Raw genomic sequence first — 111205 nt, 5'->3', positions numbered from 1 at the left:
GGCAGGTCGAAGCTGTGCGTGTAGACGGGCTTTTCACAGGTGTCATGCGGCACGGCGGTGGTCCTTACCGGTCATCGGGATGACCTCGCACGCCTCGGTGAGGAAGCTCTGCATGGAGGCGTTGTAGGTCTTGTCCCAGTCGCCGGGCTTGTTGTTGCTGGTCAAGATGGTTGGAAGGGCGTTGCGATGCCGGCCGCGGATCAGCGCGTCGAAGACGTCGGCTGCGAAGCCTGAGCTGGTGTGGTGCTCCTTGCCAAGGTCGTCGAGTACGACGAGGGGGCAGGTGAGCACCTTGTCGAGCAGCTTCTGGAGAATCAGAAAGCGTTCGCGGGCCAGTTCGTCTCCGGTGGCCTGGTAGAGGTCCCGCCAGTTGCGGTGGTCGATGAGCGCCTGGACGTAGTCAGCGAACGGGACGAAGAAGACGACGCCACGTCGACCGCCGTACTGGCGTCTGATGCTGGTGAGGACGGCCGCGGCGGTGGTGGTCTTGCCAGTGCCGGGGTTGCCGAACAGCAGTAGTCCACGACCGATAAGGCTGCGGTCCTCGGGAAGTTCGGCCATCGCCGCGTCCTGGGGTATGTGGCGCTGGGTCCAGGTGGCCACAAAATCTTCGACGGCTTGGCGTACGTCTGGGTGAGTTCGGTCCAGGTTCTCAGTCCCCTGGCCCCAGTGCTTCACCGGGATCCTGGCGGTGCGCCAGACCAGGCTCTCGTCCCTGGTCGGTGCCTCGACGGTCTGCACGGTCCTCCTCCTGAGCGTTGCGGGGAGGCCCATTGAATCACAACTTGTGGAACAACTTAAGACACAAGTTGTTCTTCACCATTTCCAGTCGCCTGCGGGCTCCTGCTCAGCCGGCTCACTCCAACCGCTGTAGACCTCGCCCGGACGCTCGTGCATGGCCTGAGCCTCGCGCCCCTTGCGGACCGCGTCGATCAGCAGTGCTCGCTTGCCGATGAAGTCCTGCCACGCCAGCGCTCGGGAGTTCCGCAGACCCTCAGTCGTCGCGTACAGCTCCGCCATGGCGCGCAGTTCGTCGGGGGTGAACCCAGCGTCCTTGAGCTTCTTGAAATGGCTCGCCAACGCCCGCAAGTTGGACTCCATGCCGAAGGACCAGGGCTGGGCGCTTACGACCTTCCGCCAGTACTTCGCCAGACCAGGGCCGGTATCCGGTCCAGGTTCGCCCCGCTGAGAGCCGCCCTGGCGGTGCACCACCCCCCAAGGTGCCGCTGCACCCTGGCCGTCCTCGCGGGGGCCGTCCAGGGCCGCCTCAACAGCCGCCTGCGGGCTGCTGGGTTCCTCGTCCGCAGGCTGATCGTCATCCCACAGACCGGTGACTGTAGCCGGGTCGTACTGCGCCGCCTCCACCGCGCGCCGCTTCGCCTCGGATCGCCGGCTCGGCCTCCGGGGCGCCGGGCGCGAAGCGTGCGGCCCTTCCGAAGGAAGGAGATTCTTTGAATCTCCTTCTTGTTGCGCAGAATCCTGCGTAACCCCTACGCCAGATCCTGCGTAACCCCCATGCTCCAGAGGGCTGACCAGGTAGTAGTTGCACTGGCCGCCAGCCGTCCTGCGCTTGGTGGTCAGCCACCCTGCATCGCGCAGCTCCTTGACGGCACCAGAGACCTTGCGGATGCTCCACCCGAGGTCGCCCGCGAGCGTGCGCTGCTTCGGGAAGGCTGCGCCGTTCTTGCCGGCGTACTTGGCCAGCAGGCATCCGAGCCGGAAGGCCGCGTCGGAGATGCTGCGGTCGAGAATGAACAGGTGGGGAGTCTGGACCCACAGTTCATGAGCCTTGAGCTTGTCCTCGGTCACTGGCTACCCGCAGTGATCAGTCCGGCCGACTTCAGCTCGACGTACCAGGTATTGATTTGCGGCAGCGGCGTAGCGAGCTCCTCGGCGATGGCCGCGGTGGTGAGCGGCGCATCCGCGTCGCGGGTCAGCAGGTAGGCGTAGAGGCCCACCGCCGCCCGGCTGAGCGTCGTGTTGCTGGCGATGTCGCGCGGGATGCTGATTGGAGCATCAGGCCAGCCGTTCAGCCTGCCCTGGGGGTAGTCGTCGTGGTTCATGAGGTCACCTCTGCATGTCCGGAAAAATGGCAGGCGGGGCGGCCGAAGCCGCCCCGCCGGGAGGCGCGGCTTAGGCGGCTACCTCGCGGATCTCCACGTCCTTGCGGGGGCGCCCGCGCAGGGGCTCCCAGGCTCCGCTTTCCGGGTTCAGCCACTCCTTGCGGACCTTGCTGCCGAGTCGCTTCACAGGCGTCTCGGACGGCGCGGGGTCCGGCGTGTCCACCTCGTCGGCGGCAGCGGTCTGCGCGGAGGCCTGCTTCGCACGCTCCAGGACCTGGATTGCGCGTTCGGTGACGGGCCGGTACCGGACGGGCGAGAGACGTGCGGCAGCGTCCGCTTCATCGAGCAACCGCAGGTGCCGGGTGACGTTCTCCAGAATGGCGATTACCTCGCGGTCGAGCTCGGTTCCGGCGGTGGAGTCAGAAGTTCGCGGCGTTGCCGCCTGGCGGTGGGCGTTCGCCACCTCCTGCTCCAGGCTCGTGCAGAGCTCGGGGGTTTCGCAGGGCTGGACCTCGGTCTCCGCGGGCGCGCCCTTGGGCTGCTCCGGCAGGGGCACGAGGGTCTGTATGCCGCCTTCACAGGGCTCTTCACAGCATTCGGGCGCCGCTGCGGTCGCGGAGCTCTCAGACGTCGCGTTGTCGTCCTCTGCGGCTCGCGTGGGAGCCGGTGCGATCTGCTTCAGTGCGTCGCGGAGGTCCAGGACGGCGACATCCTCGCCGTGGAGGTAGTCCACCAGCTCGGCCAGCTCTTCCCCGTCCTCGTCGCCGCGAGCGACCAGGAGGAAGCGGTCGCCGTCGCTCGACGCGATGGCCTCACCCAGCGAGGCGTACACGTTGTCGCCGTCGGCCGCCGTGATGACGCCGTCGGCGCCGTCGCGAATGACCTTGGCTGCCTTGTCCAGGGTGTGGCCGGTGATCGCCGTGTACGGCGGCTCGGGCTCGACCTGGCCCGTCCAGTTGTAGATGGCCTTGACGGCTGGGGTGACGTAGCCCTGCGCGGCCGGGAAGAGGAAGGCGACTTCGTCGTGGGTCGTGGGTTCGCCGTTCGCATCGATTCCGAGCCAGTCGTCAAGCAGCTCGGTGACGGTGTTCGCGTCGACTGGGCCGGCACCGGCGACTGCGATGGAGATGGAGGTGGTGGGCAAGTGTGCTCCTTGTGCGGGCACGCCGCGCCTGTGCGCGAACGCGCCAGAGAGGTCGAGACTTGTGCAACATCTTAACCTACAACTTGTTCCACAAGTTGACCTACAAGCAGAAAACCCGCCCCGTTCCCAGGGCGGGCCTTCTATGCGGGAGGAGTGCTTAGCCCTCCGCCTCCACCGCCTGGACGGCGGCCGGCACCTTGTACAGGGCCTTGGCTAGCAGGTCCTGAAGGGTGGAGTCCTTGTAGATGCCGAAGTGGGCGGCCACGCCGAACACGAAGGCAGCACCGGCACTCCAGCCGGCCACCGTCGGGTCGAAGGATGCCGAGTTGGTGACGAAGTCAGTGCCGAGGCCGCTGAGGGCGGCCAGGGCCGCCAGGAGCAGGCCCTTGACCCAGCCCGCCCAGGTCTCCTTGGATACGAAAGCCACTACGAGGGGAAGGAATCCACCGACGAGAAGGTTGACTAGGCTTACCTTGTCCATTAACGCTCCGATATTCAGGAGAAAAGGAGATCGAAAGTCGTTCCCCACGGAACATTATCCTTCAGAATTTCCGTGAGTCGACTGACGTTCCTTGCCCTTCCCGGAAAATAGAGGCTCCTGGACATGTTCGCTGCACCCTGCCAGAGATAATCGGCGGAGAAGTCATCACCGTCGAATGCATCGCGCAGCTCGGACGTCTCTTCCAGAAGGACATCGTCGACCCAGAAGAGCATTCCGGAAGCACTGTTCTGCAACGCCGCGCTAGGGGCGAGAACACCCCCGAAGAACTCCCGGGTGGTGGTGTCCGGCGGGGTCCAGGTGTAGTACACGCGGACCCAGCTGCCCTGCACGAGGTCGGGGCGGTTGGCCTTGATCCAGTCGCTATCAGGGCCCAGGCGGAAGACGGTCGCTGCCGGGTCCCATGCCCCAGCGGCCACGGGCGGGTAGCCCGCGGGAACGTTGACCCATGCCGAGATCGTGTGCGGTACACCGGTGCGCAGCATGTCAGCACCCTTGGCGTCAGGCCGCCTGCTACTGGCCGCCCCTACCCCGACCACAGACAGGTTTGACGTATAGGTGTTCGGGAGCTGGAATTTTGCGGAACCGCCGGCACGCCGCCCCACTGCTCCGTCGCGGGTCATAGGATATGGAGCGCCAGCAGCGCTGTACACGCCCCAGCCGGTGAGATCGGCGGTAAATCCCGGGTTGTTGAGGAGGTTGACCCGCTTCGGCTTGATTCGGATCTTCAAATTGCGCGGAGGTTCCCAAGCGGGTACGCGGTATCCCGCGCTACCACTGTCATAAGCGAGGTAGTGGGAGTCGGAGTAGTAGTACCACCCTGCGACCGGTGTTCCGTCCCAGAAGACGTAGGGCGTCACGGACGCGTATCTGGCGGTGCTTGGCACGGTGACACTGGCCTGTGCGGTGGACCAGACGCCACCAGCCAACGAGGTATTGTCGCCCACGGCGCTCAGGCCGTCGTAGACCTCCGCGTAATTGGAGTCGTACGCGCGGACCCGCACCCGCCATCGCCGCGGGACGTCGGTTGACACCGAAACTCGCGCGGTCACGCGACCGCCTCCCGCTTGCAGGGCGGCAAGAGCGTCCGTGTGTGGGTCCAGTCCCCAGCCGGTGGCGCCGGCCGGTGGAGAAGTCAGCTGCACCACCTTCGCCGACCACCCGCCGACAAGTGACCGTTCCCTAGTACGGGTGGCCATGGTGGCGGGTCCGCCCTCGTAGCACATGTGGTCGTCGTGGAAAGCGGCCGATCGGTTGAGCAGGTTTCCGCTGGGAGCCTTGCCGAACTGCACACGGTCGAACGCCACTGTGCTGTCGGCGGGGAGGTCTTCGAAGCGCAGTCCGACACTGGCGTAGGCGGCGCCCGACCAAAGCTTCCCGGCCGGGCCGCGGTTGTAGTCGATGGGCGCAGTCGCAGTCAGGCTCATGCGCTGCCATGCCGTCGTCACGGTCGGGCGATCCGATCCGGCGATGTAGGACATGGCTGGGTCCGGGGAAACAGAGTTGCCGACGGCGATGTCCGCAAAACCTCCCGCGGGGCGCAGGACGCTGGCCGCGGCGTTGCCACTGGAAACCGAGGTGGCCGATGCGACGATCTGCGTGGAAAACGAGGTGACGGGATCGCTGCCGCTCGCTGTGGACGTGGCCTGCGCCATCTGGGAGGAGACAAGGTAGACCGCCATGTCACAGGCTCCTTTCCATCAGGCCGAAGCAAGCGCCGTCCGGCGCGGCCTGGGCTAGTGATGCCAGCCTCTTCGGCGCGATGCCGGGCCCGATGTACTGGTAGACCTCAATGAGGGCGCTGGTGTGGGAAACGTAGATGCGTCCGCCGTCGGGGATCTCCGGCCACGTGGCCATGGTGGTGATCGTGCTGCCCGCGGTCTTGGTCAGGCGAGTACGCGAAGCCAGCCAGAAGTTCGTGGTGCTGCTGTCGGATCGAAAGAAGATCCCCTGCTCCGCGGCCGAGCCCAGGCGCGGACGCGACATGAAGGTGATGTAGAACTTCAGGTCCCCGATCGGTGTTCCCCAAGGGATGCTCTGGAGAGCCCAGACCTTGTAAGGAGTGGTGCTGGGCACGATTGCGGAGAGCATGCCGTTGGAGACGATCCAGGTGCCGCTCGTCGTCCAGGCGCCGGATCCATCCCATGTCCAGGCGCTGGAGTATCCCTTGGTGCCGTGAAGACTGGTCGTGGGCTCGTCGAAGCGCTGGAAGAAGCCGCTACTCCAGGGCGGGCCGTCTGTGACGGTGCAGATGGCCGTGCCCTGGGCGTCGTACCAGTCGATGAAGGCTCGCGCGGAGATGCCCGTCGCACCGGACAGGGAGGTGGTATATGCGGAGGTAGTGAAGTTCTGTTGGGCCGGGCCGGCGTATTGCCAGAAGGTGGTGTCGGTCGCGTCGCCGTCTGGCTGCGCGTTACGGGAGTCGGCCAGTGCCGTGTACGCGAAGTTGTTGAACGCGACCTGGTCACCGGTGACATATCGAACCTGGGGGCTCCACTGCGGAAGGATGTGCAGCGGGATGCCCCACTGACGGACCATCGACGCCATGCTCAACGGCGCGCTGCCCTGGATGTCGGCGATCTCCCACACCTGGCGGTTGCTGCCCGGCGCCACACCTTCGCTCGATTGCAGGGCTCGCCAGACGGTTCCGGCATCGTCGCGTACCAGGTTGTCCAGCGTGTAGGTGGAGGTACTCGACCACGTATTGGCAGTAGGGGTGCCTACTGAGCGGACGCCAAGGGTGCTGGCTGCGGATCCTACGTTTCGTACCGTGCCGGCGTTGTTGTCGACGTCTGTCGAGGTGACGGACATTAGGCCGGTCGCCACGCTGAGGCCGCCGGGGTACGAACCATTGCTGAGGTTTCGCAGGGTCCATGTGGACGGCCCCAGGGTGATCGGGTTCATCATGGCGGCGCCGACGTCGACTCCCGTGGGGTCGGTGATCTTGGACCACCAGATGCTGCTGAGAGTCGGCTCCTGGCCTGCCGCTAGGTCCACGAGCTCCGTAACGCCCAGGGAGTCGAAACCGGCGAGGTAGTCCTTTGCCGCCGCGTTCTTGCCGACAATCTGGATTTTCAGGGTGTGTGTGCCGGCGCCGAGATCGTAGCGGCCGAGGTAGAGGGCCTTGGAGGCTGTTCTGTAGACCGTCCCCCCAAACGGTGGTGCGACCACGCCCGCCAGGTAATGATCCACAGTGCCCAGGGCACTTGGGATGTTGTCCACGCTGTAGGTAGTCCGGCCGTAGGCAGTACCGTCCACGGCCTTGATGGAGAGGTCATAGGTTCCGCCGGCCGCGACGGCGAAGTTCACGGTCACGTAGCCGTTCGTGGTGCCGCTAAGGGACAAGCGCGGCTTGTACGTGCCCCAGACGCCATATGACGACGACCCGGGCGGCGTGTACTTCGTCACGGTGCCGGAACTCGCTGCGACGGTCATGGTGTCGGCGTTGATCGTGTTGACCGGCTTGACCGCCGTCCAGAGCGCGCCGCCGTGCCTTACGACATCGCCGCGCTGGTACGTGAGGTCCGTATCCCAGTCGGCAAAGTGGGGGTTTGCCCAGTTGGCCTGGTCCTGGTTGAGCATGAGGTTGGTGCTGTCGTCGATGTCGACATCCCACTCCGTAAGGGTGGTGATGAGGTCGGCGATGCCTCGGTTGGTTCCCCTGCTGCGTGCGATGGTCGTGGCTTTACTGGCGTGCAGGCGCCGGCTCAGCGGGTCATCGCTGATTTCCGTGGTGATGCCGAGCTGGTGCGCGAGGCCGCTGATCGCGCTGCTGGGCGCAGAGACAACGTTGTGCAGGTCACGAAGCAGGTCGGTCTCTGTCGCAAGCGTGTCGAGTTGGTGTCCGAAGATCGACAGAAACTTGGCGAGGTCCGGATTGGTGATGCCGTCTTCGTAGCCAGTGACCTCGCTCGTGTCCAGCCGGTAGGGCCGCGGTATCCCCTGGTACATGCGAAGGGAGTAACCGTGATCGGCGACGGAAAGGCCGGCGGCTGCGCCGGCTCGTACCCATGCGTCGCCCACGTTGGCCTGCCAGTAACCGGGGTCTCCGCCTGGAAACTTGTTGGTACTGCCCTTGAGCGCGACGAAGTTGACGCCGTTGTACGCCGCGACGTCTCCGGCTTGGTACGTGTCGGTGGATGACCAGGTACTGACGCCGAGGAACAGGGCGTAATAGTACAAACGCCCTTGGGGCAGATCTAGGTCGTGGTAGGTGTGGTTCGGGTTGTCCCGGGCCATTTCAGCGATGACGGTGCCGTTGTCGGCGTGCGCAGGGACACCGAATGGACTGCGCACGATGCGCAGTGCAGTCCAGGTGTTTTGGGTTGCTGCGCCCCATGTGAGGCGGATGTGTCCAGGCGCGATGGAGGTGGCGATGACTGGCTCGACGCTGTACTGCACGGCGCTCTCGGCGCCGTAGAGGGTCTTGCCGTAGTAGTCGTAGCCATAGACGGCCATGAATGGTTCTCCTGGTGGTGGGCCGCAGGGCTAGGACGGGTAGGCAGGGTCGAGGTCGGCCACCGGGCGCGTGTGGCTGGCGTTGGGCAGGGCGCGGATGTAGGTGAAGCCCGCCCATCCCCAGACGGTGGTGGGCGGCACCGGGTTGGGGTAGTTCCCTCGTATCCCGACGTGCAGGGAGTCCATGTGGCGGATTTGGAGCTGGAGTCGCTCGCCCTGGTACCACTCGCCCGAATAGGTCAGGTCGGTTCTGTGGTAGGCGCTGGTCCCGCCCCGCGGCTGGGTGGAGCTGCCCGTGGCCACATCCGTACCGTGGTCCTCCAGCCACAGCCGGGCGTAGAGAAGGTGGTCGAGGTTGGACGGACCAGAGGCGATCAAACCGATGACCCGCATCGTGATGATCCACCACCCGGTCCGCGGGCAGGTGATGGTGGGCCCGTTCTGGCACAGCCCAAGTGGGTCGGTGATCGGCAGGTTGAAGCCGACGCCGTGCCAGTCATCCCTGGGATAGATCTGGCGGACCGACGCAGGGATGCTCGTGCCGGTTCCGCGCATGGATGCCACAGGCAGGTTCCAGCCGGACTCGGAGGCGTCAATCAACTTGTTGACCGTGGTGGCCACCTGGTCGTCGTATCGCTGCATGGAGTCCAGGCGCGCGGCTACGTCTTTGTACTCGACCTTTTTGCCGGAGGCGGTCGTGTAGATGTGGGGCTTCATGCCCACCGCAGCCTCGACCCCGGTTAGTTCATCCTGGATTTCGTTGACGTCGGCGGCCAGGACGAAATCACGGCCGTCCTTGTGGGCTGGAAACGTGCGGATGGCGTTGGGGTAGACCTTGGTCATCTGGTGTCCTTACTGGCCGCCGTCAGCGGTGAGATAGATCTGGCCGGCGACAGGTATCTCCCAGTCACGGCAGATGATGTCCTGCGTGCCGGTCTGGGGGCCGTCCGCGCGGGCCAGCAGTGGGAGGGCTACGTACTCCACGCCGGGGATTGCGTCCAGAAGGGCGTAGATGCGCGAGGCCGGAATGCGCTGGCCGAAACTTGAGCGCTGTGAGGACAGGAGGTCCTGGACGGCTTTGCGCGCGGCGAGAACCACGTCAGCCGCCCGGAAGTTGTCGTAGACGCCGAGGACTGCTGGCTTCGTTGCAGATCCGATGTTGATCGGCACCAGCGTTCCTGGTGTCACGCTGACGTAGACGCCTGTGAGGGTGCGGTCCTGTACGTACCGGACGGTGGCAGTGACCTGGTCCTCGGACGGCAGGTCGTTGTCGGCGCCGATGATGGTGATGGTGACTGAGGAATAGTGGCTGCCGGTCGCCTTGGCTTTGGCGTTGCCGGGAACCGCGAGCGCCAGATCCTCGAAGTCCCGGAGCGTTACAGCGCGGTCCTGCGCGCGGTGGACCTTGGGCGCGTTGACGCGGATGGACTCGGTGTCCTCGATCTCGCGGCCCCCGGTCATTGCGGAGGAGCTGGCGACGTATACACCTGCCGTACCGTCAGCTATGTCGATGATCTGGTTGGCCGCGAGGTTGCCGCGCTCACCACCGCCGACTCGGTAGCTGGCGTAGATGGGGACGTCCAGGGCTGGGATAGCACCGAGTATGCCGTCGCCGAATGTGATGGTGAGGGCGCCCGTGTCGTCGCTTGAGAGCAGGCAAACGTCGTCTGTCGCCGTGGCCGTGAGCAGCGTGTTTGTGGCGTGCCACTCGGTAGGGGTTTCGCCTCCCGCGAAGACGCGGACGCTGCTGATAATGACTGGTGACGCCGGGAGAACGAAGGCTTGGCTGGGGGTCCCATCCGAAGTCCCCAGCGCGTCGACCAAGACGACCGTTTCCATGGTCGTGCCCGCGTTGAGCGTCAGCAGCTCCGAGCCGGCGCGCGCTCCCTCGGTGACGCTTGCCGTGACCGCCCCGCCGGCAGCGGGGACTGTGATCTCCTCGTCGAGCTCGAAAACAAGCGGCGCATCGAGGCTGGCGATGAAGGCTGTGGTCACCTGGGTACCGGCCGGGAGCACGACGCTTGTCGTCTGAGTCGGGTCCGTAGCGAACGTGACACTTCCAGTGGCTGCGGCTGCGGGGGCCGGGGTGTACCCAAGGGTCCGGGCATGGGAGAGCACAGAGGAGCGGCGGGTGGCGGTCTCCAGAAAGGCCTCACGGGCCGCGGCGTCCTGGTAGTAGCTGAGGATGTCACCCATGTGCGCGAAGAGGTTGACCAGCAGAACACCGAAATCCGCCGTCGTCCGCCCTGTCCACTCTGGATACACGCGGCTGGCGTGGGCGAGCATCGCATCGCGGAACCCCTCGAAGTCTTTCGAGGTGTAGTCGATGGCTGGCGTGCTCGACGTCAAATTCGCCACGGCGATAACTCCTGAACTGGGCAACGGGGTTCCCAATTCGTGCACCGTATGGAACTCAGTTTATGAGCGGATGACTGCCAAGCGTTAGAGGGAACCGCCGATAACGCGCCCTCCCGGCAGAATGCTCACGGTTTCCGATTGCCTGACTTCGACACCCGGGGTGGCAGACTCTGCAACTTGAACCTCGACATCCACGATGCCCTCCTGGTCGTCGTGGACGACGGGGGTGATCGAGGTAATGATCGCGGCAGGTTCCCATCGGGCCATCGCCGACTTGACTGCCTCCGTGATGATCAGCGGAGCGATGGGGTCGTTGGGCCGGAAGAGGGCCTGGGAGATGTCGCTACCGAACGCGGGTGCTCCGATGTACTCGCCGGGCGTCGTCCCTATGACACCGCGAGCCCGTTGGCTGAGCATCTGATCGGGCGCAGTGGTCACAGCGACACGGCCCATGGCGTCGAGCTGAAAAGGCATGCGTAGCTGGAGTGACCCGACGCCGGGGTAGCCGGCCGTGCTGGACATCAGCTGCGCGCCCGAGGGCGACGGATGGTCGCCCGTTGCCGTTGAGGCGGTCTTGGTGGTGGCAATCGCTGAGAGGACTGCCTGGGCGTAGACAAAGAAGGCGTCGGTGCGGTTGGCGGGGTTGGCTAGCGCGGCGCCCGTAAGGTCTCCACCTACGTAAAAACTCTCCCGCAGGCCTCTGCTGAGTTCGAGCTGCACGCCAGCTCGCCGCCTAGTGCGGTTGACGACGTTCAGGACGTCGTTGCCGTCGATCTCAGTGGGGGCTTCCGAAACGCTGAATCCCGCTGCTGTCAGTCGCGCTGAGATCGCGGCCATGAGCTCCAGGTCACTGCCGCCGAGGTAGGTCGTCTGGTCCGAGCCGGCAGTGCCGTGCCAGGAGACTGCCCAGTCCGCGTTTGCCAGAATCTCGAAGAGTGCGGAGTGCGCAAACCGTGTCGAGGTGACATGGAGGGTTGAGTTGTTGTCGTTTTTGATGCCCTGGAACGAGAAGTAGGATGCCTGTCCTTCGGCGGCGCAATGGTCGGCGAGTTGTGTAGTCGCCGGCTCGATTCGGCCACCGTGGATGGCGATGTGCGCGCCTGCCGAGTCTCGGACGGTCCGAGCGGAGATGAGATAGTCGACGCCCAACTTCTCGTGCGCCGCGAGTTCGGCGAAGCTGGCGTAGGTGTCAGCCATGGAGGGCTCCAAGAGGTAGTGCGCGTGTCACGGTCCGACCCATTCGAACAGGGCCACGCATCGGTTAGAGGGCAGCGAAGCGGCGCCGTCTGCGTAAAGGAGTACAGACAGTGATTCACCAGCGCTCATGAGTACCGGCAGCGTGTTCCCTGCGCCGTTGCTCCCGGTCGTGGATGCGACGTATCCGATCTGCCAACTGGGGGCCAGCTCACCGTTGCGGCCGACTCCGATGCGGCATTCACTGTTGCCGCTGGTCCACTCGACGTTGACGCTGAAGCGGTACAAGCCTGCGACTGGCGCGTAGAAGCGGGCGGGGTCCGCGGGAGTCCACATGCCTGCCGTCGACTGCGTCACGGTCGCCCAAGGTAGGGCGGTGTAGCTTGCGGGAGGCAACGTGCCCAATGCGTGCACGCTGGCGTGGGCGTAGTGCTTCTCGTCGACCTTGGTGACCGACTGCGACAGCCAGTACACCAAGCGGATGCCACCCCCCTCGAAGGCCGCGAACACCCGCTCGCCAACTGCTGGCAGGCGCAGTAGCGTGCCGGACGGCGATGCCCAGCCGGTGATGGCGGTGCCGGAAACCTGCGGTATGCGCAGCCGCACCCGGCCGGCTCCTTGAGGATCCTGGCTGTGTGTGACGACCGCGGCGTAGACGTCACTGCGCGGCGTGATGCTGCTGGGTATCACGGTCGTCCGATCTGCCCGGCCTGCCACCGTCCATGGCGCAGGAACGTGATGTCAGGGAGCACCTCAAGGACCTTTTCCTTACTCACGAGGTCTAGGCCGTCTGGCCGGTTGCGGCCAAGCACTGTGTCGGTCCAGTACCGGCCAGCGGCGGGCTGGCCCGGCACTACTGAGATGCGATGGGTGGCAGACCGAACCATCCACAGCCCACGGTCCGACGGCCCCACGGCGGAGCCATCCAAGGACATCTCGACACCAGGGCGTAGCGACGCCTCGCCCACAACGGTGGCTTTCGCATGCACCCAGAGCGCTTCGCGATGGACCTCAGCGCTCAGTGCCATCTGTGCCTCGCGTTGGGAGGCGAATGGCCGGCCGACGCTGAACTGGGTCAGGGTTGCGTCTCGTGCTTCCGGTGCTACCTGCCGGACCGTAGATCCGGTATGGGGGTTGTAGGAGTACCCCTCCCTGCGTGTGCGGATCCCGCCTCGCGGGTCGGCTTCCCCGGCGGTGGTCCGGAAGGACTCCACGGTGTCGTGGGTGGAGGCGTCGTACCGGAAGCTGGGGACCGCATCCTGCTTCTCCCTCAGGGAGACCAAGGGAGCGGTGAGGGCCAGCGTTGTGCCGGTGGCGGTCAGCCGGTACCCCACCTCGGCGGCCAGGCCGCGGACGAATGTGAAATCAGAGGCCGACTGCTGGATGAGGGCGTCGAACAGTCGGCCGTGACGCTGCACCTGGGGGCGCAGTCCCGCTGCACGGGCAAGACGACGTGCAATGTACGAGGCAGTGGCCGTCGGCCAGATCCTGTTGGCCTGGGACTGCATTCGGCTGGTGGGTCCGAGCAGCGTGTACACGACGGGGATCTGCACAGAGTGTGCGGATGCCTGGGGAATGCTGTCGCCGCTCACCGAGAGGGAAACGACGTACCCGTAGAAAGTCCGCGGCCGGCCGGCCGTGCCGTAGCGGATGGACACGGGAGTGCCCTGTGCCAGGAGGCCGTAGCGGTCTAGAGGCCACCCCGTGCGCGTCGAGGTTCCGCGGGGAACCTGGTGGATGACCGTGAGTTCCGCGACCTCGTGCTGGCCTTCAGCCTGCGTGATGACAGCGTCGGTGACCCACTTGTTTGGACCCAGCGCAGGAGTCTCCACCGACAGAACTGCCGCACGACTAGATCGCAAAAGGAATCCTGATTCTCGTACCAACCGGGACGTGAGTCCAGTTCATGATGTGCGGGTTGACCTCTGCGATTCGCCACCACTGCGCGGGATCTCCATAATTGACAGCTGCAAGAATGTCCACCCGGTCACCTTCTGACCACGTGTGGACGGTCACTGTGACTCGAAGGACGTCTGCCGCCTTAGGCACGATCACCTTACGGGGCCGGCCGTCCCTGCCGTTAACAATGGTCGTCGAGTTGTTGGCGTATCGGGAGTTGGCGGCGATCACTGTGACGGCACCTTCTGAGTCAACTCGACGGTTATGGCTACACCGCAGCGCTGGGGCACCATCTGGTTCGTAAAGTGCGTGTAGTTCACCGATAGCTGGGATATGTACCCGTAATACGAAAGGGCGTTGCTGAACGCCGGACTGGTTCCGTTGCTCGTGTCACCGCCGAAGAAGATGTAGCAGTTGTACGACTGCATCGGCTGGATCTGGCTGGCATTGACACCTGTGGCCGTGACATCGAAGACGCCGGTTACCCGGTACAGGGCCTCGACGTCCGCCCGCACACCAAGACTGCGCGGGTCGCCGCCGTGGTCGCGAGCGTCGGCCCCGCCGTAGGTGCCGTTGACCTCGTACGTTCGGTCGAAAATGAGGGAGAAGCTGACCTGTCCGATACCGGATGCGGCAACGTACTGGCCGTCCGTCGCTTGCTGGTCCTGTGTGAGCTTCGCGCCCGCGTCGTGGGAGACCGAGATCGTGGAAGGGTTGAAGAGAAAATTCACGCGGTAGGCAGTCTTTGCCGCTTGGTCGTTGAGGTTTTCATCCCGGATGATTGCCCCTCGCCAATAGGCCCCGACTTCCCGGTCCCGCAGACCCAACGTCGGGATGGTTGTCATCCGAGGGTCGAAACGCGGGTTGGAACTGAAGGTCGTAGGCATCAGACACCAGCTCCCAGCTGCTTGATGCGGTTGTCTGCCGCGATGTAGTCGACTACCTTCCTGGCTGCGTCGGACGCGGCCCGGTCGGTCATGGCGCCGTTGACGGCGATGTAGATGGCGCCCTTGGCGAAGGACAGCGACACTCCGCCGGTACCGCTGACGCCCTGGGCGGCAGCGCCGCCAGGCGAGACAACGTTGACCGAATCCTTGATCAGCGCCTGCCGGATGGTTTCTGCCTTGGCCGCCGGAATGATCATCTCGCCCTTGTGGACGACCGCGTCTTGGTCCTCGGGGATCTTCCAGGCACCGACCGCGTACCAGTGCGGATCTCGCTTTTGCCATAGATCCCACGCCTTGGACGGCTTGCCATAGTCCGGCCGGCCAGCGATGTAGTCCAGACCCCACTTGATCTGGGTCGCCGGGTTCGTCGCCCAGTCCTTGCCCGCAGCAGCCATCTTCGAGCCCGGCAGCGCCTGGGGAATGCCGTACGCGTCACTGGTCGGGTTATCAGCCGTCTCGTTCCAGTTCGACTCGTTTTGCCAGAGCTGGTAGAGCGCGTCCCATTCCTTGCCCGTCCAGCCTCGCTGAGCCGCGAGCTTCTTCCCCAAGGCCGCGTTCCCCTGCGGGTTAGAGGGGGCGCTACTGATCTTGCTCGTACTGTCGTCGTTGACGGAGCGACCCGTGCCCGCCTGCCGCGACCCCATGGAGAAGCCGCCCCCGCCCGCAAGGATCCCGGCCAGAGCGTCGACTTCCTCCTGGCTGAAGGAAGTGCCCGAGCCGCCGTAGTACCCAGCGTTGCCGGCACCGGCTTTGTCATCGGTCTGCTTCTTGCCCGTGTTGTAGGAGGAGAGCGAACCGACAGAGCTCGCAACGCGTCGGACTTCGCTGATTTCGCCGGGGTTGAAGGACCGCACACGTACGTCCAGCCCCGTTCGCGGTGCCTCTACAACCTTGCCGCCACCGAGAGCCATCATGACGTGTCCCGGGTTGGGAAACAGAAGGTCACCGGGCTGGATGCTGTCCTTCTCGACGTGAATGCCCACGCCGATCTGTTCCTCGGACGTGCGCGGCAGCCTGATTCCGGCACGGGCAAACGCGAACTGCATCAGACCCGAGCAGTCGAAGGCATCAGGGCCCTCAGCACCCCATACGTAGGGCTTGCCGACTTCGGACAGTGCGACCTTGATTGCGTTGGCGGCGCTGCCGTTCGACAGGTGGTCGGCGCTGGCTGTGGCCTCACCGTCCCCTGAGCTCCCGCCGGATGCGGCGCCACCAGCGGCACCACCGAAAATACCGATGGGGTTGAGTCGCTTGGCGAAATCCCAGGCGCCCTTGACCTTGCCAACTGCGCCCTGCGTGACCGATGCCCAGGCACCCGACGTCCCCACGGTCTGCTTGATGCCGGGGAGTTCCAGCACGCTGTTAATGGCGCTCTCGAACTTCTGGACCGCCTTCGTGGCGCTTTCCATGGCTGGCGCGAAGCTGTCGCCCATGGTGGCGTCGTGCTGCCGCTCCTGGGCCTCAAACGTCTTCCGCGACTGCCCCAGGCTCTCCGAAACCCCGTACTTGGACAGCTTTGCTCGCGCCGCATCGCCCTTCTTGCCGGTCTCCGCAGCATCCGCGATCAGCTGATCCGCCTCCGCGGAGGACATCTTGGAGTTGTTCAGCAGGGTGTTCTTCCCCCGCATGAACTCCTTCAGGTTGTCGACAGTGGCCTCGTCCCAGCCGGACGCCTTGCCCAGTTGATCTACGTTGAAGTCGAGTGCCTGCCCAGAGGCCGTGGCCGCAGCGAACTTCTTGGCGTCGATAGAGCTGGTCCCGAAGGTGCGGGACATGATCGAGTCGGACAGCTCCCCGATCGACCGCGCTTTACCGCCGGCGCCGATAGTGCGTCCGTATCCAAGCCTCTGGGCAGCCAGGGATGCCTGCGGGTTGTACAGGCTGGACATGAGCTTTGAGCCGGACTCGGCATCGAGGCCCGCCATGTACGAGGCGCCGAACGCAGAGCCGCGGGCGGCCTTCTGCTCGGAGGAGCCGTAGGTCAAGCCTAGGTTTTTGTCCAGCAGAAACTGCGCGTTTGAGATGTCCTCAGTGGACTTACCGACCACGGTTCCGTACGAGTGGTCACGGATGTTGTTCTTCCAGTCCCACTTGTCGGTTCCCTTGGGCGCACCACCCGAGGCGATGGCCGCCCAGTTGGTGTACCGGTCCATCTCCTCCATCTGCGGCTTCATCCGGTCGCCGTACTTCTTCGCGGCCTGGTAGGCGCTGTTGAACATGCCGCCAGCGTTGACCTGACCGCCGCCTCCGCTGCCCCCTACGCCGCCGCCGGAGTTGTTGGCGGGGACTGTAGCGCCGAAGCCACCAGCGGGAGGTACCACGGGGCCAGAACCGCCTGACCCGGAACCACCGCCACCCATGAACACAGTGGAGTTTCGCGTGAGATAGAACGGTGCACTGCTCTGACCGGCCTGAGCGGAGAACGTGGACCGCGACAGCCCAGTGACGCGGTTGTAGGCCCACATGTTCTGGCCGGCCCGCAGTCCCCAGGTCGTGTTGTTGGCGGCGTCCTGGCGCCGGATTGCGTCATCGAACAGGGGCCCGTAGTACCCGTCGACCCGGGCCTGGTGCGCCTGACCCAGCCGATCCGCGGAGGCCCCCTCGAAGCGGCTCCTGAGGTCGGGACTGATACCTGGATATTGCCGGCGCTGGCTTGCAGCCTGCCGAGCAACGAGACGCGCCTGAGCGGCGACCCTTGCCTCCCGCTGCTGCTCCTCACGCCGGCGGCGCTCCTCCGCCAGGCGCTGCATCTGCGCAGCGTGGTCCGCCTGCTGTCGCTGCGTGTCGTACTGCCGGGCAGCCTCGTTCGAGCTGAGACGCTGCTCCTGCACCCGCTGGGACTGACGTTCGGTCTGCTCTCGGATCTGTGCCCGCGACATTCGCGCGGCGTCGCGAGCGTCCTGTGCTGCCCGCATGGCGGAGAGATGCTGTGCAGTCTGGCCAGCCTGGCTCCCCCACTGCTGGGCAGCGAGTCCCTGACGGTAGACAGTCTGCTGCCGATCCACGCGTGCGGCGTAGGATGCCACCCGGTTCTGCGCGGCCAGAGCTTGCGCCTCGTACCGTGAGGACAGACGGTCGGCCAGCGGGCCTGTGTATACGCGGCCACTCGTCGGGTGGACGAAAGTGCCGCTTTGGGTCGCGGTGTTGGCCGGCGGGTGCGACACGGGGGCGGGACTGAGTCGAGTCGTTTGGTTGGCCGCAGGGAATGCCTGAGTCGGCTGGCCGCGGTAGGCGGCACCCTTGGTGGCCGAGTTGACCGCGTTCTGCAACGCCCGATTCAGTGCCGCGATGTTGGCACCGAATTTGTCGATGTCCCGGGCGACCTTGTCGGCAGACCGCTGGATGTGGTTGGTGCCGAGGAGACGGCCTCCGAAATTGGGCTCGGCGTTCAGCTCTTCAGCCACTGGAGGCCGCCTCCTTCCGTTCCTTGACCCAGACCGCAAGGTCGCGCCAGTACTCGCGCTCTCTGACCGTCAGGTGCTTGATCTCGCTGAGCTGCCACTCCGGGTGGGCGTAGGCGAGGGTGGTTATGTCAGCCCGCGTCGCGCGGGCGTCAGAAATCGCGAAATAGGTCGGCCACGCTGAGCGGGAGCGGGACCTCACCTCCGCACTCCTCGTGCCTGATGGTCAGCTCCAGCAGCCGCGGGCCGGGCTGGTTGGCCGCCAGCTGCGCAAGGATCGTGCGCCGGTCGGCGAGACCCAGGCGCTTGACGCCGTCCGTACTGGCGGGGAGGGCGTTGCCCTGTGCGTCCCGGATTTCCTGCACACAGCGTGCGAGGAGGATGCTGTTGTGCTCCGCGTTGGTTGCCTTCGCGTCGGTGAGCATCGCCGCCTGGTCAGCGCCGGTGGGGTAGCGCACAAGCGCGCAGCCGCCCTTGCGCAGGGGGACGGTCAGCCGGCGGCTCTTCACCTGGTGCGACTCGATCTGGCCGAGGGAGATGGTCGCGTCAAACACCTCACCGCAGTGATGGCAGCTGATCTCCGCAAGCTCCATCTCGTCGCCGAATGTCGCCCGTCTGATGGCGATGACCAGAGCGTCGCGGTCCCCCAGCAGCAGCTCCGGGAGAACTCCGGTCATGGCGGGCAGGTTTCCGATGCTCACCGTTCCCAGCTCCAGGAGCGTCTCCAGCATCCTCAGCGGGTTGGACCGGACCCGGGCAAGGGCCTCCTCGTCAGCCCCAGTGAGCTCGCGCACTTCAGCCTCGGTGTGAATAACACCGTCACGTTCGAAACCGGCAGGCAGGGTGACGAGGCAGTCGGCCGGCGCCGGGATTGCCGGTGCTTCCCCGACGGACTCTGCAAGGAGCAGCTGAACGGCAGCAGTCGCGCCCTGGGCGTCGCCCAGGACGTCGACCTGTGTGCCTCCGGAGGGCGTGTCGTAGGTCCAGTCGTACTGCAAGTCGGTCATGAATTGTGTCCTCGGGTAGGCGTATTAGTGGATCTGCGCGGAACTGTTGGGGCCGTAGTTGTCTGCGACCTTGAAATCCCAACCTTCATGCGCGAACGTAAGCTGAGAAACGGCGAAAGTATTACTGCCCGCGTCTAGGTCGCCGAAGGCAACCGACGTGGGCCAAGCGTTGTACAGACGCCAAACCGCCTTGACTGCGGCCTTGCTTCGGGTGACCGGGTGATCGATGAGCATGATGTCGATCGTGGCGCGGAATTCGTCGGACGTGTCCGAGCCCGAACCGTTGCCCTGCATAACGTCGAAGAGCTGGTACATCCAGTTCACGAGGCTCTGGTCACCCGGCATCATGCCCTTGGACAGGGTGACGGGGCTGAAATCACTCTGACCTGGCATCTTCTGCGTGGTCGTGTTCATTCCGCCAGCTCGGTAGGCGATGACGTCTGTGGTAACCGAGAGACCTGACACCGTCATGAAGCCGAGCTTGGGGTAAGCCGACGCAAGTTTGCCGACCTGAGAAATCTGGACGTGAAACTTGAACGACCGGAGCGGATCTGTCTGGCGCGAGGCCAGACTCTGGGACTGAGTTACGGTCTTGAGGGTTGCCATTCACTACTCCCGTAGCACGAGGTGCACCGGGTGGTTTCCGACTGGGGTACGAGTGGTGGTTCATGAGGTTTCCAGCGGGGTCCCGCCGGAACGGTTCAACGGGACCCCGCGCTATCAGGCGGTGGCTTCAGCGACCGTGGTTCCGCCCTCGAACTGCGAGATGTGGATCGCGATGTACTCGGCGGGCCGAGCAACGGCGACACCAACGTCCAGGTGCACTTCACCGTTGTCCACCGTCGTTGAGGTGTTGTTGGTTTCGTCGCAGAGGACGAAGAACGCCTGATCGGGGGTAGCCGCAGCGAAGAGGCCAGCCTGCGCCATCTGCGTCAGCTGCTGGGTCACGTTGGCTGCGATCGAATGCCACAGTTCCGGGCGGTTCGGAGCGAAGACCGCGGAGCGGGTGATGCCCACGAGCACCTTGCGGACGTGGGTGAGCAGCCGGCGCACCGCAATGTAGCGATCCGGGTAGCCGCTCATCAGCGTGCGGGCACCCATGATGCAGATGCCGGCCTGCGGGAGCTGCCGGATGACGTTGATGCCCCACGCGTTGAGGCTGTCGAGCTGAGCGCTGCTGAATCGCAGCTCTGTGCTGTAGACACCAGCCAGGCGGCTGAGGTTGCCGGCTGCGGACTGGCTCACGCCGTGCAGCCGATCGGTCTTGGCGTACTGGCCCAGTACCGCGCCGCCGGGCGGCAGGACACGGGTGGCGCCTGTCGCGCGTGAGGCCGGGTCTGCGGAGACGAGCCAAGGGCCGTAGACGCCCACGTAGGAGCTGGCCCGTAGCGGCGGCGGGCTGGACGTCCCGTTGGCCGCGGGAGACAGCTTGGCGTACTCGGTCAGCGCCTCAGTGGTGTCGTCGGAGGTGATACGCGGCGCGTCTACGACGACGAAGGCATAACCGTAGTCTTCGGCCCACTGGATGACAGGGTTGAGGACCGTCGAGTCGTAGATGCCGGGCAGGTTGACGTTGACGATCTCGCCAGTGTTCTCCAGGAGCTTGGTCGCAGCCACCAGGTTGGGTGCTGCGGTGCCGTCACTTCCGCCGGTGAGCGGAGTGCTGCTCTGGAGCGAAGGGGTGATGGCCACGCTGTAGGCGTCGGTAGCCACGTTCTCGACCTTCACGAACGCGGAGCCGTTTTCCGGACTGTTGACCATGGCCAGCAGGTTGCGCGAGTCGGCGGGGTCCAGGGACACGTCGCTGTACCGGTCCGCGATGTACGCGTCCGTGACTCCGCCGACCTTCACGAGGAGATTGAAGCGGCCGGCGCCCGTGTTGGCGTCGGCGACGTCGATGTAGATCCGGTTGCCGAAGGCGCCAGCCGCCTTCGCCGTGAACTTCAGCACCGGCTCTGGGGTGGTCTGCCGGTCGTTGAGTGTCACGGTGGAGGCGAGAGAGTCGGCGGGTACAGCCCGGCAGATGTACGTTTTGCTGCCACCGTTGTTGAAGTAGCTGTACACGGCATAGGGCAGCATGTCGGTGCCGGTGCCCCATCCTCCATAGGTCTGGGTGAACTGGGACCAGGAGGTGATGAGGGTAGGCACAGCGGGGCCGAAATTGTGGGCCCCGACGAAAGCCGCAATCGCCTCCCCGGGGCTCTGACTCACGGGGTTGGAGATCGCGTCCAGCGTCTCGTCCACATAGACGCCGGGGCGCAGGAAAGTCGCCATAGGTAGGTGCTCCTTCGGGGCCTACTGGCCGAGGGGTTCAGTGGTGATGACGACCGTCTCGACGGGCTGGATTTCGGCGATGTCGCCGAGAAGCTCGGAGCTGACATGGACCAGGTAGTCGACCTGCCAGAGGCGTTTTCCCTGACCATCGCGGCCAGCAGTGAATTCCGGCCCTCCAGCGAGTTCGAGTCGGCGGATGGTGCCGTCCTCGGGGACTTCGAGATAGGCCCAGCGCGGGTGGAGGTAGTCGGTGGCGGCGAGGGTGGTCGCGATGTCAGCCGCGTGCCGCTGCTTGCGTGCGTAGACGGTGACCTGGTACTCGATCGTGTAGGGAATGGGATCGGCGGCCAGGTAAGAGGCGGCGGCGTCGTAGCCTTCCGGCGTGTAGCCGAGGGCTACAGTGCCTCGATGTTCCCGTGCACTGTCACGGTCTGCGCGGGTGCGCTCGATCACGATGAGCGGGAAGGTGGCGTCGGCCACCTCGTTCTCGGGAAGCCGGAAGCGGACGTCGACCAGTAGGCCCTCGGCTGGAGCGTTCTCGTCCGCGACAACAATGTCTTGGAGTTTCGCCTTGATGGCGGCATCTTCATTGATTATCCAAGGCACTGCGTGAGCCTTCCGGTCAATATGGCATAGCGTCCTCCGAGTTCAGAATGGCAGGATATGCGGAAATCTGTTATAAGCGGTTTGCGGGTTAGGCTGCTGCGGCCCAGATGGAGGCGCTGGATGTGGCTACAGAACTTAGGGTCAGCGTCGCTGGAAGTGCTGTGAGCAACGTTCCGTAGGTGCCGAATCGTGCGGCGGTCGAAGGCACCTGCGCGTTGCTGAGGCTCGCGGCGAGTTGGCTTCCCCTGGGGAGCGTCGGCGGGGTTGCGCCTACCGCGAGGATTCCCACCCAGTAGTAACCGGGCTGCACCACTTGGGGAGCCGACAGTGCTGCTGATTTCAGCCCCGTGCTTGCCATCGCGGTGGACTGGTCGGCGCTCGTGGCAAGCAGCGTGCCAGCGAGGCTGTATAGGCCGACGAGGCACTGTCCTGAGGTGAGCGTGGCGCCTGCGGTCGTGACGAAGTACGCGAGGCTGGTGATCGTTGTAGTGACTCGGACGGGGATGCGGACCAGATGAAGCACGCCGCTCGGTATCTGGAAAGTGCCTGCCGTAGCCGCGGGATCAAGGGACCACGCCACGTAGTTGTGATCGGCGGGGCCTGGCGCTCGATCAACGGGCAGTGGTGACGCTTCGAGAAACAGGAGCGTGAAGTCCCGGGCTCCGGTGGCTCCGTCCGCGAAGCCGAAGCACACCCTGGCTCGGTGGGGCGCCGAAATGTCGGGGACCCAGATCGCCATGCCCTGCGGCTCACGGTAGGTGAGGGCCGGCTCGGCGGTGATGAGCTGCCGCTGCACGATCTGTCCCGATACCCAGTCAGTGCATGTGATGTAGGCGTTGCCTGCGGGGTCGCCGTCGAGGGCGTAGAGGTAGTTGCCCCAAAGGGTGTGGCCCTGGAAAGTACCGATGCCGGGTGCCGTCTGGTTTACGGCCTGGTCGACGGTACCGAGGGGCGTCCATACATCCTGAGCTGCGGAATCAAGGTCGAAAACCACGTACCGTCGCCCTGTGTCCGAGGGGTCGGGGTAGGTGTAGTGGACGGCCATGCGCCGGCCGACGGGGTCGATTGAGCAGGACACCCCATGTGTGCCGGCACCGAGCGGCCGGTACCTACGCAAGTTGATCGAGTCGAGGACGGCGCCGGCCTGGAACGTGGTGCGGTGCAGCGCGCGGGCGAAGCCACTACCGGAGGAGTCCGCGTCCGTCCAAAGCCACGTCGTACCGTCGCGGCCATATTCGACGGCGATGCTCGATCCGTGACCGGCCCCGCGGATGTACATGACGCCCAGCTGCTGCCCTGTGAGGGAGAGCTTGGTGATCGAGATGTCGCCGGCGTTTTCGCGGGTTGTGTAGGGCACGGGTGCGCTCTCGCCAGGGAGCTGGACCATATCGCCGATGAGCTGGCCCACGTAGATGGCGCCCCCCGCGTAGTCGATGGCGAAGGACTGTGCGACCGTGACGCTGGCGAGCGGCATCTTCTTGAACTGCGTCCGCGGGGTGCCCGAAAGGTCCACGCGCGCCGAGTCTGCCGGAATCTTGGGCGTCAGCACTGCGGGGATCTGCGCCATCGGGACTTTGCCGTCCGAGCCGAGGGTGGCGAGACCGCCGGTGGCACCCTTCTGCGACACGTCCAGAACGGCCTGGCCGTTGCGGGTCAGCGTGCCAGTGAAGTTCTCGTTCGTGGGGATGCTGGCCGTGTTTCCGCTACCCAAGTTCCCGCGCACGAGGGAACCGGGGCCCGTCAGGTCGAGTGGCCCCACGGTGCAGGTACCGACGACATTGACCGAGTTGTTCTGGATGCTGTTACCGCCGGACCCTCCCAGGTTGTCCTCACGGATCAGGCTGCGTGTCACGCCGCTGGCGGTGCCCGTAAGGAGGGAGTTGCCGATCAGGCTGTTGGCGCGGGCACCAGATGCCAGGTGGATACCGGATGCCTGGCCCGCGGTGCCGGCGAGGCCGGGGGCGATGATGGTGTTGCCCTCGACGAGGCAGTTGCTGGCAGCCAGGAAGATGCTCGTGCCTGCGGTGCCATCGAACGTGCAGGACTGGATCTTGGTGTTTTTGACGCCCTGGGCGTAGATGCCGACGCAGTCGTGGCCGCCGTCGGCGAAAGTGCAGCCCAGGACAGTCTGGAGCCCCGCCTTGTCGAGGACGGCGATGGGCCCGGTGACGCCGGTACCGGCAGCGCCGCCCAGGGAGCGGAAATCGCACGCGATCACAGAGTTCTTGACCGAGGACTCCATCCGGATACCTCGGCCTGCACCTGTGCTCAGTGCACCGTTGTCGAATCGGCACTTCACGACCCAGTTCGTGTGCCCAGCGGTGGCGTCAGCCTGCGGACCCAGAAAGAGACCTTCCGCCCAGCAGTGGGTGAGGTGCAGATTCTCGAAGATGGACATCACCGAGCCGGCGGCCCAGATGCCACCACCCGCGGCCTGCTGATCGCAGGTACCGTCGATAGCGAGATCCGCGATGCGCACCCGGGTCTCACCGGGGCCGGTGAAGTTGATCGCGTAGCAGTCCGAGTCGTCCGCCAGCCTCAGCACCGTGGCGTCCCTGCCCGAGCCCACGATCTGGAGCCCGACGCCCGGCCCGACCTGTACCGGTGCACTCAGTACGTACGTGCCCTCCAGCAACCGCAGAGTTCCACGGCCGGCCAGCTGCTGGAGCTCGTCAACAGCGGCCTGAATGACGGTCTGGTCGTCGTGCCCAAGGCAGAGGTAGTCCGCCACGGCCTTGCCCCTGGCGCGGGAGTTGGCCGCTGCCACGACCAGCTCGGCCGACCCGCTCACCATGACCGTCTGGCCAGGACTGGCGCCCCCTGCCAGCGCCTGGTCGGAGAATGAAGACAGGTGCTCGTCGTAGTAGGAATCGGGGTGTGCGTAGGTAGCCATCGGACTCCAATGTGGGTCGGTGTCAGCGGGAGCCGGCGCCGGGCTGCGGGATGTACTGGCGGAAGACGGAATCCGCAGTGAGCTCGTCGGGCTTGACCTCGACCGCGGTGATGGAGACGATCACGTCTTGCCGGCGTATCTGGCCGAGGATGCTCATCTGCTCGATTCGAAAGAGTCGGCCGTCGTAGGCGATTCGGTCCCGCAGGTATCTCTCGTTGTGGATGTCGGCCTGCGTGAGTCCGATGCGGGAGATCTGCCGGAAGACGGCACTGATCTCCAGGGTGTCGGTGGTGTAGAAGCCGCGGTCGCTGCGCTCGTCGCCTACCTCGATATGGGTGGCGTGCAGGACCGGCACCTGCCATGGGCCGTCGTAGGCGAGGCCACCTGCATCGCCTTCGTCGTAGATGTCGTGCACGACTGATCGGGAGCCGCTGAACCGCCACCATGCCACCACGTCCCCGACGTGGCGCTGCCAGGCCCGCAGGCCCTCGTCGATGCGCGACCCCTCCTCGGTGGCACTGAACCTGCCACGCTTCCAGTCCGCCCTGCTCATGCGGCCCAACCGTTGTAGGTCGGATTCGGGATGCCGGACGCGTCGAGGTCGTGCTTGTCGATCTGGGGCAGCACGCGCTGGGGATAGGCGTTGTCGTCGAACTCGCGGTCCACGTACACCGGTACGTAGCGGCCGGTGGTACGGGAGATGCGGCGCAGCGTCGCCATCTCAATACGGAACAGCCCGATGTTGAGCTGTCGGCACAGCTCCTCGTACCTGTCGGTGAGCACCGAGATTTGGTGCAGGATCTGGGTGTAGCGCTGCCCGCGGTCAACGTGGGTGCCCTCGCCGGTGCTGATGTCGACGTCGCTGGAGGCATCGGTGGATACCGCCCACAGTGCGTTGATCACTGCAAGGAGAATCAGAGGGAGCTCTTCTACGTCCGGCAGATTTTCCAGGCGTACGGGCTCGTCGGCGTACCGAATAAATCCGTTTGCCGACCGGTACCGCACAGTCTGCGTTCGGTCGTGGCAGTGCTGAAGTTCCGCGTCCCTGATGTGGCTGATCAGCTCGGCGTCAGTGAACATGCCGGAGCCCGTACCCTCCACTACGAGGACCTGGCCCAGGGGCAGAGGAGCGTGGGCGCCGAGCAGCGTGACACGGCCCTCGCGTGGGTCTACGCGGAAGTCAGTGCCGGCGACGAGGTCGCTGAGCTGTCCGTCAGCCAGCAAGCTGACTCGCGTCACGTTCACATTGACCGTGGACAGGTCGTAGTCGGTCAGCTCCCCCGTACCGGAGAGCACGTCCCTGAAGGCTGCTCCGAAGTCGCCGAGCTCGGAACGCACACGGGTAAGGATCTTGGTCAGCTCTGCCACGAGTCCAGCCCAACTGCCAGCCCACCCGCAGCAAGCACTACGGTTTCGTTCTGCGAGGCACTGACCGGTGCGTCCAGCGCCCACGCTGCGACCATCCGACCGCCCGTGCCCGTAGGAACGTTCGTCAAAGCCACGTGCGTCGCCACTGACCCCATGCCCGAGCTCGCAGTGAACGGCCCGAAGAACAGTGGGGAAGAGTTCGTGATCCCCGCGCCCCCGCCCGCCGCACTACTTGCGGAACCGAACGTGACCGGCTGCCGGCTGTAACCTTCAGCCGTAACCTCCAGGGAAGCCAGCGTCACCGATTCCGCGGCCCGCCCAGGATCGGCCGTCAGCAGCGTCAGGTACGTGGATCCGGTCACGTCCGTACGCCCGTCGATCAGCCCCGTGAGCCAGCTCCCTGTGGTGTCCGCACGTACCTGGGCGGCGAATTCATTGAGGTACGCCACTGGGAGGTAGCTCGACAGCAGGCTCAAACCCTGCTGCTGCCAGAGCTTCATGAGGTAGGAGCGCGTCATGCTGTTCGACGGGGTGTTGGTCGTGTTGGCCGTTGCGGTTACGACCTGAAGCGCCAGGCGCTCAGCCGACTGGGAGAGGTATCCAGACATCAACTCACCTTGATTGTCAGCGTGCCAGTCGGAGCCAGCAGACAGTCGCCTTGCTCCGCCGTGACAGGGAAGTCCAGAGGCCAGACCACGAGGACCGCGAGGTCCGAACCGGTGGGAGCCGTTACCAGCGCCATGTGGGTTACAGGGACTGCCGAGCCGGACATATCAGTGAACGGACCAAACACCGCGCTCGAATCCAGGGTCACGGCTGCCGCGGTCCCCGACTCATATGAGAACTGCTCGCCGGCCTTCGGCGCCGAGAAGGCGACCGCCTGGCGCTGATACCCCGCAGCCGAAACTTCGGAAGCCAACTCCGTCGCAATGTCACCAGGGTCCGACGTGCACAGGGCTAGGAACACCTGGCCACTCGGGGATGCCGCGCGAGCCTGTACTTCCGCCCGTACCGCTTCAATGCCTTCCGCTTCCACCCGATCAAGCAACGCGAGCAGATACTCCCGCGGGGCCCACACCCCCGGGGCGTCCACCGCTCCCCCGCCCCAGTGCCGCGACAAGTGGGCCTTCAGCAGGATGTCTGCCACCGGGTCAGTCCCAGATGACGGACTCTCTCCACCGCCGGTCATGAGCGTGAGCAGCCCATGCGAGGCGTAGCGCGTGAGGTAGCCCCCCGCCACTACGCATCACCCCCGGGAACCACCTCCGGCGCCGGCGACTCCTGGCCCGGCACCTCCTCGGGCGGAGGTTCCACGGGCGGGAGAGCAGACTCCAGGAGGAACGACTCCTCGAACAGGGGCACAGCAATCGCCAGAGTCCGGCTCACTGCGTAACCCGGAAAGGTGGACGTGTCCTCGTATGCAGCGACCACCACGTCCCCCGTCGCGTAACCCACACCCGCGGTACCGGGGGGCACAATCTCCAGCGGCACAGCCACTGCACCCTTTGGCACAGACCCGACACCACTGCCGTAGCCTCCCTCAGCCGTCAGCACATAGCGCTGGCCAAGTTCCACACCACTCACCGCCACCTCCAAGAACGAACAGACAAAAGGGGAGAGGGAGCGCTTCCCTCTCCCCCGCGGGTACCTCAGGCATCAGTGCCAGAGGAGACCCTTCTCCTCCAGGTGGTTGGCGACCGTCGCCGGCACCCGGTACTGCACGCCGACTTCGAAGGTGTAGTAGTTGCCCTGGCCGATCACGATGTCGTTGAGCTCGGAGGTCACCCGGATCACGCGGTCGGACTCCTCGACGACCACCGGCTGCTCTTCCACGGCCGGCCGCGGGGGCTCGACCAGGTCGACGACCGAGTTCGCCTTCTCGGTCTCCGCAACGATCGTCGCGGTAGCCATGCTCTTCGCGCGCTCCTTGGCTTCGGAGTCACGCTCGGCCGCGAGGCTCTCCGCGGCTCGGCCGGTAAGGTCGCCGGCCGGCTTTCGGGCTGTCGCCATGTAGTTCTCCTGCTCGTTCTCAATGGTTGTATTGTTTGCACAAGCGGGCCGCCGGAGCGACCCGCTTGCAGCAGGGCGGCCCAGTGCCCCGTTTTTCGCTAAACCAACTATGCCTAGTTGGTCTCTGCGATGACCACCGAGGCATCGGTGATGAGGCCGAGCCCGAAGATCGAGTACCAGGCCAGCAGGTGTTCTCGGCCGAAGTCCTGGATACCGCCATCGCGAAGCTCGACCGGCAGCGAGATCGCGTGACCGAAGGCGTTGTCACCGATGCAAATTGCCTGGTAAACGTCAGCAGGCGTAGTACCGTTGCCGTTACCGATCTTCTTGACCTGTGTGGTCTCCACAAAAATCACGTCATCGATCCGGCCGATCTCGCCGAGACTGAACGCACCGGGCTGGGCGTACTTGCTCGACTCGATCCAGGTCGGGTCCTCGCGCAGCCAGCGGCTCTGGTGCGGATGCACGAAACAGACGTAGGCATCGCCGAGTCGCGGGATGTTGCGCGTGGCGAGGGTCTCGACGATGTCCTTCACCAGCGAGCTGGTGAACCGGTGATTGCCCGTCATAGCCGCACGGTTGGCTGCCGGCGCACCCTTGTCGTAGGGCGACAGGCGAGTGATCGTGTTGCCCGCGGTGGCGAACTTGTCGAAGCCGTAAAGCACCGAGCTGGCCTGGAGCAGGGTGTCGCGTGCCTGCTCATCGAGGTACTTGGCCATGTTTCGACCCAGGAGACGGCTGCCGGAGGCGAGCACGTCGTCGAAGGACGAGTTGAGAAGGAGTTCTGAGACGGCGATCGCGTAGCCATGCTCAGCGACCGTGATGGAGAACTGAGACGCAGTGAGCGCGTGGGTCTCCATCCGAACACCTTCGACGAGCTGGGAGGCGTCTCCCAGATTGTCGTAACGCATGAAGTGGATCACGAGGCCGGGGGCGGTCCCGAGCTCGGTCTTCTTTACTGCGAACTGCTCGACAATTCGCGGGTTGTTACCCGCTGGCTGCGGGGCCGGGTCATTTCTGCCTGGCTCTTACGGTTTTCCATCCCGCAAGTTCGGACTATATCTTCGCCTCCAGTTTCAGCCCACTTCACACCTAAGTGCTGAAGCTATGGGAGGCGCCTCGCGTGTAGTCTCTACGGAGTCCCAGGTGATGGGTTCCCTCGGTATTCCCCGTGCTACGAATGAGTGCTACGAGGAGGAGGGGTTCACCGATACAGCGTGGTTCTCACTGACCCATCACTGGATCAGGCGGCCCGAGACCGGAGGATCGGCATGGACTGGAAGAGAATTTCCTTCGACCACAGTTCCTGAATGGCCGGAGAGAGCTGGCTGTTGGTGCCCGCGTAATTGGTCGGCGAAGCCGACAGGCGCGGAGTACCGGTGATGGCAGATGCCATGTATTTCCCTTACTTGTGCGGCGGGTGGGCTAGCGGAACATGCCCTGGTTGCTGCGGGCGGCGGAGGCCGCAGGGAGCAGCTGGCCGCGGAGCTTGGCGTACTCCGACATGGGCATGTTCTTGATGTCGCCAGAGGAGTACTGGCGGTAGCCGGCGTCCGTGTCGGCGGGGCCGACGCCGTAACCGGTGGGAGCGGTGCCTCGCATGGAGGCCCGAGCGGTGACCTGGGTCTGCTGGATCTGAGCGACGATCGCGGCGGACTTCTGCTTCATCAGCTCTACGGACTGGCGCAGTTCGTCTTCGGTGTTGCCGTGAACGAGGTCGATCAGCTCGGGGGCAATGTGGTCTGCCTCAGCGGCCAGGATGTCGTTGCGTACCTGCTGGATGCGCGCGTACTCCTGCTCGCGGGCGAAGACCTCGCGGTCGTGCTCATACTGGGACTGAAGTTCCGTGAAGCGCTTCTCCCATGCCTCCTCGCGCTCCTTGAGGAGGGTCTTGGCGGACAGCTCCGCCTCACGCTTAGCCTTGGCCTCGTCATCGGCCTGCTGGCGAGCAGCGGCCTCGGCCGCTTCCTTCTCCTCACGGACGCGCCGGGCCGCTTCCAGCTCGGTCTGCGTGGCCTTGAGGATCTCGTCCTGCTGGTTCAGTCGGCCGTAGAGCTTCTCGCGCTCTTCGCGGCGGACCTTCTCCAGGTCCTCAGCGGTGAATCGGCCGGTGGCCGGATCCTGGGGAGCTTCCGGGATGACAGGCACGGTAAGTACCTGCTCGGTCGGGTCGCCCGAGGCGGTGGCGGCGGTGGTCGGAACGGTCATTAGCTCGACTCCTGGTTACTGGCGTCCTCCGATTTGCGGCCCTGCGGCAGTTTGGTGCCGTATGCCATGGTCACGAATTGGTTGATTAGCGAATGGGTGTCCACACCGAGGTCGATCCCGGTTGCTCCGGGAAGGACTCCGGTCTGATCTGTGTCAGCGGAGTTTTCAGGCGTTGCCTGACTGGTTCCGTTTGACGCGGCCGGACTTCCACCACCTTCCGTGGAGATTCCGGTCATTTGGAGAATAGCAGAGGAAATCGTTGCCTTGATAAGCTCCAGGGCTCCCTGCTCGACGGCATCGCGCTTCTGTTCCGCGAACATCTCCTCCAGGCGCTCGTCGGGGAATTCCTCGCCCAGCTCTACCAGGGCGTTGCGCTTGGATTCCAACCCTATCGCGAGCTTCGCTTGAATCTCGTTTAGCTTTACGAGATTGTCAACAGGCAGCGGCATGGGCCAGACGCATTCAACCTGGTAGACCTGGGGGTCGTTTGGGTCGAGGAGGTCAGGCTGGTCTTCCTCCGTCTTAATGCCGTCGCTGTACGGGTCGTACAGCAGAGTCTCGGGCTCGAAGCAGAAGAGTGTACGGAGGACGAGTTCGTTGATCTGCTTGAGGCCGAAGCCGTAGTTATCCTGCTTGCTGCCGTTACGGTTCATGAGCGGGGCGTACTGAATGGACAGAGCCACGCCACTCGTGTTTGAGATGGGCTGCATCTGACCGAGCGCAGATTCCGGCACGCCCATGATCTCGTGCATCGCAGTCTTCAGCAGCTGGATGTACGCCATAGGGCCGGCCAGGTCGACCCCGTTCTCAAGGTTGTAGACCTTGGCCTTCTCGGGGAGGCCACCCCAAATCTTGCGCGGGCCACGCTCCAAGTTGGTTGCTTTCGCCCCCTGGATGATGGTGGTCGGCGCTGCATGGTAATTGATCACGTCGGAGACATCGGTCATCTTCTCGTTCATTTCCCGGTTGAGGGAGATGATGTCGCCGATGTCGGAGAGGCCCCAAGGAGATCCCGAGACGGTGATGTTCCGTATGTGGACGACGGGAATCATGCCCAGCGGATTAGGCCGCTGGTCGATCAGCTCGTCATTGAGAAACTCCTCAATGGTTTCGTCCGTGAGGATTTCCGTGTAGGACATAACCTGGCGGGTGCCGTCTGCGCCGGTCGTCCAGAACTTGTACTTCAGCTTCATGCGGATCAGACGGTCCCGGTCATGCGGATGATATTCCGGGAAGCAATGGGCCGAGTTCAGCGGAAGTATCCGCACGCGGCCGGGGTGCGATCCGCCTGCCGCGTCAGTCCACGCCGGCTCGTAGGCGACCTTCACGAAGGAGTCGCCGGTTACCCCACCTTGCTCGCCTATGGACTTGAGCAGAGACTTTTTCTCGTTGTCGACCTCCCACACGCGCTTGAGGAGCGCCGGCACGATATGCTCATAGCGCTTAGCGGTGGAGAACTTGACGCCGCGGCTGAAACAGAAGTTGTTGATGTACCGGGCGAACGTTGCGACGTAGTTCAGCGTGATTTGGGGTTCCCCAGCCTCACGTCGATACGCCCAGTGGTGCCCGAGGTAGAACGCGAAATTGGTGGCGTACCGGTTGAGACGCGGGCCGTGGATTTCAAACTCTTCGTCGCTCAGTTCCACAAGCCCCAACGGGCTGATGGAGATCGTGAGGTCAGATCCGGCCGCACGCTGGTTCGGCGGGAAAAAGGCGAAGGACAACCCGCGACACATCCTCGATTAAGCACCGAGTGGTGCACCTGTATGGAGGCGCTGGGTGCTACGAGTAAGTGCGTCGAATGCGCTATGCCCAATCCTCACACAATCCAGGTAGGAGCGTTAGCCGAGAAGCCAGCGCAGGTGCGAGATACCGATAGGAAGGCAGAGAGCCCCCCGGTTGACCGAGGGGCTCTTTCTGGGGCGACTGGATCAGTCGTTGGTGCGTGCGTAGTTCTGCCGGCGCTGGTTGTGGCCGTCACGCACGACCTGCTCGAAGCGCTGCTCCGCGCCGTGTCCCGCGCCGTGCGCGAAGCCGCCGATGAATTCGGGCGCCTCGGGCCAGGCCGCGGAGCCCACGTGCGCTCGCTCGCGCATCGTCTCCTCGGCCGGCTTCTCATACACGTTCGCGTTGTGGCTCATTCGGCCGGGCGCGGTCGCGTAGCCCTGCATGACACCCTTGCCGAACTCGTTCGGGATGTCGGTGTCGGTCGCGATGCCCTCCTCGAACTTGAGTCGACCGCGGCGAGTAGCGTTTACGCCAGTCTTGACTCCGTAGTCGTACGAGCCCTTCTCGGCAAATCCGGGGTTCGGGGCCAGGTTTCCAGCCATGCATTCCTCAATTCCTTGCGAGACGTCTCGCTTCAAGACTGAGGGGCAATTGGGAAAAGTGTTACAGGCGTCGCACAATCATCAAGATTTGCGGTGTTTGCCGCTCCCCGGTCCGAGGGGGTTCGGCCGCGGTGCCGGCTGTGTTGGGAGTGACTCTGTGGTGTCCGGGAACATCAGCTTCTTGGCGGCGGCGAGGTTTTCTACGATGGCGACGGCCTCCCATTCGTACCCGTTCCACCGGCTGACGAGGCGCGGCGCTTCAGGGTTCACGTGGGTACCCCGCGGGCCGGGTCCCAAGATGGTCGCTCGAAGCCGCCCGGCTGTACGCTGCCGGCGCCGTTCAGACCACTCGCTCAAGGATTCGTCGTCCACTGCGCTTCCAGATTCGTCAGCGGTACTGGGGGTGGTCTCCGTCTGACCAGCCGTGCACGGAGAACGGCTCGCCCTTCAGGTATTGAGCGATGCCGAGCGCGTTGTAGGGCACGGTGATGTCAGGAAGACGCTCAGGGTGGTGCCAGGACAAGCCTGCACACTTCTCGGGTTCCAGGTTGGTCGGCGTTCCGGACCAGTGGGTGACAGCGAAGAACCACCCAACTCGGGCCTCCCCTTCGGGGTTGCGGAAGTAGGTGACGTGGACGATCCGCAAGGCGCCGCGCTCGATGACGACTCCGACTTCTTCGGCGGCCTCGCGGATGATCGCGGTGAAGATGTCCTCGCCCTCTTCCACCTTTCCCGAGGGGAGGTTCAGCAGGCCGTCGGCGTACCCCGTGTTCTGGCGCTCGGCGAGGCAGACCTCGCGCGTTTCACCGGTGCCGCGTTCAAGGATGATCATGACGTCGTTGATGGGGCGGGCGGGCACTGGTCCTCCGTGGGTCTGGGTTCGGGGAGGACTGTAGCTCGCGCCCTGTCATCCCACGGCTACGAGTCCCTGGTCACTCAACTCGTCAGCGATCCACCGGACACGCTCGGAGGTGGACAGATCGCAGGGCAGTTCGAGGATGGGAACCTTGGTGTCCACCAGGGCCCGGCGAATCTCGATGTCTGCGGGCGCTTGCAGGGCGATGACCTTCTGTCGCATGAGGTCCCCGCCGGCCTTCTGGTCGAACCGATCCGAGCAGTAGATGATCGCGTCGTACGTCTGGGGCATCCACGCCCGGCACAGAGCCTCCATCGCGGCGAGGACTCGCCCGATCGAGGGGTCGCTCTGATCGAGGACGAGACGGGATAAGGCGAGGACGTTCGCTGGCGTCTTGTCCGCGATCAGGAGCTGGTGGTTACGCGCGGCGCGCAAGGGGACGGAGAGCTGCTGGCCGAAGAGGTCGATTTCCGCCACGACGTCGAAGCCGCCCTTGCCATGCAGGACGATCTCCTCCAGCAAGGGACTTGTGCGGGCAGGCTCGCCGGTGATGGCGACGTTCACGCCTTGCTCGCGAAAGTAGGCTGCGAGGGCGTAGATCAGCGTCGTTTTGCCGGCGGCCTGGCTACCTTCGACGCCGATGACGGTGGTGTTGCGAATCGGCACGATCCCTCCAAGAGGTCGGTAAAGGTGGGCTGTTCCAGCCATCCCCAGGCGCCCTTGGCGCCGGTGGCAAGGGCCTGGTTCACGTTGAAGCCCGTCGGCGCCCAGTGGACAAGGCCTTCAACGCGGGCGGCCACGTAGGCCGTGGAGAGGGAGTGGCGCAGGTTCAGGACGCTGACCCGCTCACGGGCTTCGACGTCGCCGTCGCCGATCCAACCGCGGTGCAACTTGGGCATGGTCTGACGCAGAAGTTCCGGCTGGGTGACGTCGAGGCCGAGCTCAGTGCAGACGTCAACGAGGCGGCGTGAGTGCCCTTGCAGAAGGGCTCCGGCGTCATACCGGGTGTCGACGTATCGAACCGCTGCCTCTTGGGTGCGCCTTGCCTTCCACCGGGCACGGGCGAGCTGGAGTTCTTGGTCTTGGGGAGCCTTGTTGGCGAGGACCGCGAGGTCGGAGGAGAGTTGGTGCCCGGTGATTACGTCCGCCTGCTCGCTGGCGAGGCGCAGCACGGCCGAGCCGGCCGCGACAAGGGCGTCCTGCTCGTCGTCACCTTCGACGTAGAGGCTGGTGTACTCCCACCGAACGTCGGCAAGGTCGGTGGACTTCTCGGTGGGCAGGTCGATCCAGACGATGGAGTGGCAGAACGGGCGGTTGCCGCCTTTGACCAGCTTGTCGGTCCACTCGACGTCGAGGGAGGCGATACGGACGGTGCCGGCACGGCGGGCAGGAAGCGCTGTCGGACGGTCCAGGCTGCTGACGGTGATCACGGCGTAGTTCCTTGGGTGAGCGGGGGCCCGCACCGGTTGTCCGGGCCCCCGGCGACGCTACTGGGCTAAGCCGCGCTGTTGGTCGCGAACAGTGCAGGAAGGCGGTCCCAGGCAACGCGTTCGAGTTCGTCGAAAACCTGAGGTGGCTCCTCCCACTCGAAGTGGCCGAGGGCCCTGCCGCCGAGCAGGGCGACGGTCATGGCCTGTGCGAGGGCCCCGCCGGCGCAGTTCTGCGACACGAGGTCCCTGATCGCGGTGTCGGCCACGTCTTGGGTGAGCTCCTGATACGCGCTCTGGACGTTGTCCTGGTCCTGGAGGGGATACAGGTGCGGCCCAAAGCGCATGCCATTGACTGCCGCAGTGTCCGCGAGCGATCCGCCGGGGCCGAGGTCCTGGGCGGTATCGATGCAGCGGGCGATGCCCTTGGCGCGGGGGGTGTGGTGCCGCGCGGTCCATGCCGCTGTGACGCCGGTGACGCCCTGCTGGTCGGGGTTTAAGGCGCGCATGCTGTAGAGGTCGTCCTCGGCGTTGTGCCACGCGATGGCGTGGGCGTCCCGACGGGCCTGGACGAGGAGTACATCCAGAGCGGACATGATCCTGGGGGTGTCCTCGGCCGTGGTGGCAGCCAAGACCCGGTACCCGAAGTTGAACAAGCCGGCGGTTACGGGGACGGCTCGGGTGCGGTGCACCGGAATGAAGACCGCGGCGGCGCTCATCAGTTCCGGGCCCACCCCGTTGTCGGCCCAAAGGACGGCCAGACCGGTCAGAAGATGGCGGGGACGCTGGATGATCTGCCCCGTGGATCCGTACGGTGTCTCGGGCCAGCCGAGGTTGCTCAGTTCGAGCACGTCACACCCCCTGCGTGACGGTGCTGATCGTTCGTCCGAGATACTTGTTGAAGTGGTTCTCCTTGTAGGGGTAGCGCTTCCAGATCTCGGTAATCGGCTCCTCCAGGATGTTGCCGAGGTGCAGCCAGAGGTCGGGCTGGTCGTAGACGGGCCAGGCACGGGCCACGCCGTTCGGCTCGATGACGATCATGTGGCCCTCGGTCTCCGGGGTCCACGTCGTCAGGCGCAGGGCGGGGGACCACCGGTAGGTGGCCCGGTCAGCCTGGAGGCGCTTGAAGGCGTCCTCGGCTTCCTCGTTGGTGATGAACTCGTGCTCAGGCATCTTGAGGGCATTGCCCTTGCGCAAGGGCATGATCAGCTTGAGCTTGCCGGCGTCGAGAACGTCGCCGATCTGCACCGTGTACGGCAGCGCGGGAAGCAGGGATCGGGTGACGACGGTCGACATGGAGATCGGGATGCCGGCGTCCAGCAGGGCGCGGGTGCCGGACATCGTCTTGTCGTAGTCGCCGCGGATCCGCTGGAAGAAGGCGCGCGGGCCCTCCCAGCCCACGTTGGCATAGGCGACCTTCCCGGCGATGGCCCGAGCGTGGTCCTTGCCGTGCGTGGCGTTCGTGGGCACGGCGAGGATCGCGTCCTTGTGCCACATGTCGACGATGTCGCCGAAGTCGCGGCGCATCAACGGCTCGCCGCCGGAGAGGAACACGCGCCCGACGCCTGCGAGGTTCTGCCGCATGCGGTCGAGCTGCTCGATGGTCGGATCCGGCATCTGAAGGATCTCGGAGCACATGGTGCAGTCGAAGTCGCACCGCTTGGTGACCTGGACGATTGCGGAGAGCGGGACAGTGGCCGCGTTCGCGATGTCGGCGACGTCGACTCCGGCCGGTGCCGTGAAGTGGTGCCCGGTGTTGCTAAAGGCCATGCCGTTACCGACCGGAAGCTCAATCTTGCTCGGAACGGTGGGAATCCCAAGTGCGGTCATTTCTGTCCTCCTGATGGATTGCCGGCAGACCGCCGGCGCTTGGGTGCCGGTTGGGGCTTGTTGCGCTGTTCCCAGTCCTTCTCCCGCTCGTCGGGCAGGTCGCGGTATATCGGAAGGTCTGGAAGTCCAATGGGTAGCGCGGCAGGAATCACGGGTTCTCCTTGGGGGGTGCAGACTCGCGGCTATGGCGCTCAGCGATTCGCTTCAGTGCCGAGGCGGTGTCATGAGCAGCCCAGTCGTTGAGCCGAGCCCGGTCGAGGCAGGCGTACAGTGCCCTCTTCGACACGTGCCGGCACCACCATTCCTCGGCATCGAACAGCCATGACGCGACACGGTCACGAACCCCCGGTTTCGGCGGCCCGTGCAGGATCAGGCGGAGGTTACGTTCCCGATTACTCATGGGTGGCGGCGCCGACCGGGTGCAGCGTCTGATCGCCCGGCGGATGAGGGCATTCCCGCGAGCGATCACACGGACCCCTCGGTGTCGGTTGACGTTGCGGCGGCCTCGATCCGGTCCGATAGGCGGTTGGTCTGCTCTGGGGTCGCCAGGCCGAGTGTGATCTGGTCGTTCCGTGAACCGGAGCAGGTGTTGCAGGCGGGGTTCGGATCTACGCCTACATGTCCGCCGCAGGCTTCGGAGACGGCTACCTGCATGCGCTCTGCCAGGTATTCGACCTGCTGCCAGCCCATGTCGTACGGATCGAACTCCTCAGGCCCTGTTCCACCCCAGATGAGCCTCCAGAGCCGCAAAGCGTCCTGAACGTCGAGATCACCGATATTGACGTACCCGTGATCGCTCGTGATCGATGACCCGTCGACCCGACGTCCGATGCCGGCAGCGAAGAACACCTCCCTGAGGCGTACTTCGGCCTTGCGTTCGGGGGACATGCTCAAGACGACAATCTCGGTCAGTCGCCTGGCGTCCTGAGCGGACGCGAGGATCAGCTTGAGAAGACCGTCGCCAACAACGAGTTGGACGTTGACCCCGCGCTGCTTGAAGTAGCGGCGCAACGGCTCGGCGGGGTCTCGCCTCGGCAGCCCGCCATCCGGCACCGCACCCCAGATGTCCCAATCCTCCGCGAACATGGTGACGGTGATGACTCGATCTGCTGCGCCGCCAGCGGTCCACACGGGGGCCCGACCTGCGTCACGCAACGCTGTGTATAGGGCCCTGTGAGCCCTATCTCTGTCTTCAAGTTCCTCTGGACTGAGGGGCGCCGTGAGCGCAGCCTCGTCTTGATACGCCATGCGTAGTTCTCCGGCCGAAAGGAAATAGATCACGTGGATATGGCGGCCAAGCTGATGAGCGGCTGCGTCTGACGTAGCACTCCGGGTCTTCACGAAACGAGCAGAAGAATTGCCGGATGGGCGTCCCAGACAATAAGCAGGTTGTGAGCCTCCACAGTTACCATGCAGGTGCCGCCGTTCCGAAGGTCTTGCATCGCTTCGCGGAAACCGTCAGAGACCCACGACGACGCCCGCTTAGCGCGGTCACCCTCCAGTCCCGTAGCCACAATCCGCAGAGCGTCCCGAATCCACCAGATCGCCTCGGTTTCGCTCTGCGCATGGAAATGCTCATCAATGAGTACGACTCCCACCGTGGTATCGGTCGAAGTTACACGGCACATAAACCCCGGCCGGGCCGTCAAGTCACCGCGGATCACTGGCGCACAACTCCTCTACGGCGGTGTGACAGGCATAGTTTGAAACGCCCGCGGGAATGGCAGTGAACTGATGCACGACGCCTTCGGCGGTCATTTCCAGCTCATACCCTCGACCTGCACTTAGGGCCGACAGAGCTGCCGGAAAGTGCTCAGTGGCTCGAATTTCTCCCCACACCAATTCAAGTCCCGGATGGTCGAGTTGAACGCCGACGTCGAGTGCGCGGGCGGTAAGCCAGTAGACGGCCATAGGGAGTGACATGAACTCGACTCGGGCTAGGTTCAGCATTCGACCGTCGCTCACCACCCGCGCCGTGTGCTGGCACGTGACCTGATCGGCAGACACGATCACCACCGCCGCCTGGAGAGACAGTCAGCAGCACACTCGGCGGCGAGGGCGCCGCACCGTTCGCACTCACGGTCGTCCTCGACGTTGCGGGCCGGCCGCTCTGCCAGGTCACCCGCGGCAAAGGGCACCAGTCCCTGAACCTGGCCAAGTTCCCCGAGGATGCTCTTTAGATCAGTGGCCCAGGCCGCCTTGCTTCGGCTTGGAACCACAAGAGGTGCGCGGTCGTGGAAGAAGATCACGCGCGTGCCCTGTGCCGTGGCCAGCATGCTCTGCACCCGATGGCGGCCCGTGCCGAGCTCTACCACGTCATCACGCCGCAGCTGATCAGGAGCAATGGGCCGCTGATCGCCGCGACGCGTGACCAGGTAGACGAAGTCGTGGCCATCACGGTGCCAAGTCGACAGCTTGACCAGGGGGGATCGGTCAAGGTCTAACAGTCGGGCCAGATGCTCGTCGCGGAGCCGGGATAAGCGCGTGGCGGAATCACGGGTAGGCATGCGTTTCCTCTCGGCTGCACCTCCGCAGCCGGTGAAGGTGGGAAGTTGTGCACCGCTCCGGGAGGCGCCTGTGGGGAGGGGTACGGGCACCTCGACCGGAGCGGTGGTCTGGGACGAGCCGCTCACGCTGCGCACCTGAAGTCGGCGACAGCTCGCTTGCCTGTGCGGCCCGAGTAGTTGTCGAAGTAGAAGTCGTCGCTGAAGGCGGCAGCTAGGAACAACCCCCGGCCGGCCTCGTCGTTGGAGCTGAACTGCGCCTCGGACAAAACAGGTACCTGGGCGGAGCTGTCTGCTACCGAGAGGCGGACTCCCCAGGTGTGCCGTTCGAGCATCAAGGTGCAGGTCCTCGATGGAACGTGCCTGATCACGTTCGTCAGCAGCTCCGTTAGGACCAGCTCCGCGTCACCGGAACGACGTGAGCAGCCCCAAACTTTGAGGACCTCACGGATCGCTGCTCGCATGCCGCGAACGACTTCTTCGCGCACCACCGGGAGCGGGATGACGAGGCGGCTCGTTTCCCTCACGGCTACGGTGATCGTCTGCACGAGTGCCGGATCGAGGTGCAGCGTCGGATCAAAGGAAGCGCAAGTCTCCCCCTCCTGAGCATCCCCGACCATGCGCTCGGCGAGGAGCGGGCCGCTCGGATGCGTAAGAGCTTGGGGCGCACGTCGTCCTGCCGACATTGCGTATCCTCACCGTCGACTCGGGGCTGCGGCGAGCCGCTGCCGAACCGTCTGGACTGCCAACACCGATGGCCTCGCCACGTCAAAGGGAGCCTCAGCGATGGCCGTCGGGTGTGCTGTGCGCCAGCAGGACTGCGACGGCCACAGGGATGGACGTCGATTCTCAACTGCCTGTAGGAGCAACGGTGTCCAGAATCCCATCAGTACCGCTACCGTGGAACCAGTACGTCAGAATTCTGCTTGCTAGATTCTGCGAGAAATGACGCTGCGTCACGAAACGTTCGCTCCTAGGCGTTAACTTCCGCTGGTAAGCAGAACGTTCCTTGCACAGGCAGAAGGTCCACCGACACACTGAGACGTGTAGGGGAGGCATCAGGTGATCACAGACGTCGAGGCGGCCACGCCAGCGCTCTGCCGACTGCAACTCGGCAGCGAGCTGCGGACGCTTCGTCAGAACGCCGGGCTGAAGTCGAGCCAGGTCGTCAGGAAGCTCATTTGGAGTCCGTCAAAGCTGACCCGGCTGGAGACCGGTGAGAACGCGACCGTCGAACCTGCTGATGTCATCGCCCTGTGCGACATCTACCAGGCGGATGCCGAGAAGCGGGCGGTACTGGAGGGCTACGCGGCAGTTACGAAGACGAAGCGCGACTGGTGGCAGTCACCGGAGTACCGACCACTGATCGCTCCCGGGTTCAAGGCATTCCTCGGCCTGGAGGCGACGGCCGCTGCGTTGAACACGTACGAAGCTGAGTTCGTGCCGGGCCTCTTGCAGACCGACGCATACGTACGTGTGATTCACAAGCGGGCGCACCAGGGCCTCGCGGAAGACGAGGTGGACCGGCTCGTAGAGGTCCGCAGGACGCGGCAGGACGTACTGACGCGGGCGGGGTCTGCGTTGAAGTTCTCCGCGATCATCAATGAGGCAGTGCTGCACCGTCGCGTGGGTAGCTCTGAGATCATGCGGGAGCAGCTCACCCACATCGTGGACGTGGCCGAGGCGTTGCCCGCGAACGTGCGCGTCCAGGTCGTCCCCTACCGACTGGGTGCCCATTCAGGCATGAACGGATCGTTCGTCATACTCGCTTTTCCGGAGCAGGCGCTGATCAAGCCCATCGTCTACCTGGAGAACTTGGCGGACGCGTGGGTGAACCGGCGCGAGGGTGACGTTGACCGGTACGCAGACGCGTTCAGCGAGCTACAGACACTTGCCCCGGGTACGCAAGAATCACTGGGCATGATCAAGCAGGCAATCAAGGAGCACTGATGAGCACCACGGCTGACAACGACGTCGCAACCGACGCTGGCTGGTACAAGTCGAGCTACAGCAACGACCAGGGAGGCAACTGCGTCGAGTGCCGCCTTGGGCCCGAGGGCATGGCCGTGCGCGACTCGAAGGTCACAGACGGCCCGAGGTTCCACTTCGCCGGGGGCTCCTGGGAGAACTTCCTCGGCGCCGTTAAGGCTGGAGAGCTGTAGGGCTGAACCGACGGCTATGCAGGCAGTGGGCCCCTCCTATCGGAAGGGGCCCACTGTTGCTTGTACCCCACTCACTAACCGGACTGCCACCCGGCAACGTAGAAGATCCGAGGAGGCAGGATCTGCTCGTAGGGGGCATCAACGATCAAGTCGTGGAGCCGCAGCGGTCCGGCGCCTTGTTCCGGCACGTGGATCATGAACTTTCGTCCGCCTGGGACGCACTCGTGGACGCTGTACAGGACCGGCTTCTCGACGGCGGCCGAGTCGCTGGCCGGCAGGACGGCGGAGAGCCGGCCGTTCACGACCTTGTACCGGCGCGCGTTTGGGACGACCACATCCCCTGTCGCGGTGTCACGGTAGCGACCATGGGCCTGGACGAGAATGCTTCCTGGCAGCGGCTGGCCGCCTTCGACCATATACGTCGCGACGACGGTTCGGAGGGGGATGTCAGCGGGGTACGGCGCCGGCGGGTCGACTGTGGGCGACCCTGGCCCAGTGAGCTGGTTTTGAGACGTCCAGCCAGGGATGTTGTACGGGTCGTTGGGGTCGCTGGAGTGGTAGCTGGGGTCGATGGTCATGGCCGCCTCTAAGGTCCGTCAGTTGGGCCCTATACGGGCATGAGTTCCTCAATGGCGGCCTTGATCCTCCGGGCGAGGTACGCATGGCCGGCATCGTTTGGGTGGACGGCGTCTGCGCCGATGTAGCCAGCAGCGTTGCCAGGGGTGATCCAGGGCCCGTGAATGGCGATCAGAGTGCCAGTTGCGTCGTAGAGCGATCCCGTTATTGGCGAGATGAAGGGGTATCCAGCGGTGGCTGCCGACGCTCGGAGAGTGTTGTCGGTGTTGATGATGCTCGCCGCCGGCGTGGCCGTGGGTGCCCAGCAGCCGATGACGTACACCTCGCAGGTCGGCAGGCCCGCCTTGATCGTGGCGTAGAGAGAGTCAGCAGCCGTGGCGAGGTCCGCCTGAGCGCCACCATTGTCGTTATAGCCACCCCAGACGACCAGCCGCTGCGGCGCCCAGGCGATGACGTCCGTGTTCACCCGGTTTCCGAAGGTTGTGTAGCTGCCGGGAGTGATGTACCCGGTACCGCCGCGTCCCTGCCTCCAGACGTCGGTGGAACCCATGTATCGGGCGACCTTGTCCACCCACGTGCCGGCACCCGCGCCAGTGTTCTGGGCGCTTCCATCTCCGAGGGAGTCGGTGAAGGTCATGAAACGGCCGCCCTGGAGCGGGGTCTTCCAGACCGTCGCGCTGGAAGGTACATAAACACCACCGAAGGGGCAGGTGCTGAAGTCGATCCGGATGCGGCGGGGAGCAGCGCTGCCGAGGTCGACGGTGAGCATGTTGCCGCTGCCGGGCGTAGTGGTCCCCGGGGCGGCGGCCTGCATCAGGTCTGTCACCCTGCGACCGTCGATAGTCAGGCGATACATCGCTGCGGCGCTGATCCATTTGAAGCGGATCTGGAAGATCGCGGCATCGGTGCCGAATTCCACGCTCCAGACGCCCTGTCCTGACGCGTAGGTTCCGGGGTATTTAGAGAGCGGTAGCACGTAGTTGGTGTCGGGTGGGGCCGCCCCGATCGACATGTTCCCGGCGCCGGCATACGTGAACGGACCGGGCACGTCCGTGCCAGCAAGGGCCACGCCCGCGGGCGAGTTCTTTATGTATCCGGTGGTCGGGGTCGTGGTTTGGCTGGTGCTGATGACTGGGGCGGCACCGGCGTAGAGGGTGTCGACCATCACCGGGTCGGGCAGGTTGCGGCGGCGCCACTGTGTGGACTGCACGGCTCCCGTGATCCGGATGTCATCGCCTGCGGCCACTGTGCCAGCGGTCGTTCCCACTGCGCGGGTGGCGGCAGAGCCGAGTCCCAGGTTCGTGCGGGCCGCGGCGGGGTTCGCCAAGTCGGCGAGGTTGGAGGTCTTGGCGAGTTTGTTGGCGTCCGCGTAAGCCCGGTCAGCGTGCGGGTCTGTTGCTCCCGAGTGGGTGGTAATAGCAGCGTTCGCCTTGCTGGTGGCGCCGGCCGGGGTCTCAGCACCGATAGCGGCCGGGGTGATCGGGTCGCCGGCGCCGGTTGCGTGACTGGCGGCATGCCCTAGGGGCAGCCGTGCGTCCGACAGCCGGGGGTCGTCACCCGCGGCGATCTTTCCTGCGCCGGTGCCCACGCGGGCGCTGACAGCAGCGTCGACTGCGCCGACGTCCAGTCCGGACGACTTGGAGTCGGTGTACGCCTTCGCCTTGGTCAGGGCATCCTCGGCCGCGCCCAGCGGCTCGTACTGGGTCCGGGTGTACCCGATGTCCTCGTCCATGACGACGGGGCCGTTGCTCGTCTCAGTGACGTATACGTCGCTTCTGGGCATGTGGGCCTTTCAAGCAGCTCGTGAAAAGAGGAAGTTGGACTCCTCCTGGACTTCCGGCATGGAGAGATCGGCGGTCATGTAGACCGCGTTGGCGAGGGAGTCCACGTAGTCGTCGTGGGCTCCGGCCTCTTCAGGGGCGGAGACGATGACGTTCGGTCCCTGGAAGTTGAGCTCGGCGTCTTCCATCTGCGTGCGGTAGCGCTGATAGGTCTTCAGGCGGCGTGCCTTGGAGTGCGCCGGCCAGCCCAGGTTCCCAGTGCGCATGAGCTCCATCAGGTGCTTCCACCGCTTGGACTGCGCGCCCCGGTCGCTTGGCAGGTCGACGATCTGGGTGCCGGGCATGAGGACGCGGAGGCGCGAGGCGACGACGTCTCCGATTCCGCCGGCGTCGATGCCTATCGCCAGGACGTTGAAGTTGGCGAGGGCATCGCAGATCCGGTAGTACTGCTCCTCCCATTCGAGGCCGGAGAAGTCGTACCAGTTCAGAATCCGGTGCTCGTAGTGACCAAACTCGTCTGGGTAGTCCCAGTTCACCCAGACCACCGTGACGACGGTCGAGTCCTGCTTGCGCGCGGGGTCGATGCCGACGATGACGGGTGTCTTGTGCCATGCGTGGATGGTCTGCATGGACGTGTCGCCAAGCTCGTCCATGCGCTCGCTGGTGGTGAACATGCCTCGGTCGAGGAGCCACTGGAGCCTGTACGAGAGGCGGAACTCGTCTGAGTCCTCTCCGATCGTCAGCTTCTCGCCTTGGATGTAGACGCCGTAGTCGGGGTGGGCCTTGGCGACGTCTTTCCAGGTGGCTTCGAAGTGGTCCTGGCGGGCACCGCGGGCGGTGGAGCGCCGCTTGTTCGCTTGGATGATCTTGTAGAACACGCCCTTGGTGTACGTGGGCGTGCCGGTCAGGATCATCGTTCCGCGGGTCGAAGCGAGCATCGGGGAGATCGACTTGTTCACGACCTTCTCGTCCGCGACCTGGGCCTCGTCGATGAGGATCACGTGGTAGGTACGGCCTTCGATCTGCGCCCGCGGGTGGCAGGTCTGCTGGCGGACCAGTGAGCCGCACTTGACCAGGCGCAATTCCTTCCCTTTGCCGACCACCCGCTCGTCGATCTCCGGGTCGGCCATCAGCTCCTGGGCGCGGGCGGAGGTAAGTCGGGCGACGATGCGCCCGTAGATGTTCTCCGCCATGTCGGTGACCGGCGCGAAGGCACCGAGCCAGACGCCTTCGCGGTAGCGGCCGAGGAGGTTCGGGAAGAGAGGGGCGAGCCTCGGCAGCATGATCATGGACGCGGCGAGCGTGTTGGCCAGCGTCTCGGATTTGCCGGACTGTCGCGCCCAGCACGCGGTGATCTTCGCAGTGTCGCCGAGGATCATCGACTCCAGGATCCGGCGTGCGAGGGGGACCTGGTAGTGCCGTAGCGGATGCCCGGAGAGCTCGTCGATCACCAGAAGCAGCTTGTCGATGATCCGGTCTACGGTCTCCTGGCTGATCTCCGGATTGACCGGAAGCTCGAAGTCATCATCGTTCTCAGCAGCCGCGTTTTCTGGCACCAAAGCCAACCCCATAAATACCCCACATTGCATCAAGTCAGTGCAATAAGGGTAAAAAGGGTTTGCGGGAATGTGTTAGTGGTCGTCGACCCTGGTCAGCGCTAAAGTGCGCTCACTTCATATGCGCAAGGGGGAATTGCCGTGGGCGGCTTTAACTGGTCCGACGAGGACGCCTTCATGCAGGGGGTCTTCCATGAGGCCGACCAGATCCGCGCACAGCCAGGCCACGGCCTGAGCTCCACCCGTCAGGTCTACAGCGTGGCCGCGGCCCGCCAGATCGAGAAGCGCCTGGTCTTCCAGTACCGCCTCGGCACCCGCGCCCTGGCAGTCCTGGCCATCTACGTGGGTGCGCACAGCTGGTGGGAGTCCGGTAGCTTCGCAGACTCGCTCGCACCCATGGCCATCACGATGCTTCTCTACACAGCCATCGTCTTCCGCCTCACCCGGCGCATGCGCTGGGCTGGATTCTCCATCGGCCCTTACGCCGGCCGAGAGGAGGGCGCGTGGCGTCGCGCACAGGGCGGCGTCCATCTGCTGACCCTCTCTGGCGCGGTCATGCTCTCCAGTCTGCTCTTCTGGGCGGTCTGCGTCTCCTGGGCTTTCCCTCTCTCCTGACCCCAGCACGAAGCCCCAGTCGCTCGACGACTGGGGCTTCTTCAGGCGCGGTCGCGGTCGACCAGCTCCTGGACGAGGACCGCAAGGGTGAGCACCCCGTCCACCGCCTCTGCGAGCGCTTGTCCGCTCGCCTGGTTGCGGTGCCGACTGAGGGCCTGCGCCACAGTCGACCCGGTGACGTCTGCCCAGTCCAGCAGATCCGCGGCCGGCAGGTGCTTCACGCGCCTCTCTGCCCGGGGCCGCAAAGGATGGTCCGGCCACACCTTGTCCAGTACGCGTCGCAGACTCATGTATCCAGCCCCAGCATCGTCAGCAGCTCCCACTCGTCATCCGTGTCTTCAGCCCTGCGCGCCACCTGCCGGCGGGCAAGGTCTTCCTCGGCCTCAGTCACGGCCGGGAATGTAGGGCTTCGGGGTGCCCAGCACCGCGACCAGAGCGTCGTGTTCGGTCTCCATCGCTTGCGTCCAGCGGCCGAAACCGATCCCCTGCCGAAATGGCAGCCGGACCACGCGGGTGTCCCCGCGGCGGAATGGCTCCACCATTTCCTGGGTCCACGTCTTGTATGTCAGCGGGAAGCCTTTAAGCGTAGGAACGCGGCGCACAAAGATATTGCTCTTCATGCGCCGGACCCTAGTAGCCGATTCCCAATTGTGTTAACGGATGCGCTTGAAGGGATGCCCTTCCAGTGCCTTGTTGATGATGTTGCGGCCCTCGGAACCGGTGCGGCGCACGTTCTTCCACGTATTCGGGTGCACACGGTAGTAGGCGTACAGCGCTCCCCCATGGCTTCCGCGCCCGTTTTCACCATTGCGGAATTCCACGAACAGAGTGCCCGACTTGGAGTCGTAGCCGGCAGCCACGGTTCGGGGACGCGTGCGGTCGATCGTGTGATTGGGCCAAGTGTTGAACGTCAGCAGCTCCGATGCATCCTGGCCAGCGGTCGCCTCGAAGCGATCCAGGGCACGCCGGGTCTTGGGGCGCATCGACTTACGGAAATCCGCATCGTCACGGTCGATCTGCCGCTTGGAGTAGCGGCCGTCCTTGAGCGCCGGCTGCAACAGCTCCTTCGGCGTCGGCGGTCTCCACCCGTTGTTAGGCATCTCTACCTCCAGAGCTCTGCGCGGTCCACCCAACCGGGTGCTCGTCGCCTTCCGGATCCACGATCACGTCGCGGCTATGCGGGCAGCTGCGGCCGGCCTGCACGTGCACGCCGTCCAGGATCACGCACGCGGACACGTGCATCACAGCCTCCCCGCGGCCCGAGCGCACTCCCGGCACAGGTGGATCACGCTGTGCGCGCCATCGCTCGTGGTCGACAGCGCGGTCACTCGCTGCGGGTGATTGTCACAAGGCTGGGGCCTCGCCTCAGCGGCCTTCTGGGAGGTCTTGCGCGTGGTCATGGTGCTCCTCGTTGCTCGTGTGCGATCTGCGCCTCGACACGGTCCCCGAAGGTCTGGGCGTAGGTGCTCGCGCTTCTTGCTTTGCTGACTGTGAGGCGCAGCGAGGCTGCGCACTGGGTCATGCGTGCTGCTGCGTCCGCAATGTCGATCGTGTGTGGCTTGGAACGCTTGGTGATCCAAAGCGGCACGTTTCCCCCTCAGCCGTCATGACGACGCGCGTCAGCAAGAGTCGTGACTGCGCGATCCATTACGTCGGTGACGCGGGTGGTGGCCGTGACCATTTCCTGCGCGGTGCTGGTCATTGCCTCTGCGAGTGGAATGACCTGCTCGACGAGGTCTCTTAGCCTCGCGTTCTCGTCAACCTCGCGGCGGTATGTCTTTCCGGGGACCACGACCTCGCTTACAAATACTGCGAAGACGAACGCAGCAAGCGGCCCCAGGATCAGCGGGTTATCGAAGGTGACACCCGAGGATCCTGACGCCGCTTCTGCGAGCAGGTAGTGGAGCATTCATACCGCCTTCAGCGTCAAGGACTCACGCTTTTAATGCTAGCGGCGATGTCTCCTACTCTGTTATTCTCCGACGCCGAACGCCTTATGGTTCGCACGCATTTCGTCGACCACAAGGGAGAGATCGGCAGGACGATAGTTCGGACCCTTGAGCACCTTGCCGTCCTCACGGAAGATAGGCCGCCCGTCTGCGCCGAGCTTGCTCATGTTGCTCTCGTGCACCGCGGCGAACGTTTTGCTCATGGGGATCCCGAGCAGCTCAGCGGTGCCGAGTGTCACGTACAGCAGGTCCGCGAGCTCCTTGGCGAGGTTCCCCCAGCAGTCGGCCGGCCACTGGTCCTGCTCGGTACGCCACAGCAGGTCGTCGATCGCCTCGGCGGTCTCGCTGAATTCCTCGGTGATCAGGTGGATTCGGGTGCGCAGCAGGTCGTAGGTGCCCGAAGGCGTCCCGTCTGGGCGGTGCACGGAGAAAGCCTGGTGGAAGTCCGCTACCGCCGCCTCGAAGTCGACGACGTTGGAGGCGGCGGTGTTAAGCGGCAAGGGACTGCTCCTGAGGGTGGGCAGTGACGGGCCAGTCGCCCGGGATCACAACAGCGCTGCGCCTGGTCCGGCGCAGCCAGTCCTGGTACCCCGCAGCCCACGCGGCGTGCCAGAGCTTCTGCATCAAGTACAACTCCCCCAACTCCCGGCCCTGCACCTGGGCGTGACGGGTAGTCCGGGAGAGGCCGACGTCATCGGGCTCCTGGCTCAGGATGGCGTCGGTGATGCGGACGGCCGCTTCGGCATCGGCGCTTGCCTCGTGAGCGTCGGTGAGGGTGACCTTGTAGTACTCGGCCAGCGCCTGAAGCGTCCGCCGGCCCGGCCGATAGGGGTCGACGTGGCGGTCCAGGACGAGCGGGTCCAGCACAATGGCGGCCGGCTGAGCGTCGAGCATGTCCGTGACCGGCGTAACACCGTAGCGACGGCACTCGCGGTCCAGCAGCGTCAGGTCGTACGGCGCGTTCATGATGACCAGAGGAACTCCTGAGTTCAGCGCCAGGCAGACCTGACCCGCGATCTCCGCGGTGGCCCGGCCGGGGTCCATGCCCTGGCTCGACGCCGTTTCCGTACTGATGCCGTGCACCTGGCTGGCCTCCACCGGGATATCAACGCCCGGGTTGACGAGCCAAGTCCGTGAGCGCACGACTGAGCCGTGCAGCACCTCGACGACGGCGGCCGTCACGATGCGAGCCCTCTCCGGATCGGTACCGGTGGTCTCCAGGTCGAAGCCCACGTAGCTGGGGATGTTCACGCTGCCTCCAGGGCGGAAACGGTTGTTCCGGTTCGGTCTGCATTCCGCAGGGTTCGGATGACGTCCAAGTCGGGAACTCGGGCACCCTCCTCGTCGACCTGGTCGCGTAGGCACCGGTAAGCCGCCAGCAGTGCCGGCATGGCCAGCCTCGCGACGAGGTAGAAGGTCAGGTCTTGTCCGTCCTCGTCGTCCACCAAGTGCATCCCGTTGTGGTACTCACGACGCTGCGTTTGGGGGTTGTAGGTGCCGGCATATAGCGGCCCTTGCGCGTCACAGACCGCCTGGAGGAAGTCCAGGTCGGACTCCGCTAGCGGGCCGGGTCCGTCCTCGGCATAGGGGGCGTCGCACTCGGCGCAATGCACCTCCCCCAGGTGATCACGTGTCCAGACGTGATGCTGACTCTGATCAACAGCCTTCGCCGGGCATTGCCCCGACGGCGGATAGTCCGCGGCGAACTGGATCTGCTCCAACGACTGAGGAGCTGCGGTCATGTGGCTCTCGTCTCTCATGGGGATCAGACGGTGAGGGCGGCTGCCGCTGCGGTCATTTCCCGCAGCGCTTCGTCGACCAGGACCTCGACGGCCTCATCCATGGCTGCCTCCGCCTGACGCCGCACAGCGATGCTCCGCAGTCGCTCGTCGAGGGTGTACGAGGGCGAGTTGTCGAGATTCCGGCGGGCGCGGTCGTACCGGCGGGTGGTCCGCGGATCGGCGTGACCGAGAAGGTCCTGCACCTGCTCCAGCGGCATGCCCGACTCCAGCGCCAGGGTCGCCGCGGTGTGCCGCAGGTCATGCGTGCGAATGGGCCGGACACCGGCCCGGCGGGCGAGGCGCTTGATGGTGTCCCAGACCCCCTGGCGAGTGATTCGCCGGCCCGTAGCGGTGGCGATCAGCGGCCCGTCGGTCCGGCCAGCCAGATAGCGCACCAGTGCTGTCCACGCGCTCGGCGGAATGACCAGCGTCTGCACCCGGCCGCCCTTACGCGTGATGCGCAGGACACGGTGTCCGCGTTCCTCGCCCAGGTCCTCGACGTCGGCGTTCACCAGCTCCGAGACACGCATGCCAGTAAGAAGCAGGACATGCACAACCGCAGCGCAGCGGTCGCTGTACGCCTCAGAGGCACGCAGGAACAGCTCGGACTCCTCGAAGGTGAGCCCGGTGGCCTGGCTGATGTTGGACACCGGCTTGCGGTCCACCAGCGCGGCCGGGTTGCGCCAGACAAGGTCCTCCAGCTCCGCCATGGCGTACTGGAAGAGGCCCGAGACAACAGACAAGTGCCGGTTCACCGACCCGTTCCCGTAGCGCCCCGACAGCCACTCCTTGAAAGCGTCGAGCTGCGCCCGCTGCTGGTTGAAGGGGTTCAGCTCGGCTTCGGCGCACCAGGTGAAGTAGTGCCGGAGATCGCGGTGGTACTCGGTGCGGGTTCGACCGGACTTCGTCAGAAGAAAAGCGCCGGCGACTGCGTACGGCTGAATGACGCCATCGGCATGAAGGACCAGCTCGGATCCCACGGGGGTGCCTTCCGTCAGGTATCTGGGAAGGGCCGCAGGCTTGTTGCCCAACAAGCGAGTAGGCCCGGAGTTTCGCCGTGCGCGTTGCCCAACGCGCCTTGACGACTCTCCGAGCCTACAAGAGGAACAACTTGTTGCACAAGTTGTTTGCCTATGAAGTTTTGCCTGGTCAGTGCACCCAAACCTCGGTGTCACTCACTATCCGCAGTCGGCTCGCATCTCCACCAGCCGCCTTAAGCGCCGCCCGCATCACCGCCGGCACCACCTTCACCACCGTCACCACAGGCCCACTGTGTGACATACGACGCCGGGTCTCCAGCCTCCGCCGGACCGACCGCTGCGCATGCTCTGCGGCCTCCTCCTGCGCCAGCCGGTCCCACTCACTCGCGCCATGCCGTACAGCCCGGTCGTAAGCAGAGGTCACGTCCTGCATGCTGCGATTCATCGGCGGTGCCTCCATGCTCGATAGATAGCAAAAGGGACTGGCTCCCGGTTCCCCCCGAGTACCAGTCCCTTTCCAGTTAGGTCACCCCGTAGCTCCACGCCCGCCAACGGGCGCGTAAGACGCTCACTTGCTCGCCGCCGACTCGGACTCAGAAGCCCGGTCGGGGTCCTCCCGGCGAAGCCGTGCGTAAAGGTCCATCAGCGGCTGCGTCGGCATACCGGTCTCCGGCATCCGAGCGATCAACCGCATGTCCTCCGAAGACAGTCGGCCATCACGGGCCTCAAAAGCGTTGTTGAGATACGACCGGACCAACGCCGGCGTAATCTCCTCCCAGTCCTGCTGGGCCAACTCGTCCTCACGCTCGCGCACGCTCCGGAACAGGGCCTCAACTTCGAAGCTGAGCTTCCCCTTGTCCTGGATGGCCGCGACCGCGGCGACCTCCTTGGGATCACGCAGGAGTTCGTCACGCTCCTTGAGGACGCTGCGGAGGTACTCCTTGATCTCGGAGGTTGTGAAGAGGTTGCCCTTGTGGTCCTCGAACAGCTTGAAGAGGGCGACCTTGGCTGCCGCGGCGCGAGTGAAGTAGCCCGCGTTGTGGTCATACCACTCCTGCTTGTGCTCCGCGCACAATTCAAGATCCAGAGCCCGCGACCCGTTAATCTCCACGTGCAGCGGGTGGCCCGGTATGTCCTTCCCGCACACGAGCTCGCGGCCTGCATCGTCATGGCCTAGTAGCCGGTTGCATCGCGCGACTGGCAGCTCAGCCATGGCGCTCCCTCCGTGCTGTCCAGCTCGGCGGCTGTCAGCTTCAACAAACTGTTATGAGGTCAAGATCCCCATTCGGGGCACAGCACGCCCTTGTGCCGTTCGGCAACCACTATAAGCCACGAGTTACTCATCTTGTCCAACACCTTGTTCCACATAGAGGAAACCCCAGAGGCTCCGTTCATATGTTCGATTGCGGTTTCGAACGGGGCCCGAGTGCCGTTTCCCCCGTCGTGAGGTTCACCCACCAACGCATGACGCCGCAGTCAATGAGCTGCGCAATCTGCTCATCCGCTTGCAGGGCGTACAGGTCGGGCAGCGAGGCCTCGTGGGGCACGTCTTCCTTGTCCCGTACATACGGGTCTATCCGATCTATGGCCTTGACCTTGACGGCCATGCCGGGCTCCAGCCCCTCCACCCCCGCAGCTACCGACACTGGCTAGATCTCCCATCCGCCGGCAGAGCGCCGACATGCACCCGGAAATGTCGCACCAAGGACATCTGCCCTGGTGGCGCCCCCAAGGTCTATCACCGGGCGACACTTGTTGGCCATGTTGTGCATCTAGTTGTTGATCAAGGTCAACTTGTCCAGAACGGTGTCGTAGGAAAGCACCACTACTGGCTGGAAACCCTTGTCACACACGGGGCCACCCGCGTAGACACACACCTTCTTCACGCCTCGGTAACCCAGCGGACACCTGACGCTACGAAAGGTTGCTGTGACGCAGATCACTCTCAAGAAAGCCTTAAGTGCGCCATAACGAGCGATGAGCCGGGTATCCGGTGCCACTTGTTGTGGTAGCGCTGACAACGCTGTCAACGTTCATGCCACGGGATGAATCGCCCCTTCGCGCGGCGAACCACCTGCTCCCCATCGCCGGGATCACCGCAGCTTTCCCTGCCCCCGCTTGCGAGCTCAGCGGGCTGGACGCCGGCCAACTCGTGGGTGCTGCACTTCACATGACGCCGCGTAGTGGGTCCCACCGGCCCGCGGGGGTTCATGGAGCGTCCGGATTCACCCAGCGCGATCAGCCGACCCGCTTTCGACACTCTCCGTCGATCAAATCGGCAAACCCACCCCAGCTACGCAGGGCTACTGTCAGAAATGGCATACCAGGTGGCTATACGTCACATCAGGGGGGCCTCGCCTGGCATGCCCATTTAAGGGTGGGGGGTCGCTTATGCCCGAATTCACGCGACTGCATAGTCATGCAAGTTTCTGCATTGCTTGGCTTGCCCGAATTGGTCGATACAGCGGACTCGCCACTATTGGGCAGGTATCGGTAACTACCAAATTCCCGTTTGGGACCTACCGGCCGAGGTCGAGCGGTACGAGATTCCTTGGAAAGCCAGGAAAGTACCCCTGTCAATACCTTTCGCACCGTATCTCTATGCATTGTCGACAAGTTACGGACAGTAAAGGGCTACTGCCCCCGGCGCCCGGGGTGCCCATGGGCCCACCCCCTGACAAACGGACCGTCAGATACGCGCACAGTTACTCAACAGAGTATGTGCAGGTGAGGCCATGCAAAAAGGTGCACGCACGGGGGCAGGCGCACTAGACCAATCGCGTAAGTGGTTGAGCATGAAACATGACCGCAGCTACAGAAAGTAAGTAGCGCGAAAGGTAGCCGGAAAGGTGCCCGCAAGGGGGCGCGGCCGGACGGCCGGACGCGTGAGCGGGGCGCGTGCCTGCCTGCCTGCCTGCCTGCCTCTCTCTCCTCCTAGGGGTAGGGAGTGGCCGTGCCATCCCGGGCCCCCGAATTCCCCGCCGGAGCGAGGCACGGACGGCCGGAGGTAGGCGCACCGCGCCCCGGGGCCGGAGCGAGGCACGGACGGCCGGAGCGAGGCACGGACGGCCGGAGCGAGGCACGGACGGCCGGAGGTAGGCGCACCGCGCCCCGGGGCTGGAGCGAGGCACGGACGGCCGAAAGGTCGGCCATTGAGGGCCGGACCGCGAAAAGGGCTCTGTCTCAGATAGCGATACGGACTTTTAGCAGCTATCGCCACATAGCGAATGTCACGAAAAGGTCACGCCATAACCCGCATACCTGGACACATGGCGACTTACGCGACGCGAACTGACGACTAGTCACACACGCTTTCGTGTGACGTGAGTCACATGACATTTACGGACGAAACCGCACAGAATTTCAGACATATGGGACCGTGGATCGCTACACACTTGCTCTCGACTGTGGAGCGCTCAACACATGTCGTAGTGTTCTACCTGTCACCGCAGCACGGAGCACCTAGCCGGAAGCGGGGGCGACACCGCCGCCGGGCGCGAAAGCGCACGGTTTGAGCCTTAGAGCGATCGGGCGGTGTGGCTACACCAATTGCACACGGACTCAATCCCAATGTATGGGGCGTATGAGGCGCACTCGAATTCGCGCCCGTACCTCATGTGAAAGCCACTAAGTCCCGCGCAAGCGGGGTGGGCCGATCAATAGGTACGGGTGTGCATACAGAGTTATCTCATACGAGACATGCCCAGAATCAAAGAACGGCCCTGAGACCTCCCGCAGCGCTAGGACGCGTTAAGTCGTGAGTAGGCAGTGTTCGAAGAATGGGCATGGTCAGTACCGACCACATACAGGGGTAGTCAGGAAAACGCGCGGGTAGCGCATCAGGGGCGTATTACGTCTAAAGATGCGTCCGTCGTGGCAATCACTGACGCGGGAAAGTTAGTGTCCGTTCCTTGAGAACTAAACAATGCCAATTCTTAGACCCTGCCGCGCGATGTTTCCGCAGCACTTTGGGCGCAAGATCCGTGATGTTTGCGGTGCGCGACCCCTGCTAGCGGCCGGTCTAAGACTCTCTCTCATACGTCGCCTCACTTCGGTCGGGCAGACGTACGCGCTGCTGAAAGGCAGTAAACCTCTCTCGCACTACGGTGCGGCACGGCTCAAGGGAATCATTTCTCCCCGAATCCGTGCCGTAGCCGAGAGCTTGCGGCCCGTTAGGTCCGTAGGCCATCCGTGAGAGGAGAGAGCAAATGGGTTACTACATGACGACCTGCGAGATCCGGCGCGCTTTGGAGACTGCTCCGAAGGAGACCCCGGAGATCAGCGGAACCTACTGCTACGGCGAGTTCTGCAATGATCACGTCGCGGATTACATGGCGACGTCGGCGGGATTCGAGCGTCCGGTGTGCGCATGCCAGTTCAAGGAAGTGCGCTTCTACATCCTGCGCGGAGACTTCGGTGACGCGCTGCTCTACTACCGCGACGGGGAATTCAGCAAGTCCGCTGAGTACCGCTCGCAGGACCACCAGTCGATTGACTGGGACGAGCGCAATCTTAAAACGCAACTTGCGGCGTGAGCCGCACCCCGATTCCCAATGGAGGGACGCTGTCCGGTTCGAATCCGGAATCGGGGACGGGGCCTAACCCGGCGACGGGTGCGGCCCTTTCCGTGAGAGGAGAGAGTACATGTCGAAGATCACCACCACCGTCATGATCACGTCGCCTGTGTTCTTTGCAGGCGAGGTGAAGCGGAAGAGGTTGGGGGATGCGGTTTACCGCATGCATTCCACCCGGGTTCCGGACGGTGAGGTCTTCTGGATCACGAGCAGCAAAAACGGCGAGACGCACTCTTCGAAGGTGTGGACCACGCGGTCCACCGTCCGAAGCAAGTGGAACGAGATCGTTGCCGGTTCTGCTATCTGATCCTCCACCCCGTGCCTACAGCGGAGTAGGCGTGCAATTGCGCGGCCGGTTCGAGACCGGTACGGGGACCATGCGGATTTCTGGTCCGCAGTTGTGAGAGGAGAGAGCCATGAGCACTCTGGCTGTGGAGTTCACCGCCGAGGACTACACCTACGAGTCGACCGACGAGGTCCTGAATGTGATGTTCAGCGCCATGCCGGCCGCGGTAGGTCATGCCTCGGCGTGGTTCGACAAGCCCAGCGAGACCATCGTGATCGACGGTCGGCGGTTCTTTGCCGACCGAGTCGACTACGCGGCCGAGTTGGATGCCCAGTTCGTGCAGTGGGTTATGGATCACGCGCAGGACTATCCGGTCTACGGACAACCCGACGAGGCACGCCCCGTCACGTTCGAGACATGGGCCGAGTCCATTACGGACAAGTACCTTGGCTCCCCCTGCCTCACGGGGTGGAACACGAGCGGGTATGACTCGTTCCTGACCGATGACATAGCGGGCAGATTCTTCCGCAAGGACGGTACGACGTACGTCGCCATGTGGTCGCACAACTACGGCTTCATGAAGACGCGTCCGGTCGTGTTCGAGGTTTCGTGCTACGAGTCGTCGTATTTGCTGGACGACGACAAGGCCACGGTCTACTGCGGCACGTGCCAGCACGTCTGGGACGTCGAGAGCGGCAGCTCGGTCCGGAAAGTTCAGCACAACGGCGAGGAAATGCAGGGATTCGAGGAGTCCGTGTACACCTTCGCCTCAGACCCCAACTGCGACGACTGCGGTACGCCGCTGGGCGTCGAGATGGCGCAGTTCTGACACCCGCTCTGGTGTCACCCCGAGTTCGTTAAGGCGACCTAGCCGCGCTTCGAGGCCGGCCGGGGGCTGGATGCTGCCCGAAAACAGGGCACGCGTCCGCCTTGAGAGGAGAGAGCAATGCCGATGACCATCACCAAGGTAGTGAAGGAATACGAAGGTAAGGTCGCGCATCTGTTGAAGGATGCCGGAATTCCCGCACATCCGTACCAGGTGCTGTATTCGCGACGCACCGAAGTTGGGGGCTTCAGCCTCGACACGGATCCCTCCCGCGAGAACTGCATATTGGTCCGCTGGACGACTGGCAGGTCCGTTCCTGATGGCGAAGCCACACAGCAGGAGCGTAGCCAGAGGCTGGAGGAGTGTGCCCGCGTACTTATGGGACACGGATGCTGGGTCAGCAATCCGCACGGCCACGTTCTGTACGTGGTCGGTCTGGAGTGGTTGAGCTAGCCGTCGATAGGGCGACGTTAAACAGGCACTTAGGCCCTATGCGTTGCCCCCCGAATTCGGGGGGCAGGGTGCACGATTTTGTGCCACCTGAGAGGAGAGAGCTATGCGAAGCACCCCGATGAACTGGTCCGAAACGGTCGTGCGGCGTCGGTCCGGCGCTTTCAAGCAGTGTCCCAACTGCAAGCGTCGGAAGGTGTGCTCCACTCCTGGTGGTGTACACCAGCCGCACGATCGACCGGACGGTAAGCCGTGTAAGTTCGTTGTGGTCTACCGCACGTACTTCACCACGGACGACATCGGAGACGGTGAAATAGCGGGCCGGTCTTACCAGACCCGCGAAATCATCAACTGTGTCCCTGACTGGGCTAAAGACCCGGAAGACAATCCGGTGAAGCTCGCTATCGACGCGATCCGCGACGCCGACTGCGCTTACGACGAAGGCGCCAACTGGTTTTACAACCATGAGGGCTCCTACCTCCGTGACAACTACACGGGGGAACGCGTTGAGCCGTCTGCCCACCTCTACGGGTTCACCGCAGAGGAGGACGCCCACCTCCACATGGTGGTGCAGCGCGGATGGAAACAATTCTGGGCTGACCTGCGCCGTGCGCGTCATGCCGCCACCTGACCTAACGGTCACCCCGAGTTCGTTAAGGCGACCTAGCCGCGCTTCGAGGCCGGCCGGGGGCTGGATGCTGCCCGAAAACAGGGCACGCGTCCGCCTTGAGAGGAGAGAGCAATGACCTTGCGTATCTACGCGGCGAGCCTGTCGGACTACAACGCGGGCGTGCTGCACGGACGCTGGATAGATGCGGACCAAGACCCGGACGCTATCCGCGAGGAGATCGCGGAAATGTTGACCGAGTCCCCTACCGCCCAGGATGAGGGTTGTCCGGCGGAGGAGTACGCGATCCACGACTACGACGGCTTCGGGGGGTTCAACCTCGGAGAGTGGGAGTCGCTGGAGAAGATCACGGCCATCGCTAAGGCGTTGGATGAGTTTCCGGCCGTGGTTGTCGCGTGGTGCTTCCGGGAGTGCTCCCACATGGAGACGGAGGAAGTCTTGGGAGCGCTGCAAGATCTGTCCATCAGAACGATCGAAGATTGCTGGGGCGACGAAAAAGAGGCCCTCGCAAACTATCTTTTCGACCAGATCGATGACTTCGGGGATCTTCCCGAGCGCTACAAGAGTCACCAGATGGACATCGCCAGGAGCATGGCGCACGACAGTATCTGCAATGGGGATTACAACATCCTTTACGAAGGTGGGGGTACCTACCACATCTTCGACACCCTCTGACCATTTGGTCACCCCGAAATCCGTAAAGGCGGATCTCCCGGTATTCGACGGCCGGGCGGGGACTGGGCCCAGTGTGGGTCCTATGAGAGGAGAGAGAAACATGAGCCGCGAGAACTTGACGCGCAATGCTTGGGCTGCTGTTCGGGCCTACGCGCAGGACAGCAACCGGTCTGCCTACCTTCACCCCGATCCGTCGGTCATGGACATGCGTCCGGACGTGGCGATTGAGCTAATCGGTGACCTGATCGGTGACCTGCTGCACCTGGCAACGCGCAACGCTCTTGACGTCGAGGGTCTGCTGGGCGCCGTCTCGGAGCACTTCTACCGCGAGAAGCGGTGGGAGTTCGCTGGCACGGTCAGCTCCGGCACGCTTCGGAACGAGGATCTCCTGCACGCCTTCGCGGGCGCTCTGGAGAACATCGCACCGCGGCGGCTTCGGCAGATCGTCTTCCAGGACGTGATCGCCGAGTCCGAGTACGACGTCAACAAGTGGGTGGCTGACGTTCTGCGAGACGACGTGCACGCGAGCCGGTTGCTGGACGAGCTGAGCTCCGCGCTGAACGACGTGGCGCCGGAGACCTACTACTTCGGCGCGTTGGACGGCGACGCAGCGCACTTCGGCTTCTGGCGCCGCTCCCTCGAAGAGCGGGGCGAGGAGATCACTGAGCTGGCTATGGCGGGGGCTCTCTAGCCTCCGCCCCCCGAAATCCGTATAGGCGGATACACCTGGTTTCGAGTGCCAGGCGGGGGCTGGACCCTATTTAAGAGTGGGTCCTTCCGTGAGAGGAGAGAGACATGGCGGTCCACTACGACCTGTCGGAGATCAAGAGCTACCAGAGGTTGTGGATCAACGACCCCGTTTCGGGTCGGCGACTCAACGGCGTCACGGAAACTCTGGTCTTTTCGATGCTGGCCATCGGCGTACAGAAGATCGCTGAGCGCAACTGGTCTGAGGTGCTCTGGCGCCTTCAGCAGTACGAGGACTTGTGCGGCGCTCTGATGATCAGTGCCGATGGACCGGCCTCCTTCACCGAGAAGGACGTCCGGCGAAACATCGGCCTACGGGTCAACGCTTCGCCTCGTACAGATACCCAGTTCGACGCGTACATGCGTCGGCTGCGGAAGGAGCGCGAGGCCGAGCAGCAGTACATGAAGGCGTCCGCGTGACGTCAGCCCCGGAACTCCAGCAGGGGAGTTCAGCCGGTTCGAATCCGGTCCGGGGCACTGGACCCTCTCTGGGTCCTCTGAGAGGAGAGAGCAATGACTGAGTACAGCATCGCCGAGGATGCGCCTATCCCGACCAAGGCCTTCACCGTGTACTTCACCGGGAAGATCGAGGTCACGGCGTCCCTAGTCGACACGAACGGCAAGACGCGCACCGACAAGGACATCGTCAGCGCGCTCGTCACGGACGTTCAGGAAATGATCAGCGAACACCTCGCGTACTCCGAAGAGAGCTTGGAGGAGTTCGACCTGGTCCAGTCGATCGACGAACTCACCGTCTGGGACACGACGGCGGCGGTTTCGTCTGCAAGCCAACTTCAGAAGGGGTTTGACGAGGCGACCGCCGCGCTGCGGAATGACGTCGGGGATGTCCTGGCCAAGCACCTCGATGCCTACGACTCGCTGCGCGATGACTACGAGGCGCGTGCCGGGGAGATCGTGCCCGCCTTTGCGGACGCCGATTACGAAGCCTGATCAGGCAGCTCCAGGTCTCCGAAGGGGAGCCGTGCCGGTTCGACTCCGGTCTGGAGCACTGGCCCCTTGCGGGTCCTTTGAGAGGAGAGAGACATGGATGACGTGCGCTACCGCGTGGGCGAGTCCTTCCGGTGCGTGAAGCGTCGAATGGTGTCGGTCGAGGGAGACCTCGGTCCGGAGTGCGGCGCGCAGATCGTGATGCACGGGTACTGGTGGTGCGCTCAGGTGTGCCCTGTCTGCCTCGCGAACTACTTCTGCGGCGGCTCCTCCAAGAACTTTATGCGGCTCGACACCGCTGGCTTCTACCCGGACGAGACGGCCGCCTATGTACGGGCCAACATCGCGCGCAACGGCGGCCAGTACATCCCCACGTTCGGCTGAGCCGGATACCCCGAGTTCGTTAAGGCGACCTAGCCGTGCTTCGAGGCCGGCCGGGGGCTGGACGCTGCCTGAAAACAGGCACGCGTCCGCCTTGAGAGGAGAGAGCGATGACGTACTACAAGGACCTCTGGTCCGAGGCGCTCGACCAGGTCGAGACCCTGGAGTGGGATGACATCGACGTCTCAGAGAACGTGGGCCCGATGGGTACCGCGCTTGTGGAGGCGTACGACAAGTTCGAGCGCGATGAGCTCAAGGTGGCGGCGGCCGTGAAGGCTGCTGGCATCCAGTTCGTCCACTACGACGTCGAGACCTTCCAGAAGGTCGTGGACTCCTTCCAGATCGAGTGGGAGAGCTTGGGCGAAGCCGGTCAGGAGTACTTGGACGACCACCACGACAACTTCCCTGTCGACTGGGTGGATCCGAATGCTGGGTTCTGGAAGCAGATCCGGCACGAGAACGAGGTGTGGGTCGAGTTCGACAACCGTCAGGAGATCTGGGTCTTTGAGCGGCTCGGGTCCTGACGTCGCGCGGATGGTCGCAAGGGGAGGTTCGACTCCTCCCCCGCGCACTGGGCCCCCTTGGGGTCTATCGAGAGGAGAGAGACATGAACACAACGGGTGAGCACATCCTTGACGGCGTCCAGTTTGAAGGGAACCCCACTCAGGGGTACGTCGCCAAGACGAACCGCGGGTGGGCCGCCCTGCCGGACGGCGTTGGAAACGGTGAGGAGCGTGAGTTCCTCGGGTTCCGAACGGCTTCGGCTGCCTGGGACGGTCTGCGCAAGATTCGTGCGCGCGATGATCGCCATGCACGTCTCGTCGGCGGGCCGGTGGCGGAGGTATTCGACCACCATCCGCTCTACCGCATGGGGCCCGAGGACCCGACACCGGATGGGGACCAGATCTTCACGGTCACCGTTGCTGGGTCCGGACGTCACGACGGAGAGAAGCCGTACAGCTACGTGGTTTCGGCGACCTACCGGCAGGAGGCGTGGATTACAGCCCTCACCTTCCATATGCGGGAGAGGGAGGACCTCGACTGCTTCGTGGTCGAGGCCGAGTCCTTCGACGGCCTGCCGCCCGAGGACGCTAACTACGGGTGGGAGGACCTGCGCGAGGACCCTTGGGAGACCGTGCGGGAGATCGCGCGTCGCATCAAGGAGCTCGACTCCCAATGGGAGGAGAAGAGCAAGGAGTACATGGACGGGGAAGGCAACTACAAGTCCGACTCGGCGATCAGGGCCTACGCCGAGCGGCGATTCGACGTCGCTCTGGAGGCTTGGGAGATCGCCAGCCGTCTTCCTGGCCCTGCACAGCTCTGACGGCAGCTGCCGTCACCCCGAGATCGTTAAGGCGACCTTGTCGGCTTCGAGGCCGGCCGGGGGCTGGACCCTGCCCGAAAGCGGGTGCGGGTCCGCCTTGAGAGGAGAGAGCAATGACAGTCATCGAGCGTCGTGTGCTTGAGGGCACGATCGTCCAGGCCCCGAAGACGTACACGTTCACTGTGGATGTCGAGGTGTCGGGTTCCGTTCTCGCGGACATCCTGACCACCGCGGTCGAGGGCGGCATCAACTACTGGTGCTCGGTCGAGCAGTACCGGTGGCAGAACCACGAGCCGCAGGACGTCTACGCCGTGGTCCGTGAGGACATGGACGTTCCCCTCCAGCACACGATCACGGTCGACACGATCCGCGAGGGCCTATACCGGCTGATTCGGCGGGAAGCGAAGTGCCACCTGAGCGAGGCCGATGCCCTCAAGCAGATGGCTCTGGACATCGTCTGCGACCCCGACGCGGACTACGACGCAGGAGACGCAGACAACATCGTCCAGGCCGGCCTGTTCAACGAGATCGCGTACGGCTGAGTCCTACAGCCCGGTCCCAGTTCGGGAGTGTGCGGGGTTCAGACCCCGTCCGGGCACGGGGACCTCTTCGGTCCCTTCCGTGAGAGGAGAGAGACATGCAGTTCCAAGGTTTCGAAGCCCGGGGATGGCTCAAGATACTTACCCCCGGCGCCGAGCGACTCTGGATGATCGGAGAGCGCGGTGCTGGCGACTACGTGGTCGCCTCCTGGGGCTCCAATACGGATCCCCAGCCTGGCCAGGAATGGGACCAGGGGCGGTACATCAAGGAGAAGTCGGTCGCGGTCTCCCGCTTTCTGGGCTTCTACGGTGCCGCGGTGGCCGACTACGGAGCTGAGCACGTCGCAATCTGGGGCCACCCCAGCTTCACCGGCGAGATCGACTGTGGCAGCGGCAGCACCCCAGAGTTGACCACCCTCCGCGGCATCCAGAGCGACGCTTTCGCTGGTGTCCGCACGTTGGATGAGGCCATCGCACACCTGGAAGGCCTCAGGTCATCCCGCTTGGCTGACGCCGCGAGAGCCACCGCGCAGCTGCTGTTCTTCGGTGCGCACATCTCCCCCGAGGACCTCGCGCTCGTTGACGCGTTCCCGTCTGTCCGCCGGCAGCTCCTTTCCGCAGCGGCCAGCGTCTGACAAACCCGCCGCATGTGGCCAGCCCCGTATCCGTCAAGGCGGATCACGCCAGCTTCGAGACTGGCCGGGGCGCTGGACCCTTCCAGGTCCTATCTGAGAGGAGAGAGACATGGCCAAGGGTGACTACTTGGAGCCGCACGAGGCCAGGGTCGGCATTCGCGTCACGCACCAATTCCGGAAGATCACGGGCGTGATCGACCACATCTCAACTGACGGTGCCTTCGTCTGGGTCGGCGAGCGGTACGTACTGATCGAGACGGACGACCAGATCCTGCTCCAGGACGCCTCGGTTGCTCACAACTCCGAGATCGTCCACGTCGAATTGACCGGCTCATCCGATACGTGGCGCGCAGCTCGGTGCAAGCTCTGCGGCTGGCAGTCCCGACCGCACACGACCGCGGCTGAGGCTAAGGGCGCCGGTGGGTGCCACAAGGAAAACCCGGAGCAGTTCCGGGCTGAGCAGCGCTGGGAACGCTGGAACAAGATCCGCGACGCGGTTCGGCAGTACGACGAGTTCGAGAGCTGGTGGGTCACCAAGCGGGACGAGTTCCGCGATGAGTACGGCGACTTCCGCGACGACCTTCGGGAGCAGTACGACAAAGCTGCGCAGGAGTACGACGAGAAGGTCTCCGACGTGATGTCGGGTCTGCGTGACCGCGTCAGCGAGCTGCTGAATACGGTGCACCTGCCGGCCTAGCCGCAGTACTGCACCAGCCCCGAATCCGTGCAGGCGGATCACGTCGGCATCGAGGCCGGCCGGGGCACTGCGGGCTGTTGCCCGCGCTCTGTGAGAGGAGAGAGTCATGACGTACGAACTGACATCCGTAGTCGTGTTGAAGCAGGTCCAAGCCGGTAATCGGACCGTGGACCTGGTTTTCGAAACGACTCAGGTCATGATTATGTCCGCCAGGCAAGTGGCGGCGGCCATCGCCGAGGCCATCCCGCACCGGCCCAAGTGTGCTGGTCACCGCTTTACCGTGAAGTACCACGACGGCGAGGTCTGGCGAAGCCTCCGAGCGGTGGGTCCGGCCCGGTCGGAGCGTCCGTTGGCGGTGGGTCGGTGAAGACCACTCTCGATCCTCGCCGCATGTTTAAGCGGGGTGAGTACGGCGAGTACGAGGTCCGTTACGGCAACGATTGGTATGCGGCCACGTTCCATGTGGGGACGGTCTGGAAGGACCCTAAGACCCAGCGCTGGTGTGGGCACACGGTCATTCGGCTGGAGCTCGGCCGTAAGGTCCACACAACGAAGATCGATGTGAAGGACTGTACGACCCGCGGTGACGCGGCGACCGCTCTGGAAGCGGCCTGGCAGGTGGTTGAGCCGGCTCGCACCGAAGCGGCTCCCAATTTCGAGCTGATCAGTGAGGAAATGGCAGCCCGCGAGGAGTCGTGATCGCGATGCTGTCACCCCGGAATCCGACAGGCGGAGCTCCCCAGCATCCGAGGCTGGGGCGGGGACGAAGGCCCGCAAGGGTCTCCATGAGAGGAGAGAGTGTGAACACCAAGATGCACGGCGAGAGCCGCGAGGCCCTGACCCCCCTGGCGCAGGCCTGCCTGGAGCGGGCGTACAGCATCCACGCCAGCATGCGCGACGCCAAGAATCGGGCCCGCCTCATGGGCAAGGACATCTCCCGGACGAAGCGTGTGATCGAGGCAGACGCCCGCTACCAGGGGGCGCTGGAGATGCTGGCCGTTGTCCTGGCGGAGTCCGGGATCAGCATGGCCGGCTACGGCGGGGAGCCTACGGCTGACCTGGCCCTGCCCTTCCTGGAGAAGTGGGCCCGCGAGACCGGCAGGGAAATGGGGCGATGACGGCGCCCGGCCAGGATCGGACAGACAAGCGCACGGCGAACAGGCGGGGACAGTAATGCAACAGATACAGACGCTTCGGCTGGTGCGGTTCACCCCGGAAGGCGTGACGCCGCTCGCGGACGTCGCCCAGGTCCTCACAGAAGCGGGCGAGCTGTCCCTGGCGATCACCACTTTCTCGTCCGATGTGGAAGTGGCAGAACCGGACGCAGAAGCGAAGCTCACAGAGGGCATGGAGCGCAAGCTGCGCATCCGGGAGCTGATGCAGGAGTACCAGCCGGCCATGCGAGAAGATGAGCTGCGCATCTGGGCGACGAACCTCGTCATCGAGCTGGAGGCCGACCAGGCGCAGTAGAGGTACCGGCGGTCCGGGGTGCAGTGGCATCCCGGACCGCCCCTTGAGAGGAGAGACATGGACGACCAGACCGAGTGGCTGCGACCCGAATTCAAAGACCGTGAGTCCGACCTGGTGGCGCTCAAGGATCTGGCCAAGCGCGAAGACGTCTCGCCTCAGACCCTCAACAACTGGATGGCGCGCCACGAGGCTTTCCCGAAGGTCGTGAAGATCGTGCGGGGCCGAACCACGACCAAGTACATCTCGCTCAGCGAGTTCGACACGTACAAGCGGAAGCGGGCGCGGACCGTCAAGAAGAAGCCCGCACCCCGCGCCACGCGCCGGCCCGTCATTGCGGTCCTTCGGGAAAGGGTCGAGGCGGCCGAAGCGAAGCAGGCCAAGCTCCGCCAAGAGGAGAAGTCGGCGGCTGCGGTGCTTCAAGAAGTGCTGGTGCGCTCGCACCAGGCGGACAAGGAGCTGGCCGACCTCAAGGCAAAGCTCAAGGCCGAGGTTGAAGCGGCCAGGCAGGTAGAGACCGACTCATAGCCCTGACGGTCACAGGTGGGGTTCGACTCCCGACCAGGGCACGATGTAGGGCACGTTTCCGGCCCTACAGCAGTGAGAGGAGAGGGCACAACGTGGCACAGAAAGTTCAGGTCCTGCTCGTTGACGACGTAGACGGGGGCGCAGCGGACGAAACCGTCGCCTTCGCGCTCGACGGCAAGACCTACGAGATCGATTTGTCGGCAGAGAACGCTGCCAAGCTCCGGGGTATCTTCACGCCGTACCAGGGCGCCGGGCGCAAGGTCAGCGGCAGAACCGGCACCAGGTCGGGGGCCAGGCGGACGCAGGTGCCTGCCAACGCCGCGACCATGCGGGCATGGGCCAAGTCGAACGGCTGGCCTGCCTTGAAGGACCGTGGCCGAGTACCGGCTGACGCGCGCGCCGCGTACGAGAAGGCCAACAAGGGCAGCTAACCCAGCCCAACAGGGAGAGGCCTCACCAAGATTCGGTGAGGCCTCTTTCGTTTTGTTTCCGTGAGAGGAGAGAGCGATGCAAGAGCGCACGGACAAGCAGACACTTGGCCTGGCACGCGAGATGGTCAAGGCCGTTGTGGCACACATCCGCGGTGGTGAAAGCCGCTATCCGGTTATCCGCGACGTTGCGGCCTTGATGGCAGCTGGTACCAAAGAGGTTCCGCCACACATCCTGCGAGCCGTTCCGGCGCACCCGGATGACCGCCGCGAGGTTCAGGCGACGGCCCGTGATGCGGCGGTCCACGCCCTGTGGCGGGGAGACGAGACCGTCCTCGCGATGGACGAGTACTTGCTGGCAGTTCTGTCGGAGTCTCCGGCTGAGTTGCCCACCGCGGCAGTCAGGGGTCTGCGGTTCAGGAACCCGCTCATCGTGCTCGCCACCCCGGACTTCTCAGATGAGGAGACACGTTACTACCGGGAGCACATTGGGATACCGCTGGGCGCTTATGTCTTCGGGCGTTGGGACCGCGGGCAGCTCCTGTGCTCGACGAACGACGATCGGTTCGAGGACCTGGGGGTGATGTTCGTCGGGTTCATCTCAACAGCCGGAGGCATGGTGCTCCAGACCCTGCGCTGCACGGTGCCACTCGGGCCGGAGAAGACGACGGTTACGGACGCTGTCGCCAGCACAATAGGCGGCTTCCACTTCTCCGAGGACCTTGGCGAGAGTGACATCACGCGCCTGTCGACGTGGCTACGGCGGTACCTCACTCAGGTGTTGCACACGGTGTCGTACGCCGGCAGCAATCCGGAGGACGCCGCGGTGTACCGCGTGCCGGCGAAGGCCAGCAAGAGCAAGAAGGGCCGACGTCAGCGGCCGGACGACGTCGATGGCTTCGTCAAGGTCGGTCCCCGGATCAGCCGCGAGATACGCGAACTGAGGCGGCCATCAAAGCTCCAGGCCGGTGAGCCGGGAGAAACAGCATGACTGGTACCGACGAGGAGTCCGTGGAAGCGCGGTACCAGCGGCTTATCGACCAGCATTTCGCCCTCAGGAACATTCATCCGGATGATCGAACCGAGGACGATTGCGCCGCATTGCGCGACACGTACGAGGAGCTCCGTGTGATCGTGTCCGCCGCGCCAGAGGGCTACAGCCTGCCGACGGTGGCAACGAACCTGATCAGCCACGCCGTAGATCACGGGTGGGGAAGTAACGTGCAGTGGACTCCGCCTGGCTACGACGGCGATCCGTACGTAATCGTCCTGGTAGGCCGCAGGGTTGCTGAAACAGACCGGAGCGACTATCGCGGCGACCGCTGGGTCTACAAGCTTGTATGGAGATCCAGAGGCTGCGGGCCAGGCCGCTTGCGATTGGCAGAGAAACTGGCTAATACCCCTGATTCGGGGGCTTCCGTAACTCGTCCCGCTCCCTCGATTGATGCCATATGTGCGGTAATTGCGCAGCATCCGGTCGAGAACACCAGCCCTGGGCAGACCGTGTAGCAGCGAAAGAGAGGGCCCCGCCGACGAATCGGTCGGGCCCTCCTCTCTAAACCCAGACGAAAAAAAAAGAACCAGCATGGCGATACACCCATCGCTAGCACTGGGCTTTGAAGACGGAAACCGCCGGAAGCCTGCCGTCCCAGTGGCAGGCTTCCATCCGAGAGAGGAGAGACACACGTGGAGCACATGAGAAACGAGCAGCCGCCACTGACCGCCGACGAGGTGGACACCCTCAGCAACGTCGTAAGGCTCGATTGGCGGTTCACGCCTGACCCGCGATTCATCCGGGAAGTTCTGGAGGGTGGCAGCGGCCTCACTATCAAGGGCGCCCGGCACTATGGCTGGCTCACCAACGGGGTGCCGGACATCGTTCTCAACGAGTTCGCCCGCGCGCTGGTTGGCGAGAACCAACCGCGGGGAGCGGAGTACGACGAGTGGGTGGCCTGGCGGAAGAACGTCGCTGAGGTCCACGCAGAGTGGGTGCGGAAGAAGGACAAGGACGGCCAGTGACTGGGCGAAGCAGGAAGGCGCAGCGCCTGGTCCCGGTGGTCTCCATGAACGGTGTACCCGCTACGGCCGCGGTGCCGACTGGGGCACCGGAGGTTGGGGGAGGTTTGCAGCCGGCGCTTGCGCTCGTAGGCACTGCGCAGGATTCGAGGGCAGCGGTCGACGCATTTCTTGAACGGCACCACTTCGCACCGAGCGGTGAGGTTGCGCGGGCGAAGGACTCGCAGACCCGCTGGACGATCGAACGGGACGGACGAGTCGTCGTCACGTTCCTGGCTGATGACGAGGTGGCGCACGTGGCGTTGCCCTGCGAGGAGGGTGTGCGCCGTTGGGCAGCCCTGGCCATCGCTACGGGCGGGACGCTGGCGGTGTGGTTCCTTCCCGAAATGTCGGGGATGGGTACGGAGGACATCAGCCAGCGGATCTCCCCCGGTGGTGGTGAGTGGTGGCGCTTGAGCGTCGGATTCGTGCCCGCCTGAGGTCTGAGCCGGTGCGACGAAACCAGGAAGCCTGTCACACCTCTGTGGCAGGCTTCCGTCCCTGAGAGGAGAGACGTATGCGTGGAGCAGATCTGGAGGAGTCAGGTGAGTGAGCAGAAGCGGGTTGCGGTCTTCGCGCGAAGGCCTCCCGCGGGTAATCCGCTGTCGGTGGACTTGCAGCGCGTGCAGTGCGAGCGGTGGGCCGAGGAGCGCGGAATGGACGTGGTGAAGTCCTACGAAGCCCTCGGTGGCCATGACGTGTATCTGGATCTGCTCGGTGACGTCGGCCGCGGTGAGTTCGACGCTGTGGTGGCCTCTGAACCCCCGAGGTACGGCCGGCGATCGGCGCAGCTGAAGACGCTGGTGCAGGTGGCGCAGAAGGCTGGCGTCTCGGTGCACGTGGTCTCGGGTGGGGACACTGATCTCGCATCGGCCGCCGGAACCTCAACGTTGGAATTGATGGCCGCTGCGGAGGCCCACGTGCCGGATGCTAGCGAGGCCGACCAGGACGCAGAGGAGAGCGAGCCGCTCTACTGGTTCTGCAACTCCTGCGGCGAGGAGGTCCAGGACCAGTTCACCCAGTGCTGCGACGACGGAGAAAACGAGTCGTACGCCCAGTAACAACGAGGCCCCCGGCTCCCTTGTGGAGCGCGGGGGCTTCGTCATGTCTGGATCTAGGCGGGGATGTACACGGTCACCTTCCAGACGGAGTCGCTGTGGTCGTCCACGGTGACGAGGCGGCCGTTGGTCACGGCCTTGTCGACCTCCGCAGCCAGTTCCACAGCCGTGGAACCGCCGCCGAGGAGCGGGTGGTACCTCTTCGGCCAGAAGTGCTCGGTGGTTCGGAAGGGCTGGGGCGTGGAATCCACGACGCCTCCTTGGGTCACGGAGAGGCGCTGCGGGCGCAGTCCTTGCTCCAACCCTTACGTGCTGTTCTGGGGCGTCTTACAGTACGACCCGAGGATTCTTTGCCTAAGCGTGACAATGCCGCGGACGCCATGAGTAGGTACGGGACGATTCCCGGGGTTGGGATCTTCCGAAAGGCCCGTTTGGGCGTGCAGTCTCTGCCAGGATTCGGCTATGACTGATGATCATTTTGGGCGGGTGCGGCCTGCACCGTCGAGCCCGCCGGCGCACGAGCGGTACTTGCGCTCAGTGGATCGCCTGAGATCGGAGTACGCGGCTGGCGAGGGCTCCCGGACGGTGACGTTGACGCTGGCGCAGCGGGCATACCTGGCTCGCGTCCTGGAGGGGCAGCCAGGGCGGGAGGCGGAGAGCTTGCGGATGGTTCTGGACCTGGACGAGCCGGGTCTGGACGTTTCGGACGAGCCCGAAAAACTAGTTTCCGCAGGTCAGGAGGGTTTTCATACAAGTAGGTGTTGACTCACGTCGCGTGTCCACGTGCAGCCAGACCCGCTTGCCGCGGCGCTTGCCCTCGCGGTCGGCCCAGCGCAGCACCTCTTCGAAGGTGGGGACCTCCCAGCGGCCGTCGTAGAGCGTGTTGCGCTGGCGGACGGCGGGGATGCGTTCCTTCGCGCGCAGGGTCTTCAGCTCGGCGAGGGTGAAGTCCTCGGTGAACCAGCCGGTGACGGAGACGCCGTCCACGGACTTGGTGGCCCGCCGGGAGGCGAACTCCGGTCGCTCGCCGACGTCCGTGGTGCCGCCGATCTCGTTCTCGTGCCGGCAGACCAGGTGCCCGTCCCGGGTGGGGACCAGGTCCTGCTCGATGACGTCCGCGCCGAGGTCGAGGGCCAGCTGGTAGGAGCCGAGAGTGTGTTCGGGCCGGTAGCCGCTGGCCCCCCGGTGGCCGATGACCGTGGGGTACGGCAGCTCGCGGTAGCCCCCGCCGTCGCCGTACACCTGCGCGCCGGCCGCCTGCGCGCCGTCCGCGCCCGCTGCCGCCGCCGGTCCCGCGCCGAGCGCGAGCGCTCCGCCGCCCGCCGCCAGTACGGCCGCCCCCAGCACCGCGCGCCTGCCTGCCCCGCCCTGCGCCATCTTCGCCCTCATCCCGTTCGGACCGCCCGGAGCCTTCGCCCCCGGTCGGCGACCGATGGTAGGCAGCGGCCGGTGGCGCGCGGGCGATGCCCGGCGGGACGGGCGGAAAACATGGCGGAAACGTGCGTCAACTTTGGGTATCGGCCTCGTGAACCCGATGTGCGATCAGTGGGGACCCGCGAGTATCGTCCTCACCTGCACTGAGCACGCGCGGTGCTGAAGACGCATTCGATGCCGGAGGGCCCACGTTGTCCCGTATTGCGCTCATCAAAGCCACTGTCGGACCGGTCATGCGGATGATGTTCCGCACCCGTGTCGAGGGTGCCGAGAACATTCCGGGGACCGGGCCGGTCATCCTCGCGGGCAACCACCTGACCTTCATCGATTCGATGATCCTGCCCCTGGTGTGCGACCGCCAGGTGCACTTCATCGGCAAGGACGAGTACGTCACGGGCAAGGGTCTCAAGGGCCGCGCCATGGCCTGGTTCTTCACCGGCTCCGGCATGGTCCCGGTGGACCGCGACGGCGCCAACGGCGGGGTCGCCGCCTTGATGACCGGTCGCAGGATCCTCGAAGAGGGCAAGATCTTCGGCATCTACCCGGAGGGCACCCGCTCCCCCGACGGCCGCCTCTACCGCGGCCGCACCGGCATCGCCCGGCTCACCCTGATGACCGGCGCCCCCGTGGTCCCGTTCGCGGTGATCGGTACCGACAAGCTCCAGCCCGGCGGCAAGGGCATGCCGCGCCCGGGCCGGGTCACCGTCCGCTTCGGCGAGCCGATGGAGTTCTCCCGGTACGAGGGCATGGACCGCGACCGGTACGTCCTGCGCGCGGTCACCGACTCGGTGATGACCGAGGTCATGCGGCTCTCGGGCCAGGAGTACGTCGACATGTACGCGACCAAGGCCAAGGCGGCCTGAGCCCGTACGTCCCCGTCCGGTACACCAGCGTCCCGCGCGCCGCGCTACTGCCTGCTCAGTGACCGGCTGACGCCCGCCGCGGTGGTCGTCGCCAGCACCCAGCCCGTCACGATCAGCAGGTACGAGAGCCACTGGTACCCGCCCCGCGGACCGAAGGCCTCCTCCTGCCCGAAGCCGATGATCGGCAGCATCAGGTCGAGCGTGTAGAAGACCGGGTTGAACTCGGGCGCCTCGCCGGGTTTGAGCGGGGGCGGCGGCCGCAGCCCGTACGCGAGGGCGCCCGTGCACAGCAGGGCCACGAGCCAGCCCGCCGCGCGCAGCGGCCGGAAGCCGTACCCCACGGTGACGTCCTGGAGCAGCCCCCACACCCGGGCGTGCCGGGGCAGGGTGCGCCGGTGCCTGCGGAGTTTGGCGAGCAGCACGCTGCGGGCGCCCGCCTCGTCCCCCGCCGTGCGGTAGGCGGCGGCCAGTTGCTCGTAGGCGTACGGAAGGTAGCCCGCGTCCTCCCGCTCCAGGACGGGCAGCCGCTGCTCGGCGGGCAGGTGCGGGCGCAGCGAGCGGTAGCTCAGCCCGTCCAGGGAGACCGTTTCCGGCCATCCGCCGGGTTCCACGTGGAGCAGGTCGCACTGGGAGCGGCGCAGGTTCACCGCGCCCTGGACGGTGTCGCAGCCGCGCAGCCAGATCTCGCCGATCGCGCAGCTGGAGGCGCGCAGGGCGGTGCCGCCCGGGTTGGCCAGGCGGGAGTGAGCGAGGCCCAGTTGGCCCGGTATCCGGGACCCGGTGAAGTTGACCCGGCCCCGCGCGTGCAGGCCGCGGGCGCGGACGTCGGTGCCGACGCTGAGGCTCTCGGCGTGCAGCGCCTCGCCGCCCGGATTGAGCAGGCGGGCTCCTTCGAGGGTGATCCGGCCGCCGACGGTGGCGCCGTTGATGCGCGTCTGGCCGTGGACGGTCAGCCCCGGGGCGATGACGTCGGTGCCGATGGCGGCGTGGTTGAGCTGGAGCGCGGGTTCGGCGTCCTCGACGGCTCCGCCGCTCTCCCCGGGCGCCGCACGGCCCGGCGGGGTGCCGATGACGGCGCCGGTGAGGAAGAGGCCCCCGGCGATCCGGGCGCCGGCGAGCCGGACCGGTCCGGTGATCCGGCAGCAGGACAGCCGCAGCACCACGTCGACGCTGACGGTGGCGGCGGTCAGACCCGGCAGGGCGGAGTCGCTCAGGACGAACGCGCGCAACCGGGCTCCGTAGAGCAGGGGTTTGCGCTCGAACCAGCAGCCGCGGAGCCGGACCGGGTGCTCGACGACGGCGTACTTGAGGTCGAGCTTGCCGGTGATGCGGAAGCCCTTGAGGTTGAGCCCGGCGACCTGGCCCCCGGCCCCGCCGCCGCCGAGCAGGAGGGCGGTGAGCACCTCGGCCCGTACGGTCCGCTCGGGTCCCCAGGCCGCGCCGTCGGCGGCGCTCTCGTCGGGGTCCTGGCGGGCGTCGACGCGTTCGCCGCGCGGGAAGGCGTCCCACACGCGGCGTTCGGCCGGGGTCAGGTCGGTCGGGGTCGGGTCGGTCGGCTCCATCGCGGGGATGGTGTCGTGCGCATGATCACCGTGTCAACTCCGCGCACGACAGCGCCCCTTGGGTCTGCCCCGGGACGCTGCCGCAGCGTCAGTGTTCGAGGCCGTCCTGCAACTCCTGGCCCTTGAGCAGGAACCAGGCGGCGGCGGCCGTGGCGAGCAGGACGGCCGCGCCGACGCCCGCGGCGAGCCGCAGGCCGTCCACGAAGGCCTCCTGGGCCGCGTCGACCATCACCTGGGCGGTGTGCGGGTCGAGCGTCCTGGCCGCCTCGACGGCCCCGCCGAGGGATTCGTGCGCGGCGGTGGCGACCGGTCCGGAGACCGAAGCCGGGGCGGTGAAGGTCTGGTAGACCCCGGTGACGATGGAGCCGAGCAGGGCGATGCCGAGGGCGGCGCCGAGTTCGTACGCCGTCTCGGAGACGGCCGAGGCCGAACCGGCCTGCTCCTTGGGCACGCTGGAGAGGATCACGTCGGCGGTGACGGTGAAGGAGAAGCCCGCGCCGAGGCCGACGACGAGCAGGGCGGCGCCGAGCAGCGGGTAGCCGGTCTCCTTGCCGATGACGGTGAGGGCGCCCAGCGCCAGGCCGATCGCGGCGAGCCCGCCGGTGACGACGACGCGTACGGAGTACTTGCGGGCGAAGCGGCCCGCGAGCAGACCGGTGACCACCGCGCCGACGGCGGCGGGCAGTTCGGCCAGGCCCGCTTCCAGCGGCTCGCGGCCCTGGACGAGCTGGAGGAACTGCGAGAGGAAGAAGACCAGGCCGGAGAGGCCGAAGACGGTGAGCAGGTCGGCGAGGACCGCGCCGGAGAAGCCGCGGTGCTTGAAGAGCTTCATGTCGAGCAGGGGCGCGGCCAGCGTGTGCTGGCGGCGGACGAAGGCGTAGAGCATGGCGGCGCCGAGGACCGCGGCCGTCCAGACCTCCCAGGTGAGGCCGTCGGTGGCGGCCTGCTTGACGGCGTAGACGACGCCGATGATGCCGACGAGCGAGAGGGCGACGCTGAGCAGGTCCCAGGGGCCCTTCGCGGGGCTCTTCGATTCGGGCAGCAGCTTGATGCCGACGACGACCAGCACGATCATCACGGGCAGGTTGATGAGGAAGACCGAACCCCAGTAGAAGTGCTGGAGCAGCGCACCGCCGATCACGGGGCCGATGGCGGCGCCGGCCGAGGCGGTGGCGCCCCAGATGCCGATGGCGAGGCTGCGTTCCTTGGGGTCGTGGAAGATGTTGCGGATCAGCGCGAGGGTGGACGGCATCAGGGTCGCGCCGGCGACGCCGAGCAGCGCGCGGGCCACGATCATCATCTCGGGGCTGGTCGCGTAGGCGTTCAGGACCGAGACGATGCCGAAGGCGGTGGCGCCGAGCAGCAGCAGCTTCTTGCGGCCGATGCGGTCGCCGAGGGAGCCCATGGAGACGAGCAGACCGGCGATGACGAAGGAGTAGACGTCGCCGATCCACAGCAGCTGGGTGCCGGACGGCTTGAGGTCTTCGCTCAGGGAGGGCGTGGCGAGGCCGAGGACGGTGGCGTCGACCGCGACCAGCAGCACGGCCAGCACGAGGACCGAGAGCGCGACCCAGCGCCCGGGGCTCTTGCCGTCCTCCGTCCCCTTCCGCCTGCTCAGCTCTTCGGTTCTGGTCATTTCTCCACGCTCCGTCGTGCGCCACCGAGCAGCAACTCGGTGATCATGTAATGGAAGTCCTTGGCGGCGACCCGGCCGTCCATGACGGCCCAGGCGCAGGTGCCGATGAGCCCGTACAGGGCTTCGGTGAGCCAGGCCGGGCTCAGGTCGATCCGGATGTCGCCCTCCTGCTGGCCGCGCTTGAAGAGCGCCGAGACGCGGGCGTCGAGCCGGGCCCAGCCCTCGTGGACCTCGTCGCCCTCGAAGAGCTGGTTCTCGGTGACGAGGAAGGCCAGCAGCAGGGCGTTCGGCTCGGCCTCGGCGACGAGGCGCCCCAGGGCCTCGACGGCGCTCCCCTGGTCGAGGCGCGCCGTGTCGAAGGCGATCTCGAACTCGCGGATGCCGAGTTCCTCCAGGGCCCGTACGAGGGCGTCGCGCCCGGCGAAGTGCCGGTGCAGGGTCGCGCGCCCGATGCCGGCGGCGCGGGCGACCTCGTCCATCGTCGCGGTCGATTTGCGGGAGAGCAGGGCCGCCGCAGCGCGGAGCACCTGGTCACGATCCATGGCCATGAGACAACCATAACCCGAATGAGACGTTGGTGTCTCATTGGATATTCGGATGCCCCACCGGGGGCACGGAAGGAATCCTGCCGTGATGACGACGAAGCCACTGCTGCTAATCGATGTGGACGGTCCGCTGAATCCCTACGCGGCCAAGCCGCAGCGGCGTCCCGCGGGCTACACCACGCACCGGATGCGCCCCACCGGCTGGACGGGGGCCGAGAGCGCGAAGCCGCTGCGGGTGTGGCTCAACCCGGGGCACGGCGCGGAGCTGCTGGCGCTGGCGGACGCGTACGAGCTGGTCTGGGCGACGACCTGGAAGGACGAGGCCAACGACTGGATCGGCCCGCACCTGGCGCTGCCGCGGCTGCCTTTCATCGACTGGCCGCAGATGCACGGGAGGGCGCCCCGCGGGACCTTCTGGAAGACCCAGTACGTCCTGGAGTACGCGCAGGGCAGGCCGTTCGCGTGGGTCGACGACGACATCACGCCGATGGACCGGGAGTACGTCGACCCACGCCACCCGGCCCGGGCCCTGTTGCTGCGCATAGACGAGCGGGTCGGGCTGCTCCGGGAGGACTTCGCGCGACTGGCCGACTGGGCGGCGTAGGCCCGGGTACGCGGCAGGGGGCGGCCGGGGCGTTCGCCCCGCCGGCCCCCTGCGCGACTGCTACGACTGCTAGTTCTTGTGGTTCGCCCAGGCGTGCTGGATGACCAGGTCCGCCTTCAGTTCGTTCAGCTGGACGGCGACCGCGCTCGGGGCGGTGCCGCCGCGGCCGTTGCGGGAGGCCAGGGCGCCGGGCACGTTGAGGACCGTGCGGACCTCCGGGGTGAGGTGCTCGGAGATCTTCGCGAACTGCTCGTCCGTCAGCTCATCCAGTTCGATGCCCAGGCCCTCGCACTCCTTGACGCACTCGCCCGCGACCTCGTGCGCCACCCGGAAGGGCACTCCCTGGCGGACCAGCCACTCGGCGATGTCGGTGGCGAGGGAGAACCCGGCCGGGGCCAGCTCCTCCATCCGCGCCCGGTTGACCGTGAGGGTCGCCATCATGCCGGTGAAGGCGGGCAGCAGGACCTCAAGGGTGTCGCAGGAGTCGAAGACCGGCTCCTTGTCCTCCTGGAGGTCCCGGTTGTAGGCCAGCGGCAGGGCCTTGAGGGTGGCGAGCAGACCGGTCAGGTTGCCGATGAGACGGCCCGACTTGCCGCGCGCCAGCTCCGCGATGTCCGGGTTCTTCTTCTGCGGCATGATCGAGGAGCCGGTGGAGAACGCGTCGTGCAGGGTGACGAAGGAGAACTCCTTCGTGTTCCAGATGATGATCTCCTCGGCGATCCGGGACAGGTTGATCCCGATCATCGCCGTGATGAATGCGAACTCCGCGACGAAGTCCCGCGAGGCCGTGCCGTCGATGGAGTTGCCGACCGAGCCGCGCTCGAAGCCGAGGTCCGCCGCCACCTGCTCGGGGTCCAGGCCGAGCGAGGAGCCCGCGAGCGCGCCCGAGCCGTACGGGGAGACCGCGGTCCGGGTGTCCCACTGCCGCAGCCGCTCCGCGTCCCGGGAGAGGGACTGCACGTGCGCCAGCACGTGGTGCGCGAAGAGCACCGGCTGCGCGTGCTGGAGGTGGGTCCGGCCGGGCATCGCCACGTCGGCGTGCGCCTCGGCGAGGCCGACGAGCGCGTCCTGGAGGTCGGCGATCAGCGAGCCGATGATCCGGGCGTGGTCGCGCAGGTACATCCGGAAGAGCGTGGCGACCTGGTCGTTGCGCGAGCGGCCGGCCCGCAGCTTGCCGCCGAGGTCGGGGCCGAGCAGCTCCAGCAGACCGCGCTCCAGGGCGGTGTGCACGTCCTCGTCGGCGATGGTGCCCACCAGGGCGCCGGACTCGACGTCGGCCGCGAGCCGGTCCAGCCCGTCCGACATGCGCTGGAGTTCGTCGGCCGTGAGCAGGCCCGCCTTGTGCAGGACGCGGGCGTGGGCGCGCGAACCGGCGATGTCGTACGGCGCGAGGCGCCAGTCGAAGTGGACCGACGCGGACAGCTTCGCGAGGGCCTCGGCGGGACCGTCGGCGAACCGGCCGCCCCAGAGCCGGACGTCACCGTTGTTGCTGCTCACAGCTACTGCTCCTCAAGAGGTGGGTGTACGACGGCCTCCCCGTCGCGGAGGTCCGGGGAGGCCGTCAGAGCACTGCGCGTACCGCGTACGCGTAACGACAGGACCTCAGGCGAGGTCGCGGCGCGCGGCGATCTTCGAGGACAGGCCGAAGATCTCGATGAAGCCCTGCGCCTTGGACTGGTCGAAGGTGTCGCCCGAGTCGTAGGTCGCGAGGTTGAAGTCGTACAGCGACTCGTCGGACTTGCGGCCGGTGACCACGGCGCGGCCGCCGTGCAGGGTCATCCGGATGTCACCGGTGACGTGCTGGTTGGCCTCGTTGATGAACCCGTCCAGCGCCCGCTTGAGCGGGGAGAACCACAGGCCGTCGTAGACCATCTCGCCCCAGCGCTGCTCGACCTGCCGCTTGTAGCGGGCCAGCTCGCGCTCGACGGTGACGTTCTCCAGCTCCTGGTGGGCGGTGATCAGCGCGATCGCACCCGGCGCCTCGTAGACCTCGCGGGACTTGATGCCGACGAGGCGGTCCTCGACGATGTCGATCCGGCCGATGCCCTGGGCGCCGGCGCGGTCGTTGAGCTGCTGGATGGCCTGGAGCACGCTGACGGGGCGGCCGTCGATGGCGACCGGGACGCCCTCCTTGAAGGAGATGACGACCTCGTCGGGCTCGCGCGGCAGGGCCGGGTTCGAGGTGTACTCGTAGATGTCCTCGATCGGGGCGTTCCAGATGTCCTCCAGGAAGCCCGTCTCGACGGCGCGCCCGAAGACGTTCTGGTCGATGGAGTACGGGGACTTCTTGGTGGTCGCGATCGGGAGCTGCTTCTCCTCGCAGAAGGCGATCGCCTTGTCCCGCGTCATCGCGTAGTCGCGGACCGGGGCGATGCACTTGAGGTCCGGGGCGAGGGCGACGATGCCCGCCTCGAAGCGGACCTGGTCGTTGCCCTTGCCGGTGCAGCCGTGGGCGACGGTCGTGGCGCCGTGCTTCTTGGCCGCGGCGACCAGGTGCTTGACGATGGCCGGCCGGGAGAGCGCCGAGACCAGCGGGTAGCGGTCCATGTAGAGGGCGTTCGCCTTGATCGCCGGGAGGCAGTACTCGTTGGCGAACTCGTCCGAGGCGTCGGCGACCTCGGCCTCGACCGCACCGCAGTCGAGCGCGCGCTTGCGGATGACGTCCAGGTCCTCGCCGCCCTGGCCGACGTCCACGGCGACGGCGATGACCTCGGCGCCCGTCTCCTCGGCGATCCAGCCGATGGCGACGGAGGTGTCCAGGCCGCCCGAGTAGGCGAGTACGACGCGCTCGGTCACGGGTTTCTCCTTACAGGGTGCATCTGACGACAGGCATAACTATGCACTACTCCGTATGTTTCGTCAAAGAGCGCATGAATGCGCTGGTCAGGGGCGTGGCCGGCACTTAGGGTCGGGCCATGACGGGGGACACGAGAGCCATGACGCACGCGCCGCGCCACCGCGGGCGCAGGCGGTGGGACGAGGCCGCGGGCCGCGAGGCGGCCGAGCGGCTGGCCGGGGGCGGGGCTCTGGCCGAGGTGCTCGACACCGACGACCCGGCCGCGTGGATCGCCCTCGACCAGGGCGTACGGGGCCTCCCCCGCCCGGACGGCGCACTGGCGGCACTGCTGCGGGCCCGGCCGGAGACCGCGCTGTGCCACGCGGAGGGCCGGATCCGCGAAGAGGCCCTGCGGGCCCACGGGCAGGACGGCTCGCTGCTGCCCCTGGTCGTCATCCGCTGCGCCGACTGGATCCAGCCGGTACGGACCCGCGCCCGCGCGCTCCTGGAGCGGGCCCTGGCCGAGCACCCGGGCCGCACCCTGGGCGCGCTCACCCCGCTGGTGCTGCGACTCGGGGCGCGCGAGCGGGGCGCGTGGGCGCGGGAGCTGCTCGAGGCCGCGCTCCGGGAGGCTCCCGCGGGGGTGCTGGAGGAGCTGCTGCGCGGCGGCGACCCGGCCGCGCGGCGGTTCGCCGGGGGGCTGCTGCTGGAGTCCGCGCGCCCCGGTGCGGTGGAACTGGCCCGGCGGGCCGCCCGCGAGGGCGACGCGGTGCTGCGGCGGCTGTGGACCGAGGCGGCCCTGGCGGCCCTGGCGGCCCTGGCGGCGGAGGTGGAGCGGGCGCCGTACGCCGCCACGCACGCCCGGGCCTCGACCGGCCGGGCCGGGGGCGGCGCGGGCGCCGGGCCCTACGCCGTGGTCGATCTGCTGCTCGGTGCCCGGTCCGGCCAGGTCCGGGCCGCCGGGGCGCCTTGTGCCGGGGACGCGGTGACGGGCCGGGACGGTGCGGGCGGGAGCGCGGAGGCGGGTGCCGATGCCGACCTCGTGGTCGATCTGCTGCTCGGTGCCCGGTCCGGGCAGGTCCGGGCCGCCGGGGTCACCGCCCTGCGCCGCCTCGGCCGCGCGGCCGAGGCCGGCGATCACCTCGCGGACGGCGTGGCCGTCGTACGGGCCTGCGCCCGCTGGCTGGTCGGCCAGGACGGCGGCGACCCGCACGCCCGTTACCGGGAGCTGTGCGCCGCCCCCGCCACCCTGACCGGCGGGGCCGTGCTCGGGCTCGCCGAATGCGGGCGGCGCACGGACGCCCCCTTGCTGCGCGCCCTGCTGTCGCATCCCCGGCCCGGGGTGCGGGCGGGTGCGGTGGCCGGGCTGCGGCTGCTCGACGCCGCCGACGCCGACGCCGTGTGGCCGCTGCTGGCCGACCCCTCCGGGGCCGTCGTCCGGGAGGCGGCCCTCGCGCTGCGTCCCTCGGTCGACCGGCTGCCCGAGGCGCGGCTCACCGCGCTGCTGGGCCCCGGCAACCCCCCGGCACGGCGGCGGGCCGCGCACCGGCTGCTGCACGCCCGGGGCGGTGTGGCCGCCCTGCGGGCCTCCGTCGCCCTGCTGGAGGACCCGGATCCCGGCCTGCGCGGGCGGGCCGAGCAGTGTCTCCAGGCCCTGTGGTCGCCGTACGCCCCGCCGCCCCTGCCCGCGCGCGATCCGGAGGTGGACGCCCTGCTGGCGCGCTGCACCGGGGTCTTCAGCGACCACGTCCTGCGCCGGATGCGGGCGCGGCTCGGTTTCGCCACGCCCTGACGCGGCGCAGACGGGGGAAAGCGGGCGGGCGGCGGCCCGGCGGCCTCCTGCCGAGGCTCGCGCGGCGTACCGTCCGCAGGGTGCTGCGTACCGCCGCCCTCCTCGGCTCACTGCTCGTCAGCTCCCTGCTGCTGCCGCCGGGAACGTTCCCGGCCGCGCCGCGGGAGACCACGCTGCCCGACCGGCTCGCCGACACCGGCGGCGGCCGTCAGCTGATCACCGCCGTCGCCCCCTCGGCCGGTTCCACCACCGGCCGCCTCACCTGGTGGGAGCGCCGGTCGGGGCGGTGGGTCCCGATGGGCCGGGCGCCCGCCCGGTTCGGCGCGAACGGCCTCACCGAGGGCGCCACCCGCGTCCAGGGCACGGACACCACGCCCGCCGGGCTGTACGACCTGCCGTACGCCTTCGGGATCAGGCCCGCGCCGACGGGCACGGCCTACACCTACCGGCCGGTCCGTGAGGGCGCCTGGTGGTGCCAGGACAACGCCTCCGTGCACTACAACCGCTGGGTGGATCCGCTGCCCGCCGACTGCGCGCCCGGCGAGGCCGAGCACCTGGTGGGCTACGCACGGCAGTACGCGCACGCCCTGGTCATCGGCTTCAACTACGACCGGCCGGTGCACGGGCGCGGCGCCGGGATCTTCCTGCACGTCAACGGCAAGGGCGCGACGGCGGGTTGCGTGTCGGTGCCGGAGGAGTCCATGCGGGCGATCCTGCGCTGGGCCCGGCCGGAGCGGCGTCCGCACATCGCGGTGGGCACGGAGTCGGGGCCGCTGGACGTGACCCGGTACTGAGCCGCCGCCCGCCGCGCCGCGTCAGAACGCGCCGCCGCTGTCCACCCAGGTGTCCGTCTCCACCGGCCGCGGTGCGCGGTGGTCGAGGCGGGCCAGCCGCTCCGGGTCCAGGGCGCGGACGTCCGGGTGCGGGGGCAGCGCGGCGCAGTAGGCGCGGAAGGGGTCGCGCCGCTTCGGCCACACCCGCACCATGACCATGGCCGCGAGCAGGGCGCCGCAGGCGCCGACGGCCACCGCGAGCACGAAGGTGCCCATCAGCACGATCCCCCGCAGGGTGTCCGGCCGGGAGAGCACCACCAGCTGGAAGCTGTACCAGGCGACCACCGCCATGATCAGCAGGATCGCGGCGTCGGCGAGCCGGTCGCGGACCCGGATCGCGGCCAGGCGCGGGTACTTCGCGTCCTCGGCGGAGAGGAAGGCCTCGCGGGCGGCGCGCAGTGCGCTGTCCCCGGACAGGTCGGCCAGGCCGGTCGGCCGGTCCCGGCGGATCAGCGCGGCCAGGACGGCGGCGGGCAGCGGGTGCACCGGCGCGGGACCAGGTTCGGGCCCCCGGTGCGGGCCGCCGGGAGCGAGGGTCAGCAGGCCCCGCGCGTCGATCTCCACGGATCCGTCCAGCAGCAGCCGGGCGACCGCAGGGCGGTGCGTGTCCTCGCCGCGGCCCGCCACGGCCACCGCGTGGTACGGATCGGGCGGGGCGGTGGCCAGCACGTCGGCCGCGGCCCGGTCGGCCCGGTCACGCAGCCGCCACAGCACACCGAGCACGGCGTAACAGGCGAGGGCGACGGCAGCGGCCTCGAACACCGCTGCCCAGAGGGGGTGTTGGCTCATGCCCCCAGGGTCGCCCTCAGCCCTCCTTCTGCGCCAGACGCAGGAGGTGATCGGCGAGTGCCTGACCGCCCGCCGGATCGCGGCTGATCAGCATGAGGGTGTCGTCGCCCGCGATCGTGCCGAGGATGGCCTGGAGTTCGGCCTGGTCGATCGCCGAGGCGAGGAACTGGGCGGCACCCGGCGGGGTGCGCAGGACCACGAGGTTCGCGGAGGCCTCCGCGGAGATCAGCAGTTCGCCGGAGAGGCGCCGCATGCGCTCCTCCTTCGCCGACTCGCCCAGCGGGGCCTGCGGGGTGCGGAAGCCGCCCTCGCTCGGTACCGCGTAGATCAGCTCGCCGTTGGTGTTGCGGATCTTCACCGCGCCCAGCTCGTCGAGGTCCCGGGAGAGCGTCGCCTGGGTGACGCTCAGCCCGTCGTCGGCGAGCAGCTTCGCCAACTGGCTCTGGGAGCGCACCGGCTGCCGGTTGAGGATGTCCACGATCCGGCGGTGGCGGGCGGTCCGGGTCTGCGGAACGGACTGGCCTCCCCCGGACTCCGTCCGGGGGGACTCCCACGGCTCGTGTTCCTGCGCCTGGCTCATCGTCGTCTCATTCTCCGGATCCGTCCCCGTGGGCCGCGTCGAGGATGCCCGGCAGGGCCCGGAGGAACGCGTCCGCCTCGGCCTCGGTGAGTACGAACGGCGGCATCAGCCGTACGACGTCGGGGGCGGGCGCGTTGACCAGGAAGCCGGCATCCTGAGCCGCCTGCTGCACCTGTGGTGCGAGGGGCTCGGTCAGCACGATACCCAGCAGGAGGCCCGCACCGCGGACACGGGCGACCAGCGGGTGCCCGCTGCCCTCGATTCCGGAGCGCAGCCGCTCGCCGCGCTCCTTGACCCGGTCGAGGAGTCCGTCGGCGGCGATGGTGTCGATGACGGCCAGTCCGGCGGCGCAGGCGACCGGGTTCCCGCCGAAGGTGGTGCCGTGCTGGCCGGGCCGCAGCAGGTCGGCCGCCGGGCCGAAGGCGGCGAGGGCGCCGATCGGCAGACCGCCGCCCAGACCCTTCGCGAGCGTGACGAGGTCGGGTTCGACGCCCTCGTGCGCCTGGTGTTCGAACCACTGGCCGCAGCGGCCGATGCCGGTCTGCACCTCGTCGAGGGCGAGGAGGGTGCCGGTGGCGCGGGTGATCTCGCGGGCGGCGGTCAGGTAACCGGGCGGCGGGACGACCACGCCGTTCTCGCCCTGGATCGGCTCGATCAGGACGAGGGCGGTGTCCTCGGTGACGGCGGCCCGCAGGGCGTCCACGTCGCCGTAGGGCACGTGCGTGACGTCGCCGGGCAGCGGCAGGAAGGGGGTCTGCTTGGCGGGCTGGCCGGTCAGGGCGAGGGCGCCCATGGTGCGGCCGTGGAAGCCGCCGGTGGTGGCGACCATGTGCGGCCGCCCGGTCAGCCGGCCGACCTTGAAGGCCGCCTCGACCGCTTCGGCTCCGGAGTTGCAGAAGAAAACCCGGCCGGTGCGGCCGAAGAGCTGGAGCAGCCGTTCGCCGAGGGCGAGGACGGGCTCGGAGGCGTAGAGGTTGGAGACGTGGCCCAGCGAGGCGATCTGGTGGGAGACGGCGCCGACGACCGCCGGGTGGGCGTGGCCGAGGGCGTTGACGGCGATGCCGCCGACGAAGTCGGTGTACTGCTTGCCGTCGGCGTCCCAGACCTGGGCGCCCGCGCCGCGGACGAGGGCGAGCGCGGGGGTGCCGTAGTTGTCGGTGAGCGCCGCCTGCCAGCGGGCCCGGTAGGCCTCGTTGGACGGCGTCGGCCGCTGGGTCCGGTCGGCCGGGTTCGTCCGGTCCGTCTGCTGCGCGCTGTTCCCGCTCACGCGGATGTCCCTCCCTCTGCGTCGGGCACGACCATCGTGCCGATGCCCTCGTCGGTGAAGATCTCCAGCAGGATCGAGTGCTGGACCCGCCCGTCGATCACCCGGGCGGTGCTCACGCCGCCGCGGACGGCGTGCAGGCAGCCCTCCATCTTGGGGACCATGCCGCTGGACAGCTCGGGCAGCAGCTTCTCCAGCTCGCTGACGGTCAGCCTGCTGATGACCTCGTCGCTGTGGGGCCAGTCCGCGTACAGCCCCTCGACGTCGGTGAGGACCATCAGGGTCTCGGCGCCGAGGGCGGCGGCGAGCGCGGCGGCCGCGGTGTCGGCGTTGACGTTGTAGACGTGCGCGTCGTCGGCGCTGCGCGCGATGGAGGAGATGACCGGGATCCGGCCGTCCGCCAGCAGCGCCTCGATCGCGCCGGTGTCGATGGCGGTGATCTCGCCGACCCGGCCGATGTCGACGCGTTCCCCGTCGATCTCCGGCCGGTGCTGGACGGCGGTGATGGTGTGGGCGTCCTCGCCGGTCATGCCGACGGCGAGCGGCCCGTGCTGGTTGAGCAGGCCGACCAGCTGGCGCTGGACCTGCCCGGCGAGCACCATCCGTACGACGTCCATGGCTTCCGGGGTGGTGACGCGCAGGCCCGCCTTGAACTCGCTGACCAGGCCGTGCCGGTCGAGCTGGGCGTTGATCTGCGGGCCGCCGCCGTGCACGACGACCGGCTTGAGGCCGGCCTGGCGCAGGAAGACGACGTCCTGCGCGAAGGCGGCCTTCAGGTCCTCGTCGATCATGGCGTTGCCGCCGAACTTGATGACGACGACCTTGCCGTTGTGGCGGGTCAGCCAGGGAAGCGCCTCGATGAGGATCTCGGCCTTGGGGAGCGCTGTGTGCTTGCGGGCACTGCCGGGGGCGCCGCTCATGAGGAGTACGCGCTGTTCTCGTGGACGTAGTCGGCGGTCAGGTCGTTGGCCCAGATGACCGCGGACTCGCTGCCGGCGGCCAGGTCGGCGGTGATGCGGACCTCGCGGCCCTTCATCGAGACCAGGTCGCGGTCCTCGCCGACGCAGCCGTTCTTGCAGACCCAGATCCCGTTGATGGCGACGTTCAGCCGGTCCGGGTCGAAGGCGGCCTTCGTGGTGCCGATCGCGGAGAGCACCCGGCCCCAGTTCGGGTCCTCGCCGTGGATGGCGCACTTGAGCAGGTTGTTCCGGGCGATGGACCGGCCCACCTCGACGGCGTCGTCCTCGCCGGCCGCGTTCACGACCTCGATGCGGATGTCCTTGCTGGCGCCCTCGGCGTCGCCGATGAGCTGGCGGGCGAGGTCGTCGCAGACGGTCCGTACGGCCTCGGCGAACTCCTCGTACGCCGGCACCGTGGCGGACGCGCCGGAGGCGAGCAGCAGCACCGTGTCGTTGGTGGACATGCAGCCGTCGGAGTCGACCCGGTCGAAGGTGGTGCGGGTCGCGTCCCGCAGCGCCTTGTCGAGGGTGGCGCTGTCCAGGTCGGCGTCGGTGGTGAGGACGACGAGCATGGTGGCCAGGCCCGGGGCGAGCATGCCCGCGCCCTTGGCCATGCCGCCGACGGTCCAGCCCGCGGCGTGCGAGACGGTCGCGGTCTTGTGGACCGTGTCGGTGGTCTTGATGGCGATCGCCGCGGCCTCGCCGCCGTCGGCGGTGAGCGCTGCGGCGGCGCTCTCGATGCCGGGCAGCAGCTTGTCCATCGGCAGCAGGACGCCGATCAGCCCGGTGGAGGCCACCGCGATCTCCCCGGCGTTGTGCGCGCCGCCGAGGACGGCGGCGGCCTTCTCGGCGGTGGCGTGGGTGTCCTGGAAGCCGCGCGGGCCGGTGCAGGCGTTGGCGCCGCCGGAGTTGAGGACCACGGCGCTGACGGTACCTCCGCGCAGCACCTGCTCGGACCAGAGGACGGGGGCGGCCTTCACGCGGTTGGAGGTGAAGACGCCCGCCGCGGCCAGGCGGGGGCCGTGGTTGACCACGAGGGCCAGGTCCGGGTTGCCGTTCGCCTTGATTCCGGCGGCGATGCCCGCCGCGCTGAAACCTTGTGCTGCCGTGACACTCACGGTGCGACTCCGATCGTGGAAAGACCCAGGCCCTCGTCGAGCCCGAGAGCGATGTTCATGCTCTGCACCGCGCCACCGGCGGTGCCCTTGGTCAGGTTGTCGATGGCGCTGATCGCGATGATCCGCTGCGCCGACGCGTCGTACGCGACCTGGACCTGAACGGCGTTGGAACCGTAGACGGACGCGGTCGCGGGCCACTGGCCCTCGGGGAGCAGGTGGACGAAGGGCTCGTCCGCGTACGCCTTCTCGTACGCCGCGCGCACCGACTCGGCGGTGGTGCCCGGCACCGCCTTGGCCGAGCAGGTCGCCAGGATGCCGCGCGCCATCGGCGCGAGGGTCGGGGTGAAGGACACCGAGACGCGCCGTCCGGCGACGGCCGAGAGGTTCTGCACCATCTCGGGGGTGTGCCGGTGGCCGCCGCCCACGCCGTACGGGCTCATGGAGCCCATCACCTCGGAGCCGAGCAGGTGCGGCTTGAGCGCCTTGCCCGCGCCGGAGGTCCCGGTGGCGGCGACGATCACAGCCTCGGGCTCGGCGAGGCCGTCCTGGTAGGCGGGGAGGAGGGCGAGGGAGACGGCGGTCGGGTAGCAGCCGGGGACCGCCACCCGCTTCGACCCGGCCAGCGCGGCGCGGGCGCCGGGCAGCTCGGGGAGGCCGTAGGGCCAGGTGCCGGCGTGGGGGGCGCCGTAGAAGGCGTCCCAGTCGGCGGCGGACCGCAGCCGGTGGTCGGCGCCCATGTCGACGACGAGGACGTCCTCGCCGAGCCGGGCGGCGACGGCGGCCGACTGGCCGTGCGGCAGGGCGAGGAAGACGACGTCGTGCGGCGCGTCCGGCCCGGCGAGCACCTCGGGGGTGGTCGCTTCGAGCGTACGCCCGGCCAGCGGCACGAGGTGCGGCTGGAGGGGGCCCAGGAGCTGCCCGGCGTTGGAGTTGGCGGTCAGCGCGCCGATCTCGACCTCGGGGTGGGCCAGGAGCAGGCGCAGGAGTTCCCCGCCCGCGTACCCGCTCGCTCCGGCCACCGCTACACGAACCACCATCGGACCCTCCTCGTCGACGGCATGACTATACGTATCGATGCACGTTTATGCAAAGCTCGGGATGACATCAACCGATCTTCGCGCAGGAGCGTTCCGCGTGCTATTTTTTGTGAGCGATCGTTCAACAAAAGCGGTCGCCCAACGAAAGGGAGCGCGATGGGCCGCAAACAGGTGTGGGACCAGGACGAGGTGCTGGCGTCCGCCATGGGCCTCTTCCGGCGCCGCGGCTACCTCGGCGCCTCGCTGCGCGACCTCGAAGAGGCGACCGGCATGCACCCGGGCAGCCTGTACCGGGCCTTCCACAGCAAGGAAGGCCTGTTCAGCGCCGCGCTGGACGCCTACAACGAGCGCGTGGTGGAGGGCCGGGTCCGCGTCCACCTGCGGGACGCGCAGGACCCCGTCGCCGGCATCCGCTCCTTCTTCACCTCGGCGTTCGAGACCGGCGTCACCGACGGACCGGACCCGGGGTGCCTGCTCACCAACACCGCGGTGGAGTCGTTCACCGTTCCGCAGGCGACACCGGGCGTGCGCCGGGGCCTGGAAACCATCGAGTCCGGTTTCGCCGCCGCGCTGACCCGGGCCCGCGCCCTGGGCCTGGTGCCCGCGGACCTCGACGTCGCGGGCGCGGCCGCGCTGCTCCTGGCGCTCTACCAGGGCCTGCTGGTGCTCGTCCGGTCGGGCACGGACGCCGCGAAGCTCCACACCATCACCGACGGAGCACTGACATCGGTCGGTGCCCGGCACGCCAACGAAGAGGAACAGCGATGAGTGACCAACAGCAGCTCTGGGACGACTACGCCGCCTGCTGGTCGGCCGACCCCTCGGTACGGCTCGACGCGCTCGGCGCGGTCGCGGTCGACGACGTCGCCTACCGGGACCCCGGCACCGAAGTCGGCGGCCTGGCCGCGCTCGACGCCTACATGAACGGGTTCGCCGGGGCGTTTCCCGGACACCGCTTCCGCATAGACGAGGTCCTGGACCACCACGACCGGTCCCTGGCCCGCTGGACCCAGATCGGCCCGGACGGCGGGACCTTCATGACGGGCGTGAGCAGCGCGGTGCACCGGGACGGCCGCCTCGCCGACGTGACCGGGTACTTCCTGCCCGCCTGACGGCCTCAGGGGTGCCGGGACGGCGGCGCCGGATGCCCGGGCGGCGGGCGCGGCGTGCATAGGGTCGGATCCATGACGACACGGCTGGTGCAGCTCGCGATGGACGCCCGGGACGACCGCGCGGTCGGCCGCTTCTGGGCGGAGGTGCTCGGCTGGGGCCTGGACAGCGAGGGGCCCGGCGTCACCAACCTCGCGCCCGTGGGGTTCGCCTATCCCGGCCCCACCGCCGTGTGCATCGACGTGGTGCGCGTCCCGGAACCCAAGACGGTGAAGAACCGGGTGCACATCGACCTGGCCACCACCTCGGCCGCCCATCAGGAGGAGCTGGTCGCCCGCCTGCTGGCGCTCGGCGCGACGCCCGCCGGCATCGGCCAGGGCGACGTCCCCTGGACGGTCCTGGCCGACCCGGAGGGCAACGAGTTCTGCGTGCTGGAGCCCCGGCCGGTCTACCGCGACACCGGGCCGATGGCCGCGGTGGTGGTCGACTGCGCGGATCCGCGGGCCATGGCCCGGTTCTGGGGCGGGGCGATGGACTGGACCCTGCACCGGGTGACCGGCGACCAGGCGGTGCTGCGCTCCGCCGCGCAGGTCGGCCCGTACCTGGAATTCGTCCGCACGCCGGACGCGAAGACCGTGAAGAACCGCACCCACCTCGACCTGCGCCCCTATCCCGGGGGCGACACGGCCGCGGAGGCGGCCCGGCTGCGGGCCCTCGGCGCCACCGACGTCGACCTCGGCCAGGGCGACGTCCCGTGGACGGTCCTGGCCGACCCCGAGGGCAACGAGTTCTGCGTCCTCTCCCCGCGCTGACACGCCCGCGGGGGCGCCGGGAGCCGCGTGCGATGCTGGTGGGCGTGACGATCGAGGATCTCGTACGGCTGCGGCGCGCCCGGGACGCGATGGACCGCGACTACGCGCAGCCGCTGGACGTTCCCGCCCTGGCGGACATCGCCCTGATGTCCCCCGGGCACTTCTCCCGCAGCTTCCGCACGGCCTTCGGCGAGACGCCGTACAGCTACCTGATGACCCGCCGGGTCGAGCGGGCGAAGGCGCTGCTGCGCCGCGGTGACCTGAGCGTGACCGAGGTCTGCTTCGCGGTCGGATGCACCTCGCTGGGATCGTTCAGCTCCCGGTTCACCGAGCTGGTCGGCGAGAGTCCGAGCGCCTACCGGGCCCGCCGTCACGACGACGGAGCCGCCATCCCGGCGTGCGTGGCCAAGATCCTCACCCGCCCGGCCAGGAACGGGCCCGCCGCCAGGGCCCAGCGCCCCGACGCCGGCGCGGACGGGGCTGCGGACACGGGGGCCGAACCGCAGGCGGAAACCGGCGTCACGTCGTAGCGTCGCCGTCATGACCATCAAGCTCTCGCAGTGTTTCATCGCGGTCGACGACCACGACAAGGCCCTCGCCTTCTACCGCGACATCCTCGGCCTGGAAGTACGCAACGACGTCGGCTTCGAGGGGATGCGCTGGGTCACCGTCGGCTCGCCGGAGCAGCCCGACGTGGAGGTCGTCCTGGAGCCGCCGCTCGCCAACCCCAACGCCTCGCCGGCCGACAAGCAGGCGATGGCGGAACTGCTGGCCAAGGGCATGCTCCGCGGCGTGATCTTCACGACGGACGACGTCGACGCCACCTTCGCCCGCATCCGGGCCGCGGGCGGCGAGGTGCTGCAGGAACCGGCCGACCAGCCCTACGGCGTGCGCGACTGCGCCTTCCGCGACCCGTCCGGCAACATGCTGCGCTTCAACCAGCCGCGCGCACGCTGAGCCCGCACGCGGCGGTGCCCCGGACCCGGCGGCGTGAGCCGCGGGTCCGGGGCACCGGTCACCGCACGGGGTGCGGGGCGTGGGGCGTGGGGCAGCGGCGTGGAGCGGACCGCGCTCAGGAACGCTGGTCGCCGGACTTCGCCGCGCGCTCCGCGTTGCGCTCCTTGATGCGGACCGTCTCCTTGCGGACCTCGGCCTGCGTGGCGCGCTCCTTCTGCAGCCACTCGGGCATCTCGGCCTTGATGGCTTCGATCTGCTCGGTGGTGAGGGCCTCGGTGACGCCCCCGCGCGCGAGACCGGCGATGGAGACGCCGAGCTTGGACGCGACGACGGGACGCGGGTGCGGACCGTTGAGGCGCAGGTCCTGGAGCCACTGGGGCGGATCGGCCTGGAGCGCACTCAGCTCGGCCCGGGAGACGACACCCTCCTGGAACTCGGCGGGTGTGGCCTCGAGGTACACACCCAGTTTCTTCGCCGCGGTCGCGGGCTTCATGGTCTGGGTGTTCTGGTGCGACGTCATGGGGTCAAGAGTATCGAGCGTGTGCGCCACCTCCGACCACGCCCGGTAACCTGGCCGGGTGACAGGCTCGGAAACACCCCCTTCGTTCCGGCTCGCATACGTCCCGGGAGTGACGCCCACCAAGTGGGTGCGGATCTGGAACGAGCGGCTGCCCGACGTCCCGCTGACCCTGGTCCAGGTGACCCCCGGGGAGGCGCCCGCCCTGCTGCGCGACGGCGGCGCCGACGCGGGCTTCGTGCGCCTGCCGATCGACCGTACGGACCTCAGCGCGATCCCCCTCTACACCGAGACCACCGTGGTCGTGATCCCCAAGGACCACCTGATCACCACGGCCGAAGAGGTGTCCACGGGCGACCTGGCCGACGAGATCGTGCTGCATCCCCTCGACGACACCCTCGAATGGGAGCAGCTGCCGGGCAGGCCCGCGCTCGCCCGCCCCGAGACGACGGCGGACGCGATCGAGCTGGTGGCGGCGGGCATCGGCGTCCTCGCCGTGCCGCAGTCCCTCGCACGCCTGCACCACCGCAAGGACCTCACCTACCGGCCGCTGACGGGGGCGCCCGAATCGCGGGTCGCGCTGTCGTGGCCGGAGGCGGACGAGACCCCTGAGCTGGTCGAGGAGTTCATCGGGATCGTGCGCGGGCGTACGGTCAACAGCTCGCGCGGGCGTACGCCGACCCCGCCGCAGCCGAAGAAGGCCAAGCGCCCCGACGCCGCGGCGGCGCGCCGCAAGCCGGCCGGCGGCAAGCCGACGGGCGGCAAGAACCCGCGCGGCGCCTCCGGAGGCGGCGGCGCCAAGGGCGGCACCGCGAAGGGCGGCGGCAAGGGCGGCGCCAAGCGGGGCAAACCGCGCGGCCGCTGAGCCCTCTCTTTCGGACCGGTCACGCGCCCCGGCCCGCCCCCTGGCGCAGGGTGCGGACGGCCGCCGCCAGTTCCCCGGCGCCCGCGACCCCCGCGAAGCTCATGCGCACGTACGGACCCGGCGGTTCCGCGCAGAAGTACGGGCGGCCCGGGGTCACCGCCACCCCCGCCCGCAGCGCCCCGGCGACGAAGGCCGCCTCGTCGGCCCCGTCGGGCAGCCGCAGCCACAACTGGTACCCGCCGCACGGCAGGTGCGGCAGGGTCAGCTCGGGCAGCTCCCGGCGCAGCGCCCCGGCGAGCACGTCCCGCCGGTGGCGCAGCTCGGCGCCGACGGCGCGCAGGTGGCGCGGCCAGGCGGGCGCCCCGACCAGCTCCAGCGCGGCCTCCTGGAACGGCCGCGGCACGAAGAAGCTGTCCACGACCTGGATGGCGCGCAGCCGCTCCAGGACCGGTCCGCGCGCGGCGAGCGCGCCCACCCGCAGGCTGGGCGAGGTCACCTTGGTCAGCGACCGCACGTGCACCACCACCCCGTCGGGGTCCTCGGCGGCCAGGGTCGCGGGCAGCGGCCCGGCGTCCTCGTGGGCCAGGGCCCGCGCGTAGTCGTCCTCGACGACGAAGGCCCCGGCGGCCCGCGCGATCCGCCGCACCTCGGCCCGCCGCGCGTCGGCCAGCACCGAACCGGTCGGGTTCTGGAAGAGCGGCTGGCATACGAACACCCGCGCGCCGGTGGCTTCGAACGCCGCGGCGAGGTGGTCCGTCCGCACCCCCTCGGCGTCGCAGGGCACCGGCACCGGCCGGCAGCCGGCGGCGCGGGCGATGGCCAGCAGGCCGGGGTAGGTCGGGGACTCGACCAGGATCGGCGCCCCGGGCGGGGCCAGCGCCCGCAGGGCGGTGGTCAGCGCGCTCTGGCCGCCCGCGGTGATCAGCACGTCGGCGGCGGTGAGCGGGCCGCCGATCTCCCGCGCGAACCAGTCGCGCAGTTCCGTCAGCCCCTCCACGGGCGGCCTGGACCAGGCCCCGGGCCGCCGTCCGGCCCGGGCCAGCGCGGCCGCCAGGGCCCGTTCGGGCTGGAGGGAGGAGTGCAGGTAGCCGCCGTTCAGCTCGGCGACGCCGGGCGGCGGGGTGGCGAGGGAGACCAGCACTCCGGAGGCGTCCACCGAGCGGGGCACGATCTCGTCGCTGCCCTCCCCCGCGCTGAGGGCGACCTCCTGCCAGGAGGTGTCCACGGCGGCCGGAGCGCTCTCGCGCGGCGCGCTGCGGAACGCCCCGGCGCCGGGGCGGGTCACGACGAGCCCTTCGGCGGCGAGCTGGGCCAGTGCCCGCGACACCGTCACCGGGCTGACCCGGAACCGCTCCACCAGGGCGCGACTCGACGGCAGCTTTCCACCCACACAGTAGCGGTCCAGCTCCGAGCGGAGGCATTCCACCAGTTCAGTCGCACTGCTACGCTCATACATGAGAGCACAGAATAGCGCTACCCGGCCGAACGCGATAGCGGTTGGCCCGCAGACCCGCCCCGCCGCCGAGCGTGCGCCGGGCAGCCGACGGACCGGCGTTGCGTCCGGCCGGGGCGGCGGCACCGCTCTCGCCGCCCTCGGCGTCGTCGCCTTCTCCCTCACCTTCCCCGCCACCGTGTGGGGCATGGAGAGCTTCGGCCCCTGGTCGTTCGTGGCCCTGCGCAGCGTCCTCGCCGCCCTGATCGCCGCCGCCTTCCTGCTCGCCCTGCGGGTCCGCCCGCCGGCCCGCGCGCACTGGGCCGGTCTCGTCGTGGTCGCCGCCGGGGTGGTCGTCGGCTTCCCGATGCTGACCACGCTGGCCCTGCGCACCTCGACCACCGCGCATTCCGCCGTGGTGGTCGGCCTGCTGCCGCTGACCACCGCCGCGCTCGCCGCGCTGCGCACCGGCGTCCGCCCTTCGCGCGCCTTCTGGGCCGCCGCCGTCGCCGGGGCCGCCGTGGTGCTCGGCTTCACCCTCGCGCAGAGCGGCGGGGCCGTCTCGGCGGGCGATGCCTACCTCTTCGCCTCCCTGCTGGTGTGCGCCGCTGGTTACACCGAGGGGGCCCGTCTCGCCAAGGCGATGCCCGGCTGGCAGGTCATCGGCTGGGCGCTGGTGCTGTGCCTGCCGCTGACGGTGGCCGGCTCGGCGCTCGGGCTGGCGTGGGAGCCCGTACACCTCACCGCGCACGGGATCGCGGGCCTGCTGTGGGCGGCGGCGGGTTCCAGCTTCCTCGGGCTGTACGTCTGGTACCGCGGGATGGCCGAGATCGGGCCCGCCCGCGCCAGTCAGCTCCAGCTCGCCCAGCCGCTGCTGACGCTGGTGTGGGCGGTGGCCCTGCTGGGCGAGCGGCTCACCCCGGCCGCGCCGGTGGCGGCGGCCGCGGTGCTCGTCTGCATTGCCCTGACGCAACGGGTCAAATAGGCCCGGAACGCCGTAAACTGGCGTCACCGACCGGACCGGCCCGAGGAGGTCAGCATGCACGCGACCGAGGGTGACCAGCTGGTGCAGCACGGCAGGATCGTCGGCCAGAACGACAAGGTCGGCGAGATCCTCCAGGTCCTGGGGGACAACGGGACCCCGCCCTACCGGGTCCGCTTCCAGGACGGCCACGAGGCGCTGATGGCCCCCGGGCCCGACTGCGTCGTACGGCACCCCGCCGAGTAGTCAGCGCGGCGGCACCCGCGTCGGATAGTGATCGGCCACCACCCGTGCCATCGCCCCGTTCGGGTCCGCGACCACCTGCTTCGCGGAGAAGTAGACGTGGCCGCGGACCTCCGGGTAGCGGACGGCGACGCCCAGGTGCCGGGACAGCTCCGCTGGGTCCCGCCAGGCCTCCGTGTCGCTGTCGGGGTCGCAGCGGTAGAGCGCCTCGCCGATCAGGAGGTCCACGCCGGTGCCCCGGACGGTCCCCGACCACCAGTCCACGAGCGTCTCGTAGTCGCACTGCGGGTGCCCGATCGGCCAGTAGAGCTGCGGCGCGATGTAGTCGAGCCAGCCCTCGCGCACCCACCGGCGGGTGTCGGCGTACAGGTCGTCGTACGTGCTCACGCCCGCCCGCGTCGGCGAGCCGAGCGGGTCGTCCGCCTGGTTGCGCCAAACCGCGAAGGGGCTGACCCCGAACCGGACCCCCGGGCGGGCCGCGGCGATGCCGGCGGCCATCTCCCGTACCAGCGTGTCGATGTTGTCGCGCCGCCACTCCGCGCGCGAACCGAAGCCGGAGCCGTGCTCCGCGAAGGCGTCGTCGTCGTCGAAGGACCGGCCGGCCACGGGGTAGGGGTAGAAGTAGTCGTCCCAGTGCACCGCGTCCAGCGGGTAGCGGGTCACCGCGTCGAGCATCGCCCGCTGCACGAAGGCGCGGACCTCGGGCAGCCCGGGGTTGTAGTAGAGCTTCCCGCCGTACGGGACCACCCACTCCGGGTGGAGCCGCGCGGGGTGCTCGGGCACCAGCAGGGCCGGGTTCTCGTGGTTGGCCACCCGGTAGGGGTTGAACCAGGCGTGCAGCTCCAGCCCCCGCTCGTGCGCCCGGGCCACGGCCGTGCCCAGCGGGTCCCAGCCCGGGTCCTCGCCCTGCCGCCCGGTCAGCCACTGCGACCAGGGTTCCAGCGCCGAGGGCCACATCGCGTCGGCGGTCGGCCGGACCTGGAGCACCACCGCGTTCAGCCGCCGCTCGACCGCGGTGTCGAGCAGGGCGACCAGCTCCGCCTCCTGCTCCCGCGCGTCCAGCCCCGCCGCCGAGGGCCAGTCGATGTTCTCCACGGAGGCCACCCACATCCCGCGGAAGGCGGGCGCGGTCCCGGACGCGCCCGCCCGCCGCTCGCCACCGGGCCGCGTCCGCGGACCCGCGCTCGCCCCCGCGGGAGTGACCGCCGCCGTCGCCGCCAGCACCCCCAGGCCCGCCGCCAGCAATGCCCTCCGGCCGATGTGCGCCATGTGTCCGCTCCGTTCCGCACAGTGATATTGATCTCGGTGCGCCCAGCATGCCCGCCCCGGGCCGTCATCAGGCCGGAGGTCGGGAGTAACGTCGGGGGGCGTGGCGGGCGCCGGAATGCAGTGACCACTGTCAACGACGGGGGACCCGCGATGGATGAGCAGCGAAAGGCACGATGTGACGGACCTCCCTACCCTCCCGACCGACATCGCACGGGTCGGCGTAGTGGGCTGTGGCCAGATGGGCGCGGGCATCGCCGAGGTGTGCGCCCGCAGCGGTCTTGAGGTGAAGGTCGCCGAGACCACCGGCGAGGCCCTGGAGATCGGCCGTACCCGGCTGCACAACTCCCTGACGAAGGCCGCCGAACGCGGCAAGATCACGGAGGAGGAGCGGGACGCCACCCTGGCCCGCCTCAGCTTCACCACGGACCTCGGCGAGTTCGCCGACCGTGACCTGGTCATCGAGGCCGTCGTCGAGAACGAGCAGGTCAAGACCGAGATCTTCCAGGTGCTCGACCAGGTGGTGACCCGCCCGGACGCGATCCTCGCCTCGAACACCTCCTCCATTCCGCTGGTGAAGCTGGCCGTCGCCACCTCCCGGCCGGACCAGGTCATCGGCATCCACTTCTTCAACCCGGCCCCGGTGCAGCAGCTCGTCGAGCTGATCCCGGCGCTGACCACGGGTGACGAGACGGTCAAGCGGGCCGAGGCCCTGGTCCGGGACGTGCTCGGCAAGCACGCGATCCGCGCCCAGGACCGCTCGGGCTTCGTGGTCAACGCGCTGCTGATCCCGTACCTGCTGTCCGCGATCCGGATGTTCGAGTCGGGCATCGCGAGCCGCGAGGACATCGACAACGGCATGGAGCTGGGCTGCGCCCACCCGATGGGCCCGCTGAAGCTGGCCGACCTCATCGGCCTGGACACCGTGGCCTCGGTGGCCGACTCGATGTACTACGAGTTCAAGGAGCCGCTGTACGCCGCTCCCCCGCTGCTCCAGCGCATGGTGGACGCGGGCCGCCTGGGCCGCAAGACGGGCTCGGGCTTCTACCCGTACGGCTGACCCTGCCGGTCAGCCTGGGTTCAGCCCAGCCGCAGGTGGTGCAGCAGCAGGAGCCCGGCCGCCATGTTGGCGGCCGGGACCTCGCCGCGCGCGATCATGTCGGGCACCCGCGTGAGCGGTACCCACGCGCGGTGCGAGGACTCGAAGTCGTCCTCGGGATGGCCGGTGTACGTCGCCCCCTCCGCCCAGTAGAGGTGGTGGCGGGCGTCGGTCAGGCCGTTGGAGGGCTCCACCGTCATCAGGTGGTGGAGGGGGCCCGGACGCCAGCCCGACTCCTCCTCCATCTCCCGGGCCGCCGCGTCGGCGATGTCCTCGCCGTCCTCGACCACCCCGGCGGGCAGTTCCCAGCCCCAGCTGTCGGTGATGAAGCGGTGGCGCCACAGCAGCAGCACCTCGTCGGCCTCGTTGACCGCCGTGGCGACGGCGACCGGGCGCAGCCGGATCACGAAGTGGTCCAGGTGCCGGCCGTCGGGGAGTTCGACGTCCGCGAGGTTCACATCGAACCAGCGGTTCTTGTACACGGTTTGCTCACTCAGGTTCATCCACTGCACGGTTGTGCCACCTTTCGTTCGAGTAGGTGGCAACATGGCAGCAGTTCGGCGCGTCACAGCGGAACGCGCAGCGCCCCGTCGATGAGGTGCGCGGTCTCCTCGGCCCCCGAACATCCGCTGGTCAGCAGCTGTTCACGGACCGAGCGCAGCCGGTCGCGCAGACGCAGCGACTCCATCCCCTGGGCGCGTTCGGCCATTTCGGCCGCGGCGGCCACCGCCCGGTCCGCCTCCCCCTGGCGCAGCTGGATCTCGCACAGCATCGCCAGCCGGTGCACCCGGCCCCGGTCGTGCGCCGGGGTCCCGACGGCGGCCGTCGCCTGCTCGTGCGCGGCGTCCAGTTCGCCGAGACCGAGCAGCGCCTCGGCCACCTGCACGTTGACCAGGCCGGGTTGCACGTATCCGGTCTCGGCCGGTTCGCTGCCGGGCCGGATCCGCTCGGCCGCCGCCTCGGCGTGCCGGATGCCGGTCAGGGCCGCGGCGCCGTCGCCGAGTTGGGCGTAGGCCTTGGCCTGCATGGCGTACAGGTCGGCCGCCAGCGCCGGGGTGGTGTGCCGCCCCGCGGCCCGCAGCGCCGCCTCCGCGAACGCGACGGCCTGGCGGAACTCCCGCAGGTGCAGGGACTGGTTGACGAGCAGCGCGATCACATAGGCACCGAGGCCCCGGTCCCCGCTGGCCTTCGCGAGCCGCAGTGCCTGGTGGAAGTAGCGCTGGGCGAGCCCGTGGGCGTCCGAGTCGTACGCGCAGATCCCGGCCACCGCCACCAGCGACCCCGTGGCGCGGTAGAGGCCGCGGCCGAGCGCGTCGGGGTAGCTCCCGCGCAGCAGGGGCGCGGTCTCGCTGCCCAGGAAGCGGACGATCCGGTCCCGGGTGGCCACGCCGCCCGCCCGCCGGTACATCAGCTCGTAGTGCGCGCGGGCGGCCCGCAGCATCTCGATGTGCTCCGGGCCGACGGGGTCCGGACCCGTGCGGGAGACATCGGCGTCCTCGGGCGGGTTCTCCCACTCCCAGACCGGAATGACGGCCGGGGTGCCGCACACCGCCCCGGCGGTCAGCAGGTGCGGGCGGGCCTGGCCGTCCGCGCGCCACAGGGCGGTGGCCCGGTCGACGAACCCGCCCAGCGGGGACCCGGCCCCGGCGTCGGGACCGGTGAGGGCGGTGGGCGAGCCGGGCAGGCCGAGCCCGATGTCGTCGAGCGAGAGGGGCCGCCGCAGCCGGCTGCCGAGCACCTCGCAGAGCAGGTCGGGCACTTGGCCGCGGGGGCGCTGGCCCTTGAGCCAGCGGGCGACGGCGGTGTGTTCGTACCGCAGGGCCAGGCCGCGGCTGCGGCCGGCCTGGTTGACGTGTGCGGCGAATCCGGCGTGGGACATGCCCGCCTCGGCGAGGAGGGCATCGAGCAGTGCGTTGGGCTGCATGGGCCGCTCCAAGGGCTCGTCGCTGTCAGGTTAATGGGTGCTCGCTTCACACGGGGTGTGAACCGGATGCGCGCATAAATGCGCCGCGCACCCTGCCGCGAGGGGGCCCGGGAGCGGTTCACTGAAGAGCCTCGCCAAGAGGTAGCCCGGGTCGTCGGCTCCCCCTCGAACAGTGCGACGACCCGTACTAGCGCCGCCCGTTCTGCTGTCTGCCCGACACTCCATGGCAGACGGGCGGCGCGACCCCACCACCGCCGCCGCCCCGGCTCAGGCCCGGCCGAACCGGTCGTTGCGGAGCACGAGCAGGGCGACGTCGTCCACGAGCCGCCCGCCGGTGTGCCGGAGCAGGGACGCGTGCACGCCCGCGACCAGCCGCGCGGGCGTGAGCGCGGCGGCGGCGGCCGCCTCGGTGACGGCGCCGGCGAGCGGGAAGAACCGGCCCGCCCGGTCACGCGCGTCGGCGACCCCGTCGGTGTGCAGGAACAGCGCCTCCCCCGGAGCGAGCCGCCCACACCCCCGCGCGACCAGCCCCCGGGGCAACGGCACCACCCCGAGCGGCGGCAACGTCTCACCCCCGAGCACCTCCAACCCCACCCGCGGCACACACGCCAGCCCCGCGACCCCCGAGGCGAAACCCAGCCCCGCCGGCGTTCGAGACGCGACCCCCGAGCCGAAACCCAGCCCCGCCGGCGTTTGAGGCGCGACCCCCGAGCCGAATTCCAGCCCCGCCGGCGTTTGAGGCGCGGGGTCCGGGGCGGAGCCCCGGGAAACGGCGCCGCACCGCTCGGCCACCGGCACCGGCACTGGCACGGCCACCGGCAGCCACCGCAGCACGTACGGCCACGGATGCCCGGCGTTCAGCGCCAGCAGACTGCCGTCCGGCGCGATCTGCAGGACCAGCACCGTGACGAACTCCTCCGGCTCCCCCCGCACGTACCGCGCCAGCCCCCGCTCCATCCGCCGCAGCACCCCGCCCAGCGTCGCCTCGTCGTAGGCCGCCTCCCGGAAGGAGCCGAGGACCGCCGCGGCCACCCCGAGCGCTCCCGGCCCGTGCCCCCGCGCGTCGCCGATGACCACCCGCACCCCGAACGGCGTCGGCAGCGCCTCGTAGAGGTCCCCGCCCACCGACAGCTGGGCCGCGGCCAGCGCCAGCCCCTCCATCCGGGCCGGGAGCGGCCGCAGCACGGCCCGTTGCACCGCGCCCGTGGTCTCCTGGCTGCGCCGCAGCTCCGCGAGCAGCCGCTTGCGGATGTGCAGCGCGCACCCGGTGGCCAGCAGCAGGAAGGCCGCGCAGGTGGCCAGGCTCGGCCCGAGCGGCCCGGGGGAGGACAGCTCCCAGGACACCGCGGCGCCGCCCCAGGCAAGGACGCACGCCCGGCGCACGTGGGGCTTGTCCCCGTGCGTGATCATCCGTTGGGCCTCCCCTCGGCCGCAACGATTGTGTCCACCCACCGGGGCGCGGGACACGGGTCGCCGGGGTTCTCACCCGAATGAGTGAGGGGCGCCACGGGTGACCCCGGGCGCCCCTCACAGACCTGCTACCTGGTGCTACGCGCCGCGCAGCACCGCTCCCGTGCGCTCGGCGGCCAGCGCCACCGCCGCGTCGCGGGCGGCCGTGGACTCCTCGGCCGTCAGCGTGCGGTCCGCCGCGCGGAAGCGCAGCGCGTAGGCGAGGGACTTCTTCCCCTCGCCGACCTGCTCGCCGGTGAAGACGTCGAACAGCCGCAGCGATTCGAGGAGTTCACCGGCGCCCGTGCGCAGCGCGCTCTCGACCTCGGCGGCCGGGACGGCGCCGTCGACGATCAGCGCCACGTCCTGGGTCGCCACCGGGAAGGTGGAGATCCGGGGCGCCTGGAGGGCCTCGGTCCCGGCCGCCGCGAGGCGGTCGAGGTCGATCTCCATCGCGCTGGTACGGGCGGGCAGACCCAGCGCCTTGACGACGCGCGGGTGCAGCTCACCGGCGTGGCCGACGACCTGCTCCGCCCCGTCGAGGGTGACGACGAGCTCGGCGCAGCGGCCCGGGTGCCAGGGACCGTAGCGGCCCTGGCGCACGACCAGCTCGGCACCGGCCTCGTCGGCCAGCGAGCGGGCGGCCTGGACGGCGTCCGCCCAGTCGGCCGGGCGGCCCTTGCCCCACCAGCCGGCCTGCTCGCGGGCCCCGGCCAGCACGACCGCGGCGTACCGCGGCTGCTCGGGCAGGGCCGCGTTCAGGGTCGCGATCTCCTCGGCCGTCGGACGGCGGTCGACGGGCAGCCGCACCGCGACGCCGGCCTGCGGACCGGCCCGGAAGACCGAGCCCGTCTCGAAGAGCGCGAGGTCGTGGCTGCCGCGGCTGTCGTTGCGGCGCAGCGCGTTCAGCAGCCCCGGCAGCAGCGTGCTGCGCAGGGCGGGCTCCTCGTCGGAGATCGGGTTGACGAGGGTGACCACCCGGCGGGCCGCGTCGTCTGCGGGCAGCTGGAGCTGGTCGAAGACCTGGGCCCCGAGGAACGGGTAGTTCAGCGCCTCGACGTACCCGGCGCCGGCCAGGGTGCGGCCGAACCGGCGGTGCAGCCGCTGCCGGGCGGTGAGTCCGCGGCCGGACGGGGGCTGCGGCAGCGTGGAGGGCAGGTTCGCGTAGCCCTCCAGCCGGATGACCTCTTCGGCGAGGTCGTTGGGCTCGGCGAGGTCGGGGCGCCACGAGGGCACGGTGACGACGAGCTCGTCCTGGCCGTAGACGTCGCAGCCCACCTCCTGGAGGCGGCGCACGACGGTCTCGCGGCCGTAGTCCACGCCCGCGACCCGGTCCGGGTGGTCCGCGCGCATCGCGATGCTCCGCGGCGCCGAGGGGGCGGACAGCTCGGTCACGCCCGCTTCGGCGGTACCGCCCGCGAGCAGCACGAGCAGGTCGACGGTGCGCTGCGCGGCGGCGGCCGCGGCCTGCGGGTCGACCCCGCGCTCGAAGCGCTTGGACGCCTCGGAGGCGAGCTTGTGGCGGCGGGCGGTGCGCGAGATCGACAGCGCGTCGAAGTGCGCCGCCTCGATGACCACGTCGGTGGTGCCCGTGACCCGGAGGGTCTCGGGGTCCGTGACGGAGTCGGCGATCTCGGTGTTGGCGCCGCCCATGACACCGGCGAGCCCGATGGGCCCGCTGTTGTCGGTGATCACCAGGTCCTCGGCGTCCAGCGTGCGCTTGACGCCGTCGAGGGTGGTGAACGTCTCGCCCTGCTCCGCGCGGCGGACGCCGATCGGACCGTCCACGCGGGAGCGGTCGTAGGCGTGCAGCGGCTGGCCGAGTTCGAGCATCACGTAGTTGGTGACGTCGACCGCGAGCGAGATCGGCCGCATGCCGGCCTTCTGCAGGCGGCGGGTGAGCCAGATCGGCGAGCGGGCCTCGGGGTCGAGGCCGACGACCGTGCGGGCGGTGAAGCGGTCGCAGCCCTGCGGGTCGGCGATCTGCACCGGGTAGCCGTAGGAGTTGGGGCCGGGGACGTCGAGCAGCGCCGGGTCGCGCAGCGGCAGCCCGTAGGCCGTCGCCGTCTCCCGGGCCACGCCGCGCATCGAGAGGCAGTAGCCGCGGTCCGGGGTGACGGCGATGTCGAGGACCTCGTCGACCAGCTCCAGGAGCTTGATCGCGTCGGTGCCGACCTCGTGCTCCGGCGGCAGCACGATGATGCCGTGCGTGCCGTCGTCGCCCATGCCCAGCTCGTCGCCGGAGCAGATCATGCCGTGGGAGGTGCGGCCGTACGTCTTGCGCGAGGCGATCGCGAAGTCGCCGGGGAGCACCGCGCCGGGGAGCACCACGACGACCTTGTCGCCGACGGCGAAGTTCCGCGCGCCGCAGACGATCTCCTGGGGCTCGCCGGTGCCGTTGGCCTGGCCGACGTCGACCGTGCAGAAGCGGATCGGCTTGCGGAAGCCCTCCAGCTCCTCGATCGTCAGCACCTTGCCGACGACCAGGGGGCCCTGGAGGCCGGCGCCGAGCTGCTCGACGCGCTCGACTTCGAGTCCGGCGTCGACGAGCCGCGCCTGTACGTCGCGACCGGTCTCGCCCGCGGGCAGGTCGACGTACTCCCGCAGCCAAGAAAGCGGGACCCGCATCAGATCTCCATCCCGAACGGCCGGGTGAAACGAACGTCACCCTCGACCATGTCTCGCATGTCTTCGACGTTGTGGCGGAACATCAGCATCCGTTCGATGCCGAACCCGAAGGCGAATCCGCTGTACTTCTCGGGGTCGACCCCGCAGGCGACGAGCACCTTCGGGTTGACCATGCCGCAGCCGCCCAGCTCGATCCAGCCCTCGCTGGAGCAGGTGCGGCAGGGGCGGTCGGGGTTGCCCACCGATGCGCCGCGGCACACGTAGCACTGCATGTCCATCTCGGCGGACGGCTCGGTGAACGGGAAGTAGTTCGGGCGCAGCCGGGTGGTCATGTCCGGCCCGAAGAGCGCCTGGACCATGTGGTCCAGGGTGCCCTTGAGGTCGGCCATGGTCAGGCCCTCGTCCACGGCGAGCAGCTCGACCTGGTGGAAGACCGGGGTGTGCGTCGCGTCCAGCTCGTCGGTGCGGAAGACCCGGCCGGGGCAGACGACGTAGACGGGCGGGGTGCGCTCCAGCAGCGTGCGCGCCTGCACCGGGGAGGTGTGGGTGCGCAGGACGACACCGGACTCGTCGTCGACGGTGCCCTCGGGCCCCTGGACGAAGAAGGTGTCCTGCATCTGGCGCGCGGGGTGGTCGGGGGTGAAGTTGAGGGCGTCGAAGTTGAACCACTCCGCCTCCACCTCGGGGCCCTCGGCCACCTCGTAGCCCATGGCGACGAAGATGTCCGCGATGCGGTCCATCAGCGTGGTCAGGGGGTGGCGGGCGCCGGCCGGGACGCGGTCGTAGGGCAGCGTGACGTCCACGGCCTCCTCGACCAGGACGCGCTCGTCGCGCTCCGCCTCCAGCTCGACCGTGCGCGCGCCGAAGGCCTTGTTCACGGCGCCGCGGGCCTGGCCGACGCGCTTGCCGGCCTCTGCCTTCGCCTGCGGTGGCAGGGCGCCGATCTCGCGGTTGGCGAGCGCCAGGGGCGAGCGGTCGCCCATGTGCGCGGTCTTCGCCTCCCGCAGCGCGTCGAGGTCGCCGGCGGACGCGAAGGCGGCGAGCGCCTCGTCCCGCATGCGCTCGATCTCATCCGGTTTCAGTGCCTCGACCTCAACAGGGTCGTACGACTTGTTCGGTGCCGACATCTCTTCCCGTACTTCCGATGGCTGGCTGGTGGTCCCCCGCGCGACGCGCAGGACGCGCTCGGCACTAGGACACGAAGGTGCCAAAGGACGAGTCTAAAGGTCGCCGGGGGTGGAGGGAGCCCGTGGGCCGTCCGGTGAGACGCTCCGCAGGGTCACTGCGTGAGGTACGCCGGCGCGGCGACGGGCAGGGTGAACCGGAACTCGGCGCCGCCGCCGGGGCCGCGCCCGACCGTGATGGTGCCGCCGTGGGCTTCGACGATGCCCTTGACGATGTACAGGCCCAGACCGGTGCCGCCGCGCTTGCTGCCCCGCCAGAAGCGGGTGAAGACGCGGCGCATGGAGTCCTCGGGGATGCCGGGGCCTTCGTCGGTCACGGTGACGGCCGTACCCATCTCGTTGTCGTTCTTGGTCGCGGTGGCACCGGCAGGGGCGGGTGCCACCTCGATGGTGACCGTTCCCTCACCGTGGCGCACCGCATTTTCCAGAAGATTGCCGAGGATCTGATCGATCTTGTCCGGGTCGGCCCACAGCGCGGGCAGCGGGCTGGCGACCCGCACGACGAACCGGTCCGGGGCCTGGCCGTTCGCGGTGAGCGCCTGGACGTGCCGCGCCACGGCGGTGGCGATGTCCACCGGCTGGCGGCGCACCTCCAGCCGGCCGGAGTCGATCCGGGAGATGTCGAGCAGCTCGGCGATCAGCCGGGTGACCCGGTTGGCGTCGGCGTCGACGGTCTCCAGCATCAGCCGCTTCTGGTCGTCGGTGAACCGCTCCCACTTCGCCAGCAGGGTCGCGGTGAAGCCCTTGACGGAGGTGAGCGGGGAGCGCAGCTCGTGCGCGACGGTGGCGATCAGCTCGGCATGGCTGCGTTCGGTGCGGCGCCGGGCCTCGGTGCCGCGCAGGCACACCACGAGGCGGCTGAGCGGGCCGGTGGGGTGCGTACGGACGTAACGCGCCGAGACGAGGACCTCGCGGCCCCCCGGCAGCAGCAGGTTGCGCTCGGGCTGGCCGCGCCGGGTGGCGAGGCCGCCGTACGGATCGGTCAGCGCCCACCAGCGGCGGCCTTCGAGGTCCTCCAGCGGCAGCGCCTGCTCGATCCGGTCCCCGAGGGCCTTGCGGGGGTCGACGGCGGTGATCCGGGCGGCGGCCCGGTTGAAGCAGACGACCCGGCCCGCGTGGTCCGCGACGACGAGCCCGTCGGGCAGGTCGTCGGGGTCCATTGCGAAGCCCGCGCCGAGCAGGTCGCCCGGCCCGGCACTGTCCGTACCGACGCTCATGTCCCCGTACCCCACATCTCCGGTCGGCACAGTGGGCGCCCCCGGGCCGCCACATTACTAGCTGGGGGTCACGGAGCGGCACCCTCCGGACGCCCGCTGTGCACGCGCGGAGGCGTAGAGGCACACGGCGGCGGCCGTGGCGAGGTTCAGGCTCTCGGCCTTGCCGTGGATCGGCACGCGCACGACGGCGTCCGCCAGGGCCCGGGTCTCCTCCGGCAGTCCCCAGGCCTCGTTGCCGAACACCCACGCCGAGGGGCCGCCCATGGTGCCGGCGTCCAGCTCGGCGTCGAGGTCGTCCTCCCCCGCGCCGTCGGCGGCCAGGATCCGCACGCCCGCGGCGCGCAGTCCCGCCACGGCCTGCTCGACGGGGACGCCCACGGCGACCGGCAGGTGGAAGAGGGAGCCGACGGAGGCCCGTACGGACTTGGGGTTGTACAGGTCCACGGAGGCGTCGGTCAGGATCACCGCGTCCGCTCCGGCGGCGTCGGCGCAGCGCAGCACGGTGCCCGCGTTCCCGGGGTCGCGGACGTGCGCGAGGACGGCGACCAGCCGGGGGCCGGCCGCCAGAACCGACTCGAAGGAGGTGTCGAGGAAGTGGCAGACGCCGACCAGGCCCTGCGGGGTGACCGTCTGGGAGACCTCGGCAAGGACCTCGTCGGAGGCGTAGTGCACGCGCGCCCCGGCGGCCTCGGCCGCCTCGACGATGTCGGCGTAGCGCTCGGCGGCCTCGACGGTCGCGAACAGCTCGATCAGGGTCGCACCCGCCTCGCCGCGGTGCTCGGCGGCCTCGCGGACGGCCTGCGGGCCCTCGGCGATGAACCGTCGCTCCTTGGTGCGGAAGTTCCGGCGCGCGAGCCGTCGGGCGGCGGCCACCCGGGGGGATCGCGGGGAGATCAGCTCGGCGGGGACGGGGGTGCCCATGGCGGTCGGCTCGCTTCCGTACGTACTGCGGGTCGCAACAGGGGGTCGGACAGGACGACCGGGTGGGCCGGTCGGCCGGTCAAACGCACCGGACCCGCAGGCACGAGGCCTGCGGGTCCGGGCTGTGGCCGGTGAGGGCCGGTGAGCCGGTGGGCTCGGAAGGACGGACTGCTTAGGCAGCGGCCTTCGGGGCGTTGACGTCGGCCGGAAGCGCCTTCTGGGCGACCTCGACCAGCGCGGCGAACGCGTTGGCGTCGTTGACGGCCAGCTCGGCGAGGATCTTGCGGTCCACCTCGATGTTGGCGGCGTTCAGACCCTGGATGAGGCGGTTGTACGTCATGCCGTTCTGGCGGGCCGCAGCGTTGATGCGCTGGATCCACAGCCGACGGAAGTCGCCCTTGCGCTTCTTGCGGTCGTTGAAGTTGTAGACCAGGGAGTGGGTGACCTGCTCCTTGGCCTTGCGGTACAGGCGCGAGCGCTGACCGCGGTAACCCTTGGCGGCCTCGAGGATCGCCCGACGCTTCTTGTGCGCGTTTACTGCCCGCTTGACGCGTGCCACTGTGTACTCCTTGTAGCGGGGCCGTGGATGTCTTCACACGGCCCGAATTCGATGGGGTCCCGGTCCTGACGTCCCGCTCCCGCAGACGGGGAGCGGAGGGACGTCACTTGCCGAGAAGCTTCTTGATCTTCGCGGCGTCGCCGGGGGCCATCTCCGCGGTGCCGGTCAGGCGGCGGGTGACACGGGACGACTTGTGCTCGAGCAGGTGGCGCTTGCCGGCGCGCTCACGGAGCACCTTGCCGGAGCCGGTGATCTTGAAGCGCTTCTTGGAACCGCTGTGCGTCTTGTTCTTCGGCATAGCGCCGTTATCTCCTCGTCGGTGGCGCTCCCACCGGTCCGGAGAACCAGGCTGGCGGGAGCGTCAATTGTGTCGGTTGAATCCGGAGCGGAATGCTCCGGACTCAGGCCTCGGCAGGGGCCTCGGTGGAGGCGGCCTCGGCCGGAGCGTCCTCCGCGGCGGGGGCCTCGTCGGCGACGGCCTCGTCGACTCCGGCCTCGTCCGCGAGGAACTCGTCCTCGGAACCCTCGTCCGTGGCGGAAACACCCTGGCGCTCGGCCTTGCGGGCGGCCTGCGCCTCACGGGCCTCGGCCATCGCCTCGGTCTTCTTCTTGTGCGGACCGAGAACCATGATCATGTTTCGGCCGTCCTGCTTCGGGTTCGACTCGATGAACCCAAGGTCCTCGACGTCCGAAGCCAGACGCTGCAGCAGTCGGTAGCCCAGTTCCGGGCGGGACTGCTCACGACCACGGAACATGATCGTGATCTTGACCTTGTCGCCCTGCTTGAGGAACCGGACGACGTGACCCTTCTTGGTGTCATAGTCGTGCGGGTCGATCTTCGGCCGGAGCTTCATCTCCTTGATGACCGTGTGCGCCTGGTTCTTGCGCGCCTCACGGGCCTTCATGGCCGACTCGTACTTGAACTTGCCGTAGTCCATGAGCTTGCAGACCGGCGGCCTGGCGGACGCCGCTACCTCGACCAGGTCGAGGTCGTACTCCTGCGCAAGCTCGAGCGCCTTCGCGAGCGGCACGATGCCGACCTGCTCGCCGCTCGGACCGACAAGTCGTACCTCGGGAACGCGAATCCGGTCGTTGATGCGGGGCTCGGTGCTGATGGATCCTCCTCGGTTGCACCACCACACGGCCGCCTGGCAGACAGCCGCGTTACGTCTCTGACGTGAGACCAACCGATCCGGAACACAAAAAATGCCCCGGGACGGGACACAGGCGGGGCTCCATGGGAATACCGGAGCACCACCGCATCACAACATCGCGGGGCGCAGCATCAGGCGGCCTTCCATCGTCCGTACGGAACGATGGATACTGCCTTGACCGGTGACCTGCCGTCCCGGAGGACGACTAGGTGGGAGAACGGAGCCTCCACTTGTGGGCCGGACGCATGCGCATCCAGCCGGTCTGGTGACCCCAATATAGCAAGGGGTCTTCCCGGACGCTAACCAGGCCGCGAACCGGCCGGCCCCGGGGGGCCGGAAGGGCGGTCCGGGGAGACGGGCGGGGCCCGGTCCGCACCCCCCGCGGCCCCGGCTTATCGTGAGGACATGACTGACGCGACGCCCCCCGAGACCACCGCAGCCGACCAGGCTCCCGACTACGACGCCATGACCCGCGACATCGCGGACGTGCCCGCGGTCGAGGTGATCACCACGGTGGCCGTGCACCTGCTGAGCGCCGCCGCGGTCAACCTGGGCCTGGACAAGCCGGACTCCGAGCACAAGGACCTCGACGAGGCCCGCAAGCTGATCACCGCCCTGGCCGGGCTGGTCACGGCCAGCGCCACCGAGATCAGCTCCTTCCACGCGGCCCCGCTGCGCGACGGCCTGAAGTCGCTCCAGCTGGCCTTCCGCGAGGCCTCGCTGGTCCCGGACGAGCCGGGCCAGGGGCCGGGCGAGAAGTTCACGGGTCCGGTCTTCGGCTGATCCGGCCGCTCGACCCGCCCGCCGACGGTCCCGGCCGGTCCCCGCACACCGCGGGGACCGGCCGGGACCTTCTGCTGCGGCCGCCGTATCGCCGGTCCGTAGCGGTGGCCCCTCTCAGCCGCGGACGAAGAGGGGCGCTCCGGGAGCGGGCGCGTCCGCGGGCAGCAGGGCCAGGTCCAGCCCGCGCACCAGCCGGGCGCGCAGGGTCTCGTCGGCCGCCAGCGCCTCGGCGAGGGCCCGGGCGCTGCGCCCCGGGTCCGCGCCGTCGGCGAGCACCACGGCCAGGGTGCCGTCGGCGTCGGCACCGGCGGGCCCGAGGTAGGACCGCAGGACGTCCCCGGTCGCGGCCACGACCGCCCGTACGGCCCCGGTGACGGCCGGGTCGGCGAGCGGGTCCGCCTCCGTGCGGCCCTCGGCCGCGGCGAGCAGGGCCGGACCGGTCAGCTGGTAGGGCACCGGACCCGCCAGGTCCAGCACGAGCGTGTCGGCCTTCTCGTGGGCGAGCGCCGCCAGCGCCTGGTGCAGCGGGACGGCCACGGGCCGGGCCGCCGGGTCCCACAGGGCCAGCGAGGCGGTGGAGGTGAAGGCGGGCAGCGCCCGCCGGTTCCCCGCCTTGAGCGTGGGGACGGCCATGTCGCTGGACTTCTCGCGCTTCAGGCCCGTCTGCGGGTCGGTCTCGCTCTCGCCGAGCACGGCCACGACCGGGACGAGCAGCCGGGCTCCCGCCAGCGCCGCGAGGACCCTCGGCTCCTGGGTTCTGTCTTCGGCCCACGCGGCGAGGGCCGCGCTCAGCCGGGGATCGGCGGAGCCGTCGTCGTCGGAGAAACCGGGGTCTGGGATGTTCTTCTGGGCCACAGTTACCCGACCCTATATCGCGGTACGGGACGCGTCCGCCGGGCGGCGCCGCCGCAGCAGTACGCCCGCCAGCGCGAGCAGGGCCGCCCCGGCGCCCGCCGCGACCGGGGCCGCGTACCGGGTGCGGCGCGCGGGGGGACGTACCGGCTCGGGCCCGGGACCGAAGTAGCGGCCCGCGGCCGGGACCGGGGCCGGGAGGACGGGGTCCGCCTTCAGCCCGTCGGCGGCCTGGAGGGCGGCGACCGGGTCGGCCAGGCCGTGCCCGCGCGCGTCGTCGCGGCCGCCGCGCGGGGCGTCGGAGGCGGTGTCCGCCAGCAGCCGCTTGATCTGCGCCGGGGAGAGTTCCGGGTGGGCGGAGCGGACGAGCGCCACGACGCCGGAGACGGAGGCCGCGGCCGCGCTGGTGCCCCAGCCCTCGTAGTAGCCGCGGTCCGGGTCGGCGATGACGATGTCGACGCCGGGGGCGCTGACGGTGGCGTACCAGTTGCGGGTGGAGAAGGGGGCCTTGGCGCCCTTGCGGTCCACGGCGGTGACGGCGATCACGCCGGGATAGGCGGCCGGGTAGGAGACGTGGTCGCCCTGCTCGCCGCCGTTGCCCGCCGAGGCGACCACGACCACGTCCTTGGCCAGGGCGTACTGCACGGCCTCGTCTTCGGCGGCCTCGTGGTGGGCCGACTGGCTGTCGTCGCCCAGGGACAGGTTGATGACGTCGGCCCCGTGGTCGGCGGCCCAGCGGATGCCCTCGGCGAGGGCGCCGCCCTTGCTCTCACGGGCTTTGGCCCGGCCCGGGTCGCCCTCTTCCAGGATCACCCGGACCGGCAGGATCCGCGCCTGCGGCGCGACGCCGAGGACGCCCTGGCGGCGGTCGGTGCCGTGGCCGTGCCCGGCGATCACCCCGGCCATGGCGGTGCCGTGGCGGGCCCAGGCCCGGTCGCCGCGGGAGGCGCCCATACCGATCAGGTCGGCGCCGTCCAGGACCTGACCGTCCAGGTCGGGGTGGGTGGAGTCGACCCCGGTGTCCAGGACCGCGACGGTGACCCCGGCGCCCTGGGTGGTGCCCCACGCCTCTTCCGCGCGCAGCGCGGTCAGGTTCCACTGACGGTCGCGGATGGCGTCCGCGGCGGCGGGCGGGGCGGCCAGGGCGGCGCAGGCGAGGGCGAGGACGGCGCAGAGCGCGGCGGGGCGGGGCCCGGTCCCGGGCGGGCGGATCATCGGGAGGGCTCCGGCTTCGCCGTGGGGTGCGGGGAGGTGTGCGGCGAGGCGGGCAGGGGCGGGGCGGCGAGGGCGCGCAGGGCGCGCTCGATCCGGTCGGCCACGCCCTTGGCCTCGTAGCCGAGGCCGGCCCGCCCGACGGCGCTGGTGTCGTCCTTCTTCACCGCTTCCTCGGCCGGGTGCGGCGCGGGCACCGAGCGGCCGTCCGCGAAGGCGGAGACGGTGTAGACGAGTACGGGCGCCTCGGGCAGGACGGACACCGTCCAGGCGCCGCGCCGGTCGTCGGCGAACCCGTAGCCGGGCGGCGCTGGCAGCCGGCCGCGCAGCGCGGCCATCGCGGGCGCGTCGGCGGGGGTGAACACCATCCCGACGGAGACGAGGGCGCTGCGGGTGGCGTCGGTGTAGGTGGCGCGCAGGACGCGGGTGCACCCGGTGGGCGCGAGCAGCGCCCGCCAGTCGGCGGGCAGTGCGACGCCGCACCCCGCGTCGGGGGCGAGGGCGACCCGGGTCCAGGTCCGGTCGGACCCGCCGGGTCCGGCGCCGCGGCCGTCGAGGGTCGGCGGGAAGAGGGTGTCGACGGGGGTCTCCCGCCAGAGCGACGCCGCGGTGCGGTAGGCGGCGGCGGAGGTCACGGGCCGCTGCCGCTCCCGGTGTTCGGCCCACGCCCCGGCGGCGGCCCCCGCGATCAGCACGGCCCCGGCCGCGGCCGCCAGCCCGGCCAGGACCCGCCTCGCCCGCCCGTGCGGTCGGGGGTCGGCCGGGTGCGCGGGATCCTGCGGCTCCCCGGACCCCTCAGGTACCGCGTGCGGGGCGGTGTGTCGGTCAGACATGGTCATCCGGCGGCTCCGCCCCCGTTCCCTACCGTGCCGTCCCTGCGGTTGCCTGCCCGTACTCTACGACCCCCCGCCCCGCCCCCACCCCCGCAGCCCCGGCGGGCACCACCACCTCCGGCCCCGCCGGGCACACCCAGCCCCACCGGGGCTGCACGCGCCGCCATATCCAGCCCCGCCGGGCCATATCCAGCCCACCGGCACTACAGGCGCCGCCATTTCCAGCCCCGCCGGCGTTTGAGGCACCCCCGGAAGGCCCACACGGCGGCAGCCAGGCACGCGCCGATCCACCCCGGGGCCCACCGGGCACATCCAGCCCCGCTGGCGTTTGAGGCGCCCCCGGAAGGCCCACACGCCGGCAGCCAGGCACGCGCCGATCCACCCCGGGGCCCACCAGGCACATCCAGCCCCGCCGGCGTTTGAGGCGCCCCCGGAAGGCCCACACGCCGGCAGCCAGGCACGCGCCGATCCACCCCGGGGCCCACCAGGCAC

The 111205-nt window shown here is 67.9% G+C and carries 126 protein-coding genes and 1 pseudogene (1 of these 127 cut by a window edge); 43 read left to right on the top strand and 84 right to left on the bottom strand.

Annotated elements, in window-relative coordinates:
* The 42 genes from AC0693_RS18515 to AC0693_RS18310 all read right to left on the bottom strand — a co-directional run.
* Window positions 1-53, bottom strand: partial view of a hypothetical protein gene (locus AC0693_RS18515; protein WP_478741313.1) — the beginning only. Its footprint begins 193 nt before the window's first position; only the first 53 of its 246 coding nucleotides appear in the window; its start codon is at window positions 51-53; the stop codon falls past the left edge of the window.
* Window positions 43-741 carry an ATP-binding protein gene (locus AC0693_RS18510; RefSeq protein WP_478741312.1) on the bottom strand — a complete coding sequence of 233 codons (699 nt, stop codon included), beginning with the start codon at window positions 739-741 and terminating at the stop codon, window positions 43-45. Before AC0693_RS18510 ends, AC0693_RS18515 begins: the two co-directional genes overlap by 11 nt.
* A 75-nt stretch (window positions 742-816) precedes the next feature.
* Window positions 817-1809, bottom strand: coding sequence for a helix-turn-helix domain-containing protein (locus AC0693_RS18505; RefSeq protein WP_478741311.1), 993 nt, complete (start codon window positions 1807-1809; stop codon window positions 817-819).
* Window positions 1806-2063 carry a hypothetical protein gene (locus AC0693_RS18500; protein ID WP_478741310.1) on the bottom strand — a complete coding sequence of 86 codons (258 nt, stop codon included), beginning with the start codon at window positions 2061-2063 and terminating at the stop codon, window positions 1806-1808. The genes AC0693_RS18505 and AC0693_RS18500 overlap by 4 nt, the downstream gene beginning before the upstream one ends.
* A 70-nt stretch (window positions 2064-2133) precedes the next feature.
* Window positions 2134-3207 carry a hypothetical protein gene (locus AC0693_RS18495; protein WP_478741309.1) on the bottom strand — a complete coding sequence of 358 codons (1074 nt, stop codon included), beginning with the start codon at window positions 3205-3207 and terminating at the stop codon, window positions 2134-2136.
* 157 nt (window positions 3208-3364) lie between these two features.
* Window positions 3365-3634, bottom strand: a complete 270-nt coding sequence (locus tag AC0693_RS18490; RefSeq protein WP_478741307.1) for a hypothetical protein — start codon at window positions 3632-3634, stop codon at window positions 3365-3367.
* Window positions 3635-3702: 68 nt separating this feature from the next.
* A complete protein-coding gene (locus AC0693_RS18485) occupies window positions 3703-5388 on the bottom strand; it encodes a hypothetical protein (RefSeq protein WP_478741306.1) in 1686 nt (561 codons plus the stop codon).
* A 1-nt stretch (window position 5389) separates the two neighbouring features.
* The gene (locus AC0693_RS18480) at window positions 5390-8164 is read right to left on the bottom strand and encodes a hypothetical protein (protein ID WP_478741305.1); all 2775 of its coding nucleotides are present in this window, start codon (window positions 8162-8164) and stop codon (window positions 5390-5392) included.
* 30 nt (window positions 8165-8194) lie between these two features.
* Window positions 8195-9007, bottom strand: a complete 813-nt coding sequence (locus AC0693_RS18475) for a hypothetical protein (RefSeq protein ID WP_478741304.1) — start codon at window positions 9005-9007, stop codon at window positions 8195-8197.
* 9 nt (window positions 9008-9016) lie between these two features.
* On the bottom strand, window positions 9017-10522 hold the full coding sequence (locus AC0693_RS18470) for a baseplate J/gp47 family protein (RefSeq protein WP_478741303.1): 1506 nt from the start codon (window positions 10520-10522) through the stop codon (window positions 9017-9019).
* Between the two features lie 84 nt (window positions 10523-10606).
* Window positions 10607-11719 carry a poly-gamma-glutamate hydrolase family protein gene (locus AC0693_RS18465; RefSeq protein WP_478741302.1) on the bottom strand — a complete coding sequence of 371 codons (1113 nt, stop codon included), beginning with the start codon at window positions 11717-11719 and terminating at the stop codon, window positions 10607-10609.
* Between the two features lie 27 nt (window positions 11720-11746).
* Window positions 11747-12406, bottom strand: coding sequence for a phage baseplate assembly protein V (locus AC0693_RS18460; RefSeq protein ID WP_478741301.1), 660 nt, complete (start codon window positions 12404-12406; stop codon window positions 11747-11749).
* Window positions 12403-13374, bottom strand: coding sequence for a contractile injection system protein, VgrG/Pvc8 family (locus tag AC0693_RS18455; RefSeq protein ID WP_478741300.1), 972 nt, complete (start codon window positions 13372-13374; stop codon window positions 12403-12405). The genes AC0693_RS18460 and AC0693_RS18455 overlap by 4 nt, the downstream gene beginning before the upstream one ends.
* 193 nt (window positions 13375-13567) lie before the next feature.
* A complete protein-coding gene (locus tag AC0693_RS18450) occupies window positions 13568-13732 on the bottom strand; it encodes a tail protein X (protein ID WP_478741404.1) in 165 nt (54 codons plus the stop codon).
* 110 nt (window positions 13733-13842) lie between these two features.
* Window positions 13843-14460: a hypothetical protein gene (locus tag AC0693_RS18445; RefSeq protein WP_478741299.1), complete on the bottom strand. Its 618-nt coding sequence runs from the start codon at window positions 14458-14460 to the stop codon at window positions 13843-13845.
* Window positions 14461-14501: 41 nt separating this feature from the next.
* Window positions 14502-17966: a C40 family peptidase gene (locus tag AC0693_RS18440; RefSeq protein WP_478741298.1), complete on the bottom strand. Its 3465-nt coding sequence runs from the start codon at window positions 17964-17966 to the stop codon at window positions 14502-14504.
* Window positions 17967-18115: 149 nt separating this feature from the next.
* Window positions 18116-18970 (bottom strand): T4 family baseplate hub assembly chaperone, encoded by an 855-nt coding sequence (locus AC0693_RS18435; RefSeq protein WP_478741297.1) that lies wholly within the window; start codon window positions 18968-18970, stop codon window positions 18116-18118.
* 24 nt (window positions 18971-18994) lie between these two features.
* Complete coding sequence (locus AC0693_RS18430) at window positions 18995-19576, bottom strand: phage tail protein (protein ID WP_478741296.1); 582 nt, start codon at window positions 19574-19576, stop codon at window positions 18995-18997.
* 114 nt (window positions 19577-19690) lie between these two features.
* A complete protein-coding gene (locus AC0693_RS18425) occupies window positions 19691-21244 on the bottom strand; it encodes a hypothetical protein (RefSeq protein ID WP_478741294.1) in 1554 nt (517 codons plus the stop codon).
* Window positions 21245-21265: 21 nt separating this feature from the next.
* On the bottom strand, window positions 21266-21850 hold the full coding sequence (locus AC0693_RS18420) for a hypothetical protein (RefSeq protein WP_478741293.1): 585 nt from the start codon (window positions 21848-21850) through the stop codon (window positions 21266-21268).
* An 88-nt stretch (window positions 21851-21938) separates the two neighbouring features.
* On the bottom strand, window positions 21939-24743 hold the full coding sequence (locus AC0693_RS18415) for a right-handed parallel beta-helix repeat-containing protein (RefSeq protein ID WP_478741292.1): 2805 nt from the start codon (window positions 24741-24743) through the stop codon (window positions 21939-21941).
* Window positions 24744-24765: 22 nt separating this feature from the next.
* Window positions 24766-25296, bottom strand: a complete 531-nt coding sequence (locus AC0693_RS18410; RefSeq protein WP_478741290.1) for a hypothetical protein — start codon at window positions 25294-25296, stop codon at window positions 24766-24768.
* A complete protein-coding gene (locus AC0693_RS18405; protein ID WP_478741289.1) occupies window positions 25293-26111 on the bottom strand; it encodes a hypothetical protein in 819 nt (272 codons plus the stop codon). Before AC0693_RS18405 ends, AC0693_RS18410 begins: the two co-directional genes overlap by 4 nt.
* Window positions 26099-26719: a phage tail fiber protein gene (locus AC0693_RS18400; protein WP_478741288.1), complete on the bottom strand. Its 621-nt coding sequence runs from the start codon at window positions 26717-26719 to the stop codon at window positions 26099-26101. Before AC0693_RS18400 ends, AC0693_RS18405 begins: the two co-directional genes overlap by 13 nt.
* Complete coding sequence (locus AC0693_RS18395; protein ID WP_478741287.1) at window positions 26719-27258, bottom strand: phage tail fiber protein; 540 nt, start codon at window positions 27256-27258, stop codon at window positions 26719-26721. Before AC0693_RS18395 ends, AC0693_RS18400 begins: the two co-directional genes overlap by 1 nt.
* Before the next feature lie 509 nt (window positions 27259-27767).
* Window positions 27768-28121 carry a hypothetical protein gene (locus tag AC0693_RS18390; RefSeq protein ID WP_478741285.1) on the bottom strand — a complete coding sequence of 118 codons (354 nt, stop codon included), beginning with the start codon at window positions 28119-28121 and terminating at the stop codon, window positions 27768-27770.
* A 113-nt stretch (window positions 28122-28234) separates the two neighbouring features.
* Window positions 28235-29098, bottom strand: coding sequence for a N4-gp56 family major capsid protein (locus tag AC0693_RS18385; RefSeq protein WP_478741402.1), 864 nt, complete (start codon window positions 29096-29098; stop codon window positions 28235-28237).
* A gap of 266 nt (window positions 29099-29364) precedes the next feature.
* Window positions 29365-29517 carry a hypothetical protein gene (locus AC0693_RS18380; protein ID WP_390400152.1) on the bottom strand — a complete coding sequence of 51 codons (153 nt, stop codon included), beginning with the start codon at window positions 29515-29517 and terminating at the stop codon, window positions 29365-29367.
* Between the two features lie 29 nt (window positions 29518-29546).
* Window positions 29547-30329: a hypothetical protein gene (locus tag AC0693_RS18375; protein ID WP_478741283.1), complete on the bottom strand. Its 783-nt coding sequence runs from the start codon at window positions 30327-30329 to the stop codon at window positions 29547-29549.
* Window positions 30329-32053: a phage portal protein gene (locus tag AC0693_RS18370; RefSeq protein WP_478741282.1), complete on the bottom strand. Its 1725-nt coding sequence runs from the start codon at window positions 32051-32053 to the stop codon at window positions 30329-30331. Before AC0693_RS18370 ends, AC0693_RS18375 begins: the two co-directional genes overlap by 1 nt.
* 207 nt (window positions 32054-32260) lie before the next feature.
* Window positions 32261-32659, bottom strand: coding sequence for a hypothetical protein (locus AC0693_RS18365; protein WP_478741281.1), 399 nt, complete (start codon window positions 32657-32659; stop codon window positions 32261-32263).
* 81 nt (window positions 32660-32740) lie between these two features.
* Window positions 32741-33031, bottom strand: a complete 291-nt coding sequence (locus tag AC0693_RS18360) for a DUF6087 family protein (protein ID WP_478741280.1) — start codon at window positions 33029-33031, stop codon at window positions 32741-32743.
* Between the two features lie 16 nt (window positions 33032-33047).
* Window positions 33048-33518, bottom strand: coding sequence for an NUDIX hydrolase (locus AC0693_RS18355; RefSeq protein WP_478741279.1), 471 nt, complete (start codon window positions 33516-33518; stop codon window positions 33048-33050).
* A gap of 48 nt (window positions 33519-33566) precedes the next feature.
* A complete protein-coding gene (locus AC0693_RS18350; protein ID WP_478741277.1) occupies window positions 33567-34181 on the bottom strand; it encodes a hypothetical protein in 615 nt (204 codons plus the stop codon).
* A complete protein-coding gene (locus tag AC0693_RS18345) occupies window positions 34115-34945 on the bottom strand; it encodes a hypothetical protein (protein WP_478741276.1) in 831 nt (276 codons plus the stop codon). The genes AC0693_RS18350 and AC0693_RS18345 overlap by 67 nt, the downstream gene beginning before the upstream one ends.
* Before the next feature lie 65 nt (window positions 34946-35010).
* On the bottom strand, window positions 35011-35793 hold the full coding sequence (locus AC0693_RS18340; RefSeq protein ID WP_478741274.1) for a hypothetical protein: 783 nt from the start codon (window positions 35791-35793) through the stop codon (window positions 35011-35013).
* Window position 35794: 1 nt separating this feature from the next.
* The gene (locus AC0693_RS18335) at window positions 35795-36712 is read right to left on the bottom strand and encodes a radical SAM protein (protein WP_478741273.1); all 918 of its coding nucleotides are present in this window, start codon (window positions 36710-36712) and stop codon (window positions 35795-35797) included.
* Window positions 36713-37237: 525 nt separating this feature from the next.
* A complete protein-coding gene (locus AC0693_RS18330) occupies window positions 37238-37858 on the bottom strand; it encodes a hypothetical protein (RefSeq protein ID WP_478802337.1) in 621 nt (206 codons plus the stop codon).
* A gap of 251 nt (window positions 37859-38109) precedes the next feature.
* On the bottom strand, window positions 38110-38370 hold the full coding sequence (locus AC0693_RS18325; protein ID WP_478802336.1) for a hypothetical protein: 261 nt from the start codon (window positions 38368-38370) through the stop codon (window positions 38110-38112).
* Window positions 38371-38422: 52 nt separating this feature from the next.
* Window positions 38423-38779, bottom strand: a complete 357-nt coding sequence (locus AC0693_RS18320) for a hypothetical protein (RefSeq protein WP_478741270.1) — start codon at window positions 38777-38779, stop codon at window positions 38423-38425.
* A 2-nt stretch (window positions 38780-38781) separates the two neighbouring features.
* Window positions 38782-39279 carry a hypothetical protein gene (locus AC0693_RS18315; protein ID WP_478741268.1) on the bottom strand — a complete coding sequence of 166 codons (498 nt, stop codon included), beginning with the start codon at window positions 39277-39279 and terminating at the stop codon, window positions 38782-38784.
* A gap of 122 nt (window positions 39280-39401) precedes the next feature.
* Complete coding sequence (locus tag AC0693_RS18310) at window positions 39402-39962, bottom strand: ATP-binding protein (protein WP_478741267.1); 561 nt, start codon at window positions 39960-39962, stop codon at window positions 39402-39404.
* Window positions 39963-40338: 376 nt separating this feature from the next.
* Here AC0693_RS18310 and AC0693_RS18305 point away from each other — a divergent pair, with 376 nt between their 5' ends.
* Complete coding sequence (locus AC0693_RS18305; protein WP_478741266.1) at window positions 40339-41226, top strand: helix-turn-helix domain-containing protein; 888 nt, start codon at window positions 40339-40341, stop codon at window positions 41224-41226.
* Window positions 41226-41438: a DUF397 domain-containing protein gene (locus AC0693_RS18300; protein WP_478741264.1), complete on the top strand. Its 213-nt coding sequence runs from the start codon at window positions 41226-41228 to the stop codon at window positions 41436-41438. Before AC0693_RS18305 ends, AC0693_RS18300 begins: the two co-directional genes overlap by 1 nt.
* A 74-nt stretch (window positions 41439-41512) precedes the next feature.
* Here AC0693_RS18300 and AC0693_RS18295 read toward each other — a convergent pair whose 3' ends face one another.
* From AC0693_RS18295 to AC0693_RS18285, 3 genes are read right to left on the bottom strand one after another with little or no spacing between them, the layout of a single operon-like run.
* On the bottom strand, window positions 41513-42016 hold the full coding sequence (locus AC0693_RS18295; RefSeq protein WP_478741263.1) for a hypothetical protein: 504 nt from the start codon (window positions 42014-42016) through the stop codon (window positions 41513-41515).
* A gap of 29 nt (window positions 42017-42045) precedes the next feature.
* Window positions 42046-43746: an SGNH/GDSL hydrolase family protein gene (locus tag AC0693_RS18290; protein ID WP_478741261.1), complete on the bottom strand. Its 1701-nt coding sequence runs from the start codon at window positions 43744-43746 to the stop codon at window positions 42046-42048.
* A 60-nt stretch (window positions 43747-43806) separates the two neighbouring features.
* Complete coding sequence (locus AC0693_RS18285) at window positions 43807-45351, bottom strand: phage terminase large subunit family protein (RefSeq protein WP_478741260.1); 1545 nt, start codon at window positions 45349-45351, stop codon at window positions 43807-43809.
* 141 nt (window positions 45352-45492) lie between these two features.
* Between AC0693_RS18285 and AC0693_RS18280 the strand changes: the two genes are divergently transcribed.
* Window positions 45493-45966, top strand: coding sequence for a hypothetical protein (locus AC0693_RS18280; protein WP_478741259.1), 474 nt, complete (start codon window positions 45493-45495; stop codon window positions 45964-45966).
* 41 nt (window positions 45967-46007) lie between these two features.
* Here AC0693_RS18280 and AC0693_RS18275 read toward each other — a convergent pair whose 3' ends face one another.
* The 10 genes from AC0693_RS18275 to AC0693_RS18230 form a co-directional block, all read right to left on the bottom strand.
* Window positions 46008-46187, bottom strand: coding sequence for a hypothetical protein (locus AC0693_RS18275; protein WP_478741257.1), 180 nt, complete (start codon window positions 46185-46187; stop codon window positions 46008-46010).
* A 162-nt stretch (window positions 46188-46349) separates the two neighbouring features.
* Window positions 46350-46586, bottom strand: coding sequence for a hypothetical protein (locus tag AC0693_RS18270; RefSeq protein WP_478741255.1), 237 nt, complete (start codon window positions 46584-46586; stop codon window positions 46350-46352).
* 33 nt (window positions 46587-46619) lie between these two features.
* The gene (locus tag AC0693_RS18265; RefSeq protein WP_478741254.1) at window positions 46620-47066 is read right to left on the bottom strand and encodes a KTSC domain-containing protein; all 447 of its coding nucleotides are present in this window, start codon (window positions 47064-47066) and stop codon (window positions 46620-46622) included.
* A gap of 497 nt (window positions 47067-47563) precedes the next feature.
* Window positions 47564-47875, bottom strand: coding sequence for a hypothetical protein (locus AC0693_RS18260; RefSeq protein WP_478741252.1), 312 nt, complete (start codon window positions 47873-47875; stop codon window positions 47564-47566).
* Between the two features lie 63 nt (window positions 47876-47938).
* Window positions 47939-48415 carry a pyrophosphohydrolase domain-containing protein gene (locus AC0693_RS18255; protein WP_478741251.1) on the bottom strand — a complete coding sequence of 159 codons (477 nt, stop codon included), beginning with the start codon at window positions 48413-48415 and terminating at the stop codon, window positions 47939-47941.
* A complete protein-coding gene (locus AC0693_RS18250) occupies window positions 48405-49166 on the bottom strand; it encodes an exonuclease domain-containing protein (protein WP_478741250.1) in 762 nt (253 codons plus the stop codon). The genes AC0693_RS18255 and AC0693_RS18250 overlap by 11 nt, the downstream gene beginning before the upstream one ends.
* Complete coding sequence (locus AC0693_RS18245; protein ID WP_478741248.1) at window positions 49163-49675, bottom strand: hypothetical protein; 513 nt, start codon at window positions 49673-49675, stop codon at window positions 49163-49165. Before AC0693_RS18245 ends, AC0693_RS18250 begins: the two co-directional genes overlap by 4 nt.
* Window positions 49676-49680: 5 nt before the next feature.
* The gene (locus AC0693_RS18240; protein WP_478802335.1) at window positions 49681-50676 is read right to left on the bottom strand and encodes a tyrosine-type recombinase/integrase; all 996 of its coding nucleotides are present in this window, start codon (window positions 50674-50676) and stop codon (window positions 49681-49683) included.
* A gap of 568 nt (window positions 50677-51244) precedes the next feature.
* Entirely contained in the window at window positions 51245-51889 is a 645-nt protein-coding gene (locus tag AC0693_RS18235) for a hypothetical protein (protein WP_478741943.1), read from the bottom strand.
* A gap of 178 nt (window positions 51890-52067) precedes the next feature.
* A complete protein-coding gene (locus tag AC0693_RS18230) occupies window positions 52068-52283 on the bottom strand; it encodes a hypothetical protein (RefSeq protein WP_478741944.1) in 216 nt (71 codons plus the stop codon).
* 2601 nt (window positions 52284-54884) lie between these two features.
* On the opposite strand from AC0693_RS18230, the gene AC0693_RS18225 reads away from it, so the two are divergent.
* The 26 genes from AC0693_RS18225 to AC0693_RS18100 all read left to right on the top strand — a co-directional run bounded on the left by AC0693_RS18225 (window position 54885) and on the right by AC0693_RS18100 (window position 68925).
* Window positions 54885-55211: a hypothetical protein gene (locus AC0693_RS18225; RefSeq protein WP_478741946.1), complete on the top strand. Its 327-nt coding sequence runs from the start codon at window positions 54885-54887 to the stop codon at window positions 55209-55211.
* A 109-nt stretch (window positions 55212-55320) separates the two neighbouring features.
* Window positions 55321-55557 (top strand): hypothetical protein, encoded by a 237-nt coding sequence (locus AC0693_RS18220; RefSeq protein ID WP_478741947.1) that lies wholly within the window; start codon window positions 55321-55323, stop codon window positions 55555-55557.
* Window positions 55558-55666: 109 nt separating this feature from the next.
* Window positions 55667-56365, top strand: a complete 699-nt coding sequence (locus tag AC0693_RS18215; protein WP_478741949.1) for a hypothetical protein — start codon at window positions 55667-55669, stop codon at window positions 56363-56365.
* A gap of 123 nt (window positions 56366-56488) precedes the next feature.
* A complete protein-coding gene (locus AC0693_RS18210) occupies window positions 56489-56815 on the top strand; it encodes a hypothetical protein (protein WP_478802334.1) in 327 nt (108 codons plus the stop codon).
* A 103-nt stretch (window positions 56816-56918) separates the two neighbouring features.
* Window positions 56919-57443, top strand: a complete 525-nt coding sequence (locus tag AC0693_RS18205) for a hypothetical protein (RefSeq protein ID WP_478741951.1) — start codon at window positions 56919-56921, stop codon at window positions 57441-57443.
* A gap of 111 nt (window positions 57444-57554) precedes the next feature.
* A complete protein-coding gene (locus AC0693_RS18200) occupies window positions 57555-58115 on the top strand; it encodes an antirestriction protein ArdA (RefSeq protein WP_478741952.1) in 561 nt (186 codons plus the stop codon).
* Between the two features lie 217 nt (window positions 58116-58332).
* Window positions 58333-58806: a hypothetical protein gene (locus AC0693_RS18195; protein ID WP_478741953.1), complete on the top strand. Its 474-nt coding sequence runs from the start codon at window positions 58333-58335 to the stop codon at window positions 58804-58806.
* 104 nt (window positions 58807-58910) lie between these two features.
* The gene (locus AC0693_RS18190) at window positions 58911-59282 is read left to right on the top strand and encodes a hypothetical protein (protein ID WP_478741954.1); all 372 of its coding nucleotides are present in this window, start codon (window positions 58911-58913) and stop codon (window positions 59280-59282) included.
* Between the two features lie 93 nt (window positions 59283-59375).
* The gene (locus AC0693_RS18185) at window positions 59376-59813 is read left to right on the top strand and encodes a hypothetical protein (RefSeq protein WP_478741955.1); all 438 of its coding nucleotides are present in this window, start codon (window positions 59376-59378) and stop codon (window positions 59811-59813) included.
* A 93-nt stretch (window positions 59814-59906) separates the two neighbouring features.
* A complete protein-coding gene (locus AC0693_RS18180; protein ID WP_478741956.1) occupies window positions 59907-60194 on the top strand; it encodes a hypothetical protein in 288 nt (95 codons plus the stop codon).
* Window positions 60195-60301: 107 nt separating this feature from the next.
* Entirely contained in the window at window positions 60302-60715 is a 414-nt protein-coding gene (locus AC0693_RS18175) for a hypothetical protein (RefSeq protein ID WP_478741957.1), read from the top strand.
* Window positions 60716-60798: 83 nt separating this feature from the next.
* A complete protein-coding gene (locus AC0693_RS18170) occupies window positions 60799-61515 on the top strand; it encodes a hypothetical protein (protein WP_478741958.1) in 717 nt (238 codons plus the stop codon).
* A gap of 113 nt (window positions 61516-61628) precedes the next feature.
* Window positions 61629-62057, top strand: coding sequence for a hypothetical protein (locus AC0693_RS18165; RefSeq protein ID WP_478741959.1), 429 nt, complete (start codon window positions 61629-61631; stop codon window positions 62055-62057).
* A gap of 95 nt (window positions 62058-62152) precedes the next feature.
* The gene (locus tag AC0693_RS18160; RefSeq protein WP_478741960.1) at window positions 62153-62689 is read left to right on the top strand and encodes a hypothetical protein; all 537 of its coding nucleotides are present in this window, start codon (window positions 62153-62155) and stop codon (window positions 62687-62689) included.
* Between the two features lie 109 nt (window positions 62690-62798).
* The gene (locus tag AC0693_RS18155) at window positions 62799-63386 is read left to right on the top strand and encodes a hypothetical protein (protein WP_478741961.1); all 588 of its coding nucleotides are present in this window, start codon (window positions 62799-62801) and stop codon (window positions 63384-63386) included.
* Window positions 63387-63492: 106 nt separating this feature from the next.
* Window positions 63493-63753 (top strand): hypothetical protein, encoded by a 261-nt coding sequence (locus AC0693_RS18150; protein WP_478741962.1) that lies wholly within the window; start codon window positions 63493-63495, stop codon window positions 63751-63753.
* Window positions 63750-64085, top strand: a complete 336-nt coding sequence (locus AC0693_RS18145) for a hypothetical protein (protein WP_478741964.1) — start codon at window positions 63750-63752, stop codon at window positions 64083-64085. Before AC0693_RS18150 ends, AC0693_RS18145 begins: the two co-directional genes overlap by 4 nt.
* Window positions 64086-64186: 101 nt before the next feature.
* Entirely contained in the window at window positions 64187-64504 is a 318-nt protein-coding gene (locus AC0693_RS18140) for a hypothetical protein (protein ID WP_478741966.1), read from the top strand.
* Between the two features lie 55 nt (window positions 64505-64559).
* Window positions 64560-64856, top strand: a complete 297-nt coding sequence (locus tag AC0693_RS18135; RefSeq protein ID WP_478741968.1) for a hypothetical protein — start codon at window positions 64560-64562, stop codon at window positions 64854-64856.
* A gap of 57 nt (window positions 64857-64913) precedes the next feature.
* The gene (locus AC0693_RS18130) at window positions 64914-65381 is read left to right on the top strand and encodes a hypothetical protein (RefSeq protein WP_478741969.1); all 468 of its coding nucleotides are present in this window, start codon (window positions 64914-64916) and stop codon (window positions 65379-65381) included.
* Between the two features lie 92 nt (window positions 65382-65473).
* Window positions 65474-65812, top strand: coding sequence for a histone-like nucleoid-structuring protein Lsr2 (locus tag AC0693_RS18125; protein ID WP_478741970.1), 339 nt, complete (start codon window positions 65474-65476; stop codon window positions 65810-65812).
* 76 nt (window positions 65813-65888) lie between these two features.
* Window positions 65889-66800 carry an AcrVA2 family anti-CRISPR protein gene (locus AC0693_RS18120; protein WP_478741972.1) on the top strand — a complete coding sequence of 304 codons (912 nt, stop codon included), beginning with the start codon at window positions 65889-65891 and terminating at the stop codon, window positions 66798-66800.
* On the top strand, window positions 66797-67318 hold the full coding sequence (locus tag AC0693_RS18115) for a hypothetical protein (protein WP_478741973.1): 522 nt from the start codon (window positions 66797-66799) through the stop codon (window positions 67316-67318). Before AC0693_RS18120 ends, AC0693_RS18115 begins: the two co-directional genes overlap by 4 nt.
* Window positions 67319-67495: 177 nt before the next feature.
* Entirely contained in the window at window positions 67496-67828 is a 333-nt protein-coding gene (locus AC0693_RS18110; protein ID WP_478741975.1) for a hypothetical protein, read from the top strand.
* A gap of 104 nt (window positions 67829-67932) precedes the next feature.
* Window positions 67933-68304, top strand: a complete 372-nt coding sequence (locus AC0693_RS18105) for a hypothetical protein (protein ID WP_478741976.1) — start codon at window positions 67933-67935, stop codon at window positions 68302-68304.
* Between the two features lie 81 nt (window positions 68305-68385).
* A complete protein-coding gene (locus AC0693_RS18100) occupies window positions 68386-68925 on the top strand; it encodes a recombinase family protein (RefSeq protein WP_478741977.1) in 540 nt (179 codons plus the stop codon).
* Window positions 68926-68978: 53 nt separating this feature from the next.
* Here AC0693_RS18100 and AC0693_RS18095 read toward each other — a convergent pair whose 3' ends face one another.
* The gene (locus tag AC0693_RS18095) at window positions 68979-69173 is read right to left on the bottom strand and encodes a hypothetical protein (protein WP_478741978.1); all 195 of its coding nucleotides are present in this window, start codon (window positions 69171-69173) and stop codon (window positions 68979-68981) included.
* Window positions 69174-69660: 487 nt separating this feature from the next.
* Window positions 69661-70311: pseudogene (locus tag AC0693_RS18090) on the bottom strand (glycerophosphodiester phosphodiesterase family protein); the annotation flags it as partial.
* A gap of 278 nt (window positions 70312-70589) precedes the next feature.
* On the opposite strand from AC0693_RS18090, the gene AC0693_RS18085 reads away from it, so the two are divergent.
* Window positions 70590-71219, top strand: a complete 630-nt coding sequence (locus tag AC0693_RS18085; protein WP_356411996.1) for a lysophospholipid acyltransferase family protein — start codon at window positions 70590-70592, stop codon at window positions 71217-71219.
* A gap of 44 nt (window positions 71220-71263) precedes the next feature.
* On the opposite strand, the gene AC0693_RS18080 is transcribed toward AC0693_RS18085, so the two are convergent.
* The 3 genes from AC0693_RS18080 to AC0693_RS18070 all read right to left on the bottom strand — a co-directional run bounded on the left by AC0693_RS18080 (window position 71264) and on the right by AC0693_RS18070 (window position 74965).
* Window positions 71264-72781, bottom strand: coding sequence for a membrane-associated oxidoreductase (locus AC0693_RS18080; protein WP_478802333.1), 1518 nt, complete (start codon window positions 72779-72781; stop codon window positions 71264-71266).
* A gap of 88 nt (window positions 72782-72869) precedes the next feature.
* Entirely contained in the window at window positions 72870-74417 is a 1548-nt protein-coding gene (locus tag AC0693_RS18075; RefSeq protein WP_478802332.1) for an MFS transporter, read from the bottom strand.
* The gene (locus AC0693_RS18070) at window positions 74414-74965 is read right to left on the bottom strand and encodes a TetR/AcrR family transcriptional regulator (RefSeq protein WP_469320330.1); all 552 of its coding nucleotides are present in this window, start codon (window positions 74963-74965) and stop codon (window positions 74414-74416) included. Before AC0693_RS18070 ends, AC0693_RS18075 begins: the two co-directional genes overlap by 4 nt.
* 85 nt (window positions 74966-75050) lie before the next feature.
* Here AC0693_RS18070 and AC0693_RS18065 point away from each other — a divergent pair, with 85 nt between their 5' ends.
* Window positions 75051-75566, top strand: coding sequence for an HAD domain-containing protein (locus AC0693_RS18065; protein ID WP_478802331.1), 516 nt, complete (start codon window positions 75051-75053; stop codon window positions 75564-75566).
* A gap of 69 nt (window positions 75567-75635) precedes the next feature.
* Here the strand turns inward: AC0693_RS18065 and argH are convergent, their stop codons facing one another.
* Together argH and AC0693_RS18055 are read right to left on the bottom strand one after the other, a co-directional pair.
* Entirely contained in the window at window positions 75636-77063 is a 1428-nt protein-coding gene (gene argH, locus AC0693_RS18060) for an argininosuccinate lyase (protein WP_356411983.1), read from the bottom strand.
* Window positions 77064-77168: 105 nt separating this feature from the next.
* Window positions 77169-78362, bottom strand: a complete 1194-nt coding sequence (locus tag AC0693_RS18055) for an argininosuccinate synthase (RefSeq protein ID WP_356411980.1) — start codon at window positions 78360-78362, stop codon at window positions 77169-77171.
* A 119-nt stretch (window positions 78363-78481) separates the two neighbouring features.
* Between AC0693_RS18055 and AC0693_RS18050 the strand changes: the two genes are divergently transcribed.
* Together AC0693_RS18050 and AC0693_RS18045 are read left to right on the top strand one after the other, a co-directional pair.
* Complete coding sequence (locus AC0693_RS18050) at window positions 78482-80134, top strand: hypothetical protein (RefSeq protein WP_478802330.1); 1653 nt, start codon at window positions 78482-78484, stop codon at window positions 80132-80134.
* An 80-nt stretch (window positions 80135-80214) separates the two neighbouring features.
* A complete protein-coding gene (locus AC0693_RS18045; RefSeq protein WP_469332311.1) occupies window positions 80215-80928 on the top strand; it encodes a L,D-transpeptidase family protein in 714 nt (237 codons plus the stop codon).
* 21 nt (window positions 80929-80949) lie between these two features.
* Here the strand turns inward: AC0693_RS18045 and AC0693_RS18040 are convergent, their stop codons facing one another.
* The 6 genes from AC0693_RS18040 to argC are packed head-to-tail and all read right to left on the bottom strand — an operon-like array spanning window position 80950 to window position 86714.
* On the bottom strand, window positions 80950-81756 hold the full coding sequence (locus AC0693_RS18040; RefSeq protein WP_478802329.1) for a hypothetical protein: 807 nt from the start codon (window positions 81754-81756) through the stop codon (window positions 80950-80952).
* Between the two features lie 16 nt (window positions 81757-81772).
* Window positions 81773-82336 carry an arginine repressor gene (locus AC0693_RS18035; protein ID WP_356411972.1) on the bottom strand — a complete coding sequence of 188 codons (564 nt, stop codon included), beginning with the start codon at window positions 82334-82336 and terminating at the stop codon, window positions 81773-81775.
* 7 nt (window positions 82337-82343) lie between these two features.
* Window positions 82344-83603 carry an acetylornithine transaminase gene (locus AC0693_RS18030; protein WP_356411969.1) on the bottom strand — a complete coding sequence of 420 codons (1260 nt, stop codon included), beginning with the start codon at window positions 83601-83603 and terminating at the stop codon, window positions 82344-82346.
* Window positions 83600-84520, bottom strand: coding sequence for an acetylglutamate kinase (gene argB / locus AC0693_RS18025; protein WP_356411966.1), 921 nt, complete (start codon window positions 84518-84520; stop codon window positions 83600-83602). The genes AC0693_RS18030 and argB overlap by 4 nt, the downstream gene beginning before the upstream one ends.
* Window positions 84517-85677: a bifunctional glutamate N-acetyltransferase/amino-acid acetyltransferase ArgJ gene (argJ, locus tag AC0693_RS18020; protein WP_478741983.1), complete on the bottom strand. Its 1161-nt coding sequence runs from the start codon at window positions 85675-85677 to the stop codon at window positions 84517-84519. The genes argB and argJ overlap by 4 nt, the downstream gene beginning before the upstream one ends.
* Window positions 85674-86714 (bottom strand): N-acetyl-gamma-glutamyl-phosphate reductase, encoded by a 1041-nt coding sequence (gene argC / locus AC0693_RS18015; RefSeq protein ID WP_478741984.1) that lies wholly within the window; start codon window positions 86712-86714, stop codon window positions 85674-85676. Before argC ends, argJ begins: the two co-directional genes overlap by 4 nt.
* A 156-nt stretch (window positions 86715-86870) precedes the next feature.
* On the opposite strand from argC, the gene AC0693_RS18010 reads away from it, so the two are divergent.
* The 5 genes from AC0693_RS18010 (at window position 86871) to AC0693_RS17990 (ending at window position 89593) form a co-directional block, all read left to right on the top strand.
* Complete coding sequence (locus AC0693_RS18010; protein ID WP_478802328.1) at window positions 86871-87482, top strand: TetR/AcrR family transcriptional regulator; 612 nt, start codon at window positions 86871-86873, stop codon at window positions 87480-87482.
* Window positions 87479-87826 (top strand): nuclear transport factor 2 family protein, encoded by a 348-nt coding sequence (locus AC0693_RS18005; RefSeq protein ID WP_469320717.1) that lies wholly within the window; start codon window positions 87479-87481, stop codon window positions 87824-87826. Before AC0693_RS18010 ends, AC0693_RS18005 begins: the two co-directional genes overlap by 4 nt.
* Window positions 87827-87898: 72 nt before the next feature.
* Window positions 87899-88636 carry a VOC family protein gene (locus tag AC0693_RS18000; RefSeq protein ID WP_478802327.1) on the top strand — a complete coding sequence of 246 codons (738 nt, stop codon included), beginning with the start codon at window positions 87899-87901 and terminating at the stop codon, window positions 88634-88636.
* A 32-nt stretch (window positions 88637-88668) separates the two neighbouring features.
* Complete coding sequence (locus AC0693_RS17995; RefSeq protein WP_478802326.1) at window positions 88669-89166, top strand: helix-turn-helix transcriptional regulator; 498 nt, start codon at window positions 88669-88671, stop codon at window positions 89164-89166.
* 10 nt (window positions 89167-89176) lie between these two features.
* A complete protein-coding gene (locus AC0693_RS17990) occupies window positions 89177-89593 on the top strand; it encodes a VOC family protein (RefSeq protein WP_356411947.1) in 417 nt (138 codons plus the stop codon).
* 115 nt (window positions 89594-89708) lie between these two features.
* Here the strand turns inward: AC0693_RS17990 and AC0693_RS17985 are convergent, their stop codons facing one another.
* Window positions 89709-90113 (bottom strand): DUF5997 family protein, encoded by a 405-nt coding sequence (locus AC0693_RS17985; RefSeq protein ID WP_356411945.1) that lies wholly within the window; start codon window positions 90111-90113, stop codon window positions 89709-89711.
* 58 nt (window positions 90114-90171) lie between these two features.
* Between AC0693_RS17985 and AC0693_RS17980 the strand changes: the two genes are divergently transcribed.
* The gene (locus AC0693_RS17980; protein ID WP_469320714.1) at window positions 90172-90975 is read left to right on the top strand and encodes a LysR family substrate-binding domain-containing protein; all 804 of its coding nucleotides are present in this window, start codon (window positions 90172-90174) and stop codon (window positions 90973-90975) included.
* A gap of 19 nt (window positions 90976-90994) precedes the next feature.
* On the opposite strand, the gene AC0693_RS17975 is transcribed toward AC0693_RS17980, so the two are convergent.
* Window positions 90995-92431, bottom strand: a complete 1437-nt coding sequence (locus AC0693_RS17975) for an aminotransferase-like domain-containing protein (protein WP_469320713.1) — start codon at window positions 92429-92431, stop codon at window positions 90995-90997.
* Between AC0693_RS17975 and AC0693_RS17970 the strand changes: the two genes are divergently transcribed.
* A complete protein-coding gene (locus AC0693_RS17970) occupies window positions 92430-93392 on the top strand; it encodes a DMT family transporter (RefSeq protein WP_469332332.1) in 963 nt (320 codons plus the stop codon). The two genes, AC0693_RS17975 and AC0693_RS17970, sit on opposite strands and share 2 nt — an antisense overlap.
* A gap of 54 nt (window positions 93393-93446) precedes the next feature.
* Window positions 93447-93635 (top strand): DUF1918 domain-containing protein, encoded by a 189-nt coding sequence (locus tag AC0693_RS17965; protein ID WP_356411934.1) that lies wholly within the window; start codon window positions 93447-93449, stop codon window positions 93633-93635.
* On the opposite strand, the gene AC0693_RS17960 is transcribed toward AC0693_RS17965, so the two are convergent.
* Window positions 93636-94901, bottom strand: a complete 1266-nt coding sequence (locus AC0693_RS17960; RefSeq protein ID WP_478802325.1) for a glycoside hydrolase family 10-like protein — start codon at window positions 94899-94901, stop codon at window positions 93636-93638.
* A 154-nt stretch (window positions 94902-95055) separates the two neighbouring features.
* Here AC0693_RS17960 and AC0693_RS17955 point away from each other — a divergent pair, with 154 nt between their 5' ends.
* Window positions 95056-95958, top strand: coding sequence for a 3-hydroxybutyryl-CoA dehydrogenase (locus tag AC0693_RS17955; protein ID WP_356411928.1), 903 nt, complete (start codon window positions 95056-95058; stop codon window positions 95956-95958).
* A gap of 20 nt (window positions 95959-95978) precedes the next feature.
* Here AC0693_RS17955 and AC0693_RS17950 read toward each other — a convergent pair whose 3' ends face one another.
* The 10 genes from AC0693_RS17950 to infC all read right to left on the bottom strand — a co-directional run bounded on the left by AC0693_RS17950 (window position 95979) and on the right by infC (window position 107021).
* Window positions 95979-96500, bottom strand: a complete 522-nt coding sequence (locus AC0693_RS17950) for an NUDIX hydrolase (RefSeq protein ID WP_468468696.1) — start codon at window positions 96498-96500, stop codon at window positions 95979-95981.
* A 62-nt stretch (window positions 96501-96562) separates the two neighbouring features.
* Window positions 96563-97921 (bottom strand): NsdA family TPR-like regulatory protein, encoded by a 1359-nt coding sequence (locus tag AC0693_RS17945; protein ID WP_469320710.1) that lies wholly within the window; start codon window positions 97919-97921, stop codon window positions 96563-96565.
* A gap of 267 nt (window positions 97922-98188) precedes the next feature.
* Entirely contained in the window at window positions 98189-99331 is a 1143-nt protein-coding gene (locus tag AC0693_RS17940) for a PP2C family protein-serine/threonine phosphatase (protein ID WP_478802324.1), read from the bottom strand.
* A gap of 138 nt (window positions 99332-99469) precedes the next feature.
* The gene (gene pheT, locus AC0693_RS17935) at window positions 99470-101998 is read right to left on the bottom strand and encodes a phenylalanine--tRNA ligase subunit beta (protein WP_478802323.1); all 2529 of its coding nucleotides are present in this window, start codon (window positions 101996-101998) and stop codon (window positions 99470-99472) included.
* On the bottom strand, window positions 101998-103125 hold the full coding sequence (gene pheS, locus AC0693_RS17930; protein ID WP_356411915.1) for a phenylalanine--tRNA ligase subunit alpha: 1128 nt from the start codon (window positions 103123-103125) through the stop codon (window positions 101998-102000). The genes pheT and pheS overlap by 1 nt, the downstream gene beginning before the upstream one ends.
* Before the next feature lie 152 nt (window positions 103126-103277).
* Entirely contained in the window at window positions 103278-104399 is a 1122-nt protein-coding gene (locus AC0693_RS17925) for a sensor histidine kinase (RefSeq protein WP_478802322.1), read from the bottom strand.
* Window positions 104400-104456: 57 nt separating this feature from the next.
* Window positions 104457-105320, bottom strand: a complete 864-nt coding sequence (locus AC0693_RS17920; RefSeq protein WP_356411910.1) for a TrmH family RNA methyltransferase — start codon at window positions 105318-105320, stop codon at window positions 104457-104459.
* A 172-nt stretch (window positions 105321-105492) separates the two neighbouring features.
* Window positions 105493-105879: a 50S ribosomal protein L20 gene (rplT, locus tag AC0693_RS17915; protein ID WP_330329547.1), complete on the bottom strand. Its 387-nt coding sequence runs from the start codon at window positions 105877-105879 to the stop codon at window positions 105493-105495.
* Window positions 105880-105982: 103 nt separating this feature from the next.
* Complete coding sequence (gene rpmI, locus AC0693_RS17910; protein WP_030387121.1) at window positions 105983-106177, bottom strand: 50S ribosomal protein L35; 195 nt, start codon at window positions 106175-106177, stop codon at window positions 105983-105985.
* A 103-nt stretch (window positions 106178-106280) separates the two neighbouring features.
* Window positions 106281-107021, bottom strand: coding sequence for a translation initiation factor IF-3 (gene infC, locus AC0693_RS17905; RefSeq protein WP_356411907.1), 741 nt, complete (start codon window positions 107019-107021; stop codon window positions 106281-106283).
* Between the two features lie 417 nt (window positions 107022-107438).
* Between infC and AC0693_RS17900 the strand changes: the two genes are divergently transcribed.
* Complete coding sequence (locus tag AC0693_RS17900) at window positions 107439-107816, top strand: DUF1844 domain-containing protein (RefSeq protein WP_356411904.1); 378 nt, start codon at window positions 107439-107441, stop codon at window positions 107814-107816.
* A 114-nt stretch (window positions 107817-107930) separates the two neighbouring features.
* Here the strand turns inward: AC0693_RS17900 and AC0693_RS17895 are convergent, their stop codons facing one another.
* From AC0693_RS17895 to AC0693_RS17885, 3 genes are read right to left on the bottom strand one after another with little or no spacing between them, the layout of a single operon-like run.
* On the bottom strand, window positions 107931-108671 hold the full coding sequence (locus AC0693_RS17895) for an SseB family protein (RefSeq protein WP_478741997.1): 741 nt from the start codon (window positions 108669-108671) through the stop codon (window positions 107931-107933).
* Between the two features lie 12 nt (window positions 108672-108683).
* Entirely contained in the window at window positions 108684-109883 is a 1200-nt protein-coding gene (gene mycP, locus AC0693_RS17890; RefSeq protein ID WP_469332341.1) for a type VII secretion-associated serine protease mycosin, read from the bottom strand.
* The gene (locus tag AC0693_RS17885) at window positions 109880-110719 is read right to left on the bottom strand and encodes a hypothetical protein (RefSeq protein WP_478802321.1); all 840 of its coding nucleotides are present in this window, start codon (window positions 110717-110719) and stop codon (window positions 109880-109882) included. The genes mycP and AC0693_RS17885 overlap by 4 nt, the downstream gene beginning before the upstream one ends.
* Between the last annotated feature and the right edge of the window lie 486 nt (window positions 110720-111205).

The organism is Streptomyces sp. NPDC043876 (assembly GCF_056435825.1).
The sequence above is the reverse complement of the archived record's forward strand: the minus strand, read 5'-3'. Positions and strand labels throughout refer to the sequence as shown.

Bases quoted from the DNA above. Each gene is read 5' to 3' on its own strand.
- AC0693_RS18005 (WP_469320717.1), top strand. From the start codon at position 87,479: ATGAGTGACCAACAGCAGCTCTGGGACGACTACGCCGCCTGCTGGTCG.
- AC0693_RS18430 (WP_478741296.1), bottom strand. From the start codon at position 19,576: ATGGCAACCCTCAAGACCGTAACTCAGTCCCAGAGTCTGGCCTCGCGC.
- AC0693_RS17885 (WP_478802321.1), bottom strand. From the start codon at position 110,719: ATGACCATGTCTGACCGACACACCGCCCCGCACGCGGTACCTGAGGGG.
- AC0693_RS18260 (WP_478741252.1), bottom strand. From the start codon at position 47,875: ATGCTCCACTACCTGCTCGCAGAAGCGGCGTCAGGATCCTCGGGTGTC.
- AC0693_RS17975 (WP_469320713.1), bottom strand. From the start codon at position 92,431: ATGTATGAGCGTAGCAGTGCGACTGAACTGGTGGAATGCCTCCGCTCG.
- AC0693_RS18120 (WP_478741972.1), top strand. From the start codon at position 65,889: ATGCAAGAGCGCACGGACAAGCAGACACTTGGCCTGGCACGCGAGATG.
- AC0693_RS18290 (WP_478741261.1), bottom strand. From the start codon at position 43,746: ATGGACGAGGACATCGGGTACACCCGGACCCAGTACGAGCCGCTGGGC.
- mycP (WP_469332341.1), bottom strand. From the start codon at position 109,883: ATGATCCGCCCGCCCGGGACCGGGCCCCGCCCCGCCGCGCTCTGCGCC.
- AC0693_RS18205 (WP_478741951.1), top strand. From the start codon at position 56,919: ATGCGAAGCACCCCGATGAACTGGTCCGAAACGGTCGTGCGGCGTCGG.
- AC0693_RS18400 (WP_478741288.1), bottom strand. From the start codon at position 26,719: ATGTCTGGATACCTCTCCCAGTCGGCTGAGCGCCTGGCGCTTCAGGTC.
- argC (WP_478741984.1), bottom strand. From the start codon at position 86,714: ATGGTGGTTCGTGTAGCGGTGGCCGGAGCGAGCGGGTACGCGGGCGGG.
- AC0693_RS18230 (WP_478741944.1), bottom strand. From the start codon at position 52,283: ATGGCCGTCAAGGTCAAGGCCATAGATCGGATAGACCCGTATGTACGG.
- AC0693_RS17970 (WP_469332332.1), top strand. From the start codon at position 92,430: ATGAGAGCACAGAATAGCGCTACCCGGCCGAACGCGATAGCGGTTGGC.
- AC0693_RS18130 (WP_478741969.1), top strand. From the start codon at position 64,914: ATGGACGACCAGACCGAGTGGCTGCGACCCGAATTCAAAGACCGTGAG.
- AC0693_RS18235 (WP_478741943.1), bottom strand. From the start codon at position 51,889: ATGGCTGAGCTGCCAGTCGCGCGATGCAACCGGCTACTAGGCCATGAC.
- AC0693_RS18065 (WP_478802331.1), top strand. From the start codon at position 75,051: ATGACGACGAAGCCACTGCTGCTAATCGATGTGGACGGTCCGCTGAAT.
- AC0693_RS18485 (WP_478741306.1), bottom strand. From the start codon at position 5,388: ATGGCGGTCTACCTTGTCTCCTCCCAGATGGCGCAGGCCACGTCCACA.
- AC0693_RS17965 (WP_356411934.1), top strand. From the start codon at position 93,447: ATGCACGCGACCGAGGGTGACCAGCTGGTGCAGCACGGCAGGATCGTC.
- AC0693_RS17985 (WP_356411945.1), bottom strand. From the start codon at position 90,113: ATGACGTCGCACCAGAACACCCAGACCATGAAGCCCGCGACCGCGGCG.
- AC0693_RS18075 (WP_478802332.1), bottom strand. From the start codon at position 74,417: ATGACCAGAACCGAAGAGCTGAGCAGGCGGAAGGGGACGGAGGACGGC.
- AC0693_RS17950 (WP_468468696.1), bottom strand. From the start codon at position 96,500: ATGAACCTGAGTGAGCAAACCGTGTACAAGAACCGCTGGTTCGATGTG.
- AC0693_RS18480 (WP_478741305.1), bottom strand. From the start codon at position 8,164: ATGGCCGTCTATGGCTACGACTACTACGGCAAGACCCTCTACGGCGCC.
- AC0693_RS18500 (WP_478741310.1), bottom strand. From the start codon at position 2,063: ATGAACCACGACGACTACCCCCAGGGCAGGCTGAACGGCTGGCCTGAT.
- AC0693_RS18375 (WP_478741283.1), bottom strand. From the start codon at position 30,329: ATGACCGTTCCGACCACCGCCGCCACCGCCTCGGGCGACCCGACCGAG.
- AC0693_RS17955 (WP_356411928.1), top strand. From the start codon at position 95,056: ATGAGCAGCGAAAGGCACGATGTGACGGACCTCCCTACCCTCCCGACC.
- AC0693_RS18225 (WP_478741946.1), top strand. From the start codon at position 54,885: ATGGGTTACTACATGACGACCTGCGAGATCCGGCGCGCTTTGGAGACT.
- AC0693_RS18175 (WP_478741957.1), top strand. From the start codon at position 60,302: ATGACGTACTACAAGGACCTCTGGTCCGAGGCGCTCGACCAGGTCGAG.
- AC0693_RS18245 (WP_478741248.1), bottom strand. From the start codon at position 49,675: ATGAGAGACGAGAGCCACATGACCGCAGCTCCTCAGTCGTTGGAGCAG.
- AC0693_RS18000 (WP_478802327.1), top strand. From the start codon at position 87,899: ATGACGACACGGCTGGTGCAGCTCGCGATGGACGCCCGGGACGACCGC.
- AC0693_RS18190 (WP_478741954.1), top strand. From the start codon at position 58,911: ATGGCGGTCCACTACGACCTGTCGGAGATCAAGAGCTACCAGAGGTTG.
- AC0693_RS18295 (WP_478741263.1), bottom strand. From the start codon at position 42,016: ATGACCATCGACCCCAGCTACCACTCCAGCGACCCCAACGACCCGTAC.
- AC0693_RS17945 (WP_469320710.1), bottom strand. From the start codon at position 97,921: ATGCAGCCCAACGCACTGCTCGATGCCCTCCTCGCCGAGGCGGGCATG.
- AC0693_RS18300 (WP_478741264.1), top strand. From the start codon at position 41,226: ATGAGCACCACGGCTGACAACGACGTCGCAACCGACGCTGGCTGGTAC.
- AC0693_RS18390 (WP_478741285.1), bottom strand. From the start codon at position 28,121: ATGGCGACAGCCCGAAAGCCGGCCGGCGACCTTACCGGCCGAGCCGCG.
- AC0693_RS18265 (WP_478741254.1), bottom strand. From the start codon at position 47,066: ATGCCTAACAACGGGTGGAGACCGCCGACGCCGAAGGAGCTGTTGCAG.
- AC0693_RS18080 (WP_478802333.1), bottom strand. From the start codon at position 72,781: ATGGAGCCGACCGACCCGACCCCGACCGACCTGACCCCGGCCGAACGC.
- AC0693_RS18035 (WP_356411972.1), bottom strand. From the start codon at position 82,336: ATGAGCCAGGCGCAGGAACACGAGCCGTGGGAGTCCCCCCGGACGGAG.
- AC0693_RS18445 (WP_478741299.1), bottom strand. From the start codon at position 14,460: ATGACAACCATCCCGACGTTGGGTCTGCGGGACCGGGAAGTCGGGGCC.
- AC0693_RS18335 (WP_478741273.1), bottom strand. From the start codon at position 36,712: ATGGCCTTTAGCAACACCGGGCACCACTTCACGGCACCGGCCGGAGTC.
- AC0693_RS18050 (WP_478802330.1), top strand. From the start codon at position 78,482: ATGACGGGGGACACGAGAGCCATGACGCACGCGCCGCGCCACCGCGGG.
- AC0693_RS17960 (WP_478802325.1), bottom strand. From the start codon at position 94,901: ATGGCGCACATCGGCCGGAGGGCATTGCTGGCGGCGGGCCTGGGGGTG.
- AC0693_RS18040 (WP_478802329.1), bottom strand. From the start codon at position 81,756: ATGAGCCAACACCCCCTCTGGGCAGCGGTGTTCGAGGCCGCTGCCGTC.
- AC0693_RS17920 (WP_356411910.1), bottom strand. From the start codon at position 105,320: ATGGGCACCCCCGTCCCCGCCGAGCTGATCTCCCCGCGATCCCCCCGG.
- AC0693_RS18410 (WP_478741290.1), bottom strand. From the start codon at position 25,296: ATGAGCAGGGCGGACTGGAAGCGTGGCAGGTTCAGTGCCACCGAGGAG.
- AC0693_RS18170 (WP_478741958.1), top strand. From the start codon at position 60,799: ATGAACACAACGGGTGAGCACATCCTTGACGGCGTCCAGTTTGAAGGG.
- AC0693_RS18415 (WP_478741292.1), bottom strand. From the start codon at position 24,743: ATGGCTACCTACGCACACCCCGATTCCTACTACGACGAGCACCTGTCT.
- AC0693_RS18200 (WP_478741952.1), top strand. From the start codon at position 57,555: ATGACCTTGCGTATCTACGCGGCGAGCCTGTCGGACTACAACGCGGGC.
- AC0693_RS18010 (WP_478802328.1), top strand. From the start codon at position 86,871: ATGGGCCGCAAACAGGTGTGGGACCAGGACGAGGTGCTGGCGTCCGCC.
- rpmI (WP_030387121.1), bottom strand. From the start codon at position 106,177: ATGCCGAAGAACAAGACGCACAGCGGTTCCAAGAAGCGCTTCAAGATC.
- AC0693_RS17900 (WP_356411904.1), top strand. From the start codon at position 107,439: ATGACTGACGCGACGCCCCCCGAGACCACCGCAGCCGACCAGGCTCCC.
- AC0693_RS18115 (WP_478741973.1), top strand. From the start codon at position 66,797: ATGACTGGTACCGACGAGGAGTCCGTGGAAGCGCGGTACCAGCGGCTT.
- AC0693_RS18270 (WP_478741255.1), bottom strand. From the start codon at position 46,586: ATGAAGAGCAATATCTTTGTGCGCCGCGTTCCTACGCTTAAAGGCTTC.
- AC0693_RS18210 (WP_478802334.1), top strand. From the start codon at position 56,489: ATGACCATCACCAAGGTAGTGAAGGAATACGAAGGTAAGGTCGCGCAT.
- AC0693_RS17925 (WP_478802322.1), bottom strand. From the start codon at position 104,399: ATGAGCGTCGGTACGGACAGTGCCGGGCCGGGCGACCTGCTCGGCGCG.
- AC0693_RS18085 (WP_356411996.1), top strand. From the start codon at position 70,590: ATGCGGATGATGTTCCGCACCCGTGTCGAGGGTGCCGAGAACATTCCG.
- AC0693_RS18435 (WP_478741297.1), bottom strand. From the start codon at position 18,970: ATGACCGACTTGCAGTACGACTGGACCTACGACACGCCCTCCGGAGGC.
- AC0693_RS18185 (WP_478741955.1), top strand. From the start codon at position 59,376: ATGACTGAGTACAGCATCGCCGAGGATGCGCCTATCCCGACCAAGGCC.
- AC0693_RS18160 (WP_478741960.1), top strand. From the start codon at position 62,153: ATGCAGTTCCAAGGTTTCGAAGCCCGGGGATGGCTCAAGATACTTACC.
- AC0693_RS18475 (WP_478741304.1), bottom strand. From the start codon at position 9,007: ATGACCAAGGTCTACCCCAACGCCATCCGCACGTTTCCAGCCCACAAG.
- AC0693_RS18365 (WP_478741281.1), bottom strand. From the start codon at position 32,659: ATGGCTGGAAACCTGGCCCCGAACCCCGGATTTGCCGAGAAGGGCTCG.
- AC0693_RS17940 (WP_478802324.1), bottom strand. From the start codon at position 99,331: ATGATCACGCACGGGGACAAGCCCCACGTGCGCCGGGCGTGCGTCCTT.
- AC0693_RS18380 (WP_390400152.1), bottom strand. From the start codon at position 29,517: ATGGCATCTGCCATCACCGGTACTCCGCGCCTGTCGGCTTCGCCGACC.
- AC0693_RS18315 (WP_478741268.1), bottom strand. From the start codon at position 39,279: ATGCCTACCCGTGATTCCGCCACGCGCTTATCCCGGCTCCGCGACGAG.
- pheS (WP_356411915.1), bottom strand. From the start codon at position 103,125: ATGTCGGCACCGAACAAGTCGTACGACCCTGTTGAGGTCGAGGCACTG.
- AC0693_RS18215 (WP_478741949.1), top strand. From the start codon at position 55,667: ATGAGCACTCTGGCTGTGGAGTTCACCGCCGAGGACTACACCTACGAG.
- AC0693_RS18425 (WP_478741294.1), bottom strand. From the start codon at position 21,244: ATGGCGACTTTCCTGCGCCCCGGCGTCTATGTGGACGAGACGCTGGAC.
- AC0693_RS17990 (WP_356411947.1), top strand. From the start codon at position 89,177: ATGACCATCAAGCTCTCGCAGTGTTTCATCGCGGTCGACGACCACGAC.
- AC0693_RS18310 (WP_478741267.1), bottom strand. From the start codon at position 39,962: ATGTCGGCAGGACGACGTGCGCCCCAAGCTCTTACGCATCCGAGCGGC.
- argB (WP_356411966.1), bottom strand. From the start codon at position 84,520: ATGAGCGGCGCCCCCGGCAGTGCCCGCAAGCACACAGCGCTCCCCAAG.
- AC0693_RS18465 (WP_478741302.1), bottom strand. From the start codon at position 11,719: ATGGCTGACACCTACGCCAGCTTCGCCGAACTCGCGGCGCACGAGAAG.
- pheT (WP_478802323.1), bottom strand. From the start codon at position 101,998: ATGCGGGTCCCGCTTTCTTGGCTGCGGGAGTACGTCGACCTGCCCGCG.
- AC0693_RS18180 (WP_478741956.1), top strand. From the start codon at position 59,907: ATGGATGACGTGCGCTACCGCGTGGGCGAGTCCTTCCGGTGCGTGAAG.
- AC0693_RS18150 (WP_478741962.1), top strand. From the start codon at position 63,493: ATGACGTACGAACTGACATCCGTAGTCGTGTTGAAGCAGGTCCAAGCC.
- AC0693_RS17995 (WP_478802326.1), top strand. From the start codon at position 88,669: ATGCTGGTGGGCGTGACGATCGAGGATCTCGTACGGCTGCGGCGCGCC.
- AC0693_RS18165 (WP_478741959.1), top strand. From the start codon at position 61,629: ATGACAGTCATCGAGCGTCGTGTGCTTGAGGGCACGATCGTCCAGGCC.
- AC0693_RS18155 (WP_478741961.1), top strand. From the start codon at position 62,799: ATGGCCAAGGGTGACTACTTGGAGCCGCACGAGGCCAGGGTCGGCATT.
- AC0693_RS18070 (WP_469320330.1), bottom strand. From the start codon at position 74,965: ATGGCCATGGATCGTGACCAGGTGCTCCGCGCTGCGGCGGCCCTGCTC.
- AC0693_RS18330 (WP_478802337.1), bottom strand. From the start codon at position 37,858: ATGTTCGCGGAGGATTGGGACATCTGGGGTGCGGTGCCGGATGGCGGG.
- AC0693_RS18135 (WP_478741968.1), top strand. From the start codon at position 64,560: ATGCAACAGATACAGACGCTTCGGCTGGTGCGGTTCACCCCGGAAGGC.
- AC0693_RS18220 (WP_478741947.1), top strand. From the start codon at position 55,321: ATGTCGAAGATCACCACCACCGTCATGATCACGTCGCCTGTGTTCTTT.